Below are 111,940 nucleotides of genomic sequence, written 5' to 3'. Positions count from 1 at the left end.
ACCCCAACCCTCACACGATCTCAGCCGCCCCCGTCCCCCAACACCCGCACCGGCAACGGCCGCAACGCGTCCCGCAGAGCCGACGCCAGTTCCTCGTACTCCGCCGCGCGTGCCGCTCCCGTTCGCATGGCGAGAGCGACGCGGCGGGTGGGGGCCGGGGCGGCGAAGTAGCCGGTGAGGAGTTGGCTGCTGCGGGTCGTCTCCAGCTTGAGGGCGGTGCGCGGCAGCAGGGTCACCCCCAGTCCGCCGGCGACCAGCTGGACCAGCGTGGACAGGCCGGCGGCCGTCGTGGTCACCGGGGCGTCCTCGCGCCCCGCCTCCCGGCAGATGTCGAGGGCCTGGTCGCGCAGGCAGTGCCCCTCGTCGAGCAGCAGCAGGTTCAGTTCGCGCAGTGCCTCCCGAGGAATCCCCTCCCGGCCGCCGAGCCAGTGGTCGAGCGGGGTGACGAGCACGAAGTCCTCGTCGAAGAGCGGGAGTTCGGCGACACCGGGCACCCCGAGCGGTACGGCGAGCAGGAGCAGGTCCAGGCGGCCGGTGGTGAGGCCGTCGACCAGGCTCGCGGTCTGCTCCTCGTGCACCTGGAGGTCGAGGTGCGGATACCGGTCGTGGACGAGCCGCAGCACCGTCGGCAGCAGATACGGCGCGACGGTCGGGATGACGCCGAGACGGAGGGCACCGGTGAACGGCGCCCGGACGGCTTCCGCCTCCTCCATCAGCGCCCCGACCTCCACGAGCACCGCTTTCGCCCGTACGGCGAGCCGCTCGCCGGCCGGTGAGAGCAGCACCTTGCGCGTCGTACGCTCCAGGAGCGTGACCCCGAGGGTCTCCTCCAGTGCGGACACGGCACCCGAGAGCGCGGGCTGGCTCATCCCGATCGCGGCCGCGGCGTCCCGGAAGTGGAGGTGCTCGGCGACCGCGGCGAACGCCCGCAGCTGGGCGAGGCTGGGCTGCCGCCTCTTGCCCACGCTCATGTTCTGCCCACCGTCATCCCTTACCCACGGCCATCAATAGGCACCTCCGATCAACCCGACCGAGTGTAGCTATTTCCCGTATCAATGCACGTTGTGCCAGGATCGGTAAGGTCCAACCCCATGGGAGACCCCTGTACCGAACGGGTGTCTCCTCGCTGCAAGGAGAGCGTGTGCTCACTGTCGGTGACAAGTTCCCCGAGTTCGAACTGACCGCCTGCGTCTCGCTGGAGAAGGGCTCGGAGTTCGAGACGATCAACCACAAGACCTACGAGGGCAAGTGGAAGATCGTCTTCGCGTGGCCGAAGGACTTCACCTTCGTCTGCCCGACCGAGATCGCGGCCTTCGGCAAGCTGAACGAGGAGTTCGCCGACCGCGACGCCCAGGTGCTCGGCTTCTCCGGTGACTCGGAGTTCGTCCACCACGCCTGGCGCAAGGACCACGACGACCTGCGCGACCTGCCGTTCCCGATGCTGGCCGACTCCAAGCACGAGCTGATGCGCGACCTCGGCATCGAGGGCGAGGACGGCTTCGCCAAGCGCGCCGTCTTCATCGTCGACCAGAACAACGAGATCCAGTTCTCCATGGTGACCGCCGGCTCCGTCGGCCGTAACCCCAAGGAGGTCCTGCGGGTCCTGGACGCCCTCCAGACCGACGAGCTGTGCCCGTGCAACTGGTCCAAGGGCGACGAGACCCTGGACCCGGTCAAGCTGCTTGCCGGAGAGTGACTGACATGGCGCTCGACTCCCTCAAGTCCCGCATACCGGACTACGCCAAGGACCTGAAGCTCAACCTGGGCTCGGTCATCGGCAATTCGGACCTCCCGGCGCAGCAGCTGTGGGGCACGGTGCTCGCCACCGCGATCGCCGCGCGATCCCCGATCGTGCTGCGCGAGCTGGAGCCGGAGGCCCGGGCGAACCTGTCGCCGGAGGCGTACAACGCGGCCAAGTCCGCCGCCGCCGTGATGGCGATGAACAACGTCTTCTACCGCACCCGGCATCTGCTGTCCGACCACGAGTACGGCAACCTGCGCGCGGGCCTGCGGATGAACGTCATCGGCAACCCCGGCGTCGACAAGGTCGACTTCGAGCTGTGGTCGTTCGCCGTGTCCGCCATCAACGGCTGCGGCATGTGCCTCGACTCGCACGAGCAGGTGCTGCGCAAGGCGGGCGTGGGCCGCGAGACGGTTCAGGAGGCGTTCAAGATCGCCTCCGTGATCCAGGCGATCGGCGTCACGCTGGACGCCGAAGCAGTGCTGGCCGACGTCGAGTAGGCGCCGTTGCCCCGTGGACCCCGCTCACCCCGTGTGGGCGGGGTCCTCTGCGTTGGCGGGGCCGTCGGTCCCGGGGGCTGCGTCCCCGGGCCCCGCCGCTTCGGCCTGAACGGGCTCGTCCTCGAGCGCTGGACGGGCCGGCTGCGGCACAGCCTCCTTGCCCGGTACCGACTCCTGCGAATACGCCCGCAGATACCCCACGATCGTGTTCGACACGGCCACCAGCGGTACGGCCACCACCGCGCCACCGATCCCCGCGACCATGCCGCCGGCCGCCACCGACAGCACGACCGCCAGCGGGTGGACACGGACCGCGCGTCCGAGGATGAACGGCTGCAGGATGTGGCCCTCGATCTGCTGGACGGCCAGGACGACGGCGAGGGTCATCACCGCCGTGAAGACGCCCTGCGTCACCAGCGCCACGACCACGGCCAGGGCGCCGGAGGCCACCGCGCCGACGAGCGGGATGAAGGAGAACAGGAAGATGAAGACGGCCAGCGGCACGGCCATCGGCACATCGAGGAAGTAGATGCCGATGCCGATGAAGACGGCGTCGATCAGGGCGACGAGCATGGTGCCGCGCACATACGCGGTGAGCGTCGCCCACGCGCGCGGGCCGGCGCCGGCGACACCCGGACGGGCCGCGGCGGGCACCAGCTTCAGCGTCCAGTGCCAGATGCGCTTGCCGTCGTAGAGCAGGAAGAGCGTCGAGAACGCGGCCAGCAGAATGCCGGTGAGGGCCTCGACGACGACCGTGACGCCTTCGAGCCCGGCCGAGGTGATCTCGTCGGTGTTGGCGCCGATCGCCTCCCGGAGGTTCTCGGCGATCTCGTTGACCTGCTTGTCGGTGACGTGGAAGGGGCTGTTGAGCAGCCAGTTGCGCAGCTCGTCGATGCCGTCCTGGACCTGGTCGGAGAGGTTGTCGATGTTCTCCATGACCTGCCAGGTCACGAACCAGCCCATCAGCCCGATGACGACGAACCCGAGGATCGCGGTCAGGGCGGTGGCGGGCCCGCGCGGCACGCGACGCCGGGTCAGCCACGCCACCGAGGGCTGCATCAGCGCGGTGAGGAGCAGGGCGATGACGAAGGCCAGGACGACGAGTTGCACGGCGCTGATGACCCGCATCAGCACCCAGACCGTGCCGGCGAGCACCAGCAGCCGCCAGCCGGCCTCCGCGGCGACCCGTACGCCCCACGGCACCACCTGCGCCGGGTCGGGCCGCGGCGGCGGTGCGGTGGGCGCGTAGTCGGGGGGCCGTGGGACGTGGTCGGCGCGCGGCGGCGGGACGTCCTCGGCGGCCGGGTCGGACACTACGGCCGTGGCGGTCCGCCGCTCCGGCCGGGGCTCGGTGTCCTCCCGTTCCACCGCGGCGCGGCGCTCGTCCAACCGCTCACTCATCTCGGTCAGTCCGGCGCCGAGCCGACCGAGCCACCCTGGCACTCGCGACATGATCCGTCCTCTTCCCCCGTCTCTCCTCACCACTCCCCCTGGAGTCGCTGCGTCCGACCGTACATGGCAAGTCACGGGGAAGCGCGAAAGCCCCTCACCAAGAGACGGTGAGGGGCTGCGCGAAGGTTGAGCGGCGGTGCCGGCTCAGTACCAGTTGTTGGCCTGCCAGAAGGACCAGGCGTCGCAGGGACTGCCGTAGCGGTCGTTCATGTAGTTGAGGCCCCACTTGATCTGGGTGGCCGGGTTCGTCTGCCAGTCCGCGCCGACGGACGACATCTTCGAACCGGGCAGGGCCTGGAAGAGGCCGTAGGCACCCGAGGAGGGGTTGACGGCCTTGTAGTTCCAGTCGGACTCGTGGTCCACGATGTTGCTGAAGCACTGGAACTGGCCGCTCGGCACCATCTGGCGCGCCATCGACTGGATCTGCGCGATGCTGTACGAGCCCTGGACGGGGAAGTCGGAGGAGGATCGGGAGGCCTTCGCCTCGGCCTCTTCGCGCTCCTTGGCTTCCTGCGCCGCCTTCTCTGCCTTCTCGGCGGCCTTCTTCTTGTCGATCGCGGTCTGGGCGGCAGCCTTGCGGGCGGCTTCCTCAGCACCCTTCTTGGCGCTCGCGTCCGCGGCGATGGCCTGGACGTCGGCCTGCGCCGACATGGACTCGATCTGCACCTGGGCCTGCTGGCCCGCGGGTATGTCCGCGAGGAGCGTCGAATCGGCAGCAGCCGTCGCTTCGGCGTCGTTGTTCTGCGCGGTGCTGCCCGAGGCAACGCCGACGACGCTTCCGACAGCGGTGACCGCGGTGGCCGACGCCACTGCGAATCCCCTGACCGAAATCGGACTCACACGGTTTCCTTCCAGCATCGCCCGCTTCGGTGACCCTGGCGGACGCAATCGTGCCCCTGGCTCTGGCCTCCCAACTGCGGGGTCACGGGAGGCTCGGACCCGGTGGGCAACTCCCTTGCGAGGAGCGCCGCGTGAAGACTCGGGCGGCATACGACGACGCTATGGAGTTGGCTGTGGTGTTGCTGTGGTGCCGTACCGCTGGGGGTACAGGTGTGTCGTATGCGGGGCCTGACAGGAGTGAGACTCTGCCGTACCCCGACGCCGCAAGGCAATTCTGTGTTGCGTGTGAAAGCTCACACCTCGTTTGTCCCAGGCGTTTTACGGAAAGCCGCACACGCCGAGGCGCCGCCCGGATAGGCTCACTGCCTTTCCGGACGGCGCCAACCAACGAGTAGCTACCGCAAGTTGAGCACTTCGGTCAGATCTGCCCGTCCTCCAGCATTTCGGTCACAAGGGCAGCGATCTGGGACCTCTCGGACCGCGTCAGCGTGACGTGGGCGAAGAGCGGATGCCCCTTCAGCTTCTCCACGACGGCGACCACGCCGTCGTAGCGCCCGACCCTGAGATTGTCCCGCTGGGCCACGTCGTGGGTCAGAACCACCCGCGAGTTGGCCCCGATTCGGGACAGAACGGTCAGCAGGACATTCCTTTCCAGGGACTGCGCCTCGTCCACGATCACGAACGCGTCGTGCAGCGAGCGCCCGCGGATGTGCGTGAGAGGCAGCACCTCCAGCATCCCCCGCGCGGTGACCTCTTCGATGACCTCGCGGCTGGTGACGGCCGACAGCGTGTCGAAGACCGCCTGCGCCCAGGGGCTCATCTTCTCGGCCTCGCTGCCGGGCAGATAGCCGAGCTCCTGCCCGCCCACCGCGTACAGCGGCCGGAAGACCATCACCTTCTGGTGCTGACGGCGCTCCAGCACCGCCTCCAGACCGGCGCACAGGGCCAGCGCCGACTTGCCGGTGCCGGCCCGGCCGCCCATGGACACGATCCCGACGTCCGGGTCGAGCAGCAGGTCCAGCGCGATCCGCTGCTCGGCGCTGCGGCCCTTGATGCCGAACGCCTCCCGGTCGCCGCGCACCAGCCTGACGTTGCCCTCGGGCGTGACCCGGCCGAGCGCGTTGCCGCGCTCGGAGTGGATCGTCAGGCCGGTGTGCACGGGCATGCCGGCGGCCTCGGGCACGAAGACGTGCCCCTCCTCGAAGAGGATGTCCACCTGTTCGCCCGGCAGCGTCAGTTCGGACATTCCGGTCCAGCCGGAGGAGTCCGTGATGGCGAGTTCGGCGCGGTACTCCTCCGCGAGGAGGCCGACGGACGAGGCCTTGATCCTGAGCGGCAGGTCCTTCGACACGACGGTGACGTCGAACCCCTCGGCCTGCAGATTGCGGGCGACCGCGAGGATGCGGGAGTCGTTGTCCCCCAGGCGGTAGCCGGTCGGCAGAACGCTGGGGTCCGAGTGGTTGAGCTCGACACGGACGGTCCCGCCGAGGTCCCCGATCGGAATGGGGGCGTCGAGACGGCCATGCTTCACCCGGAACTCGTCGAGCAGACGCAGTGCCTGCCGGGCGAAGTAGCCGAGTTCGGGATGGTGCCTCTTGGCCTCCAGTTCCGTCACCACGACGATGGGGAGCACGACCTCGTGCTCGTCGAAGCGGTTCAGGGCGTTCGGGTCGGCCAGCAGGACGCTGGTGTCGAGAACGTAGGTGCGCCGGTCGGGCTTGTGGCGCTTTGTGCTGGTCACCACGGAAGGACGTACCCCCTCGGATGAGGTCGGGGAGCGACGGAGTGGAGCTGGACCGGTCGTCGGCCGCTCTGCACGGGCCGAAAACCGGCCCCCCGCGTCTTCTTCCGTGCCGTGACCGCACGGTGGGGCTGGTGCAAAGGGCCTCCCGGGCGGACGGCCCCGTGCCGTCCGCTGAGATACGACACCCGTGGTTCGGGTGTCGACCTGCTTGCCTTATGCCCTCGAACGTGCGATGCCATGCCGACGCATATGACGGCGCGCTGGTGAACTCCTTGTTACTTCCGTCCCGCCGGGGATATGTCCCTCAGCCGCCGTAGCGCCGGTGACGGGCGGCGTAGTCGCGCAGAGCGCGCAGGAAGTCCACCTTGCGGAAGGCCGGCCAGAAGACTTCACAGAAGTAGTACTCGGAATGGGCCGTCTGCCACAGCATGAAACCGGACAACCGCTGCTCACCGCTGGTACGGATCACGAGGTCGGGGTCGGGCTGGTCGCCGGTGTAGAGGTGGCTGCCGATCAGGTCGACGCTGACGGACTCGGCCAGGTTCTCCATCGAGGTGCCCCTGTCGTGGGCGTCGACGATCATGGAGCGCACGGCGTCGGCGATCTCCTGGCGGCCGCCGTAGCCGATGGCGACGTTGACCAGTATCCCGTCGATGTGTGCGGTGGCCTCCTCGGCCTCCTTGAGGCTGGTCTGCATCCCGGACGGCAGCAGGTCGGGCGTGCCCACGTGGTGCACGCGCCAGCGCCCGTCGGCGGCGAGGGTGCGGACGACGTCCTCGATGATCCCGAGGAGCGGGCCGAGCTCGTCCTGGGGCCGGTCGAAGTTGTCCGTCGACAGCAGCCAGAGGGTGACGACCTCGACGTCCGTCTCGCTGCACCAGCCGAGGAACTCCTCGATCTTCTCGGCACCGGCCCGGTGGCCGTGCACGGTGGAGGAGCCCGCCGCCTTCGCCCAGCGCCGGTTGCCGTCCATGATCACGCCGATGTGCTTGGGCACCTGAGCGTGGTCCAGGTGGCCCTCCACCCGGCGTGCGTACAGCCTGACCAGCAGGCCGCGCAGCTTGTCGCGCAGGTTCACGTGATTGTCAGCCCCTCCGTACGGATCGGACAGGCGCGCGGGCGCTGCGCGCGGCGCAGGCGAGGGCGGTTCCTGTCCGTATGGCGGTCCCCTACCGGCGAAGCGTACCCCTGCGGGGCTTGGGCCGTGTTTACGGGTGCGGGTGCGTCGGGGGCGCCTTGGGTGGGGGGTGTCCGTGCGCCGTCGGCGGCTGCGGGCGGGTGGGGGCTGGTCGCGCCCACGCGGCGGAGCCGCATATCGACACAGCCCCGCGCCCCTCTAGGTGGGTGCAGTCATCGGCATCGGGATGCACCCCCTGCGCGAACAAAAAACGGGCCGGTCCGTGGGGGGGAGACGGACCGGCCCGAGGGGGGGTTTCCACCATAACCCTTCGTAAGTGATGCTGCGTGCATCGGCGTGCCACAACTACTCTCCGAAGTCGCTCGGCGACGGCCCGGTAGCCGCGAGCGGGCCTTTTTGTGGCCGATTCATGGCCTGGCAGGAGCGGATTCCCAGGGGAAACGGGTGGAAAGTGGCTGGATCCATAGGGTTTGCAGCATCTTGCAACTCGCCGTGCGACTTGTCCCCGCTTCCCCCGCCTGAGTGACCCCGGCCGCGAACGTCGGCTTGACGGCGCACGGGACTGCGGAACGGGGTGCGGCTTCAACGCGACACGCGTCCAGCAGGGGCACTTACGGGGGCACGACACCGCGCAGCCCCCTCCACTGCGCGGTGCCGCCGCGCAGCTTTGCTTACGCGAATTACCTTGGTCTGAACTTACGCGAGAGGTGTGAGGAAATCGAGTCGGCCCCCATAACAATGTGAAAAGGTGTGGGTTCCTTGGATGCGCAGGGGGCGGCGCATGTTTGCTCACGGATGCACGGTTTGCACCCCACGTGCCCCACGTGCCCTCGGATGTTCCTCGGGCGCCCCCCAGCGGACAGTCTCTGGCCTACATCCGGCCTAACGTCGCCGTCATGACAGCGAACGCGAGCAGGACCATCACGTGGGACGAGGCGAGCGCACGGCGTACGGAGCGGCAGTTCCTGGCACGTCCCGCCGCGCACGGCACGCCGGTCGCCGATGTGGTGGGGGCGATGCTGGGCGCGCACGCGCAGGTGCTGTCCGCGGCCGAGGTGTCGGTGGGCGTACGGGCTTACGGGGTGACGCGGGCCGACGTACGGGCCGCGCTCTGGGAGGACCGCTCGCTGGTGAAGACGTTCGGTCCGCGCGGAACCGTGCATCTGCTGCCCGCCGCCGAGTTGCCGCTGTGGTGTGGCGCGCTGAGCGCGATTCCGACGGGCCCGAGCCCCTTCCCGCCGGACATCGCTGTGACGGAGGAGCAGGCGGAGCAGATCGTGGCCGCGATCGGGGACGCCCTCGACGGGGTGTGCCTGACCGTGGAGGAACTGAGCGAGGAGGTCGTGGCGCGCACGGGTCCGTGGGCCGGGGACCGGGTGATGCCCGCCTTCCAGGACCTGTGGCCGCGCTGGCGGCAAGTCATGCACCGGGCCGGCCAGTCGGGCGCCCTGTGCTTCGGCCCGAACCGGGGACGGAAGGTGACGTACACCCGGCCGCGGGGGGTCGGACCGGTACCCGGCCCGGGGCCGGCGGGCGAGGAGGCGCTGCGGGAGCTCGTCAGGCGGTATCTGCGCGCGTACGGCCCGGCGACGCCGCAGCACTTCGCCAAGTGGCTGGCTGCGCCCGCGGGTTGGGCGGTGGCGCTGTTCGGGGAGCTGGCGGGGGCCGGGGAGGTCGAGGAGGTGTCGTTCGAAGGGGCGGCGGCCTGGGTGGCGGCGGGTGACGTGGAGTTTCCGGCGGAGAAGGTGCGTGGCGTGCGGCTGCTGCCCTACTTCGACGCTTACGCCATCGCCGCACAGCCGCGGCAGACGTTGTTCCCCGCAGAGGCGTACCGGCGGGCGCTCGCGGGCGGGCAGGCGGGGAACTTTCCGGTGCTGCTGGTGGACGGGGTGGTGGCCGGTGTCTGGCACCAGCGGCGCTCGGGCCGTCGGACGACGGTGACGGTGGAGCTGACCGGGCGGCGTCTGACGGCACGGCAGGAGCGGGAGCTGGGCGAGCAGGTGGAGCGGGTGGGGGAAGTGCTGGAGGCGAAAGCGGAGTTGGTGGTCGGGAAGGTGACCGTCGGACCGCATGCGTGAATGTCCCGCCTGGCGGCTCAGACGCCGGGCTTGCGGGCCTCGAAGAGGTGGCGGGTGCTGTGCGCGACGAAGGGGCCCTCGGACTCGATCCGCTCGTGCAGGGCGCGCAGGTGCGGCCGGTACGCCTCGACGGTGAAGCCGGGGACCATCCACACCACCTTCCGCAGAAAGTGCACGACGGCTGCGATGTCGCGGAACTCCATGCGGAGTTCCTCCGCGCGCAGATCGACGATGTCCAGGTCGGCGGCCTCGGCGTCGGCGCGTTCCCGGTCGGGGTGGCGGCCGCTGCGGACCTCGTCGGGCTGGGACCCCAGGAAGTACTCGACCACCTCGAAGACGCTGTGGGGACCGACGTGCTGGGCGAAGTACGTGCCGCCGGGCCGGAGCACGCGGGAGATCTCCGGCCAGTGGGCCCGCACCGGGTGCCGGCTCGTGACGAGGTCGAAGGCCCCGTCGGCGAACGGGAACGGGGCGTCCTCGGGCGAGGCGACGACCGCGACGCCGCGGGCGGCGAGCAGGGCGGTGGCCTTGGCGACGTTCGGCGGCCAGCCCTCGGTGGCGACGGTGAGCGGCGGGGCCTTCGGGGCCCGGCCGAGGGCGAAGTCCAGCACCTCCCCGCCCCCGGTCTGGAGGTCGAGCGCGGCGGTCGCGCCGGCCAGCCGGTCGGCCAGGGAGACGGCATACCCCCAGCTGGGCCGCGCCTCGGTGGCCCGCCCCTCGAACCAGGAGAAGTCCCAGCCCTCGGTGGGCACGGCCGCGCCCTCGGCGACGAGCTCCTCGAACGACCTGCTGTCCTGTCCCATGCCGCGATGATCGCAGGGCCCTGTCAGTGGCCGCTGCTAGTTTTCGGCGCCATGACGAACTCGACGTACACGGCAGGCGAGAAGGAAACACTCCGGGCGAGCCTCGACCACCACCGGGACGCTGTGCTGTGGAAGCTGGAGGGCCTGGACGACGAGCAGCTGCGCCGCCCGATGACCCCGTCCGGCACGAGCCTGCTGGGCCTGGTCAAACACCTCGGCTCGGTGGAGTACGGCTGGTTCGTCTCGACCTTCGGCGGCGAGGTCGAACCCCTGTGGTTCGACCCCTACAGCGCCGAGGACATGGCAGCCGACCAGGGCGAGACGACACAGCAGATCGTCGAGTTCTACGGCCGTGCGCGCGCCGCCGCCGACCGCGTGATCGCCGAGCGGCCGCTGACGGATTTGGGGCAGCCGGCGTGGCGGGGAGAGGCAGTGTCGCTGCGGTGGGTGCTGGTCCACATGATCGAGGAGACGGCACGGCACATGGGTCACATGGACATCGTGCGGGAGCTGATCGACGGGGCGACGGGGGATCAGCGGCCGGCGTGAGCCCCCCAAGCCCCCCTCGCACCCTCGCCCGCGTCGACTCTCACGGCACCAACGGCCGCACTTCCTCCGCCGCGAACCGCACGAACCCCTCCGGGTCGGGCTCGTCCCCGGTCGGCTGCAGGACCACGGTGTCCGCACCGGCGTCCGCGAGCCGCTGGACGGCCTTCGCGACGGTGCCGGCGTCTCCGGCGACGCCGAGACCGGGGACGGCACCGTCCCCCTCGGCTTCGAGCTCGGCCTTGAGCCGGGCGGGCCCGTCGGGGCCGGTGGCGGTCAGGAGGTAGACGACGACCTGGTGCGGCTCGTCGCCGGTACGGCCCGCCGCGTCCCTCCCCTCCTCGATGAGCTGCCGCGCCTTCCTCACCCCCTCGGGCGAGGTCGAGGCGGTGAGCAGCGTCCCGTCGGCCGCCTCACCGGCGAGCCGCAGCGAGCGAGGCCCGGTGACGCCGGCGATGACGGGCGCCGGCCCGGCGGGCGGCCAGTCGAGGGCGACGCCGTCGAGCTTGACGTACCGCCCATCGGTAGTGACCGTCTCCCCGCCGAGCAGGGCGCGCAGGGCGACGAGATGCTCGCGCAACAGCGTCACCGGCGACTCGGCCCGAGCCCCGACCTGCCCCATCCAGTCCTGCACACCGTGTCCGAGGGCGAGGATCGGCCGTCCCGGGAACATCCGGTGCAGCGAGGCGGCTTCCATGGCGGTGATGGCGACGTTCCGCAACGGGACGGGCAGCAGCCCGATGCCGACCTTGACCCGCTCGGTCCAGGCGAGCGCGGCCGCCGCGGTGGAGATCCCGCCCTCCCGGAAGCAGTCCTCCCAGAGCCAGAGCTCTTCGAGACCTGCCTCGTCCGCGATGCGGGCGACGGAACGGAGTCGCTCGGGGGCGAGTTGGGGGCGGAAGATTGCGCCTAGTCCGGTCATGAGGCCTTTCCTACCCGGGTAGCACTCGCCGGACAACAGGAAATCCAGGAGGTGGCTGGGGATGGGGCGGCGGTGGCGGGACGGCTGGGGAACGCTGGTCGTTCACGGGGAGCGGGGGGATGTCGTCCCGGTGCCCCTGGAAATCGCCGCGTCCTATCGAGCCCGTACGAAGGGGCTGCTGGGCCGGGATTCCCTCGACGGGGCGATGCTGCTCACGCCGGCAGGCAGCGTGCATACCTTCCGGATGCGCATGCCCATCGACGTCGCCTATCTCGACCGACGGCTGAACGTCATCGCCGTGCGCACCATGCCACCGGGGCGGCTGGGCCGGCCCCGACTTCGTTCACGCCATGTGCTGGAGGCGGAGGCCGGGGCCATGGCCGGGTGGGGGGTGCGGGTGGGGGTGCGGGTGACCGTCGAGGTGTAGGTGTGGGTGGGGTGGCTCCGGGTGGGGTGACTGTGGTTGGGGTGACTCCCCCGCGCCGGGTCAGTTGTCCGTGCGCGGGAAGGACACCTCCACCCGTCGGTTCTTCTTGCGGCCCGACTCCGTCGCGTTCGAGGAGATCGGGTACTGCTCGCCGTAGCCGCGTACCTCGTAGGTGACCGTGGAGTCGGTCAGCTCCGACTCCAGGACGCCCTGTACGGCGTTCGCGCGCTTCCTGGACAGGACGTCGCCGTGGGCGGAGGAGCCCAGGTTGTCGGTGAAGCCGAAGACACGGATGCGGGTGGCGTTCTGGGTCTTGATCTCCTCGGCGATCTCCGAGATACGGGCCTTGGCCTCACCGGTCAGCTTCGCGCTGTCCTTGGGGAAGAGGACCTCGGCCTGCAGCGCGAACTTCACGTCCGAGTTCGTGTCCTCCCGGCGTTCCTCGCCGGCCTGGTCCTCGACCACCTGCTTGATGTCCAGCACCTTGGCCTCGGCGAGCGTCGCCCCTTCGGGGAGCTTGAGGTCGGGGTCGTTGGCGTCCACCTCTACGGGGGCGGTGGCCGTGGCTTCGGTACCCGGGGGGACGCTGGGGTCGTCGGCGGCGTCGGCTGTTGTGGCGCCGAGGAGGTTGGTGGCGACCAGGAGGGTGGCTGCGGTGAGGGTGAGGGGGAGGCGGGGGGTGCGAGTCATGGGTGCCTCACCCGGAGATCTGGATGGTGGCGGACGCGAAGGTCGGCAGTTGGAAGCTGACCTCGCCTGTACTTGTGGGCGGGGCCGGGAACTGCATGAACACAGGAATGGAACCGCCAGGCTTGATACGCGGCATGCTCGTCGTCGTCAGGGGACGGCCATCAGTGTCACGCAGCACGTAGTACCGCTTCTTGCTGGCCGAGTCGACGAGCGTTGCTCCGCCCAGCGATGTTCCGTGCCTGACGATCTCGGTCTCGTCACCCGAAGTACGCGCCGACACGCGGGCCGCCTCGTCGCCGTCGTTCTTCATTTCGCCGCTCACGGTGACGAACCCACCGGAGTCGCGCCGAGCAGAGGTGATCCTGAGGATCAGACCGTCCTCGCCCTTGAGCTCGGCAAGGAGGTCATCGGCTCCCTCTTGAGCACTCGGATTGGACCCGCCGCCCTTGGAGGCTGACGCCGACGTCTCCGGCTTCTTGTCGTCGTCGCCGCCTCCCCCTCCACAGCCGGCCACTCCGAGGGCCAGTCCGGCCACGGCGGTCAACGCGACCATCCCCCTGCGGGCCTTCGTCGTGAACCGAATGCTCATGCCTCTGCTTCCTTCGTCACTCGTCGTTCGCCTGTGAGTCGGCCAGATGGACGTCGAAGAGGTCCTCGGGGGCCGGAAGAGTGGTCGGGTCCTCCGGGTCCACGTCCCAGTCCGTGTCGTCGCACGTGAGTTGTGGCAGCGGCAGTGTGTCGTTCCCGTCACCGTCGTCGCCGCCCTCTCCGGGGAGATCGAACGTGCAGCGAGGCTCGATCACGGCAGTGGCTGACGCCGTCGACTTGAAGTCCTCCGTGCCGGGGACGATCGAGTCGCCGACGGACTTGTCGGTTTCGACATCCACCGTGTAGCCCAACGGCTCCGCCGGCCCACAGCCTTGGACGTCGGCGTCGTTCTGGGCCGCCAGTTCGTAGGCCCGCCAGCATCCGTCGACCAGTTCAGTGTCGCCGTCAAGGATGTCCTGCCACTTTGTCGGATCGCCCACGACCTCCAGCCAGTCCCCCGCGAGTTGATCCCGGGACTCCTGCGCTGCCGCCAGCGCCGCCGCATCGGCGGCCGTTTGGGCGCCGTTCCGATTCGCCGCTGCCTGGCCGACCGCAAGGTAGGCGAACGCGAGAAAGAGCAGGCCCCCCACCACCGTGATGTAGATGGGGAAGGCCTGCCCAGCGTCGCCGAAGGTACAGCGCCTGATCATCCGGTGAGTTCGTCGATCTGCTCCACAATCGCGTCGTAGATCGTCTGCCCGATGTCCGTCCCCGTAATGGCCAACACAATCGCCACCACCACCGCGATGATCCCCAGATACTCCACCGCCGTCTGCCCCTTGTCGTCGCGCACGGCACGGGAGCGCAAGTACTCGACGGTGGTGTTGATCCAGTTGCTCATGGTGTTCCCCTCTGGGCACGCAAGTCCTGTGAGAAGTCTCAGGAGAAAAGTAAGCGCGAACACCCCGAACACCAGAGGGTCCCAGGACCCAATTCCAGGCCTCGGCCGAAAACCGCCGTCGCAGCATCGCCGCTCATCCCCGTCCTGGGTGTGAACCCGGCGCCGTCCCCAGCCACTTGGCCGCAGCCTCCCCGCGACTGCTGCTGTGGAGTTTGGCGAAGATGCGGTTGATGTGGTTCTTGACCGTCTTCTCGCTGATGAAGCAGGCGGCGGCGATCTGCTGGTTGTTCATACCGGATGCGATGAGGTCCATGATCTCCGCCTCCCTCCTGCTCAGCCGGAACCGTGACCGATACGACGACGACTGTCCCACAATAGGTTGCACTTGCGAAAGCGGTTCCGCGGAATTCCCTGTCCCAGTTGGGAGTTCGGCGTTTGCTTGCGCGAGTGAAGCCGCTGCTGTGGCGGTGAGCCTGGGCTCCGTCGACCCTCCGCCCCGCTCGATGTCCCGCACAGCCGCCACCAGTTCGTCCGTCGTGAACTCACCGTGGACCAGATAGCCGGCGGCGCCGAGACGCAGGGCTTCGCGGACCGTCTCCGACTCCCCGCTGTAGGTCAGCATCATCACCGGGGCGATGCCGACCAGGTGCGGGAGGGCCGTGATGCCGTCCGTACCGGGCATCCGGACGTCGAGGAGGATCACGTCGGGGCGGTGGCGGCGGGCCGCTTCCTGGGCCTCCTGGCCGTTCGCCGCCTCGGCCACCACCGTTATGTCCACGTGGGTGGAGAGGAGAGCCGTCAGGCCCGCTCGGACCACCGGGTTGTCGTCTGCCACCACTAGCCGGAGGGGGGTGTTCATGGGGTCGCCTTTGTCGTCGTCAGGGCCGCCAGCGGGAGTGCGAGGCGGACCTCCGTGCCGCGCGCGTGGGTGCCCTTGCCGATGTGGATGCCTGCTCCTATCGCGGCGGCTCGTTCGGCCATGCCGATCAGGCCGAAGTGGCCCGAGCGGCGGAGGTGTTCGAGTGCCGTGCCGGGGGGCAGGCCCTGACCGTCGTCCTGGACCGTCAGGCACAGCACCTCGCCCCGTGCGCCCGCCCGCACGCCCGCTCGTACGTCGACCCGGGTCGCGGCCGCGTGACGGTGGGCGTTCTCCATGGCCTCCTCGGTGATGGTGAGGAGGTGGCGGGCGATCGCCGGTGGCACCGGGAGGGCGGTGCGGGCGGCCTCCCCCAGAGTGGCGTACGTGGCTGTCATGCCCGTGCGCTTCGTGAACGCCTCGGTACGGGCGGCCAGTTCCGGCGTGATGTCTGTCGCGTGGTCCGGGTCGGACTCGCGGCGCAGGTCCGCCAGGAGTTCCCGGGACTCCGCGGCGGCTCGGCGTGCCGCGCGGGCCACCAGTTCGGCCTGCCGGCTGACGCGGGCCGGGTCCATCGACGCCGACGCCGCCAAGAGCGCCAGGCCGTCCGCCGCCAGCGCCACGCCGTGCAGTGTCTTCGCCACCGAGTCGTGCATCTCGCGGGCCAGGCGGGCCCGTTCCGCGCCGACCGCCTCGGTCACCGCCAGCCGCGCCTGGATCGTCGTCAGTGCCTGCGTGGCCGTGCCGAAGCGGAGCATGAGGTTACGCAGCGACGAGCCGAGCGCGCCCGTGATGACGCACAGGCCCGGGAGGAGGAGCTTCTCCGCCAGGCCGCTGCCCGCCTGCGCCTCCTTGTTGATGGCGTAGGCCAGCAGCAGGATCAGCGACTGCACGCTCGCGAACACCGCAGCGCCCCGGTAGCCGTAGACGATGCCGGCGAGCAGGGGCGTGCAGACGCTGACGTAGGCCAGCGTGGTGTCGGGGCCCGCGGAGATGAGGAGGAGGGCGGTGAAGAGGGTGTCCACCGCCAGGAGGGTGGGGTGGCGCAGGAGGAGCGGGCCGAAGCGTTCCCAGTCGCGGAACAGGGCGTACGAGCCCATGAACGTGACCACGACCGCCGCGCCCATCAGACGGGTTCCCACGCCCGGCATCGCGTTGAGCAGGGCCGCAGGTGCGGCGAGGGCGATCATGGCGAGGCGGAAGCCGAAGACCTGGCGGCACAACGCCTGGAGGGCGTTTATCTGGAGGGGAATTGCGGCGGAGGGCACGCGCTCCCCGGCGGCCCGGGACGGACGGGACAGGCGGGACTGGACGGACTGGCTGGACAGGCGGAACAGGCAGGACAGGCGCGACTTCCAGCGGCGCCGCAGCGGGAGCGCAAAGCCCGGCGCCGCAGCCGGCGCCCCTTGCCCCGCCCCCACGCCCCGGCCCGTGCCCGTCCCCACGCCCCGGCCCGTGCCCGTCCCCACGCCCGGGCCCGTCCCCACGCCCGGGCCCGTCCCCACGCCCGTGGCCCCGCGCATCCTCACCGGCATGCCCGCCATACAGCCCTCCCCCCTACTCCCCCGTCAACGACCCGAAGTCCGTCCCGGACCCCAACAGCAGTCCCGCCCCCAGCAGGATCATCGTGGCCGGCACCATGAACGTCGTGATCATCAGCGTGGCGCGCGGCACCGCCCTGGCCGCCTTCCGGCGGGCGTTCTGGGCGTCGGTGCGGCGCATGTCCTTGGCGAGGGCGACCAGCGTGTCGACGATCGGCGCGCCCAGTTCCTCGCCCTGCTGGAGCGCCGTCACGAACATCGCCACCTGTTCGGAGTCGTTGCGGCGACGCAGTTCCGCGAAGGCCTGGCGGCGGCTCATGCCGAGGTCCATCTGGCGCAGGGTGATGCGCAGTTCGTCCGCCCAGGGGCCCTCGTACTTGGACGCGACCCTGTCGAGTGCCTGGCGGAAGCCCAGGCCCGCGCTGACCACCACCGCCAGGACGTCCAGGAAGTCGGGCAGGGTGCGTTCGATCTCGTCCTTCCTGATCCGGATCGCCGACCAGATGCCGACCTCCGTCCAGAAGGCGCCGAACGCCAGCAGGAGCAGGGCGACCAGTACCTGGCCCCGGAGCAGGAACACCAGGAAGCCGACCGCGCCCAGGAAGCCGTACACCGCGCGCCGGGCCGCATAGCGGTCGATGGTGAGGCCGCCGGGGTTGCCCGCCAGGTCGATCTTGCGGCGGTACTCGGCGACCAGCTTCGGGCCCATCAGGCGCAGTACTGCGGGGGCGTAGCGCATGCCCATGCGGTCGATGAGCGAGTCCACGGCGCCGGTGCGGGTCGCGCCGATCTCCAGGGCCAGCGCGAGATCGCTGGGCAGTCTGGCGTCCGCGCGGTACATGCGGATGCCGGCGAAGATCCCCCACACGCTGAGGGCCATCACCAGGGCCAGTACAAGTCCCAGTTGTCCGAGTCCGAGTACGATTCCCATGGTCCGTCGTCCTCCCTTCCCGCGCCCAGGCGCCTCAGACGTCGATCCGCGAGAGGCGGCGGATCAGGACGAAGCCCACGGCATACAGTCCGAACGCGATCAGCACCGCCACCTGGCCCACCGGGGAGCCCGTCATGCGGTCCAGGGCCCCGTCCTTCACCCCGTTCATCAGGAACAGCGACCCGACTCCCAGCGCCGGGACGGCGTACGAGGTCATGCTCACCTGGGACAGCTGCGTACGGACCTCGCGTCGCGTCTCCTTGCGCTCCTCCAGGGTCTCCGTCAGGTTCCGCAGGGCGCTCACCACCTGGCCGCCGGCCCGGTTGGACAGGACCAGCGTGGTGACCAGGACGACCAGTTCGCGGGACGGGAGGCGTTCCGCGAGCTCGCCGAGGGCGTCGTCCATCGAGGCACCCAGCGCCAACTGGTTGGAGACCTTGGCCAGTTCCTCGCCCGCCGGGGCCTCCAGCTCCTCCGCGGCCAGGCCGATGGCGGTGCGCAGGGCGAGGCCCGCGTGGGCGGCGTTCGCCAGGATGCGGGCCAGTTCGGGGAGTTGGTTGATGAACCGCTCGATGCGCTTCTGGCGTTGCCAGTTCAGGAACTGCCAGGCAGCCCAGACGCCCAGCAGGCCCGCGATCGGGCCGAAGAAGGGGGCCAGGGTCGCCTGGCCGACCAGCCACAGGCCCGCGACCGTCGCCAGCATGTAGACGAAGAACTCGCCCGGCGTGACGTCCAGGCCCGTCGCCACCAGCCGCAACTCCAGCCGCTTGCCCAGCTTCGTGCGGCGCAGGCGGCGGTCCAGGTCGGCGAAGCGGCGCCGGCGCCCGCCTCCGGTGATCTGGCCGACGGAGGTCAGACGCTCGACCAGGGCCTGGCGCTGGGCCCGGCCGGCGGCGTGGACGTGTACGCCCGCCACGGCCAGGGCGCAGGTCAGCAGCACGACGCCGGTCGTGAGCGTGATACGGGTCTGGAGGTCCATCAGCGGGGTCCTACCTGGCTTCTCGGGTGGCGAGCTCGAGCGGGGACTGGGCGACGCCGAAGGCCTGGGGTATCGGCTGGCTCGCCATGTAGAGGCGGTCGGCGGTGCGGCGCGGGAGGGGGAAGTACGCGAAGGCGCCGTGGACGCGGCCGTCCGGCGTCATGGGCTGGGCGTGGAAGCGGGCCACCGTGGCCAGCCGGTACGGCTCCGCCCCGTGGCTGTCCAGGATCGCGATCTCGGTGATCCTGCGGGCGCCGTCCGGGAACCGGGTCAGCTGGATGATCACGTCGACCGCACTGTTGATCTGGTCGTGCAGCGCCTCGAAGGGGACCGACACGTCGGACATGGACGCGAGGGTCTTCAGCCGCATCAGGGCGTCCTCGGCGCTGTTGGCGTGGACGGTGGCGAGGGAGCCGTCGTGACCCGTGGACATCGCCTGGAGCATGTCGAGGGACTCGCCGCCGCGGACCTCACCGACGACGATGCGGTCGGGGCGCATCCGCAGGGAGTTGCGGACCAGGTCCCGGATGCTGACCTGGCCCTTGCCCTCGACGTTCGGCGGGCGGGACTCCAGCCGGATGACGTGGCTTTGCTGGAGCTGGAGTTCGGCCGAGTCCTCGATGGTGATGATGCGTTCGGACTCGGGGATCAGGCCCGACAGCGCGTTGAGCAGCGTCGTCTTGCCGGTGCCCGTCGCACCCGAGACGATGATGTTGAACTTCGCCTGCACCAGCCCGGCCAGCAGATACACCATGGGCTCGTCGAGCGAGCCGAGGCCGGTCATCTCGTGCAGGGTGAAGGAGCGGGGGAAGCGGCGGATCGTCAGGGTCGCGCCGGTCAGGGACAGCGGCGGGATGATGACGTTCACGCGCTCACCGGACGGCAGGCGCGCATCCACCATCGGATTCGACTCGTCGACGCGCCGGTTCACCGTTGAGACGATCCGCTCGATGGTCTGCATCAGCTGGTCGTGGGAGGGGAAGCGGAGCGGCAACTGCTCGACGCGGCCGCCTCGTTCGACGAAGATCGCGTCCGGACCGTTCACCATGATCTCGGTGATCGACGCGTCTTCGAGCAGCGGTTCCAGGATGCCCAGGCCGAGTGCCTCGTCGACGACTCGGCGGATCAGCTGCGAGCGCTCGACCGTCGAAAGGACGGGGCCCTCACGGCTGATGATGTGCCCGAGGACTCGTTCCAGGCGGGCCCTGCGCTCGGCCGCCGCCAGCGAGCTCATCTCCGCGAGGTCGATCTCCTCAAGGAGCTTGGCCCGGTACGAGGCGACCAGATGACCGTCCTCGCCCCGGCCGGCGTTCTCCTCCGGGGCGTTGATGCGTGACCTCAGGCTCATGTGGATCCTCGTTCAGTGGTCGAGCGGCATGGTCGCGGTCTTCTGGGCGGGGTCGAAGTTCCAGCCGGGGACGATCGACGGGATCTCGACGGTGGCCGTGACGGTGACCTCGTCGCCGCCGGCCGCCTCCGAGCAGTCGGTCCCGTCGGCGAGCCAGCCGCTGACCGCGTTCTGGCACCCTTCCTGGGCGGCACCGGGTTCGAGCGAGGCGGCCCGCGCCCCCGCCCTGGCCGCCGTACCGGCCTGCTGGGCGGTGTAGGCGATGAGCCCGACCTGGATGCCGGCCATGGCGACGAGGATCAGGATCGGGATGAACCCGAGGTACTCGATGGCGACCTGACCACGGTCGCGGCCCGCGCGGCGGGGGAAGAGCCGGTACGACATCTCAGTCCTTCTCCTCCTGCACGGCCCCCGCGTGGCCCTCGACCGTGAACGGGAAGCCGATGGCGCCGGGGAAGAGGACGGGCACCTGGAGGGTCACGTCGGCGGTGACGAAGTCGCCGTTCGCGTCGCACTCCACGGTGGCGCCCCCCTGCCATGAGTCCGGAAGGTGTTGGAGCCCCGCTTCCGCGCAGGCCGACTGCCCCTCCGACGCCGTCGCAGCCCGCGCCGCCTCGTCCGCAGCATTCCCCGCGAGCGTGAACGTGTACCCCAGCAGCACGCACTGCCACAGCAGCACCAGCGTCAGGATGATCAGCGGGGTCATGCCGAGGAACTCGACGCTCACCTGCCCCCGGTCGTCCCCGAGCCGGCCCTTGGTCCCCCGCCCCTTCACCTCCCGATCTCCTTCCGGCGCCGGAACGTCAGCGCCGCCCGGTCCCCGCCCCGCGCCCGGCCACCCCGGCGCTGTGCGCTTGCCTCGGTGCCCTTGACCAGGCCCAGTTCCCCCGCGAGCGCCCACATGGCCTGCTTGACCGTCCCCCTGTTGTCCAGCTCGTGGACCCGGCCGGCGTCGACCGCGCCCTGGAGTTCCTTGAAGTTGGCCGGGATCGCGGTGGCCGCGACCGACGTGCCGGTGATCCGCTGGATCAGGGCGGGCTGGATCTCCGTACCGCGCGAGTGCCGGTTGACGACGATCATGGTCTCCTCCGCCTTCCGGATCTGGAGGCGGTCCCACATCCGGACCGTGCGCTTGGCGCCGCGCACCGCGACCACGTCCGGGGTGGTGACGAGGAGGGCAGTGTCGGCCATCTCCACGGCTGCCGCGCTCGCGCCGCTCAGCTGGGCGCCGCAGTCGACGACGACGACCTCGTAGCGGGAGCGCAGGGCGGTGACGACGTGGCGGGCGGCGCGGTCGGTGACCTCCTCGCCGCGTTCGCCGTCGCCGGGGGCGAGCAGCAGCGCCACCCCCGTGTCGTGCCGGAACACCGCGTCCGCCAGCACGCGGGGCGTGATGTCGCTGATGGCGGCGAGGTCGACGATCGAGCGGCGGAACTGGATGTCCAGGTAGGAGGCGATGTCGCCGGTCTGGAGGTCCATGTCGAGCAGGGCGGTGCTACGGCCGGACGCCTGGGCCGCGAGGGCCAGTTGAACGGCGGTGAGGGTGGCGCCCACGCCTCCCTTCGCGCCGCTCACCGTCACGACGGTGCCGCCGACGCCGCTGAACACATCGCCGCCGGCGCCCAGATGCCGCCGTACGCCCACCGACCACTGGGCGACCGCGTGGACGCGGCTTGCCAGCTCCTCGTAGTGCAGCGGCAGGGCGACCAGGCCCCGGGCGCCGTAGTCCATGGCGGCCTGGAAGAGACCGGGGCTCGCGTCGGACGTCACGAGGATGACGCCCACCGCCGGGAAGCGCAGGGCGACCTCGCGGATGAGCTCCAGGGCCGGGACGGGGCCGATGCGCTCGTGGACGACGACGACCTCGGGCAGTTCGTCGATGGACTCGGCGGCCAGGCGCGCGAGGGTGTCGACGAGTTGGGTGGAGTCGGTGACCGGGGCGACCGGCTCGGCGTCGGGGAGCTGGCTGAGAAGGGTCGTGAGGGACCGGACCGCGTCCGCGTCGCCGACGGCCGGGAGGATCCTCGTGGGCATGGGGGCCTCTCACTTGTCCTTGGCGAGTTCGTAGGTGCGGTCCGTCGCGGAGATGTCGGAGTCGGCGCCGGGTGCCACCAGGGCGAGCCGGACCTCGTCGGCGAAGGACTCGGCGTACGTGATGCGCTGGGCGTCGACGGTCCGCAGGGCGAAGGTGATCGGGACGGCCTCGGTGGACTGCCGGTCCCGGTCGTCCGCGTCGGGGCGCAGGGAGGTCAGCTTGCCCACGTCGATGACGCGGGCGTTCTCGACGATGAGCTTGGACTGGTCGGGGTCGCCGTCGCGCTGCCCCTCGAAGGTGGCGTAGACGTTGACCGTGGAGCCCGGGGTGATCTTGCCGGCCACGCCCGTCGCCGCGTCGATCATGATGGCGAGTTCCTGCTCGCCCTGCTGGAGGGCGGGCTGGTCGACGATCATGTCGCTCTGCAGCAGGGAGCCCTCGAGCAGTCTGGTGACGGCGATCTTGCCCTGGATCTCGCGGAGGCTGGTGACCGCGTTGTCGGAGAGCCACCGCTCGGGCATCTCGATCTTCTCGAACTGGCCCGCGCTGAGCGGGGTGTAGGGATCCACGTTCCGCTTGAGCCGGTACGCGGTGACCTCTGGCCCGACCTTGGACTTCACGTCGTTGATGACGGACAGGACACCGGCGAAGGCGCCGAGGGCGCAGACGACCGACAGGAGCAGGAGTATCACGCCGCGGCGCTGACGGGAGTTCATGAAACCGTGCAACCTCATTGGGGGAATCGGTCGGGTGCGGTCGGAGTGGGTTCGGTCGGGTCGGGCTGCCGTGAACGGCCTGTCCCGGTCAGCCCGCGCGGGCCGGTTGCTCGTGGGTGGGCGGGGTGGCGGAGCAGAAGACGCAGCGATCGCCGATGACGTCGATGCCGCACCAGTGACAGGAGTTCTGCCGTACGGAGGTGACGAGCTGGTAGAGCACCGACAGCTCGGGCAGAAAGGCGCAGAACTCGATCAGCTTGGCCGTCCCCCACCAGGCCGTCGACTCGGCGGGCAGGACCACCTCTCTCAGGCCCTGGGCGTTCCAGGACTTGGCCAGGCCGGCGGTGACCCAGTCGGACTGGAGCTGGCCCTGGGCGACCAGCATCGAGGTGCCGAACTCCGGGCCGGGGAGGGTGATTCCGGGGGCGATGCGGACGAGGTGTGGGGCCGGGTGGGCGAGGACGCCGAACTGGCTGCCGGGCATCCAGGACTTGGCGTGCGACTTGAGGTCCACGGGGACGCGGTCCAGCTTGGCTACGGAGCCGAGGAGGGCTCCGGCGTGGAGGTAGTGGGTGAGCAGCCGGCCGGCCGAGGCGAGGACTCCGGGGCTGAGGTCGCAGGAGGCCAGCTGCCGCAACTGGCGGGCGAGGACGGCGAGTCCGAGCGGGGGCAGTTCGGGGCGGAACACGGCGATGCGGTCGCTCTCCAACAGGGACCGTACGGTGTGCAGTCGCTGCTGGACGCCGCGGGGAACGGCCTGCGAGCAGACGACCACGACATGCCCGTGCTGCTCGATCAGCGTCTGCATGCCCGCCAACGACCGTTCCAGGGGCTCCCGGTCGAGGTCCTGGAGCACGACGGCGGGCACGGTTCGCTCGTCCTGCGCCGGCAGCGCCATGTCGGCACTGGTCACGGCAATGGCAGTTGGCACGCGCAGCTCCCCGTTCCCGCCCGGTCCGGTGCACGGGTGTTACTCCGGTGCACCGAGATGACTTCATTGCGTGACTATCTCAGCACTGTATCCACGGCTTGATGACCGGAGAACAGCCTTTCTGTAGCCGGGAAGGAACTCACCGCGCACAACTCACGCCAAAACGGGGCAGGTCACGCACACCAATGCTCCACGACCAGAACCCCTTGACAGCCGGATTGGTCTGGACCAACTTGGTTGACATGTTCATACACAGAGCCCGTCTGTGGGCGGCAGCCCTCGCCTCCGCCCTCTCCCTCACCTTCATCGGCGCGGGTCACGCGTCCGCCGCGGACGTCAACAACGCCAAGAACGCCGGCTTCGAGTCCGGCCTGAGCAACTGGACGTGTTCCGCGAACAGCGGGACGACCGTCTCCGCACCGGTGCACGGCGGCTCGACCGCGCTGAAGGCGACACCGGCCGGGCAGGACAACGCCCGGTGCAGCCAGACGGTGGCCGTGAAGCCCAACTCGACGTACACGCTGAGCGCCTGGGTGCAGGGCGGCTACACCTACCTCGGCGTCACCGGCACGGGCACGACGGACGTGTCGACCTGGACGCCGGACTCGGCGTCGTGGAAGCAGCTGTCGACCACCTTCAGCACCGGCTCCTCGACGACCTCTGTGACCCTCTACACGCACGGGTGGTACGGACAGGCCGCGTACTACGCGGACGACGTGTCGGTGTACGGCCCCGACGGCGGCGGGGGCACCGACCCCTCGCCGACGGTCCCCGGGGCGCCGAGCGGGCTCTCGGTGTCGGGCACGACCTCCTCGTCGGTCTCCCTGGCCTGGAACACCGTCTCGGGGGCGACCGGCTACAACGTCTACCGGAGCGGCACCAAGGTCGCCGCGGTCACCGGCACCTCCGCGACCGTGACCGGACTCGCGGCCTCGACGTCGTACTCCTTCCAGGTCACGGCCACCAACGCGGCCGGTGAGTCACCGAAGTCGGCCGCCGTCACAGGCACGACGAACAACCCGACCGGGCCGGGCCCCGCCCTCCCCAAGCACGCGGTGACCGGCTATTGGCAGAACTTCAACAACGGCGCCACGGTCCAGAAGCTCGCCGACGTGCAGTCCCAGTACGACATCATCGCCGTCGCCTTCGCGGACGCGACCTCGACGCCGGGCGCGGTGACCTTCAACCTGGACTCGGCAGGACTGGGCGGCTACACCGTCGACCAGTTCAAGGCCGACATCCGGGCCAAGCAGACGGCCGGGAAGAAGGTCATCGTCTCGGTGGGCGGCGAGCGCGGCACGGTCGCGGTGAACGACGCCACGTCGGCGACGAACTTCGCGAACTCCGTGTACTCCCTGATGCAGACGTACGGCTTCGACGGCGTCGACATCGACCTGGAGAACGGCCTCAACGCCACCTACATGACGCAGGCCCTGCGGTCGCTGTCGGCCAAGGCGGGCTCGTCCCTGATCATCACGATGGCACCGCAGACCATCGACATGCAGTCGACGTCCAACTCGTACTTCCAGACCGCGCTGAACGTCAAGGACATCCTCACGGTCGTCAACATGCAGTACTACAACAGCGGTTCGATGCTGGGCTGCGACGGCAAGGTCTACAGCCAGGGCTCGGTGGACTTCCTGACCGCCCTGGCCTGCATCCAGCTGGAGGGCGGCCTCGCCCCGTCCCAGGTGGGTCTGGGCCTGCCGGCGTCGACGCGGGGCGCGGGCAGCGGGTACGTGGCGCCGTCCGTGGTGAACAACGCCCTGGACTGCCTGGCCAAGGGCACGAACTGCGGCTCGTTCAAGCCGTCGCGGACGTATCCGGACCTGCGGGGCGCGATGACCTGGTCGACGAACTGGGACGCGACGGCGGGCAACGCCTGGTCGAACGCGGTGGGGCCGCACGTCCACGGGCTGCCGTAGCAGCGCCGGACGCCGTCACCCCATCGGCCGGTAGTGGCCAAGTACCCAGGCCAGCTGCGGGAACCACTCCTGCAGCCGCGTCCTGGGCTTGGCCTCCACCACGCACTCGTAGAACCGGCCGTCCATGTGGACCACGGCGACCATCAGGGCCTTGCCGTCGGGGCTCGCCTTGTAGTGGACGCCGCGGATCTCGGGCCAGCGGAACTCGATCGTGAGGCCGGACATCTCGAAGACGACACCGGAGGCGTCGACAACGACCGCGTTGCGCTTGTCCACGGCCAGGAACTCAGGGCCGGCCGGAACAGGCTGGGGCGGCACCGGCTGGGGCGGCACCGGCTGCCCCGGGACCGGGGCGTACGGGGGCTGCGCGGGCGGGTACTGCGGCGCGAACTGCGGTGGGGGCGGACCGAAGCCCGGCACGGGCGGTGGGGGTGGCTGCTCGGTCATCCGTCGGGTCCTCGGTCCTGTCCTTGCCCTGGCTGTGCACTTCTCGGCGCTGCGGTGAAACATTCTCCCTGCCCCGCCGCATCAGTGAAGTGAGGGCCTCACCGACGGCCGGCACGCACCAGCAGGGGGACGGCATGAGACAGGCCCGCGTGGACGAGTACGCGGAGTTCGCGGTGGCCAGGGCCGGGCCTCTGTACCGGTCCGCCTGTCTGCTGACCGCCGGGACCCAGCACGACGCCCCGAGCCGCGAGACCCCCGCCCTGACCGAGAAGCAGCTACGGGAGATCGCCCTCAGCCCGCGGTGGGACGACTTCCGCTAGAAGAAGTCCGCCCACGGCTGGTCCCAGACCTGCTTCACGCACAGCACCAGGAACAGCAGGCCCGCGACGGCCAGCATGGCGTTGCTGAGTGGCCCGTTGCGCCACTGGGCCGGGGTGCGGGAGGAGTTGAGGAGCCAGATCAGCGTGCCGGCGAGGAAGGGCAGGAAGGCCGCGCCCAGCACGCCGTAGATGATGATCAGGCGGAAGGGTTCGCCCTGGAAGAGCAGGACGATGGGCGGGAAGGTCAGCCACAGCAGGTAGGCGCGGAAGGACCAGGAGCGCTCCCGCTGGCCCGAGGCGACCTCCTCGCCCTTGAGGGCCTCACCGGTGCGGTAGCGGGACACGAAGTCCGCGAACATCAGGCTCACGCCGTGCCAGACGCCGATGAGGGAGGTGAAGGAGGTGGCGAAGAAGCCGATCAGGAAGAACTTGGCCGTCGCCGTGCCGTATTCGTCCTCCAGGATGTCGCCGAGCTGGATCAGGCCCTTGTCGCCGCTGGCGATCGCGATGTTCGCGGAGTGCAGCAGCTCGGCGCCGACGAACAGCATCGAAATGACGAAGATGCCGGTGGTGGCGTAGGCGACGCGATTGTCCAGCCGCATGACCTTCATCCAGCCGGTGTTCGTCCAGCCCTTCGCGTTGACCCAGTAGCCGTACGCGGCAAGGGTGATGGTGCCGCCGACGCCGCCGATGAGGCCGAGGGTGTTGAGGATCGAGTCCTTCTCGTCGGGCAGGACGGGCAGCAGGCCCGCGAAGGCCTCGCCGAGGTTGGGCGTGACGCGGATCGCCAGGTACACCGTCACCACGAACATGACGCCCACCAGGACCGTCATGACCTTCTCGAAGACGGAGTACTTGTTGAACCAGACGAAGACCAGGCCGACCAGACCACAGGCGATGGCCCACCATTCGAGGTCCATCACGTTCGGGAACAGCGCCTGCAGCGGCAGTGCACTCGACGACATCGCCGCCGCGCCGTACACGAAGCCCCAGATCACGACGTAGACCGCGAAGAACCATGTGGTCCAGCGGCCCAGGCTCGCCCAGCCGTCGAAGAGGGTGCGGCCGGTGGACAGGTGCCAGCGGCCCGCCGCCTCCGCGAGGGAGATCTTGACCAGACAGCCGATGATCGCGGCCCAGAGCAGGGTGTAGCCGAAGTTGCTGCCCGCGATGAGGGTGGCGACCAGGTCGCCGGCCCCGACGCCGGTCGCGGCGACGACGATGCCGGGGCCGATGTACCGCCAACTGGACTTGCGCGGCTGGGATTCCGCCTCGCCGACCTGTGCTGCCGCTGTGTTTCCTGTGGTGTCCGCCATGAGGGTCAAGAAATCTCAAAGGTGCCGGGGGGACAAGAGGGCGTGCGCGATCTCCACCCAATGTGCTCACCAGGGTTTGGCGCCGCAGTCCTCCGACCCGCAGGCGCCGAGCTCGAACCATACGGTCTTGCCCGGTCCGTCCTGGTGACAGCCCCAGCGCCTCGCAGCGCAGGATCCCGTGCGCGGCGGACGGGGTGAGCCTGAAGCGGCTCGCCGAGTGCCGCACGGCGTTCGTGGCCAGCTCGCTCACCAGCAGTTCGGCCACGTCGACCAGCTCGTCGAGGTTCGCGAGCCCCCATCCCTCCAGCTGCCGACGGACCTCCGCACGGGCCTCGCGGACGACGAGCCGTACTGGTGCGGCATGGCTCCACAGTGGCTCGCGCGGGGGTACCGCACACGGGGAGGAATACCCGATTCCATACCTGCAACCGGTCGCCCCCGGGGTGCTCCGCCGGCCCCGGCTATCCGTACTGGAGCCGTACGCTCGTCCCCTCCCCCTCGTCGCGCACATCCACGTACGCGCACACCTGCCGGGCGAACCACAGCCCCTGCCCGGGTTCCAGTTCCGCGCTCGCCGGTGGTACGAAGCCGGCCAGCGGGTCGTCCACGCGGCGGACCGTGCGCAGTTCGCACACGCATGCCGGGGCGTCGCCCCACAGCAGGGCACCGTCGAGCGGGCCGAGCGCGGCGGCCGCCTCGGTGACGGCCAGCGCGAACAGCTCCGCGTCCGCGGCGCTCAGCCCGTGGGCGGCCGCCCAGCCGCGGACCGCGTCATCCGTGGGCGCCGGGCCGGAGAACCGCTCGGCGTCGGCGGGAAGCGGTGGCAGGGGTACGGCGTCGAGTTCGGCGGCGAGCCGGGCCGGGTCCTCGTACACGTCGGTGTCGGGGTGGGCGCGGCGGGCGGCGGCGACGATGGCCGGGCCCGCGACGCGGGCGTCGTAGGCGCACAGGGCCGTCGTCGCGAGCGGGGCGAAGAGCAGGTTGGCGAGGGCCTCGTAGCGGATCCACTCGGCGGTCTCCCGCGGGGATCGGCCCGCACGGCCGCCCCAGACGGGCTCCATGAGCAGATGGATACGGCCGTCGGGGCCGGCGTTCGCGGCGAGGTAACCGGCGCCCTGGGCGACGGCGTTGGCGGCGGAGCCGGTGTACCACTCGGTGTGCGGGACGAGGCCGACGCTCTTGGCGTCGCTGCCGAGGGCGTCGCGCAGGAGGTCCAGGTTGCCGGGGGCGGCGATGGCGACGGGCGGGGGTTCGCCGGGGGCGGCGAGGGCCTCGGTGAGGAAGGGCAGGGCCGTGGCGAGGAACTCGTCGTCGGCCGCGAAGACGGCCATGCGGTGGTCGAAGTGGCTGTGGGGTGGAGCCGGTTGGTCGGTCATGGGGTGCGCTCTCCTCGGGGCTGGCAGTCGGGGCTAATTGTCGGGACGAGGGTGCCAGGGGGCCCGTCGGCCGGGCGTCTCCGCGTTGGGCCGCCACCCAGGCCGCGATCTGGCTGCGGTTGCTGAAGCCGAGCTTGCCGAGGATGCGTTCCACATGGCCCTCGGCGGTGCGGCGGGCGAGGACCAGACGGTCGGCGATCTGCTGGTTGGCGAGTCCCTGGGCGACGAGTTCGGCGGCCTCGCTCTCGCGGTGGGTGAGACGGAGGCCGGTCGTGGCCCGGGGGATCCGGGACGGCCGGCGTTCGGCTCGCCGGGCCCGGTGGGCCGGAGCGGCCGGCTGCGGTCCTGCAGGGCGTAGTCGACGGTCTCCGCGAGGTCGAGGCCGAGACCACGTTCGTACGCCCGACGGAAGCCGGCTGGGCCCAGCTCCTCGCGGGCCCGGGTCTCGCTGTTCCACCAGCGCGCGCAGCGGCGGCTGCGCGGAGTGGTCGTGCAGGTCGAGCGCGGCGGCGGCGAGCGGGACGAGCGCCGGGTCGTCCAGGCCGGAGAGGTGCACGAAACGCACGCCGTCCGGGAAGGTGCGCCGCACTCCGGCCGCGATCCGTGCGGCGAGGCGGGTTGCCGACGCCGCCGGGCCCGGTGAGCGTGACCAGCCGGGTCCTGGCCGGCAGCTCGCGGCCGGCCGCGAGGTCACCGCGCCGGTCGACGAAGCTGGTCGTCTCGACCGGCAGATGGTGATCCCGTCGTGGCGCTGATCCGCTCATGATCAGCCGTTCCTGTGGGGGGTGTCGAAGGGAACCGGGGAGTCCGGGAGTCGACGGCAAGGGAGTCGGGGAGCCGGCGGGTGCGCCGGTCCCCGCCATGCCGCCGCTCCCGCCGCTCCCCCCTTGCGCGGAACCTCACCCTCCCCCGCCCCCGAGCCGGCACGCACACCCGGATCACACCGCCGGGTGGACTTCGCGCGGGACCGCTCCGGGCCCAACCGGCCCGCGTACACTGCGCGGCTGATTTTCGGGTGGTTCACGCCGCCAACCGGAGTGTCACCCTTGACCTGTCCATGCCACCGCCGGACGATGAGCGACGCCCCACCCGCACCACGTCCGTACGTCGCACTGAACCCCACCCCCCACTCCCACAAGGAGAATTCATGCGACTTCGCATCCGCGGCTCAGGCGGCCGCAGCGGCAGACGTTCCGCCGCTCTCGCCGCGCTGCTCGCCCTCGCACTCGCCGCTCCCCTGTCGGCGAACGTGTCCGCCAACGCCGACAGCGACGCCAAGCCGGCCCCCACGGCCGACGACATCCGGCAGTACGAGGTCCACATCCACTCCACCGCCAAGGACCGCACGGCGCTTCAGCAGGCCGGCGTGACCGTGGACGAGGCCGATTCCCACGGCGTCGTCGTCTCCGGCCGGGCGGACCAGATCAAGAAGCTGAAGGCGCTCGGCTACGACGTCACCCCGCTCGGCGCGGTCCCCGACCGGTCCGCCGGCGAGGACGACGTCCGCCTGTACGACTTCCCGTCCGGTGACTCGCGCTACCACAACTACGCGGAGATGACGAGCGAGATCAACTCGCTCGTCTCGGCCAACTCCTCCATCGCGAGCCAGCGTGTCATCGGCACTTCCTACCAGGGCCGGAACATCGTCGCCATCAAGATCAGCGACAACGTGGCGAGCGACGAGGCCGAGCCCGAGGTGCTCTTCACGCACCATCAGCACGCCCGTGAGCACCTCACCGTCGAGATGGCGCTCTACCTGCTGCGCGAGCTGACCTCCGACTACGGCAGCGACTCCCGGGTCACCAGCATGGTGAACAACCGCGAGATCTGGATCGTGCCGGACCTCAACCCGGACGGCGGCGAGTACGACATCGCCACCGGCTCGTACCGGTCGTGGCGCAAGAACCGGCAGCCCAACTCGGGCTCGTCGGCGGTCGGGACCGACCTCAACCGGAACTGGGCCTACCGGTGGGGCTGCTGCGGCGGTTCGTCGGGGTCGGCGTCCTCGGACACCTACCGGGGCGCGTCCGCCGAGTCGGCGCCGGAGGTCAAGGTCGTCGCCAACTTCGTGCGCAGCCGGGTCGTCGGCGGCGTGCAGCAAATCAAGGCCGGGGTCGACTTCCACACGTACAGCGAGCTGGTGCTGTGGCCGTTCGGGTACACGTACTCCGACACCACGACCGGGATGACGGCCGACGACCGGAACGCGTTCGCGGCCGTCGGGCAGAAGATGGCGGCCAGCAACGGCTATACGGCCGAGCAGGCCAGTGACCTGTACATCACCGACGGGTCGATCGACGACTGGCTGTGGGGCAACCAGAAGATCTTCGCGTACACCTTCGAGATGTACCCGCGCTCCGGTGGCGGGGGCTTCTACCCGCCCGACGAGGTGATCGAGCGGGAGACGTCCCGGAACAGGGATGCGGTGCTGCAGCTGCTGGAGAACTCCGACTGCATGTACCGGTCGATCGGAAAGGAAGCCCAGTACTGCAGCTAGCTACTTGGCGTCGGCTTCCTCGACGTCCGCATCCTTGACGTCAGCATCCTCGACGGCGTCCGCCTCCTTGGCGTCCCCGTCTTCGAAGTAGGCGTCGAGGACCGCGTCCAGCTGCTCGTCCCACTCCTTGAATCGGCTCCTGGCCGTCGCCTCGATCTCGATCGGGTACCAGCGGCGGTCAGGAGTGTGCACCGTGACGGTGTATCGCTTCCCGAAGCGCGGGGCCTCCGTCTCGATCGCGCCGATCTCGTCCCAGTGGAACTCGCACTTCTGGTCGTCCAGGGAGAGCCGTACGCCCTTGTGGTCGACGACGATGCGGGCCCGGCGGTCGGCGGCCTCGAAGACGGGTCCGTCGACAGGGGCGTCCTCGTCGTCCTCTTCGGCCCAGTCGTCCTCTTCGGCCCTGTCGTCGACGTCCGCCTCGGCCTCGTCGGCGGCTTCGGGATCCGTCTCCTTGGGGTCCCTCACCTCGGCTTCCGTCTCCTCGGAGTCCGTCACGCCGGAAGCGGCCTCCTCGGCCGCGTCCTTCTCCTTCACGCCTTCCGGCTTGGCGGACGCGGGTGACGTGAGCCCGGGGATGAAGGCCGGGTCGAACCCGGCGCCTTCCAGGGGCTGGCTGCCTGAACCTATGCGCTGCTCCACAGCGGAGCAGTATGGTCGACAACCCTGTGTCCCGCGCAACCAGCCCCCGCATCGTTACCGGAAGATTCACATGCGAGCGGCCCCCACCAGCGCAGCAGGGGCCGCCGACTTTTCCGCACCGCCGGGCGAACGCCCCGCTAGACGAACAGACTCAGCACCGCCGCCACCACGAACCCGGCGACCGACAGCACACTCTCCAGCACCGTCCACGTCTTCAACGTGTCCCGCTCGGTGATGCCGAAGTACTTGGCGACGATCCAGAAGCCTCCGTCGTTGACGTGGGAGGCGAAGATCGAGCCGGCCGAGATGGCCATGATGACGAGGGCGACGAAGGGCTGGGAGTGATCGCCCTCGGTGAGCAGGGGGGCGACGATGCCGGCCGTCGTGACGATCGCGACCGTCGCCGAACCCTGGGCCACCCGCAGGACCAGCGAGATCAGGTAGGCCAGGACGAGCACGGGGAGGCCGACGTCGTTGAAGGTGTCGGAGAGGGCCTGGGCGACGCCGCTGGCCTTGAGGACGGCGCCGAAGACACCGCCCGCGCCGACGACCAGGAGGATGTTGCCGACCGGCTTGAGCGAGGAAGTCGACACCGTCTCCAGGGACTTGCGGGACCAGCCGCGACGGATGCCCAGCAGGTAGTAGGCCAGGAGCAGGGCGATCGTGAGGGCCACGAACGGGTTGCCGAAGAACTCGATCACCGAGCGGGTGGTGGAGGGGTCCAGGGCGATCGAGGAGAACGTGGCGGCCAGGATCAGCACCAGCGGCGTACCGATGATGCCGAGGACGGTGCCGAGCGGTACGGGCGTCTCCCGGGGCTCGACCCCGGACGCACGCTGCTCGTCGATGACCGCCTGCTTCGCCTCGGCCGCCGCCTCGACCATGTCCTGCGGCACGGCGACGAAGATGCGCTTGCCGATCCACGCCGAGAAGACCCACGCGGCCACTACCGCCGGGATGCCGCAGATGATGCCCATGAGGAGGACCCAGCCCAGCTGGACGTGGAGCAGACCGGCCGCCGCGACCGGACCGGGGTGCGGGGGCAGGAAGGCGTGGGTCATCGACAGGCCGGCGAGCAGCGGCAGGCAGTAGAGAAGGATGGACTTCCCGGAGCGCTTGGCGGCGGCGTACACGATCGGCGCGAGCACGAAGATGCCGACGTCGAAGAAGACCGGTATGCCGAAGATCAGGCCGGTGAGGCCCATGGCGAGAGGGGCTCGTTTCTCGCCGAAGAGGTTGAGCAGACGGGACGCCAGCACCTCTGCGCCGCCGCTGACTTCGAGGATCGCGCCGAGCATGGTGCCCAGGCCGATGATGATCGCGACATGGCCGAGGATGCCGCCCATGCCGGACTCGATGGTGGACACGGCGTCCGACCGCTGGACGGTACCGAAGAGTTCGGTCACCGACAGACCCGCCATCAGGCCGACGGCTATGGAGACGGCGAGAAGCGCCACGAAGGGCTGCAGGCGCGTCTTGATGATCAGGAAGAGCAGGAGCGCGATACCGATGGCGGCGACGGTGAGCAGTCCGGCCGTGCCGTCGATGAGGAGGAGCAGGCCGCCGGTGTGGGGTGGTGTCTCGGCGGGGGCCGACGCGGCCAGGGGGAAGGATATCGGGGACAATTGGGGGTCCTCTGGGTAAGTACATACGGCTTTCGGGCAGGGAGGATCGCGGCATGGCGTCCCGGGGGGATGACGGACGCCATGCCGTTGTGCGGCGTGCGGGAGGTGCTTCGGGCGTCAGCCGAGTACGGCCAGCGCGTCGATCTCGATGAGCAGGCCCGCCGGCAGGCCGACGTACACCGTCGTGCGGGCGGCGGGCGGCTGGGTCAGGCCCTGCTCCTCGAAGTAGGTGTTGTAGATCTCGTTCATCTCGGCGAAGTGGTCCACGTCCGTCAGATAGACGCGGATCATCATCACGTCGTCCCAGGAGGCGCCGCCCTCCTCCAGGATCGCCTTGACGTTGGCGAGGGTCTGGAGGGTCTGCTCGCGCAGGGTGGGGCCCGCGGGCGTCGGGGCCTGGCCCTCGACCGCGGGGAGGAATCCGACCTGCCCGGCGACCTGGAGGACGTTCCCCTTCCTGACGCCGTGCGAGAACTTCGCGGGCGGGGTGGTGTGGGTCTTCGGGGTGAGTGCGATCTTCTCGGTCATGCGGGGTGTCCTTACGGTCCTTGTCGGGGGGCTGCCGGGTGCACGGGGTTTCTGCCGGAGTACTCGCCGCTGATGCCGTCCGCCGTACGGCGCACCAGCGGGAGGAGGGTGAGGAGTTCGTCGGCGGTGACGACCACGTTGGGCGCGGAGACCGACATCGCGGCGACGACACGGCCGTCGGCGCCGCGGATCGGTGCGGCGACGCAGTTGATGGACTCCTCGTGGCCACCGAGGTCGGTGGCCCAGCCCTGTTCGCGCACCTTTTCCAACTCCCGCAGGAAGGCGGGGGCGTTGGGGGTGGAACGGGCCGTGTACATGGGGTAGTCGAGCTTCTCCGCGAGGGCGCGGCGCTCGTGCTCGGGCCGGTCGGCGAGCAGCAGCTTCGCCACGGCGGCGACGGTGATGGCGACGGGCTTGCCGATCCGCGAGTACATGCGCACCGGGTACCGGCTCTCGACCTTGTCGATGTACAGCACCTCGTCCTCCTCGTACACGGCGAGGTGGACGGTGTGCCCGCACTGCTCGTTGAGACGGGCCAGGTGGGGGTGGGCGATCTCGCGGATGTCGAGGTTCTCCATGGCCTCCTGCGCGAGGGCGATGAGGCGGGCGCCGAGGCGGTAGCGCTGGTCGGACTGGCGGTAGACGAGGCCGTGCTCGTGCAGGGTGCGCAGCAGCCGCAGCGCGGTGGACTTGTGCACACCCAGCCGGTCGGCGACCTGTCCGAGGTCGGCGGGACCTTCGGCGAGCAGCGGCAGGATGCTGAGCGCACGGTCGACGGTCTGGCTCATGGCGTACGTACCTCCTCGACGGCCCGCTCAGTGGCTTGCGTCCAGCCGGGGCCGAGTCGAAGTTTCTCCCACTCGACGTCCTCCAGGGCCACCAACCGGTCGGCGTGGTCCCGGCAGGGCGGTGCGGCGAGGTCCCCGGGAACGGCGAGGGCGGCGGCAGCCATCAGGTGCCCGTGCCGCAACCGGTCCCGAACGCAGAGCCCCCGCAGGGTCCCGGAGAGGAACCCGGCAGCGAAGGCATCACCGGCACCGACCGCCGCGACGACGTCGACGTGGAGGGCGGGCACGAAGGTGGTCGTCGACTCGGACCGCGCCGCGTTCACCGCCGCGCGCTCGAACGCCGTCGCCCCCCGCGCCCCGTCCTTCACGACCAGGACGCTCGGCTCCGGCAGCAGTGCGCGGATCGCCTCCGGGCCGCCGGTGACGCCCCAGGCCGCCTCTGCCTCGTCGGTGCCCACGAAGACCACGTCGCAGGTGCGGGCCAGGTCCAGGAGGACGTGGGGGCCGTCGCTGGTGTGCCACAGGCCCGGGCGGTAGTTGACGTCGAAGGAGACGAGGGGGCCGTCGGCGCGCGGGCCGTCGACGAGTTCCCTCAGCAGGGCGAGGCAGGCGTCCGACAGTGCCGCCGTGATTCCCGAGAGGTGCAGCACCCGTCCGGCCCGCACCGCCGCGAGGTCCACGTTCGCCGTGGACATCGCGGATGCCGCGGAGCCCGCCCGGTAGTACGCCACCTCGTGCGCGTCCGTGGCCCGGTCGCCCGCGGTGCGGAAGTACACGCCCGTCGGACGCACCGGGTCCCGGCGCACGGCCGAGACGTCGACGCCGTACTCCCGGATCGCCTCGACGAGATGGTCGCCGAACCCGTCGGCGCCGACCCGGCTGACCCACCGCACGGCATGCCCCGCGGCGGCGAGCCCGCACGCGACGTTCGACTCCGCGCCCCCGATCGCCCGCTCGAACGACGGCACGTCGGCGAGGCGCCCCGGCCGCGTCGGCAGGAACGTGACCATGGACTCGCCGAGCGCGACAACGTCCACGACGTCGAGGGCATTGCAGGGTCCGGTGACAGTCACGATCGTCGTAGCTCCTCGGCGGTTGCGTGGGACGCGGACTTCGTTGACCCGCGGTTCGCCGAGATGTTAGACAGCGGTAAGCGATATACGCAATGGATGTTGCAGAGAATGCAACTCCCCAGATCAGGGAGGTTCCATGAGCAACGAGGCACTCGCCCGCCTGGCCGAGGAACGCGTCGACCACCGCTTCAAGGGCCTCCCGCCGGACGCCGACGGCCTCACCGTCGCCGAACTGGCCGCCCAGCGCCGCAACCTCTTCACCGACGGCTTCGCCACCCCCGTGCTGGCCCTCTCCGCCGAGCGCCTGGAGCACAACCTCGACCTCATGGAGACGTACGCCACCCGGCACGGCCTCGCCTTCGCCCCGCACGGCAAGACCTCCATGGCCCCGCAGCTGTTCCAGCGGCAGATCGAGCACGGGGCGTGGGGCATCACCCTCGCCGTACCGCACCAGGTGCGGGTGGCGCGGGCGTACGGCACCGAGCGGATCTTCCTGGCGAACGAGCTGGTGGACGCCGCCGCCCTGCGCTGGATCGCCGGTGAGCTGACCGCCGATCCGGAGTTCCGGCTCATCTGTTACGTCGACTCCGTGCGCGGCGTGCAGCAGATGGACGCGGCGCTGAGCGGCGCCGGGGCCACCCGCCCGCTGGACGTCGTCGTGGAGCTGGCGGCCGGTGACGGCGCCCGTACCGGTGTCCGTACGGAGGCGGAGTGCGCGGCCGTCGCGGACGCGGTGGCCGCCGTTCCGACGCTGCGGCTGGTCGGCGTCGCCGGGTACGAGGGCGAGGTGCCGGACGCGAACCCCGAGCGGGTGCACGCGTGGCTGCGGCGGCTCGTCTTGCTCGCGGCCGAGTTCGACAAGTCCGGCCGGTTCGCCGGCCTCGACGAGATCGTCGTCAGCGCGGGCGGCAGCGCGTGGTTCGACGCGGTGGCCGACGTCTTCGACGAGATCCCCGGACTGTCGCTCCCCGTACTGAAGTTGCTGCGCTCGGGCGCGTACGTCTCGCACGACGACGGCCACTACCGCAAGCTCACCCCGTTCAACCGGGTCCCGCAGGAGGGCGCCCTCGAACCCGCCTTCCGCCTGTGGGCCCAGGTCGTCTCCCGCCCCACCCCCGACCAGGCCTTCGTCAACGCGGGCAAGCGCGACGCGGCGTACGACCTCGACCTGCCCTTCGCCCAGGTGGTCCGGCGCGACGGACCCGAGCGCCCGGCCACCGGCATCTTTGTGACCGCCCTGTCCGACCAGCACGCGTGGCTGCGGACGACCGAGGAGGCGGACCTGGAGGTCGGGGACTGGCTCGGCATGGGGCTGTCCCACCCGTGCACGTCGTTCGACAAGTGGCAGCTGATTCCGGTCGCCGAGGCGGACGGGACGGTCGTCGACTACATCCGCACGTTCTTCTAGGACAGGGAGGCGTCAGCCATGGAAGAGCTGGTGATCCGGGACGCGGACGTCGTCGACGGCAGCGGCGGCCCGTCCTACCGCGCCGATGTCGTCGTGGACGGCGGCAGGATCGTGTCGATCGTCCAGGAGGCGGCAGCGGCCGGCTGCCAACGGCCCAAGGCCCGCAGGGAGCTGGACGCGGAGGGCCTCGTCCTCTCCCCCGGCTTCGTCGACATGCACGCCCACAGCGACCTGGCGCTGCTGAGGGACCCCGACCACAGCGCGAAGGCGGCGCAGGGGGTCACCCTCGAAGTCATCGGCCAGGACGGGCTGTCGTACGCCCCCGTCGACGACCGCACCCTCGCGGAGGTCCGCCGCGCGATCACCGGCTGGAACGGCTCCGGCGACGACATCGACTTCGACTGGCGGACGGTCGGCGAGTACCTGGACCGCCTCGACGCCGGTTTCGAAGGCCGGGGCATCGCCGTCAACGCGGCGTACCTGATCCCGCAGGGGACGGTCCGCGCCCTCGCCGTCGGCTGGGAGGACCGCGAGGCGACGCCGGACGAGCTGGACCGGATGCGGCAGCTGGTCGCGCAGGGCATGGAACAGGGCGCGGTCGGCATGTCGTCCGGGCTGACGTACACGCCCGGCATGTACGCCAAGGACGCGGAACTGACGGAGCTGTGCCGGGTGGTGGCGTCGTACGGCGGCTACTACTGCCCGCACCACCGCTCCTACGGGGCCGGGGCCCTGGAGGCGTACGAGGAGATGGTGGCGCTGACGCGGGAGGCGGGCTGCGCGCTCCATCTCGCCCACGCCACGATGAACTTCGGCGTGAACGAGGGCAGGGCCCCGGACCTGCTGAAGCTCCTGGACGAGGCACTGTCGGCCGGTGCCGACATCTCCCTCGACACCTACCCCTACACCCCCGGCTGCACGACCCTCGTGGCGATGCTGCCGAGCTGGGCGAGCGAGGGCGGCCCGGAGGCGATCCTGGCCCGCCTGTCGGACGACGGCACGGCCGAGCGCATCCGCCACCACATGGAGGTCATCGGCGCTGACGGCTGCCACGGCGTGCCCATCGAGTGGGACACGATCGAGATCTCGGGCGTGACCGACCCGGCGCTCGGGGACTTCGTCGGCCGTACGATCCAGCAGTCCGCGGACGCGCGGGGCGAGGCACCTTGGGTGACCGCGCGCGGGCTGCTCCTTCAGGACCGGCTGGGCTCGACGATCCTCCAGCATGTCGGCCATGAGGAGAACGTACGGACGATCATGCGCCACCGCGTCCACACGGGCGGCTCGGACGGCATCCTGCAGGGCACGAAGCCGCATCCGCGCGCGTACGGCACGTTCCCGCACTATCTCGGCCACTACGTACGGGAGTTGGGCGTGCTGTCCCTGGAGGAGTGCGTGGCCCATCTGACCGCGCGTCCGGCGGCGCGGCTGCGGCTGCCGGACCGGGGGCTGGTCCGCGAGGGCTACCGGGCGGACCTGGTGCTGTTCGACCCGCGGACGGTGGCGGCGGGGTCGACGTTCGAGGAGCCGAGAAGGCTCCCGACGGGCATCCCGTACGTCCTCGTCGACGGCCGTTTCGTGATCGAGGACGGGCGCCGGACGGACGTACTGGCGGGGCGGGCGGTCCGCAGGACACCGTGAACTGTCTCAGTGACCTGGGGACCGCCCGCCGCGCGGGCCGTGGCTACGACTGCGGCTACGGCTTGGGCAGCACGCACCCGCTCGCGTTCAGGTCGAGCTTGTTGTCGACGCCGAAGCAGGCGGGGATCTGGTAGATCTGCTGGGCGTAATTGATGCCCTGGTGGACGGTGACGTTGCCGCTCTCGTCGACCTCGCACGGGTTGTTGACCGTGCAGCGCTGGCCGTCCTCGTTGCCGGTGTTGTTGACGGCGACGACCTTGTTGGTGGCCTGGTCGATGACGGGGGAGCCGGACGTGCCGCCGATGGTGTTGCAGGCGGAGGTGTAGCGGACCGAGTCCTTGAAGGTCCAGTCGCCTTCCTTGAGGCGGTACGCGAACCCGTCGATGTTGCAGCTGTACAGCCGCTTCCAGTAACCGGAGGCCACGGTGATGGCGGTACCGGCGACGGGGTGGGTGTCGGCCATGGTGAGCGCGTCGATGCCGTACGAGCTCTTGATCTGCCCGTACGTGGTGGTGAGCTGATAGATCGCCACGTCCGTGTCGGTCATCGCCCCGTACGCGATCTTGCTGGCGCGCAGGTTGGCCACCCGGCTCCCGGAGGCGTTGAGCAGACCGAACGTCCGGCTGGAGGCCCGGTCGACGACGACCTCGCCGGGTCCCGGCATGCCGGTCTCCAGACAGTGGCCGTTGGACATCACCAGCGCCGGGTCGTTGTCCTCCGAGTCGGAGAAGCGGACGACGGAGCCGGAGCAGTTGCTGAGCGAGACGGTGCCCGCGAAGTTGACGGCCTGGACCTTGGGGTTCAGGACCTGGTTGAGGCTCTCCGTGGTGGACGTGACGGTGTCCCGGACCAGGGAGGTGACCGAGTCGGTGTCCGCGCCCTTGCCGAAGGACTCGGCCGAGTTCACGGGAGCCGCAGCCGCGGGTACGGCGCCGGCCCCGGCTATCGCCAGGGCGAGGAGGGCGGCGCCGAGAGGTTTTCTCATGTGGGGGTCCCCTCATACGGAGAAGGTGACCGGAAAACCTCCGGTCACCCACGTGTTTGTCATGCGCATTGTCACGCACGAGGGGGGTGCGGACAAGGAGTTGGTTACCCGTGAGTTCAACCCGTAGGGGATTCCCTATCACGGTGAATGGGGAGTGCGGAGAGGGCGGCGCAGGACGTTCACGGGAGGGGCGGGGATCACCACGATCCGGGTCCCGATGTGTGGAGTTCGAGTGGACCCGGGAACCGGAGGAGCCCCGTCGGCGCCGCTCAGGAGTGGTAGAGCACCCGGACGACCATCGCCTCGGCCGGCAGGTCCCGGGGGGAGATGCCGCACGCGGGCGTCGAGATCGTCAGCAACAGTTCCGGCGGCTGGAAGTACAAGATGGCCATCGGCTGACGAGCCCACGCCTCGTCTGAGACTCGAGGGGGCCCGCACCGCTGCGGGCCCCCTCGACGCCAGTGCGGGTGGTACACGTTTGGCGGCCCCTCGGGCGCGTCGGCTGCCGGATCCCGCCGGGGCGCGGCTTCCAGAGATGGGAGGGGGTGTGGGGCAGCTATCGGTGATAACAACCCAAACCCCCGCGTCTCACGTGTCGGAAAACACGACGCAAGCCGCGTTACCGAGCCGTAAGCTCCTTGACATGCAGGTGATCCAGTCGACCAAGCTCGCCAACGTCTGTTACGAGATCCGGGGCCCGGTGCTCGAGGAGGCGATGCGGCTGGAAGCAGCAGGTCACCGCATCCTCAAGCTCAACACCGGCAACCCGGCGGCGTTCGGCTTCGAGTGCCCGCCCGAGATCCTGGAGGACGTCCTCCGGAACGTGTCCTCGGCCCACGGATACGGGGACGCCAAGGGACTGCTGGCCGCACGCCGCGCGGTCGTCATGCACAACCAGACCCTCGGCATCGAGACGGACGTCGAGCACGTCTTCATCGGCAACGGCGTCTCCGAGCTGATCGTCATGGCGATGCAGGGGCTCCTCGACGACGGGGACGAGGTCCTGGTGCCCGCGCCGGACTATCCGCTGTGGACCGCCGCCGTCTCCCTGTCCGGCGGTACCGCCGTGCACTACCGGTGCGACGAGCAGTCCGACTGGATGCCCGACCTCGCCGACGTCGAGCGCAGGGTCACCGACCGCACCAAGGCCATCGTCATCATCAACCCCAACAACCCGACGGGGGCCGTGTACGACGAGGCCATGCTGCGAGGGCTGACGGACATCGCCCGGCGGCACAACCTCCTCGTCTGCTCCGACGAGATCTACGACAAGATCCTGTACGACGACGCCACCCACACGCCCACGGCCGCCGTCGCTCCCGACTTGCTCACCCTCACCTTCAACGGCATGTCGAAGGCCTACCGGGTCGCCGGGTACCGGGTGGGCTGGATGTCGATCTCGGGCCCGCGCGCCCACGCCGACTCCTACATCGAGGGCCTCACCATCCTCGCGAACATGCGACTGTGCGCGAACATGCCCGGTCAGCACGGTGTCGTGGCCGCGCTCAGCGGGCGGCAGACCATCAATGACCTGGTGCTGCCCGGGGGGCGGCTGAAGGAGCAGATGGATGTCGCGTACGAGCTGCTGACGCGGATCCCCGGCGTGACCTGCGTTCGGCCGAAGGGGGCGCTGTATCTCTTCCCGCGCCTCGACCCGAAGGTCTTCAAGATCAAGGATGACCGGCAGATGGTCCTGGACCTGCTGCGGAGCGAGAAGATCATGGTCGTTCAGGGCACGGGCTTCAACTGGCCCGAGTCGGATCACTTCCGGGTGGTGACCCTGCCGACGGTCACGGACCTGCGGGACGCGATGGGACGGATCGGGCGGTTCCTCGACGGGTACGGCCAGCCCTGACGGCCCGGACGGGCGTTCACGCTGCGTGTGCGGGCGCCCCTGTTTTGTGACGCGCTCAACTTTAGACGAAATCTAAGCTAGGATGGTTTCCTGTCAGAGCACAGGAGGCCATCCCCATGTACGAACCGATCCGCACCAAGTCGGTCCACAGCACGATGGCCGGCACCACCTCCGACTTCCCCCACCGGTCGCGCGAGGAGGAGCTGGACATCCAGCTCGCGGGCCACCTCGCGGCGCTGCTCGCCGTCACCGACGAGCTGCGTGCGCAGGCCCCGTCCACCGACCTCGACGAGGCCGCCGAGCGGCTCGCCGGGCAGGTGGCCCGGCTGCGGGGCGGACGTGCGCCGGCCCGCGCGGCTGCCGCCGGCGGTGACGCGAGGCTCGCGGCGCTGCATCACCGGGCGCATGCCCTGGCGGGGCGGGCGCTGGTCGTCGCGGCCTCCCGGGCGGACACCGCTGCCGCGATCCTCGCCGCCGAGCGGATGGACGCGCACGCCGCCGCGCAGCCCGAGTCGCAGGAGCTGACCGGCGTCGGCTGACACCCCCTCGAACGGCCCCGGTCCGCGTGCACCCGCAGCGACGCGCGGACCGGGTGCCACAGCACTGCGCTGGCTTCGGCCGGGTTCGCCCGTTCGCCGTGATGGTCCGTGTCGTGCGGCGGCTGCGGGTTGTCTGTGGCATGTCGCGCAGTTCCCCGCGCCCCTGAAGGCAAAAGACAAAAGCCGCGTTGCCCGACCCGTGGCATACCGGGACCGGTAATACACCCCTCGTTCACCCCCCGCGGCGGGGAACGTTGGATTCCGCGAGCACTCTCCCCGGCGTGAGACGAATCGCAGGAATCGTCCTCGCGGTGTTGCTGATCGGTGGCGTGGTGGCCGCCGTCGTCGCGGGCCGCAGTGATGGGGACACGAGCACGGCAACGAAGACCGTGCGCGCGGTGATCGGATCGGAGAAGGCGGAGTTCTTCGCCGATCCCGACGTGGTGCGGGCCCTCGCCGCCAAGGGCTACACCGTGAAGGCCGAGACCTCCGGGTCCTGGGCCATGGAGGGACTCGACCTCGCGGGGTACGACCTCGCACTGCCGTCGAGCCAGGCGCCGGCCGCCGAACTCGCCGCGAAGTACAAGGTGACGGGGACTCTCCCCCGCCCCTTCTACTCGCCCCTCGTCGTCGTGGCGCACAAGAGCGCCGCCGAGGTGCTCGCGGCGAACAAGCTCGCCACCCTGGACACCGAGCACCGCGGCACCTTCGCGATGGCCGCCTATCTGGACGCCGCCCGCGCCGACCGCACCTGGCAGCAGCTCAAGGGCGCCGGGAAGTACGGGGAGTTGACGGGCACGCTCTACCTGTCCAGCACCGACCCCGAGACCTCCAACTCCGGCGCCCTCTACCTCGCCGCGGCCTCCTACGTCGCGAACGGCGGCAAGGTCGTCGCCTCCGGCGCCGAGGTGGACCGCACCTCACCGCTGCTGCACAAGCTGGTCAGTGTGCAGGGCGCCCAGCAGTCCAGCAGCGACGCCGCCTTCCGCGACTTCGTCAGCGGGGCCGGCAATCCTCTCGTCGTGGTCTACGAGTCCCAGGTGGCCTCGCTGCTGACGGACGGGCAGCAGCAGGGCGACCTGGTCGTCCTCTACCCCGACACCACGGTCAACAGCGACCACACGGCCGTACCGCTCACCGAGAACGGCAAGGCGGTCGCCGAACTCCTCGCCACGGACCCGAAGTTGCGGGCGCTGGAGGTCAAGCACGGGTTCCGCCCGCAGGGCGAGGTCACCGAGTTCGCCTCGGACACGACGTATCTCAAGAAGGAACTGACCGGCGTCCGCCAGGCGCCCGTGCCCACCGCCAAGGTGCTGCACGAGCTGGCGCGACGGGCGCGCGGATAAGGGGGGCAGCACCTCATGAACAACAGCGACGACGATTTCGTCCTCACTCCGCCCGAGCCCGTGGCCACCGTGCCGCGCGAGAAGGCCGGCGGACTCGTCCCGGTCGACGAGGGCGTCCGCACGGACATGGCGAAGAAGGCATCCGCGTACGTGGAGGGGCTCGCGGCGCTCGACGCCCGCTCCCCCGAGTTCGCCGGCAAGGTCGGTGAGATCACCGGCCTCGGCGCCGGCGAGATGCGCAGCGCCGCGGCGCAGTCCAACCGCATGCTGGAGCGGACCATCCGCAGTCTGCCGGACCAGGGCGGGGACGCCCAGTCGCAGGTCGCGGGCTCGCTCGTGGAACTGCGGCGGGTCGTGGAGGACCTGGACCCGCGGGACCTGCCCGCCTCCAAGGGGCGCAAGTTCCTCTCCAGGCTTCCCGGCGGCAACAAACTGCGCGACCACGTCGCCAAGTACGCCTCGGCCCAGGGGACCCTCAACAAGATCGTCGGGTCGCTGCGGGGCGGGCAGGACGAGCTCCGCCGTGACAACGCCGCCCTGCAGACCGAGCGGGTGCGGCTCTGGGAGACCATGGGCAAGCTCCAGGAGTACGTCGTCCTGACGGAAGCCCTGGACACGGCCGTCGGGCAGCACATCACCGGCGTGGAGACACAGGACCCCGCGCAGGCGGACAACCTCCGGGCCGACATCCTCTTCCCCGTCCGGCAGAAGCACCAGGACCTGCTCACCCAGCTCGCGGTGTGCGCGCAGGGCTACCTCGCCATGGACGTCGTACGACGCAACAACGAGGAACTGATCAAGGGCGTCGACCGGGCCGCGACCACGACCGTCTCGGCGCTGCGCATCTCCGTGATGCTGGCGTCCGCCCTCGACAACCAGAAGAAGGTCATCGAACAGGTCAACGCCCTGCGCGGCACGACCGAGGACCTCATCCGGGGCAACGCCGAGATGCTCGCCACGCAGAGCGGCGAGATCCAGCGCATCGCCGCCGACCCGGCCGTCGGCGCCGAGACCCTGCGCTCGGCCTTCCAGCAGATCTACCGCACCCTTGACGCCATCGACACCTACAAGGTGCAGGCGACCGAGGCGATGGCGACGACGGTGGAGAACCTGACCGCCGAACTGCAGCACGCGAGCGCCTACTTGGAGCGCAGCCGCTCGCAGGGCGCGCTGGAGGGCGGCCTCGGATGAGACACACCCCATACACCCGACACACTCGACGCCCCGGGCGCCTGCTCGCCGTCGCGCTCGCGGCGGTGGCGCTGCTGGCGGGCTGCACCGCGCAGAAGGGCACCGACGACCCGGACCCGAACGCTCCGCAGCCCGGCACCCTGCGTGTCCTCGCCTCCAGCGAGCTCAGTGACATGACCCCGGTCCTCGACCGGATCGCCGGCGACACGGGCGTCAGGATCCGGCCCACGTACATGGGCACTCTCGACGCCGTCGAGATGCTGGCGAAGGGCAAGGTGGACGGGGAGTACGACGCCCTGTGGCTGTCCTCCAACGACTATCTGCGGCTGCGCCCCGACGCGGCGAAGAAGGTCGTGTCGGAGACGCCGGTCATGTCGAGCCCGGTCGCCCTGGGGGTCAGGACCACCACCCTCGGCCGGCTCGGCTGGAAGCCGGATGACGTCACGTGGTCGCAGATCGAGCAGGCCGTCCAGGACGGCAGGCTGACGTACGGCATGACCGACCCGGCCCGTTCCAACTCAGGTTTCGCCACGCTCGTTTCGGTGGCCTCGGCCCTCTCCGGCGCCCAGTCCGCGCTCACCGACGCCGACGTCACCAAGGCCACGCCCCGCCTGAAGGAGTTCTTCAAGGGGCAGAAGCTGACGTCGGGTTCGTCGGGCTGGCTGGCGGCGGCGTACGAGCGGCGCGGGAACGTCGACGCGCTGCTCAACTACGAGTCCGTCCTCAAGGGCATCCCGGGCCTGACCGTGATCCGCCCCAAGGACGGCCTCGTCACCGCCGACTACCCGATGTCCTCCCTCGCGTCCACCGACGCCGCCACCCGCGAGGACGTCCGCCGTGTCACCGAGGCCCTGCGCACCGACGACCTCCAGCGGCTGATCACCGAGCGCACTCACCGCCGCCCCGTCGTCGCCTCCGTCCGCCCCGGACCCGGCCTCGACACCAGCAGGCGGCGCGAACTGCCCTTCCCGGGCAGCCGTTCCGTGGCCGACGGCCTGCTCGACTCGTACGAGAACGAGCTGCGCCGCCCGTCCAGGACGGTCTACGTCCTCGACACCTCGGGCTCGATGGAGGGCGACCGGCTGGAGCAGCTGAAGCAGGCGCTCTCCGACCTCACCGGCGACTTCCGTGAACGCGAGGAGGTCACGCTGATGCCCTTCGGTTCCGATGTGAAGAGCGTGGCCACGCATGTCGTCGATCCGGCCGACCCGAAGGCCGGGCTCGCCGGGATCCGCGAGGAGACCGACGCGCTGAGCGCCGAGGGCGACACGGCGATCTACACCTCGCTGGAGAAGGCGTACCGGCATCTGGGCGCCGGCCGTTCCCAGGACACCTTCACGTCGATCGTGCTGATGACGGACGGCGAGAACACCACCGGCGACAAGGCGGCGGACTTCGACTCCTTCTACGCGGGGCTCGACCGCGACCGGCGGGAGACGCCCGTCTTCCCCATCCTCTTCGGCGACTCCGACCGCTCCGAGCTGGAGCACATCGCCGAGCTGACCGGCGGCCGCCTCTTCGACGCCCAGGAGGGCTCGCTGGACGGCGCCTTCGAGGAGATCCGTGGCTACCAGTAAGGCGTTCGCGTACCTGGAGTCCCGCAAGAACATCGCCGGAAGCGCGTGCGGGCTGGTCGGCATCGTACTGACCTTCACGGGCGTCGCGGGACCGTACTGGCCCGTCGTCGTCGCCGGTCTGTACGGCGCGGGCGCGCTGATCGCCCCGCCGGAGCGGCCCGCGCCGCCCGACTTCCCGGGCCCGTCGGCCCAGCTCGACGAGGTGCGGGGCGACTTCGAGAAGCTGCGCGGCTATCTGGCGGACATCGAGCTGTCGGTCACGGCAGCGGCCCGGCTGCGTGAACTCACCGAGCTGCTCACCGCGTTGCTGGACCGCGGCTGGGTCGCCGAGCTGCTCACCCACGACCCGGAGGGCGTGCACGTGCTCTCCCGGATCGTGCGGCGCGATCTCCCCGAGGCCGTCGACAGCTTCGTACGGACGCGCTGGTGGACGCGGATGACGCCGGGAACCGAGTCCCCCGAGCTGCATCTGGAGCGCCAGCTCGGCCTGCTGAAGAAGGACGCCGAGCGCCTGGCGGCGAGCCTGCACGAGGTGGAGGCCCGCCGCCAGGAGACCCACACCCGGTATCTGGAGGGCCGGGGCGGGACGCTGTGAGCTGGCGAGGGCCTGTCGTCGCGTTGCTCCCGTCGGGGCGGACGGGAGCGTGCGACGACAGGCCCACAGCCCCGCACGTCGTTGTACGGAACCTCGCCGGTCTGTGGTGCTGTCACCGCGGCCGGCCGTGACGATATTGCTGGTCAGGGCACAATCGGAGCCGGCCGCGGCGTCTTTGGGGGCTGGGTCAGCCCAGGCGCCGCACCAGAGCGCGGTACTCGTCCCACAGCTCCTTGGGCGTGTGGTCGCCGAAGGTGTTCAGGTGGTCGGGGACGAGCGCGGCCTCCTCCCGCCAGACCTCCTTGTCGACGGTGAGGAGGAAGTCCAGGTCGGAGTCGGCCAGTTCCAGGCCGTTCGTGTCCAGGGCGCCCTTGGCCGGCAGGATGCCGATGGGGGTCTCGACGCCTTCGGCCTTGCCGTCGAGGCGCTCGACGATCCACTTCAGGACGCGGCTGTTCTCGCCGAAGCCGGGCCAGACGAACTTGCCCTCGTCGTTCTTGCGGAACCAGTTGACGTAGTAGATCTTCGGGAGCTTCGCCTGGTCCTTGTCCTTGGCGACGTCGACCCAGTGGCCCATGTAGTCGCCCATGTTGTAGCCGCAGAACGGCAGCATCGCGAACGGGTCGCGGCGCAGCTCGCCGACCTTGCCCTCGGCGGCGGCGGTCTTCTCGCTGGCCACGTTGGCGCCGAGGAAGACGCCGTGGTTCCAGTCGAAGGACTCCGTGACCAGGGGGACGGCCGTGGCACGGCGGCCACCGAACAGGATCGCCGAGATCGGCACGCCCTTGGGGTCCTCCCACTCGGGCGCGATGATCGGGCACTGGGCGGCGGGGACGGTGAAGCGGGCGTTCGGGTGGGCGGCCGGCGTCTCGCTGCCCGGCGTCCAGTCGTTGCCCTTCCAGTCCGTCAGGTGGGCCGGAGTCTCCTCCGTCATGCCCTCCCACCAGATGTCGTTGTCGTCGGTGAGGGCCACGTTGGTGAAAACCGAGTTGCCCCACAGCGTCTTCATCGCGTTGGCGTTGGTGTGCTCACCGGTGCCGGGCGCGACGCCGAAGAAGCCGGCCTCGGGGTTGATGGCGTACAGCCGGCCGTCCTCGCCGAAGCGCATCCAGGCGATGTCGTCGCCGATCGTCTCGACGGTCCAGCCGGAGATCGTGGGCTCCAGCATGGCGAGGTTGGTCTTGCCGCAGGCGCTCGGGAAGGCGGCGGCGACGTACTTGGCCTCGCCCTGCGGCGGGGTGAGCTTGAGGACCAGCATGTGCTCGGCCAGCCAGCCCTCGTCGCGGGCCATCACGGAGGCGATGCGCAGGGCGTAGCACTTCTTGCCGAGCAGGGCGTTGCCGCCGTAGCCGGAGCCGTAGGACCAGATCTCGCGGGTCTCGGGGAAGTGGGAGATGTACTTGGTGCTGTTGCACGGCCAGGGCACGTCCTGCTCGCCCGCCTCCAGCGGCGCTCCGAGCGTGTGCACGGCCTTCACGAAGAAGCCGTCCTCACCGAGCTCGTCGAGGACGGGCTGACCCATGCGGGTCATGGTGCGCATGGAGACCGCGACGTAGGCGGAGTCGGTGATCTCGACGCCGATCGCGGAGAGGTCGGAGCCGAGGGGGCCCATGCAGAACGGGACGACGTACATCGTCCGGCCGCGCATCGATCCGCGGAAGACGCCCTTCTCACCGGCGAAGATCTCCCGCATCTCGGCGGGGTCCTTCCAGTGGTTGGTCGGGCCTGCGTCCTCCTCCTTCTCGGAGCAGATGAAGGTCCGGTCCTCGACGCGGGCGACGTCGGTCGGGTCGGAGGCCGCGTAGTACGAGTTGGGGCGCTTGATCGGGTCGAGCTTCTTGAAGGTGCCCTTCGCGACGAGCTCCTCGGACAGACGCTCGTACTCGGCCTCGGATCCGTCGCACCAGACCACGCTGTCCGGCTGCGTCAGTTCAGCGATCTCGTTCACCCACGAGACCAGCTCCCGGTGGGTGGTGGGTACGACGGGGGGAGCCGCGATGTCGCGCGCCACGGTTGCTCCTAAATGAGGGGTTTTTGTCCTGAATATGCCCTTGTATGCCCCGTGGGGGCCGCGACCCGGATGCTTCGCGGACTGATCTGCCGTGGATCTTCCGCGCTCATCCGGTGCCGACCGCACTCATTTGATCATCCGACGCTACTGCGCATATGTCCAGAGGGCGTCACAGGTGAGCGGCGTGAGCATCGCCACTCATCCGGATGTTTTCAATGCGTCACCATTGCTTCACCCCGGGTGCGGCGCTGGCGGGTACCCCATGAGACGATGGCCACTTCCGGGCGCCCATCTCGCCGCCCTGATACGTAACTTACGGTTCCGTAGGTACGATGCAGGGCATGACTGCGCCCGTCCCCGACGCACATTCGGACACGCCGGCCGCCGGCCGCGACTCCGGCGCGCCCTCCCTGCCGCACCAGATCGCACACCACGCCCAGCAGCTCTCGGACGAGATCAAGCCCAGACTCCGCGGCTGGCTGCACCTCGGCATGTTCCCGGCCGCGCTCGTCGCGGGCCTGGTACTCACCGCCCTGGCGGACTCACCCCGGGGCCGTCTCGCCTGCGGGATCTACGCCCTCACGGCCTGCCTGCTGTTCGGCGTGAGCGCGCTGTACCACCGGGGCAACTGGAGCCCGCGCATGGACGGCGTCCTGCGCCGACTCGATCACGCCAACATCTTCCTGATCATCGCTGGCACGTACACCCCGCTGACGATGCTGCTGCTGCCGGGCGCCAAGGGACAGTGGCTGCTGTGGGGCATCTGGGGCGCGGCCGCGGCGGGCATCGTCTTCCGGGTGTTCTGGGTCGGCGCCCCGCGCTGGCTCTACACCCCCTGCTACATCGCGATGGGCTGGGCGGCCGTCTTCTTCCTGCCGGACTTCATGCGCACCGGCGGCATCGCGGTGCTGGTCCTGGTGATCGTCGGCGGCCTCCTCTACAGCGCGGGCGGCGTGATCTACGGCATCAAGCGCCCGAACCCGTCACCGCGCTGGTTCGGCTTCCACGAGGTCTTCCACTCCTTCACGCTTGCGGCGTTCGTCGTGCACTACGTCGGGATCTCGCTGGTCGCGTACCAGCACGCGTAGCGCACCGCACAGCCTCTTCGAGGGCCACGGCTTCCAGGCCGTGGCCCTTTTTCGCGTCCAGAAACGTCGACAGGCGGAGGATATGGACAGCCTTACTCTTTAGAGAGTCACTTTCATTTCAGGGCTACTCTCACTACGGATGCTCGCCGCTGATGGGTGCTCGGCGTCGTCTTCGCCGCGCTGATGCTCCCCGCGGGCCTGCTCGGCGACCGGTTCGGGCGGGGACTGATGCTGATCACCGGGCTCGGGATCTTCCTCGCCGGGTCGCTGGCCGGCGCCCTCGCCGACGACGTGACCGCGGTGATCGCCGCACGAGCGGTGATGGGCGTCGGCGCGGCCCTGGTCACCCCGCTCTCGCTGTCCGTGCTGCCCACGCTCCTCGGTCCGAGGAGCGCACCAAGGCCGTCGGCATCACCTCCGCCGCCTCCGCGCTGGGCCGCCCGCTCGGCCCGACCATCGGCGGCCGGCTGCTGAACCACTTCTGGTGGGGCTCGGTCTTCCTGATCAACGTCCCGATGGCCGCGATCGGCGTCACCGCCTGCCTCTACCTGCTCCCCGAGACGAAGGACCCCGCCTCCCCCCAAGGTCGACACCGTCTCGACCGCCCTGGCCGCGTCCGGGCTCGGCGCCCTCGTCCACGGGATCATCGAGGCGCCCACCCGCGGCTGGGGCGACCCTCCCCCACAGTCTTGAAGACGTGGGGGCACCCCCAGTCCTGGGCATGCTCGGGGCCGCCGTGCTCCTGATCGCCGCGCTGGTGCTGCGTGAACGCCGGGTCGAGCGCCCCATGCCCGACATGACTCTGCTCACCCACCGCAGGTTCCTGTGCAACACGGTCGCCGCCACCCTGGTGACGTTCATCCTGACCGGCCTGCTGTTCGTGCTGCCGGTGATGGGCGGACTGCTGGTCGCCTCCCGCCTCGCGCCGAAGGTCGTCGCCCGCTTCGGTGCGCGTGCCGCGGTGAGCGCCGGCCTGGTGGTGCCGGCCTTCGCAGGGCTCCTCGGCAGCCGTACGACGGCGGATTCCGGCTGCGGATTCGTCGCGCTGTGGCTCACCGTCACCGGCCTCGGCTTCGGCCTCTCGCTCATCCCCGCCATGAACGGCGGCCTGAGCGCCCTGCCCCGCGACCGCGCCGGCTGGGGGTCCCCCCACGCCTTCAAGGCAGTGAGGGAGGATCCGGGCTGCTGATGAACATGCGTCAGGTCGGCGGTGCGATCGGCATCGCCCTGCTCGGCAGCCTGCTCGCCGGCACCTTCCGGGACCGGCTCGACGTCACCGGGCTGCCCGCGAGCGCCGCCGGGGAGTCCGTGGTCGCGGCGCACCTCGTCGCCGAGCGGGCCGGCCCGGCGGAGTCGGCGGCCTCCGCGAACAGGGCCTACGTCCACGGCATGGGCGTCGTGCCTCTGGTGTGCGGGATCGCGGCCCTCGTCTCCGCCCTGCCGGCGGCGGCGTTCCTGCCGGGCACGGCACGCACGCCCGCTGCGCGTGAGCCCGAGAGCCCGGACATGGCCGCCGCGGGAGCCGATGCCCGACAATGAGCCCCATGACCCCCGCGCACTCCTCTCCCCTGACCGACCGTCCCCAGCTGGGGCTTCGTGAGCGGAAGAAGATCAAGACCCGGACGGCGATCCGCGACGCGACGTACGCGCTGATCAAGTTGCAGGGCTACGACGCCACCACGATCGAGCAGATCGCCGAGCGTGCCGAGGTGTCGCCGTCAACGGTCTTCCGCTACTTCCCGACCAAGGAGGACATCGTCCTCACGGACGAGTACGACCCGATCCTGCTGGACGAGTTGCGCAGGCGGCCGGCGGACGAGCCGTGGATGGAGTCGCTGCGGTACGTCATGAAGCTGGCCATCGCGGCCGCGACCGACGAGGAGCCGGAGGCCGTGCGGCTGCGGTCCCACCTGTTGGTCCAGGTCCCCGCGGTGCGGTCCCGGATGCTGGAGAGCATGTCGGTCACCGGCCGGATGCTCGGCGAGGCCATCGCCGAGCGCACCGGCAGGGCGCGGGACAGCTTCGAGGTGCGGGTCTTCACGATGTCCCTCATCGGCGCCCTCGCGGAGGTCTCCCTGTACTGGGCCGAGAACGGCTTCGAGGACGACCTCAACGACCTGGTCGACCGTGCCCTGGACGTCGTCGAGCACGGCCTGGCCCCGGAAAAGCCCTGAGGCCACAGCACGCTCCCGTGCCATCCTGACCGGGTGAACGGTCCCGAGATCCACGTCGAGTTCGCCCCCGAGCTGCGCCTGTTCCTCCCCAACGGACGGCGCCAGGACGGTGCCGCCCAGGTCAGCGCCGACGGCGTCTCGACCCTCGGCCATGTCGTCGAGTCCCTCGGCGTCCCGCTGACCGAGGTCGGTCCGCTGGTCGTGGACGGCCACAAGGCGCCGGTCTCGCACATCCCGACCGCGGGCCAGTCCGTTTCCGTACGGCCCGTCGAGCGCCCCCAGCGGGTGCCCGGCGCCCCGCTGCGCTTCCTGCTCGACGTCCACCTCGGCACCCTCGCCCGCCGTATGCGCCTGCTCGGCGTGGACACGGCCTACGAGTCGACGGACATCGGCGACCCGGCGCTGGCCGCCCTCTCGGCGGCCGAGCAGCGGGTCCTGCTCAGCCGGGACCGGGGCCTGCTGCGGCGCCGCGAACTGTGGGCCGGCGCGTTCGTCTACAGCACCCGCCCCGAGGACCAACTCCGGGACATCCTGGACCGGTTCCGCCCCGAGCTGCGGCCATGGACCCGCTGCACGGCCTGCAACGGCCTGCTGAAGGAGGCCACCAAGGAGGAGGTCGCCGACCAGTTGGAGGGCGGCACGCAGCGGTCGTACGACGTCTTCGCGCAGTGCACCGCGTGCAAGCGCGCGTACTGGAAGGGCGCGCACCACGAACAGCTGGTCGCCATCGTGGAGCGCGCCCTCGCGGACTACGCGGGCTAACGCCGGGTCACATCACCCTTTCCGCAGGCGATTCCGTCTCTGTTCGTGTCCAGCCGCAGCGGGTCGTCCTTGCCGTTGACCTTGAGACGGCCGTAGTCGTTCTTCTTCAGCCAGTCGCAGCGGGCCTTCGTCGTCGCCTTCACGGTCGGCGGGAAGTCCGTCGGCACACAGACGTTGGCGGAGCCGTAGTGCCGGTCGCAGCCGGACACGGTCGGGCTGACCTTCTGCGACGTGCGCTTCTTGCCGGGGCCCATGACCTTGCCCTTGAGGTTGTCGGCGAAGTCGTGGACATGCGCCGAGGCGTCCTTGGCGCTCAGCGCCTGCGGGCCCTGGAGGTGCACCCACTTGGCCACCGACGGCACGCCGTTGGCGTCCACCGCGAAGAGCATGTACCAGCCGGGCGGGGCCAGGTTGGGGTTGCTCGTCACGTTCAGGTCGACGTTGTTGCCGTCGACCGACAGGGGGAGATCCACGAAGCGCTGGTTCGGGTCCGACGAGTGCGTCACGGCGGCCGGGCGGATCAGCTCGGCCTTGGCGATGGGCCGGTCGACGGTGATCCGCTGGGTGTCGCCGTACGTCCACTCGGTGTCGATGACCGAAGTGATCGTCGGGCGTTCGCCCTTGAGGAGATAGGGCGGGGTGTAGATCGACACGTCGTGGTTCCAGGAGCCGTTGCCCGGGTTGTCGCCGGTGGCCATCACGCGGCCGTCGGGCAGGAGGAACGCCGAGGAGTGGTAGCCGCGCTCCTCCGGGTCCGCCGCCACCGGGTCGAAGGTGTCGGTCGCCGGGTCGTAGAGCGACGACTCGTACACCGGGTCGGCCCGGTTGTGCAGCGCGCCGCCGGTCTCCAGGACCTTGCCGTCGGGCAGCAGCACGGCCGAGACGTACATCTTGCCCTGGTTGCCGGTCTGCGGGACCTTCCCGGCTCCGAGGTCGACGGTGCCCTGCGGGAGCGGCGGGCCGGCGACGTAGGACGGGTTGGGCTGCTTGAGGTCGATGACGTCGGTGAGACGGTTCGCGTCCGGGTTGGAGTCGATGTTGCCGCCGCCGATGGTGAGGACCTTCTGGTCCTGGGCCGGGGGCAGCAGCACGCTCGCGGACTGGTCGCGCTCGTCCTTGCGCTGCAGACCGGGGACCTGGGTGACCGTGTTGGCGTCGTAGTCGTAGATCGCCGATCCGGTGCCCGGGATGTTGTTGCCGAAGACATGGCTGCCGGAGTAGAAGAGGCGGCCGTCCTGCATCAGGATCATCGACGGGTACAGACCCCAGTACGACCAGGTCTGGTTGACCTTCCAGAGCTCCAGCCACTTCTGCTCGGCGTCCGACCACCGCTCGGCGGTCACCGAACCGGTCGAGTCCTCCTTCAGCCCGCCGAAGGAGATCACGTCACCGTTGCCGAGGATGGTGGCCGACGGGTACCAGTGGCCGTCGTTCATGTCGTTGGTCTTGCTGTAGGTCTCGCTGACCGGGTCGAAGATGTACGAGTCCTTGTAGCCCTGGTAGCCGATCGTGCCGTCCGCCGACGGATAGCCCTTGTTGCCGCTCATCACGAGCACACGCCCGTCGTCGAGCTGGACGTGACCGGCGCAGAACATGTCCTTGGGCGTCGGGATCTGCTTGTACGTGCCGTTCTGCGGGTCGTAGACCGCGCTCGTGAAGGTGCCCGCCTGGAACATCGTCGGGTCGTTGCCGGAGCCCGCGATCAGCAGCACCTTGCCGTTGTTCAGGACGACGGAGTGCATGGAGCGGACCGGGTTCTTCGTGGGCAGCACGTCCCAGCGGCCGTTCGCGCACTCCTCGGCCGTCCCCGTGCACACCGGGTCCGGGACCGGTTCGGCGACCTGGTCCATCGTGTAGTCGTCGGTGGTGACGGAGCCGGTGCCGTACACGGAGACGCCCCACGCGATCCGGTCGGTGCCGGCGGGCACCTCGGGTGTGCGGACCGTCGCCTCGGTCCAACCGGCCGCCATCTCCAGCGTCTTGAGGTCGGTCCAGTACTGCCAGCCCGCAGTCGCGTCGTGCCGGAAGAGGGTGACCGAGGTGTCGGGAGTGGTCGACTTGTACCAGAGCCCCAGGTCGTACTGCTTGCCCGGCGTGACGACCGGCGCGCAGTCGGCGGACTCGGTGATGAGCGCCTTGCGGTCGCCCTCGGCACGGCGGGTCAGCGACACCTTCATCGCCTTGGAGCCGCTGTGGGCGTCCGTGGTCGTCTCGAAAGTGAAGTCGTTGTCGCCCCAGCCGGACTTCTTCCAGCAGTACGGCATGTCGTCGGTGCCGGCGGTCTCGAAGCCGGGGTTCTTGATGAGGTTGGCGGCGGAGGCGGACTCGGGCGAGGTGAGGAGCAGGCCCCCGGTCAGGCCCATGACGGCCAGCAGGGCCGTTCTCCTCCCGGATCTCTTGCGGCTGGTTCTCATGCGGAACTCCTTGCTGTGCGGCTCCCGCGCCCGGGGCCCTTCCCGCTCCGGCGCGGCAGATAGACCAGCGCTTCGGTACCGACGAAACGCAGGACGAAGGTGATGACCAGGGCCAGCGCGGTCGCCGGCAGCACGGCCAGCCCGAACTGCCCGACGAGCAGCGCGATCAGCGGGATGCGCAGCACCAGGTCGGCGTTGGCGAGCAGCGCGAACCGTGCGGTGCGGTCGGCCCAGTGGCGGTGGACACGACGGTCGCGGAACAGCAGCTTCTCGATGAGCAGGAAGTTCCAGGCCACACCGAACTGGTTGGCGACTATCTCCGCCGGGAGGTAGTGCAGCCCCGCCTGGGTCAGCGCCCACAGCGCGGCCAGGTTCGGCACGAAGCCCGTCAGCCCGATCAGCCCGAACACCACCATCCGGGACAGCGGATCGGCCGTCCGCAGCCCGGCGAGGTGCCGCAGGAAGCGCCGGCCCTCCGCCGCGGTGGACTTGGACTCCCCCGCGAACCGGTCCTGGAACACGAACGGCACCTCGGTGACCGTGCGCGGGCGGCTGCGGACCGCCAGCTCCAGCAGGATCTTGTAACCGAGCGGCTTGAGCGCTTCCGCGGTGATGTCGCTGCGCCGGATCGCGAAGAAGCCGCTCATCGGGTCGCTGATGCCGTGCAGCCTGCGCGGGAAGAGGGACTTGGTCAGCCAGGTCGCGCCGCGCGACACGGCCACGCGGTAGCTGCCGGCGAGCCCGGCCCGGCTGCCGCCCTTGATGTACCGGGAGGCGACGACGAGCCCGGCGTTCGCGCGCTCGCCGGTGGCGACCAGGTCCGGCACCAGGGACGGCGGGTGCTGGCAGTCGCCGTCCATGACGACGATCCAGTCCGACCCGGCCGCCTTCATCCCCTCGACGACCGCGCCGCCGAGCCCGCCGACGGGTTCGTCGCGGTGAATGACGGTGACCGGGAACGGGCAGTCCTGCGCAGCCTCCTTGATGACCTGCGGGGTGTCGTCGCTGGAGTCGTCCACGAAGACGACCTCGCAGGGCAGCCGGGCCGGCACCGACTCGGTGATCTGGTGCAGCAACTGCCGTACGTTCGCCGACTCGTTGTAGGTCGGTATGACGATGGTGACGGCGCCCGGCTCGGGCACCTCGGCGGCATCGACCGACGGTTCGCCCAGCTCTCCGGGGGCGGTGTACTCGTGCGTCATCGAACCCCTCCGGATGCTGTCTGGATCTGCCGGATCTCGATCCGGTCCGCGCCGGTGCCGAACACGGCGACCGGCTTCGAGTGCTCCATGGCCGCCTTGACGTTGGGCAGGTCGACCGCGTCCCGCCGCACCGTCGGCGAGGCGACGACGTAGTCGAGGTCCTTCCAGCCGCGCGGCATCGTCTTCGTCACGGCCGGGTCGAGATCCGCCTTGTAGAACCAGATGGCGCCGAGCCCGGGCTCGTACCCGGCGTGCACCAGGTCCAGCCACAGCGCGTCGTCGACGAGCACCCGGGTGTCCTTCGGGTCGTCCACCTCCGTGGCCAGCCACTTCGAGGCGGCCTGGTAGGGCGCGTTGGCGTCGGCGGTGACGGCGGTGTGGGCGCCGTCGTACCAGCGGGGTACGACATAGGCGCCGGCCGCGATCGCGAGGACGGCCGCGAGGGCGTACCGCCCGCCGGTGACATACCGGTTCTCGGCCTCGGAACGCCGTCGCCGCAGGACGGCGTGGGCGACGGAGGCCGTGCCGCCGGCGAGGACGAGGGCGAGGAACGGCAGCGCCTGGATGACGTACATCGCGGGCAGGTAGCCGGTGGGGCGCATGGCCACCAGGGCGAGGATCACCACCGCGAAGGAGGGGCCTGCCAGGGCCCGGGCGGTGACCGACCAGCGCCAGGTGACCAGGAGCAGCAGGCCGCCCGCGAGGCCGCCGACGATGAGGACGCGGTCGTAGTAGAGCCACGACTGCAGGACGCCCCAGGAGCCGGAGCCCTGGTCGAGGATGAAGCCCGAACCGGGCCTGGTCATCTGGTACTTGATGCCGTCCCAGAGCGAGACGTGCCCGCTCCCCGGGAACAACTCGCCCTTCAGCAGGGCGAACAGCGGGTACGACAGGCCGATCAGCGCGCATGCGGTGATCGCGCCGGTCAGGGCGAACTTGCGGGTGTCGCGGTGGCTGTGGCGCCACATGGTGACGAAGACCGCCGGAAGGACGAAGAGCATCGTCTCCTTGGTCAGCACGGCCGTGGCCGCCGCGATCCCCGCGCCGAAGTGGTGCCAGAGATGGCGGCTCGGGGAGGCGGCGAGGGCGAACGCGAGGAGCGTCCACATCACCGCGAGGTTGTCGAGGAAGATCTCCCGCTGGAGGACGACCGACAGCGGCGAGAGCCCGAACAGGACCATGCCGAGCCCGGCCGCCCAGCGCGGCAGGGACAGCCGCCGCCCGAGCACGTAGACGAGGACCGCGCTGATCGCGCTGATGACCAGCATCGCGGCCCGCATGGTGCCGACGGTCATCGACTCGGGGCTGAGCGCGGCGGGTATCCAGGTCAGCAGGGCGAGCTGGATCCAGCCGAGCGGCGGGTGGTCGTACCAGTACGTGTAGTGGGCGAGGCCCCGGCCCTCCTGGACGGCCCAGGCCTGGGCGAGGTAGGTGCCCTCGTCGTCGCTGAGGGTCGGGTAGTCGGCGATGTTCCAGCCCTGCACGACGAGGATCGCGACGAGGAGCACGCCGCACAGGATCAGGTCGGGCCGGGACGAACGCAGGCGCGTCGGCGGGGTCGTTCGGCTGGTCGAACGCGTCGTGGGCGCAGGCTGCCGCTGCGCGGGGACCTTGACTGTGGTCACCGCGGGAAGGGTGGAGGTCACGCAGGAACGTCCTCTCGGTTCACGTGCGCGAGATGTGCGCCGACGTGGCTCGTCAACTCCCAGTCGTTTCGGCCGCGTTGCTCACGCCATACGGCGCGGATGGCGGCCCCGGCGAGGAGCACCTGGTAGAAGGGGCCGCCCACGACGAGCTTCAGGTAGTGGACGAAGCGGACCCGAAGCCCGTACTGCTTGCCGAAGTCGTGCAGCCCGACGATCTCGAAGACGAACGTGACGAGCGCGGTCACGGCCGGCAGGAAGGTGATGAAGGCGACGGTCACGGACACGTCGAGGAACACCGCGATCGCGATGTTGAGCGGGATGATGAGCCCGGTGAAGGCCTGCATGAACGGCGTCATGAGCGTGTACCGGGCCAGCAACCGCTGCCCGAACGTGGGCAGTTGCTTCCAGTCCTTCTTCCGGTAGACCTGAAGGAAGCCCTGGTTCCAGCGGGTGCGCTGCTTGAGCAGCGACATGAGGCTGCCGGGCGTCTCCTCCTTGGTCACCATGTCGGAGTCGTAGGCGACGACGACCTTCTTGCCGACGCTGGACAGCCGCACGCCCAGATCACAGTCCTCGGCGAGGCAGTTGGAGTCCCAGCCGTCGGCTTCCCGGAGCACGTCCGTCCGTACGAAGACCGTGTTGCCGCCGAGCGGGATGAACCCCTTCTGCGCGTGCAGGTGCAGCCGGGAACGGAACCAGAAGAAGTACTCCAGGCAGTTGCGCAGGCTGTACCAGCTGGAGTGGAAGTTGATCAGCTGGACCCCGCCCTGGACGACATCCGCGCCCGTCGTGCGGAACGCGTGGTCCACGTGCGCGAGGAGCTCCGGATGGACCTGGTCCTCGGCGTCGAAGACCCCGACGACATCGCCGCGGCAGTGCGGCAGCGCCGTGTTCATGGCCTTCGGTTTGTTCTTCTTCTCGTGAGTGTCGACGACGACGCGGACGCGCGGATCACGTGCCGCGGCCCGCTCGGCCACCTCGGTGGTCTCCGGGTCGTCGTGCCCGACGATGACGATGATCTCGAAGTCGGTGTGTGTGGAATCCAGCAGCCGCTGGATCGTGTGGTCCAGCACGGCTTGTTCGTGCCGGGCCGGCAACAGCAGCGAGAACGACACGTGCTCGCCGCCGTCCGGTCTGCTGAACCGGGTGGAGGCGAGCACTTCGGGCGTACGCCACGCGTGCATCTGCCACCACAAAGTGAAAGCCGCCATCCAGAACAAGGCCAGCGAGACGACGGCTATGAAAACAGACGTCAGCAACAGATCCCCCCAGATCCCCAATGCCCCCTGTCGCAACGGTGAGTTACAGCCGTCGCGTCACTGTGGAGACATTAAGGGGGATCTGTGAAGTCCGCAGGCTGTTTTGATGAAGAGCGCGTTTCCTCACAACGAGCCCCGAGAGTGAGTAAATCGAACACAGGCTGCGTAAGTGCCCCGATTTGACTGCCGTCTCACCTGCTCAACGCGGTCCGCAGACGGTCGGGATCCGTGGTCGGGGCATCGCAGGTGAAGTTGCGGCAGACGTACGCGGCGGGTGCGCCCTGCTGCAGCGGCCGGTCAACAAGGAGCGGAAACTCGTCACTCTCCGGAGTGCCCACGGCGACGACCGCGCCCGGGGCGGTGCCCAGGAGCGCCGTACGGTGCAGGGTCCTCGTGCCCTCGTCGGCCAGGGACGGCCCGACCACCGCGACTTCCCGCGGCCCGTCGAGGTTGGCCTCGGCGACGGCGAGCCCCCAGCCGATGAAGCGGGGGACGCGCGGGCCGAGCGCCTTGACGACGCCCAGCGCCTTGACGGCCGCGGCGCGATGGGGCTCCGCACCGGTCTGCGCCGCGTAGCTCAGCAGGGCACCGGCCGCCGCGCTCCAGCCGGACGGGGCGGCGTTGTCGGTGGGGTCCTGGGGGCGGCGGATCAGCTGCTCGGCGTCGGCGGCCGTGTCGTAGAGGGCGCCGGACTCCGCGTCGGTGAAACGCGCGAGCACGTGGTCGAGCAGGAATCCCGCGAAGTCCAGCCAGACGCCCTCGCCGGTGACCGAGGCGAGCGCGAGGAAACCCTCGGCGACGTCGCCGTAGTCCTCCAGCACACCCGCGTTGGCGCCGGCCTTGCCGTCCTTGCTGGTCCGGGAGAGGCGGGCGTGGTCGTCGAGGTGCAGCCGCACCAGGAGGTCGGCGGCGGCGACGGCGGCGTCCACGAGGTCGGGGCGGTCGAAGTAGGCGCCGGTCTCGGCGAGTGCGGCGACCGCGAGGCCGTTCCAGGCGGCGACGATCTTGTCGTCCCGGCCGGGCGCTGGACGCTCGGCCCGCGCGGCGAGCAGCCGCTCCTTCACGGAGGCGACCTTCTCGGCGTCGAACACCCCGTCCTGCTGCGGAAGCGCAAGGACGGAGGAACCGTGCTCGAAGGTGCCCTCTTCCGTCACACCGAAGTACCGGGAGGCGAGTTCGGCGTCCTCGTCGCCGAGGGCCGCACGCAGTTGCTCCGGGGTCCAGACGTAGTAGACACCCTCGACGTGCTTGCCGGTCCCGTCGTCGCTGTCCGCGTCGAGCGCGGAGGCGAACCCGCCCTCGTTGGTGCGCAGTTCACGCACCATGAAGTCGGCGGTTTCGAGGGCGACGCGGCGGGCGAGCTCGGAGCCGGTGGCGCGCCACAGGTGGGCGTAGACGCGGCACAGCAGGGCGTTGTCGTACAGCATCTTCTCGAAGTGCGGCACGACCCAGTCCCGGTCCACGGAGTACCGCGCGAAGCCGCCGCCGAGCTGGTCGTAGATCCCGCCCCTGGCCATCCGCTCGCAGGTGTCCTGGGCCATCTGCAGCGCGCCGTCGGCCCCCGTCCGCGCGTGGTGCCGCAGCAGGAACTCGACCACCATGGACGGCGGGAACTTGGGCGCGCCCCCGAATCCGCCGCGCTGCGGGTCGTACTCCCGCGTCAGCCCGAGCAGCGCCTGCGCCAGCTCCTGCTCGCCGGGCGCCTCGGTCCCGCCGTAGGAGATCTCCCGCTCGGCGAGATCCCGGGTGATCTTCCCCGCGACGTCGGCGACCTCGTCCCGCCGGTCCGCCCAGGCACTGCGCACCCCCTCCAGGACCTGCCGGAAGGACGGCATCCCCTGGCGGGGAGCGGGCGGGAAGTAGGTGCCGAAGTAGAAGGGCTCGGCGTCGGGCGTGAGGAACACCGTCATGGGCCAGCCGCCCTGCCCGGTGGCGGCCTGGACGGCCTCCATGTAGACGGCGTCTACGTCGGGGCGTTCTTCTCGGTCGACCTTGATGTTGACGTAGTGGGCGTTGAGGTAGTCGGCGGTCTCCTGGTCCTCGAACGACTCGTGAGCCATCACGTGGCACCAGTGACAGCTGCTATAGCCGACGCTGAGCAGCACGGGCACGTTCCGCTTCCGCGCCTCCTCGAAGGCCTCGCCGGACCAGGGCCACCAGTCGACGGGGTTGTCGGCGTGCTGAAGGAGGTACGGGGACGTCTCGTGCGCCAGTCGGTTCGGCATGGGGTCCATCCTGCCGCAGTACCCGGTCCATCATGCGTCAGGCGTCCACCAGACGGTGACCTCGCGCTTTCCCGTCCCCTGAATAGGCGGCACCGGTGTCGAGGCTCTCGGTGCAGCGGCCGTGGGAGCGGCGCCGGAGGCGGGGAGCGGGGTCAGGTTGATGGCAGGCAGAGCAGGGCGGCCGGAACCCTGCGCCTCGGCGCCCCTGCAGCGGATTGCGCCAATTCACCGCACCCGCAAGGTGATCGAAGTCCGCTCGCCCCCTCGCCCCGATGCGCGGTGGGCAGCACACTTGACCAAGAACGCCGTTGCCGCCGGAGGGGGACGTGACATGCGGGACAGCCATCGGACGGAGGCCGAGCGGCTGTTGGCTCGGGCCGTGGAGGAGGAGGTGCGCCGCTCGGGCGGGCGCGTCGAGGGGCAGGTGCTGCTGTCGCGGGCGCGCGGGGCGCTGGACGCCATGGCGCAGGTGGCGGCCGAGGAGTACGAGGCGTACACGCAGGCCCTGGACGAGGCGGAGGCAGGGAGGCTGACGTTCGGGCAGCGGTTCGCGCGGGAGGGCGGCAGTACGCCGCTGATGGTGGCCGGCGTGGCCGCGGTCGCTGCCGTGGTGTCCGACCTGGCCCTCGGCACCGGCACGGTGACGGCCGTCGGCGCGGGCGTGACCGTGGGCGTCGTCGGCGCCGCGGCGACGGTAGTGAAGGTGGCAGGCACGCATCTGCCGGCCGCGCACCACCGCGCGGGCGCCGTCGGCCAGCCCGGCGGTCCGGAACAGCTGCGGCTGCAGTGGCTGACGGCGCTGGAGGTACGGGGCATCCGCCCGTTCCTCGACCAGCAGCGGGTGCTGAGCGCGTCCACCGGCCCGCAGAAGTCGGCGCCGCGGCTGAAGGGCGCGGACAAGAGCGCGGCGGCCCGCGGCCGGAACGTGCTGGAGCAGTCGTTCGGTCAACTCCCCGAGCCGATGGGCCCGTTCACGGGCCGCAGGCAGGAGATGGCCCGCATCCGGCAGTGGGTGCAGGCGGCGCGGGCGAGTACGGAGACGAAGCCGACGGTGGTGGTCCTGCACGGGGCGCCCGGCAGCGGCCGTACGGCACTGGCGATCCGCGCGGCCCACGATCTGAAGGACCAGTTCCGCGGGGCGTGCGTGGTGGATCTGCGGGGTGACACGACGGAGGAGCCGCCGCTGTCGACGCGGGACGCGCTGCTGCATCTGCTGAACCGATTGGGCGCCCCGCGCGAGCAGCTTCTCTTCCGTGAGCGATCCTCGACGGATCAGCAGGTCAAGCGGCTGAGTGAGCTCTACCACCAGCATCTGACCGGTCTCCCGGTCACCGTCGTGCTCGACGACGCCTCGGACCCCGAGCAGGTCCGCACCCTCGTCCCCGAGCGCTCCGACAGTCTGGTCCTGGTCACCGCGCGGGAGGCTCTCGACCTGCCCGCGGATCTCGCCGCGTGGGTGCATCAGCTGCCGGTGGAGTCGTTGGACACGGCGGGCGCGGAGGAGCTGCTGTCCGCGGCGGCGCAGGATTCCGCCAGCCCCTATGACGCCGAATCCGCCGAACTGATCGGGGAGTTGTGCGGCGGGCTGCCGCTGGCGCTGCGTATCGCGGGCTCGTCGCTGGGGCCGCGCTCACCGCGCACGCTGGCAACGGATCTGGGCGCGTACGGCCCGGTGGAGCCGATCGAGCGGGTGCTGTGGCTGCGCTACACCGACCAGTCGGAGTCCGCGAGACGACTGCTGCGCAGGCTGGCGCTGGCAGGCAGGGCGTCGTTGGGCGCGGCAGCGGCGGCATCGCTCCTGGCCACGGACGAGGCGGAGGCGACGCGCCATCTGGTGGCCCTGTCAGAGTCGGGCCTGATCGACCACGTCCGTGGCAACCGCTACCGCCTGCACGACCTGGTCCGCGGTTTCGCCCACGCCCGCCTCCTCGACGAGGAGGAGCCCTCGGAGCGTACGGCGGCGCAGGAGCGGCTGATCGTGAACTACGCCGACCTCGCGGAATCCGTCCTACGCCTGGTCGACGGCAACATGTCGACCCGCTCGGACCGCTTCAGCCCGCACGGCTTCACCTCGCTGGACGACGCGCTGCGCTGGCTGGACGACGAGTCGAGCTTCATCACGGCGGCCCTCAGGCACGCGGAGGACGCGAACCAGGCGGCCGTGCTCAATCTGCTGGGCGCCCTGTGCGACTACTGCCTGCTGCGGGGCGACCTCTACCGCCTCGGCGAGATCAGCGAGCTGGCCCAGGCCGTGGACCAGGGCCTGCTGGTCCGCTCGGTGCAGTGGCGTACGGGCATCGCGGCCCGTCAGCTGGGTGAGCTGGACAAGGCCCGCACGACCCTGACCTCGGTGGTCGACCTCTATATGCAGGCCCACCACGATGCGGGCGCGGCCCGCGCCCTGTGCTCCCTCGGCATCACCCTGCACCACCAGGGCCACCTCACCGAGGCGGCGGCCAAACTCCGCGAGGCCCTGGACCTACAGTCGGCGCCCCAGCTGGCGACGGACCGCGCCTGGACGATGCATGCGCTGGCGGCGGTCGAACGGGACCGGGGGCGCGTGCCGGAGGCGCTGCACCTGCTCACCGATTCCCTGGTCCTGCACCGCGCCGGCGAGTCGGTGCACGGCGAGGCGTGGGCCCACTTCCAGCTCGGCCAGCTGGGCCTGCGGATGGGGGACGTGCCGCGCGCGGAGTCCGAGCTGCGCCGGGCCCTCGACCTGTACGGCCGTACGCGCGACGCCCGCGGGGAGGCGTGGGCGCTGACCCAGCTGGCCCGCGCCCGCCTGGTCGCCGGGGATCCCTCCCAGGCGGTGGACGGACTGCGGCAGGCGGCGTCCCGGCATCGCGACAACGAGGACGCGCGCGGTGAGGCCTGGTCCGTCTACTACCTGGGCCAGGCCCTGGAGGAGACGGGCAACCTGGATGTCGCGGTACGCGAACTGGAACGCTCCCGCACGATGTTCTCGCGCATGCAGGACGTCTACGGCCTCGCCTGCGCCCGGCACCACTCTGCCCGCGTGACCCGGGACCAGCGCGCCGCCCAGACCGGGTCGCTGAAGAACTCCGGCTTCGCCCGCCAGCTCCTGGTGGACGCCCGCGCCAACTTCCAGCGGATCGGTGTCGCCCACGGGGAGGCGTGGACATGCCTGGAGCTGGCGGTGGTGGATGCCGGGAACACCCGTACGCAGCAGGCACTGGCCCTGTGCGACGACGCGGTGGGGCTGTTCGTCTCGTACGGCGACCGGCGGGGCGAGGACTGGGCCCGTTTCCTGCGCTGCACGCTGCTGCCGTACGCGGCTCCCGGCGGCGTGGAGGTCGGCGCGGCGGTGGCGCAGGAGGAACTGGCCCAGCTGGCCCGCGCCGGTCATCCGCTGCGGGACGCGAAGCTGGACGGCTACCTGGAGGCGTACCAGCTCCTGCTGGAGCGCGGCGTGAACCTGGAGGCGGGATGGCAGGCATGGCGGCTCGGCATGGTGCCGAACCGCCATGCCCGGGAGGTCATGGGGGTGGCGGTCGCCGCCCGGCAGTGACTCGGGTGCCGTCGGTACCGCCGGCCCGGCGGTACGACCCTCAGGAGCCGAGGACGCCGGAGACGCCGGGCCCGCCGATCCCGGAAGGCTCAGCCCTGCCGCGGCTTGGCCGGGCCGGTAACCTCGGCGTCCTCGGTGGAGCCCTCCGTCTTCGGAGCCGGGGGCTCCATGAAGTCGACCCTGCTCATGTGGCGGTTCATCGACTTCATCAGGGCCCACACCGCCAGTGCCATCACCGCGAAGACGATGAAGCCGAGGACGCCGGGGGTCACCTTGTCCTCGTCCACCTCCTTGGCGAGGGTGGCGAGCTGTGTCATTGCCAGGCTTGCGCTTGCGCTCATGTCAGGCATTGTCGCGGATGCCCGCAAAGAGGTCGTCCTCGGGGAGGGAGGTATCGACGAGGGACTTCGCCAGCTCGTACTCCTCGGTCGGCCAGACCTCTCTCTGGAGCTCCAGCGGGATGCGGAACCAGCCGCCGTCGGGGTCGATCTGGGTGGCGTGCGCGATCAGGGCCTTGTCGCGGATCTCGTAGAAGTCGCCGCACGGGACATGCGTGGTGAGCGTGCGCTGCTTCATGCCGAACTCGTCCCAGCGCTTGAGCCAGTCCCCGTAGGGGGACTCCAGGCCGCGGTCGAGCATGGCCTGGTGCAGCGCCTCGGTGCGGGGGCGGTTGAAGCCCTGGTTGTAGTAGAGCTTCTGCGGCTGGTACGCGGGGCCGTACTCCCCCTCCGGGTACTTCTCGGTGTCCGCCGCGCCCTCGAAGGCCACCATCGAGATCTTGTGGGTCATGATGTGGTCGGGGTGCGGGTAGCCGCCGTTCTCGTCGTAGGTGGTGATCACCTGGGGACGGAAGGAGCGGATCTGCTTCACCAGCTCACCGGCCGCCTTGTCGACGTCCTCCAGGGCGAAGCAGCCCTCGGGGAGCGGGGGCAGCGGGTCGCCCTCGGGCAGGCCGGAGTCGACGAAGCCGAGCCACTCCTGCTTGATCCCGAGGATCTCGCGGGCCTCGTCCATCTCCTTCTTGCGTACCTCGTGGATGTGCTCCTCGATGTACTTGTCGCCCTGGAGCTTCGGATTGAGGATGGAGCCGCGCTCCCCGCCCGTGCAGGTCACGACCAGCACGTCCACCCCCTCGGACACGTACTTCGCCATGGTGGCCGCGCCCTTGCTCGACTCGTCGTCGGGGTGGGCGTGGACGGCCATCAGTCGCAGCTGGTCAGTCAAGACTCAATCCTCATAAGTCGGCGCCCGGTGTGAACCGGTGCGATCGGCGGCTTCTATAGTGACCGAATCGGGGGGCGGATAATTCCGGGGTACGGCCCTGAGAACCCCTTTCGGGACATCCGTCCCGCCCCGGCCGAGAGGACGATCATGAGCACGGCGACGACGCGGCGGTCCGAGAGCCGCTACGGCCGCTCCTCGGACGAGCGCGCCGACCGCACGCTCAAGGTCGTCGGCGCCGTCCTCGGGGCGGTACTGCTGGCGGTGATCGGCTACTTCGGCTACCACTACGTCGGCCAGAACAAGATCAGCGCCGAGGTGATCGAGTTCGACGCCGGGAAGAACGCGGTGAAGGTGCATCTGGAGGTCCGCAAGGACGCCGGCGCCTCCGGCTACTGCACGCTGCGCTCCCAGGCGGAGAGTGGCGCCGAGGTGGGCCGGGCCGACTTCCGCTTCGACGGCGACGCGACCCGGATCGACAAGGTCGTCACGCTCCGCACGGCGTCCCCGGGAACGACGGCCGAGCTGCTCGGCTGCCACTCCGACTGACCGGGCCGTCCGGAACTGACCGACCCTGGTCGACACCGACCGCCTTTGTCCGGAATACGTAGGCGCTGACCTGCGTTGACGTGATTCTGATGGCTTATGTCCTCCCCCTTCGGCCGTTGAATTGTTAGGCTCGTGGTTTCGCCCTTCCATGAAGGAACATCCTTCTGGGTAGGGCGATGCTTTGTATTCCCAGTACCTACGAGGAGCACCTGTGACCCAGACCAGCGAGAACGTCACCTGGCTGACCCAGGAGGCGTACAACCAGCTCAAGGCCGAGCTGGAGCACCTGTCTGGTCCTGCGCGCACGGAGATCGCCGCCAAGATCGCGGCCGCGCGCGAGGAGGGCGACCTGCGCGAGAACGGCGGGTACCACGCGGCCAAGGAGGAGCAGGGCAAGCAGGAGCTCCGTGTGCGCCAGCTGACCCAGCTCCTGGAGAACGCCAAGGTCGGCGAGGCGCCGACGTCGGCGGAGGGCGAGGTGGCGCCCGGCATGGTCGTCACGATCGCCTTCGACGGTGACGAGGACGACACGACGACCTTCCTGCTCGCCTCGCGCGAGTACGCGAGCTCGGACATCGAGACGTACTCCCCGCAGTCCCCGCTGGGTTCCGGCGTGATCGGCCACAAGGTCGGCGAGGACGCGGAGTACGAGCTGCCGAACGGCAAGACGGCCTCGGTGAAGATCCTGAAGGCCGAGCCCTACAGCGGCTGACCCGGGCCGTGCGGCATTGCCCCGGCCTGCATCTCCCTTACGAGCCCCCGGCGCCCACCGGCGCCGGGGGCTTCGTCATGCCGTCGCCGAGCGGTACTTCCGAACCGCCAGGGTGCGGAAGACCACGATGATCAGGATCGAGTAGATCAGCGAGGCCCACACCGGGTGCTGCATGGGCCAGGCGTCCGACGGTGAGACTCCCGGGTTGGCGAAGAGCTCGCGGCACGCCTGGACCGTGGCACTGAAGGGGTTCCAGTCGGCGACGTGCCGCAGCCACGGGGTCATGTGGCTGGTGTCCACGAACGCGTTCGAGATGAAGGTGACCGGGAAGAGCCAGATCAGTCCGCTGGACGTGGCCGCCTCGGGGGTACGGACGGACATGCCGATCAGGGCACCGATCCAGGTGAACGCGTAGCCGAGCAGGAGCAGCAGTCCGAAGGCCGCCAGCACCCTGCCGGCGTTGGTGCTGCCGTCCGACCCGACGCGCCAGCCGACCAGCAGGGCGACCACCGCCAGGACGACCAGGGTCAGGGCGGTCTGGACGAGGTCGGCGAAGGTACGCCCGGTGAGCACCGCACCTCTCGCCATGGGCAGGGAGCGGAAGCGGTCGATGAGCCCCTTGTGCATGTCGTCGGCGATGCCCGCGCCGGAGCTGGCGGTGGCGAACGTGACCGTCTGCGCGAAGATGCCGGCCATCAGGAAGTTCTTGTAGTCGACGGCGCTGGTGCTGCTGCCGATCTGCATGGATCCGCCGAAGACGTACGTGAACAGCACCACGAACATGATCGGTTGGATCAGGCCGTAGATGATCATCTCGGGGATCCGGGACATCCGGATCAGGTTGCGTTTGGCAACGACGATCGAGTCCCGGACTGACTGGCTGACCGGGTTCGTGGCCGGTGCGACCCGCACGGCGTCGAGAGCACTCACTTGGCGGCCTCCTTGCCGTTCTCCTCGTCCTTCACCTCGGCCAGGTGTCCTGTCAGGGACAGGAAGACGTCGTCCAGGGTCGGGCGGCGCAGCCCGATGTCGTCGATCTCGATGCCCCGGGTGTCGAGCTCACGGATGACCTCGGCGAGGAGCTTGGCACCTCCGGTCACGGGGACGGTGAGCTTGCGCATGTGGTCCTCGACCGTCGTGTCGCCCTTGCCGAAGCCGCGCAGCACCTCGGATGCGGCCTGGATCTCGTCGCGCTCGTGCACCACCAGCTCGACGCGCTCGCCGCCGGTGCGGGCCTTGAGCTGGTCGGAGGTGCCGGTGGCGATGACATGGCCGTGGTCGACGACTGCGATCTCGTGCGCGAGGTGGTCGGCCTCTTCGAGGTACTGGGTGGTGAGCAGCAGTGTCGTACCGCCCGAGACCAGGCGCTTGATGACCTCCCACAGCATCTGCCGGTTGCGGGGGTCGAGGCCGGTCGTCGGCTCGTCCATGAACATCACGGGCGGCGAGACCACCAGCGCGGCGGCAAGGTCGAGGCGGCGCCGCATGCCGCCGGAGTAGGTCTTCGTGGGACGGTCGGCGGCGTCGGCGAGGTCGAACTGCTCCAGCAGCTCGCCCGCGCGTGCCTTCGCGGCCTTGGACCTCATCTGGTAGAGCTGGCCGACCATCTGCAGGTTCTCGCGGCCGGTGAGGTACTCGTCCACCGCCGCGAACTGTCCGGACAGACCGATGGAACGGCGCACGGCATCGGGTTCCTTGAGGACATCGATGCCCGCGACGACCGCCGAGCCGCTGTCGGGGCGCAGCAGGGTCGTCAGACAGCGGACGGCCGTCGTCTTGCCCGCGCCGTTCGGCCCGAGCAGGCCCAGGACCGTGCCCTCGGGAACATCGAGGTCGACGCCGTCCAGAGCCTTTACGTCACCGAAGGTCTTCACCAGGCCTTCGGCATAGATGGCGCCTGGCATATGAATCTCCACGTCTTCGGGGAAACTTCGGAAAGCCTAGGTTTTGCACTGTTCGTTCCGCGCCATGACTCGGCGCTGTCGCGTAGATACGAGACACACCATAACGCGATGTATCGCGTCTCTCAACGGGATTACCCGAAGGAGTGACAAAGGGATTCCGACCTGCGCTTTCGCCCGCCGAGGCCTCGACCGACGACCGCTCGCGTCTCAGCCGATGACCGTGTACCCCGCCTCGCGCAGGGCTTGGCCGACCTCGACGCAGTGCGTACGGCCCTTCGTCTCCAGGTGCAGCTCGACCTCCGCCTCCGTGAGCCCGAGCCGTGGGTCGGTCCGTACGTGACTCACATCGAGGACGTTAGCGTCCACCACTGACAACACCCCCAAAAGCGTCGCGAGCGCGCCCGGCCGGTCCGTGAGCCGCAGCCGTACGGCCAGGTAGCGGCCCTGCGCGGCCATGCCGTGCCGCAGGACGCGCTCCAGCAGCACCGGGTCGACGTTGCCGCCGGACAGCACCGCGACGACCGGACCCTCGAAGGCGCCGGGGTCGCTCAGCAGCGCCGCGACGGGGCTCGCGCCGGCCGGCTCGACGACCAGCTTGGCCCGCTCCAGGCACAGCAGCAGGGCGGTGGCCAGCTCGTCCTCGCTGACCGTGCGGACCTCGTCCACCAGGTCGCCGATGATCCGGAACGGCACCTCTCCGGGTCGGCCGACCTTGATCCCGTCCGCCATCGTCACCGGGTTCTCGACGGCGACGGGGTGCCCGGCCGCCAGCGAGGGCGGATACGCCGCGGCACCGGCCGCCTGCACGCCCACGATCCGCACGTCGGGCCGCAGCGACTTCACCGCCATCGCGATACCCGCCGCGAGCCCGCCCCCGCCGATGCCGACGACGATCGTCCGCACCTCCGGGCACTGCTCGAGGATCTCCAGGCCGACCGTGCCCTGGCCGGCGATGATGTCGGGGTGGTCGAAGGGGTGGATGAACACCGCGCCCGTCTCGGCGGCGTACTCCTGCGCCGCGGTGAGCGTCTCGTCGACCACCTGGCCGTACAGGCGCACCTCGGCGCCGTAGTCCTGGGTGGCGCTGATCTTGGGGAGCGGGGCGCCCTTCGGCATGAACACCGTCGAGTGCACGCCGAGCAGCGACGACGCGAGGGCGACGCCCTGTGCGTGGTTGCCGGCGCTCGCGGCCACGACCCCCGCCGCCCGCTCCTCCGGGAGCAGCCCGGCGATCCGGACGTAGCCGCCGCGCAGCTTGAACGATCCCGTCCGCTGGAGGTTCTCGCATTTGAGGTGCACCGGCGCGCCCACCAGCTGGGACAGGTGCCTGCTGCCCTCCATCGCCGTCACGCGCGCCACGCCGGTCAGCATCTTCTGCGCCCCGCGCACGTCGTCGAGGGTGACGGGAGGCAAGGAGTCAGCCGTGCTGTAGCTCATGACCCAAGTCTCGCAGTTCACAGGCGCACGGCCCTGGTGTGACCAAGCACCGAGATGGGTTTGCGCAGCCCCGGTACACCCCGCGTCCGGGCCGCGTACCCTGTCCCCCAACCCAGCACCCCCTTCATGAAGTGAGCCCCCGGCCATGCCCACAACACCTGAAATGTCGATGGACATGACGACCGTCGCTGACAGCGGTCTCCTCGACACGCTGCAGCACGAGGTGGCGGTGTTCGCCCGTCGTGCCGAACAGACCCGGCTCGGTGGGGTCGGACAGGTGCGCAACTCCATGGACCGCGCCGCATACCTGCTGCTCAACCGCCTCGACAAGGAAGGCCCCATGGGCGTCAAGGCGCTCGCCGCGAGCATGGGGATCGACTCGTCGACGGTGACGCGCCAGGTGGCGCCCCTCGTCGACACAGGGCTCGTCAAGCGCACCTCGCACCCCGAGGACGGGCGGGCGGTGGTGCTCCAACTGTCCCCGCGCGGGCAGTCACGACTGGAGGAAGTGCGTTCGTCCCGGCGTCAGTTGATGGCCGAGCTGACGCAGGACTGGGCGCCGGAGGAGCGTGAGGCGTTCTGCACGCTCCTCACTCGCTTCAACACCGCGCTCTCGTCGCGGATGGCGGCGCAGGGAATCTCGGGCACGGACTCGCCCACGGCCTCCTGAGAGCCCTTTGAGCCTTTCGGCGCCGCGGTGACGCCCGTCGCCGCACCGAATCCGCCACCCGCACGCGCGCGTACTCGTGTGATCCGCTCCCGGCTCTTGACCCCGGGCCGCCACTGGCCTCATATGAAACCGGACCCTCCTCATGCGCGGCCGAAACGCGTCCCGCGCGGGGCCGGGGTCAGGTTCCTCAGGGTCGGCCAGGCAGGAGGGGCGGTGGGACGACAGCGAGTGGTCCAGGACGCCCGCCGGGACCGCGAGTTCGCGGCGTTCGTCGCGGGCGCGGCAGGGCGGCTGCTGCATGCCGCCACACTGCTCACCGCGGAGCCGCCGGGCGACAACCCGCGCGCGCGGCGCCTGCTGACGCTGTCCCTCGCGCACACGTACGCGTGCTGGGACCGACTGCGCGGCGAGGACCCGTACGACCGTGCACGCCAATACCTGGCCACCCGCTTCTCCCGGACCGTATGGCACCAGTACGGCCCTCTCGCCGCCCTCGGCCGGTCCCGCCCGCACCCCGACAGCCCGCTCGCCCGGCTCTCCCCGCAGGAACGCCTGATCCTGGTGCTGAGGCTGTACGAGGGTGTCGCCGAGGAGCAGGCGGCGGCCCTGCTCGGCATGCCCAGGGAGCGCGTCCACGCGATCTGTGACCGGGCGACGGCGACCCTGCTGCATCCTCCGCGCGAGCCCGCGCCGGCCGTGCTGGGCCCGAAGGCGGTGTCGCCGTGAATCGCGCCCAACGAGAAGCGGCCGCCCGGCGGATCATGGAGCGCACGCCGCCGCCGGTGCCGCCGGAGCTGTACGCCGAGGCCGTGCAGCGCGGCGGCCGCATGCTGCGCCGCAGGAAGGCCGCCGTGCTGCTGATGTGGCTGGTGCTGTTCGCCGCGACGATGGCGTTCGTGGTGTGGGCGCTGACGGCACGCCCCTGGGTGGAGCCGCCGTCGGAGACGACTCCACCGCTGACGGGCTGGTGAACCCTTCCTTCGGCCCCCTGCCCCTTCCTGCCGCCCTGAGGGCTAGCCGAGCGCCCGCTGGAGGTCCTCCAGGAGGTCCTCGACGTTCTCGATTCCCACGGAGAGGCGGACGAGGTCGGCGGGGACCTCGAGGGCGGAGCCGGTGACGGAGGCGTGGGTCATGCGGCCGGGGTGCTCGATGAGGGACTCGACGCCGCCCAGGGACTCGCCGAGCGTGAACACCTTGGCGCGGTTGCAGACCTCGACGGCCGCCGCCTCGCCGCCGGCGACACGGAAGGAGACCATGCCGCCGAACGCCTTCATCTGCTTGGCGGCGATCTCGTGACCGGGGTGGTCGGGCAGGCCCGGGTACTGAACGCTCGTCACGCGCGCGTGCCGGGTCAGCATGTCGGCGATCCTCGTGGCGTTCTCACTGTGCCGGTCCATGCGCACCGACAGCGTCTTGGTGCCGCGCAGCACCAGCCAGGAGTCGAAGGGCCCGGCGACCGCGCCCATCGCGTTCTGGTGGAAGGCCAGTTCCTCGCCGAGGCCTTCGTCGCTGACGATCAGCGCACCGCCGACGACGTCCGAGTGGCCGCCCATGTACTTGGTCAGGGAGTGCACCACGACGTCGGCACCGAGGGACAGCGGCTGCTGTAGATACGGCGTGGCGAAGGTGTTGTCGACGACGAGCTTCGCGCCCGCGTCCCGGCTGATCTGGGCGACGGCCGCGATGTCGGTGATGCCGAGCAGCGGGTTGGAGGGGGTCTCCACCCAGACGATCTTGGTCTTCGGGGTGATGGCGGCCCGGACGGCGGACGGATCGCTGGTGTCGGCGACCGACCATTCCACGCCCCACCGCGCGACGACCTTCGCGAACAGCCGGAACGTTCCGCCGTACGCGTCGTTGGGGATGACCACGTGATCGCCGGGGCTGAGCAGCGTACGCAACAGGCAGTCCTCGGCCGCCAGTCCGGACGCGAACGCGAGGCCGCGGCGGCCGCCCTCCAGGGCCGCGAGGTTCTCCTCCAGGGCGGTCCTCGTCGGATTGGCGCTACGGCTGTACTCGTAGCCGCCGCGCAGGCCGCCGACGCCGTCCTGCTTGTAGGTCGAGACCTGGTAGATCGGCGGGACGACCGCGCCGGTGAGGGGATCGGCGGTGTTTCCCGCATGGATCGCGAGGGTCTCGAAGTGCTGACTGATATGCCTGTCGCTCATGGGCACCGAGCGTAATGCGCGAACGGGGCGGATGCCGGACGGCAGGGGTTCCCGGCCGATTCCCGGCCCCACTCGGCCCGCCCGGCCCGCTCGACCCACCCGGCCCGTCCTGCACGCTCCGCCCGCCCACCTCGGACCCCGATTTCCACAGGCCCGCGCGCCACGGAACCCGTTTTCCACAGGCCGCCCGACCTCGTTGGCCAATTGTCGGCGGCGTCTGGAACGCTGGAGGCATGGAAATTCTCTGGGTCCTGATCGCGCTGCTCATGATCGGCTTTGTGGTCGTGCCGTTCATGCGGCGCAGGCGGGGCATGATCGAGCAGGTCCACCCCGGCCACCCGGACGCCGCGGACCCGGCGAATTACGGCTTCGTGCGGCAGGAGGAGCTGGACGTGCGCATGCCCGGCCCCGACCAGGACCTGCTGGATGTCCTGGACCTGGTGCAGCGCACACAGGACTACAGGGCGGCCTCCCAGCTCCTCGCCGGCACCGAGGCTGAGGGCGAGCGGCGCTGGCAGCGCGTGCAGGCCTTCGCGGGCGCCGCGTCACTGGAGCTCCAGCAGCGGCCGGGCGGCGTCAGCGAGTCGCCGGGCGGCCAGTGGCTGCGGGTATGGCGGACCGAGCAGCCCAAGGACGCGGGCGGCGCGGCCGTGCACGCGGAGTTCCTGGTGCAGCAGGCGTGGCGCACGGCGACGCCGGGCACGGACGAGTTCCGGATCATCATGGAGGAGGCGAAGTCGGCGTGCGGTGACGCGGCGCTGCTGGCCCCCGGCGACCCGATTCCGTACATCGTCGAGCTGTCGGTCGCGCGCGGACTCGCCTACCCCCGGGCGGAGTTCGAGCAGCTCTGGCTGAAGATCCTGGACCGCGCCCCGTCCCACATGGGCGCGCATCTGGCGGCCCTGCACTACTGGTGCGAGAAGTGGCACGGCTCGCGCCAGCTGGCCTACGAGTTCGCGGAAGCGGCGGCGGCCCGCTCACCCCAGGGCTCCCTCCTCGCCGCCATGCCGCTGTTCGCGGTGTTCGAGCACCTGCCCGAGGTGAACCTGGTCAGCGGCTTCTACCAGAGCGAGGTCGTGACGAAGGCGATCCACGGCGCGCTGTACGCCGTGCACGCGGCCCGCCCCGACGACCCGATGCTGGCGCACGTACGCCACCTGCTGGTGTTCTTCCTGGTCCGCGGCGAGCGCTGGGCCGAGGCCATGGACCAGCTGATACACGTCGACGGCCACATCGGCGCCCTCCCCTGGACCCTGTCCCCCGACCCGGCCGCCGAGTTCGCGGTCTACCGGGCGCTGGCCGTGGCGGGCTACGAGGCCAACGGCGGAAGCCCGGCGACCCTGCCGCACTGAGCCACGCACCCCCCGGAAAAAACCCGCATTGCCGCACTGACCTGCGGTAGGGCATACTCCGCTTCCCCCCACACCCACTTCGTCATGTCCATTTCTCGTGGGGGGAATTGCCCAACATGGGGGCAACTCTGCGTGCCGTGCGCGCGCTCATCCTGCTCGCCGGGTTCTATCTGCTCGGCTTCGTCATGCTCGGTGCGCTCGTCGCCGTCGACTGGGCCGTCGCGGAGGGCGGGGTCGGCAGCGTCACCGCCAAGGTGTGGATCGTCAGCGCGTTGCTGGCGATCCCCATCGTGCAGGGCATGTTCGCGCTGCGCACGCCCAAGGACGAACCGCCGCCCGGCCTGCTCGCGACCGAGCAGCAGGAGCCCGCGCTCTGGGCAGCCGTACGCACACTGGCCGAGGAGACCGGAACCCGCGCGCCGGACGTAATCGTCCTGACGCCGGACGTCAACGCGGCCGTCGCCGAGGACGCGACCCTCCTGGGCCTCAAGCCCGGCCGGCGCCGTATGTACATCGGGTTGCCGCTGATGGCGGGGCTGAGCGAACCGCAGCTGCGGGCCGTGCTGGCCCATGAGTTCGGCCACTACACGAACCACGACACCCGCCTCTCCGCGATCACCCTGCGCGGCCGCCTCCAGGTGCTGCGCACCGTCGCCAGCTTGCACGAACGTTCCCGCAAGAAGGTCGCGAAGGAGGAGGCCAAGCAGGAGAAGAAGAACGCCAAGCGGCTCGCCAAGGGCAAGACGACGGGCACGGTCGCCGCCGGGACGGCGGGCCTGAGTTACCGCCTCGCCGCCAAGCCGTTCCTCTGGTACGGCACCTTCTACCTGCGCGCCTCCCAGGGCGTGGGCCGGCGCCAGGAGCTCGCCGCCGACCTGGCCGCCGCGCGTATCGCCGGCCGCGACGCCACCGCGTCCGCGCTGCGCGAGATCCCCGTGCTGGACTCGGCCCACGGCTTCTACATGCAGTCGTACGCGACCCTCGGCACCGGCGCCGGACTGCTGCCGCCGCCCGGCGAGGTCTTCGGCGGGCTCCGCCATCTGCTGGCCGGGCGCGCCGACGAGCTGGACGAGATGCGGCAGGCCCTGCCCGAGGAGGAGCGGTCGCCGTACGACTCCCACCCTCCGATCGCCGAGCGCATCGCCCGCATCGAGCAACTCCCCGACGACGGCCGCGCCCTGACCGGCGCCCGCCCCGCGCTCGCCCTGCTCACCGACCCGGCCCACGCCTTCGCCGCACTGGAACAGGCCGCCCTCACCCCCGAGGCCCATCAGCTGCGCCGCACCGCCGACTGGACCCAGCTGGTCAACGAGTCGATGCTCTGGCACGCCGACCAGGACGCCGAGCCGCTGCGCACGGCCGCTACCGAACTCGACGGCGGCGACGGCTCCCTGGCCTCGTTCCTGGATGCCGTCGACGCGGGCAAGCTGTGGCAGATGGCCGACCGCCTGCCCAAGTCGCCGGAGGCGCAGGCCGCCACGGGCCGCGCGGCCCGCGAGTTCGCGCGCCCCCAGGTGCGCGCCCGCCTCTCGCGCATGGTCGTCTCCGAACTCGTCCGCCGCGGCCGGGCCCACTGGGAGCTGTCCTGGTCGGACCCGGCACGGCTGCGCCTGCCGGACGGTTACGAGGAGGCGCTGAAGCAGGCGCTGGACGCGGTGGTGGAGGACGTACCGGACACGCGGGAACTGCGGCAGTTGCTGGCGCGAGCGCAGTGACCGGCACCAACGGACAGGCCGAAGCCGGGTTCAGGGCCGACACCTGACCGAGGCCCGCCATCGAGCACAGCCCGTCCCCTTCCCCGTCCCACTCCCCTTTCCTCTTCCCCCTTCCCACTCCCCTTTCGTCTTCCCCTTCCCCGCTCAGGCCCCTCACTGCTCAAGGACGCAGACACACCCATGAGTCACATACTCCCGATCATCGTGATCCTGCTCGCGATCTACTCCTGGTACCGCACGCAGAAGAAGTCGGCGCCGAGCGGAGGCGGCGCGTCCGTCCGCAACCGGGATCTGGCCAAGGCCGCCGCCCAGCTGGGCTTCCTTCCCGGCGAGCAGCTGGACACCGACCGGGCCTACGCCCCCGACCCCCGGATCGCTGCCGTACGGGAAGCCGTACGGGCGGGGGACTGGAAGGCCGGTGCGCAGTTCCTGGCCGAGGCAGGGCGGGACTGGCAGGAGCGGGAGCGGCGCTCCAGCGTGCTGGCCGACGAGGCCGTCAAGGACGACTCCTGGCTGCTGGCCTGGCGCACCGAGCGGCCGGAGGACCCCGACATGGCGCTGGTGTTCGCAGAGTCAATGATCTACCTCGCCTGGGAGGTCCGCGGCTCGGCGACCGCCAAGCACACCACGCAGGAGCAGTTCGCGGGCTTCCGCCGGATCCTTGACCAGGCCCGTGAGGCGTGCGCGCGGGCGCAGGCGCTGGCCGGGGACGACCCGTGCCCGTTCATCGTGGAGATCCCGCTGGCGAAGGGCCTTGGATACCCGCACGAGAGGTTCGAGGAGATCTGGGCCGAGATCGTCCAGCGCGACCCGCACCACCTGGCCGCGCACACCTCCGCCCTCCAGTACTGGTGCGCGAAGTGGCGCGGCTCGCACGAGCTGGCGGAGGGCTTCGCCCGTTCCGCGGCCGAGAAGGGCACGCCGGGGCAGTTGCTGACCCTGCTGCCGCTGGAGGCGTACTTCGAGTACGAGATCCAGCACTCCGACCTGGAGCAGGACGAGTTCTACAAGCGCCCGGAAATCGTGGCGGCGGTCGACGCAGCCCTGGTCGACGTGGCGGCCGCGGCTGCCGCGGACCCCGAGGACTGGCGAATCCCGCCGGTCCGCCACCTGCTGGCCAGCCTGCTGTTCTGGCAGGACCGGTACGAGGCGGCGGCCGAGCAGTTCCGGCTGGTCGACGGGTACATCAACGCGGTGCCGTGGTCGTACCGGGGCGGCCGGGACGCGATGATCAAGGCCTATGTGCAGCAACGGGACTTCAGCGCCGCGCAGGTGGTGAAGGCGCGGGGCGGAATCTGAGCGCCCGGCCGTACGTTGAGGCGCGTACAGCAGCCGTCGCCCTCCGGGCTGCGCTGTGCCCGCGAGGAAGGAACCCTCATGCTCTTCGGCCGTACGCCCGTCCTGCCCACCCCTGAGCAGGCACTGCAGGGCCGTCCGGAACCGATCTTCCAGATCCCCGACCGGCACACGGTCCTCGGGAACCCGCTCCTCGGCCCCTACCCCGAGGGCCTGGAGATCGCCGACTTCGGACTGGGCTGCTTCTGGGGCGCCGAGCGCAAGTTCTGGCGGCTCCCGGCGGGCGTGTGGACCACCCTGGTCGGCTACCAGGGGGGTCACACCGAGAACCCCACCTACGAGGAGGTCTGCTCGGGCCTCACCGGCCACACGGAGGCCGTCCGCGTGGTCTTCGACCCGAGCGTCATCTCGTACGAAGGGCTCCTGAAGACCTTCTGGGAGTCCCACGACCCCACGCAGGGCTTCCGCCAGGGCAACGACGTCGGCACGCAGTACCGCTCGGCGATCTACCCGCACACCCCGGAACATGCGAAGACGGCCGAGGCGTCGCGCAGGTCCTACCAGGAGGTCCTGACCCGCTCCGGCTACGGCTCGATCACCACGGAGATACTGCCCGCGGAGGGGCGGGTCTTCTATCCGGCTGAGGGGTACCACCAGCAGTACTTGGACAAGAACCCCGCCGGGTACTGCGGCATCGGCGGGACCGGTGTGTCCTGCCCCGTTGGCGTGGCCCAGGCGGATGGCTGAGTACGCGGCGGTCTCGTGGATCAAGCCGCCTCTGCGGCGAGTGTCGCGCGGCCGGACGCGGGATTGCGGACGCGGGATACCAGATGCGGGATGCGGGATGCCCAGGACCTCCCCCAGGACCGGCGAAGGTGCGAAGGCTTCCGTGAGGCGTTGACCTTGACACGGTGACAAGGCCTTCACTGCTTGCCGAGGAGGTGGTCCCGATGACCATGACGCGACAGGCGACGGATGCGATCCGTGCGCTCCAGGCACTGGAGGACGGCCGTTCGTCCGTGCGGCTGCGGGCGGCTCTGGCGGTCGGCACGACGCCGGATCCGCGCTTCGTCGACAAGCTCGTCGAGCGTTGCGCGGTCGAGCCCGAGTTCTTCGTCCGCGACATGCTGACCTGGGCGCTCACCCGCCACCCGGTGTCCCTGACGCTCCCCGTGCTGCTCCGCGCAGTCCGCTCGGAGCGGGCGCAAGCACGGAGTCAAGCGCTGCACACGCTGTCCAAGATCGGGGACCGGCAGGCATGGCCGGCGATCACGCGGGCGCTCCTGTCCGACGTCGATGACGAGGTGGCGCGCAGCGCCTGGCGGACCGCAGTCGTGCTCGTGCCGGAAGGCGAGGAGTCCGGGCTGGCCGCCGTACTGGCGACGCAGTTCGGGCGCGGTGAGCGGGAGACGCAGCTGAGCCTCAGCCGGGCGCTGGTCGCACTGGGTGAGGCCGTTGTGCCGGCTCTGCGTGCTGCGACGACAGCCACCGACCGGCGGGTGCGCACGCACGCGCTCGCCACGGAACGGCTGCTGCAAGACCCCGATGCGGGATTCGAGTTCGCGATCGAGGAGGCGAAGCGCATCGTGGCCCTCGGCGGGTCCGGCCAGGAGGGACGATAGGAAGTGTTGATCGGTGAGGTGGCGCGACGGTCCGGGGTCAGTGCGCGCATGCTCAGGCATTACGAGTCGCTCGGCCTGTTGCGGCCCTCGGGTCGTACGGGCTCCGGCTATCGGGAGTACTCCGGCGAGGACATCCGGCGGATCTTCCACATCGAGAGCCTGAGGTCGCTGGGGTTGTCGCTGCGTGAGATCGGACGCGCGCTCGACGATCCCCGCTTCACGCCCTCGGCGCTCGTCGACGACCTCATCCGTCAGACACACGAACGCATCACGGCCGAGAACGAGATGCTCACGCGGCTCCGCCGGATCGATGCCGCGGAACCCACCGACTGGGAGGACGTCCTCCAGGTCGTCGCCTTCCTCCAGGCGCTGGGGTCGAAGAGCGCAGCCGCCCGCCAGCGCGCAGCCCTCTCCTCGGCCGGCGAGGTTCCGGTGCCGGTGGAAGCCCTGGTCGAGGCGGTACTGAGGGAGTCGGATCCGAACGTCGCCGGAGCCCTTCGATGGGCGCTGGCGCGATCGGGTGACGGCGGCACGGCACTGCTCGCGGAGGGCCTCGACTCACCGGTGGCCGCGGTGCGGGAGCGGGCCGTTCAGACCCTCGCAGAGATGCCCGGTGACGAGGCCACCGCCCGGCTGCGGGACGCCCTCGCGAACCCCGATGTCGTCGTCCGCGGCCATGCGGCTCTGGCGCTCGGGACGCGTGGAGTGGCCGAGGCGATCCCGGCGCTCATCGACATGATCGTGGCGGGGAAGAACGACACCGATGCCGCCGATGCGCTGAGCATGCTGGCCGGCGACCCCGCGACGGTGGATCCGACCGCCGCGGAACAGATCGCCTCCGGGCTCGTCGACCGCCTCGCCCACAAGGCCACCGAAGCACCCGCACGCGTACGGCTGACCCAGGCGCTGGCGGACATCCCGGGGAACACGGTTTCGGATGCCCTCGTGGACCTGTCGCAGGACGGGGAACGTGCCGTTGCGCTGACCGCGGCGTACCTTCTCCGGCTACGCGACGCACGGTGACGGACGGGTTCATCCTGGCGTGCCGCGGGCGGCGGAGTCTGTGCCGGTCGGCCTCCGCCGTCCGTCGGGCCCGCCTCCGGTCAGCCCTCGGCGCGGGCGGGCAGCCGCCATCCCGGGCGCGGGAAGTGGCAGGTGTAGCCGTCCGGGTAGCGCTGGAGATAGTCCTGGTGCTCGGGCTCGGCCTCCCAGAAGGGGCCCACCGGCTCGACCTCGGTGACGACCTTGCCCGGCCACAGGCCAGAGGCGTCCACATCCGCGATCGTGTCCTCGGCGATCCGCTTCTGCTCGTCGTCCACGTAGTAGATCGCCGAGCGGTAGCTGAGGCCTATGTCGTTGCCCTGGCGGTCCTTCGTGCTCGGGTCGTGGATCTGGAAGAAGAACTCCAGGATCGCGCGATAGTCGGTCTTCGCGGGGTCGAAAAGGATCTCGATGGCCTCCGCGTGCGTGCCGTGGTTGCGGTACGTCGCGTTCGGCACGTCACCCCCGGTGTATCCCACCCGGGTCGCCGTCACGCCCGGCAGTCGGCGGATCAGCTCCTCCATCCCCCAGAAGCATCCGCCTGCCAGCACGGCCCTCTGCGTCTGCGCAGCCATCGTGGCCCTCCTATATCGGTCAGCTCGGTCACTCGGGCTGCTCTGCTCGCACACCGGCATCCCATGCCCACTGCTGTCAACGCATGAGGGGTCCTGGCGATTCCGCCGTCCTCGCCCTCGCCCGTGCCCGCCGCCCCTCCTCTACCCCTGCCCGCCGCCCGCTGCTCGCTGCCCGCCGCCCGCTCCGGGTGGAGAAGGCATTCCCGTCAGCCGGATTCAGCCGTCCCCTTCGACTCGGCAGTCGTGTCCGAGGTCGTCTCGGGCTTCGTGTAGAGCACTTCCCTGGCCTGCTCCGCGGCGCGGGCCGTGCTCTCGGAGACGAAGTCGAGGAAGCGGGCGATGTTGTCGAGGCGGGTGGCGGCCGGGGTGCCGGGGCCGAGAACTCCGACGCCCTGCCGTGCGGTCACGACGACCTGGGCGATGGCGCGGGCGCTGGCCATCAGCGATTCGTACCAGACGTCGTCGTCGACGACGTAGCGCTCTCGGCGGCGTTCGTCGCGTTCCCGGCGGACGAAGCCCTGGCTGTCGAGGAACGTGATCGCCTTGGAGACGGACGCCGGGCTGACCTGAAGGCGCTGGACGAGTTCGGACGCGGTCAGGCTGCCCGCGTCGGTGATGGTGAGACAGGCCATCACCCTGGACATCATCTTGGGCATGCCCGACTGCATGAAGACGGTCGTGAGCAGCTCCTCGTACTCACGTACGGCCTCGGCGTCCCGCCCGTGGGCCTGCGGGGGCGCCTCCGATCCCCGGGGCGCGGCCTGCCTGCGCCGGTGGGCGCGGTGTTCGGTGGCACGGTGGGCGAGGTCGGCCCGGTAGGCGGTCGGGCCGCCGTTTCGCATCACCTCGCGCGTGACCGTCGAGGTGGGACGGTCGAGGCGTCTGGCGATCTCCGCGTAGGCGAGGCCGTCGGCCAGTCCCAGCGCGATCTGCTGGCGTTCCTGCTGGGTGAGTCTGCCTCCGGGCACCGCGATCTCCTTCACATGTTCTGGTGTCGCCCAGCATAGCGTTCAGTTCCATTTCATTGCAACGAACAGTCGCATTCCGTTGCATTACTTTCAGAACCGTTGCAACGAAATTCCCTATCTGAGCTGCGAATATGTCGCCATAGCGCAACGACTTCATTGCGCGATCCTTGAACGCAACGTAGCTTTTCCCTCATCGGAAACAACGAGTCAAGGAGAGCAACGATGCAGAAGTTCGACACCCCCGCCCCCGTCTCCGCCGTCCTCGACATCCCCGCCGGACGCATCCGTCTCATCGCCGCCGACCGGGCCGACACCACCGTCGAGGTCCTCCCCGCGGACGCCTCCAAGAGCCGCGACGTGCAGGCGGCGGAGCAGACCGAGGTCGCCTACGGCGACGGCGTCCTGCGCATCGAGGTGCCGGCGGCGAAGAACCGGATCCTCGGCGCCTCCTCCGGGTCGATCGAGGTGACGGTCCAACTGCCCGCCGGCTCCCGCGTCGAGGCGAAGGCGGCCGCCGCCGACCTCCGCGGCGTCGGACGCCTCGGCGACGTCACCTTCGAGGGCGCGCAGGGCACGGTCAAGCTCGACGAGACCGCGAGCGCCCGCCTCGCCCTCCAGGCCGGCGACATCACGGTCGGCCGCCTCACCGGGCCCGCGGAGATCAGGACGCTGAAGGGCGACCTCCACATCACCGAAGCCGTGCGCGGCACCGTCACGCTGCGCACCGAGCACGGCGAGATCTCGGTCGGCGCCGCCCGCGGGGTCTCCGCCTCCCTGGACGCCGGCACCACCTACGGCCGGATCCACAACTCGCTCAAGAACGCCGACGGCGCCGCCGCCGGCCTGAACATCCACGCGACCACCGCCTACGGCGACGTGACCGCCCGCAGCCTCTGACCCGCCCGCAGCTGTAGAAGGAGCACCCCTCATGACCAACGTGGCCATCGCGGCGAACGGGCTGCGCAAGTCCTACGGCGACAAGCTCGTCCTCGACGGCGTCGACGTGGCCGTCCCGGAAGGAACGGTCTTCTCCCTGCTCGGCCCGAACGGCGCCGGCAAGACCACGGCCGTGAAGATCCTGTCCACCCTCATCACCGCCGAGGGCGGACAGGCGCAGGTCGCGGGTCACGACCTCGCCGCCGACCCGCAGGCCGTGCGTGCCGCGATCGGCGTGACCGGGCAGTTCTCCGCCGTCGACGGCCTGATCACCGGCGAGGAGAACATGCTCCTGATGGCGGACCTGCACCACCTGTCCAAGCGCGAAGGGCGGCGCGTCGCCGCCGAGTTGCTGGAGCGCTTCGACCTCACCGAGGCCGCCAAGAAGCCCGCCTCCACCTACTCCGGCGGTATGAAGCGCCGCCTCGACATCGCCATGACCCTGGTCGGCAACCCGCGGATCATCTTCCTCGACGAGCCGACCACCGGTCTCGACCCGCGCTCCCGGCACAACATGTGGCAGATCATCCGCGAGCTCGTCTCCGGTGGTGTCACCGTCTTCCTCACCACGCAGTACCTGGAGGAGGCCGACGAACTCGCCGACCGTATCGCCGTGCTCAACGACGGGAAGATCGCCGCCGAGGGCACCGCCGCCGAACTCAAGCGGCTCATCCCCGGCGGACACGTCCGGCTCCGCTTCACCGACCCGGCCACCTACCAGAACGCCGCGACGGCACTGAGTGAAGCCACCCGAAACGACGAGGCCCTCGCCCTGCAGATCCCCAGCGACGGCAGTCAGCGCGAGCTGCGCTCGATCCTCGACTGGCTCGACGCCGCCGGCATCGAGGCCGACGAACTCACCGTGCACACCCCGGACCTCGACGACGTCTTCTTCGCCCTGACCGGCGGCACCGCCATCCCCCACCAGCCCAACCGGCCCAACCAGCCCAGCCGGCCCAACCAGCCCAAGGAGAACGTCCGATGAGCTCCCTCTCCCTCGCCGTACGCGACTCCACCACCATGCTGCGCCGCAACCTCCTGCACGCGCGCCGCTACCCCTCCCTCACCCTGAACCTCCTGCTCACCCCGATCATGCTCCTGCTGCTCTTCGTCTACATCTTCGGCGACACCATGAGCGCGGGCATCGGCGGAGGCGGCGCGGACCGCTCGAAGTACATCGCCTACATCGTCCCGGGTCTGCTGCTGATGACCATCGGCAGCACCACCATCGGCACCGCCGTGTCCGTCGCCACGGACATGACCGAGGGCATCATCGCCCGCTTCCGCACCATGGCCATCCACCGCGGATCGGTCCTCATCGGACACGTCATCGGAAGCGTGCTGCAGTCGGTCCTCAGCGTGGTCCTCGTCGGAGCCGTCGGCGTGGCCATCGGCTTCCGCTCCACCGACGCCACGGTCCTGGAATGGCTCGCGGCGTTCGGGCTGCTCGTGCTCTTCGCCATGGCTCTCACCTGGATCGCGGTAGGCATGGGCCTGTCCAGCCCGAACGCCGAGGCCGCCAGCAACCAGGCCATGCCGCTGATCCTGCTGCCCCTCCTGTCCAGCGCCTTCGTCCCCGTCGACGCGATGCCGGGCTGGTTCCAGCCGATCGCCGAGTACCAGCCCTTCACCCCGGCCATCGAAACCCTGCGCGGCCTGCTCCTCGGGAGCGAGATCGGCCACAACGGATGGCTGGCCGTCGTCTGGTGCCTGGGCCTCGCGGTGCTCGGCTACTTCTGGTCGACCTCGAAGTTCAACGACGACCCGAAGTAACTGCCATGACAACGCGGGCCATCCCGCAACGCGCTTCACCAGAGGGCGGCGACCGCAAAGGTCACCGCCCTCTGGTGCTGCAACGGTCACCGTCCTCCAGGTGCCGCAATGGCCAGGACGCGATCGCGCAGGACGGGGAGTTCGGAGCGGATCCGGGCCACCTGGGTCATGTCGCAGTCCACCGTCAGCGTCTCCTGTGCGGTGCCGGCCTCGCCCAGCACGGTGCCCCACGGGTCGATGGCCATGCTGTGCCCGGCCTGCCGCATGCCGGCATGCTCACCGGTCGCGCAGCAGGCCAGGAGGAAGACCTGCTCCTCCAGGGCCCTGGTGCGCGTGAGGAGCTGCCAGTGGGTGAGACGAGCCGCGGGCCACGCGGCGGGCACCACGATCAGCTCCGCGCCCGCGTCGAGCAGACCCCGGAACAGTTCGGGGAAGCGCAGGTCGTAACAGATGGCGAGGCCGATCACGCCGAAGTCGGTGGGGACGGTGACGATGTCGTCGCCACCGCCCATCAGAGTCGCCTCGCCGGTGTCGAAGCCGTACCGATGGATCTTGCGATAGCGACCGCGCAGGTCGCCGGACCGGTCGAAGAGGAGGGCGGTGTTGTACAGCGTCCCGTCCGCGTCCCGCTCCACGATCGATCCGGCGTGGAGCCACGTGCCGGCCTGGCGTGCGGCGGCGGACATGACCTCGGCCGTGGGGCCGTCGGTCTCTTCGGCATCGCGCTGCCAGCCGTCGTACGCCCACGCACCGGCCGTCCACAGCTCCGGCAGGACCACCAGATCGTCGCCTCTTCGCTCGCGGACCAGCGAGGCTGCTCTACGGCGGCGTTCGTCGGCGGAATCCGACGAGTCCACGGAGAGCTGTATCAGCGAGGCACGCATGGCTGTCACCTCCGTGACCGTCCCCTTCTACGAGCGTAGGGCGGCAGCCGCTCTCCCGCGCGATTGTCGGACCCTGCTGCTTTCATGGGGGCATGGCCAACACAAGCGTCGTCGTGGAGCGGCATATCGCCGCAGGTCAGGGCCCTGTCTGGGAGGCCGTGACCGACCTTCGGGGTATGGAGCGCGTGCTCAGTGGGGTGTCGAAGGTCGAGGTGCTGACGGACGGCGCCTTCGGCGTCGGTACGCGGTGGCGGGAGACCCGGAAGATGTTCGGGAAGGAGGCCACCGAGGAGATGTGGGTGACCGCCTGCGAGCCACCCGAGCGGTATGTCGTGGAGGCCGAGTCGCACGGAACCCACTACGTCTCGGAGTGGGAGCTGCTCGCGGACGGACCGTCGGCGACGACGGTCCGGATGACGTTCTCGGGCTCGCCCGTCGCGAGCGCCGGAGCCGTCGCGGGACTGCTCGCGAAGATCCTCGGCGGCGTGGGTGCGCGCGCGGTGCGCAAAGCCATCGCGAAGGACCTGGACGACGTCGCCTCCGCGGTCGAGGGCCGAAGGCCGTAGACGGTCGAAACCCGCCTCTACGGCCCTACGCCCCCGAGGTCCCCGCGGCCCCGGCCGCCCCCGCCTTCGTCGCGTCCGCGCCCCAACTGGCCAGCAACCTCAGCGCCTCCGCCGACGCTGACCCCGGCTCCGCGTGGTACGTGATCAGGACCTGTTCCGTGCCGTCGGACAGGCGGAACGACTCGAAGTTCAGGGCGAGTTCGCCCACCAGCGGGTGCCGCAGGCGCTTGACGCCGTAGCTCTTCTCCTTGACGTCGTGGTTGGCCCACAGCCGCCGGAACTCCTCGCTCTTGAGGGAGAGTTCGCCGACCAGGGCGGACAGCCGCGGGTCGTCGGAGTGGCAGCCGGCGTCCATGCGCAGGAAGGCGACCATGTCGGACGCCTTCTGGTCCCATTCCACGAACAGATCACGGTACTCGGGCCTCAGGAACACCAGCCGTGCCCAGTTCCGCTCCTGCGCCGGCAACTCCGACCAGTCGCCGAAGACCGCCGCCGCCATCCGGTTCCAGGCGAGGATGTCCGAGCGCCGGCCCGAGACGTACGCGGGGACGCCGTCGATCGAGTCCAGCAGCTGCCGCAGTGCCGGCCGCACCTGCTCCGTCCGCGTGGCCGGCTTCTTCTTGTGCTGCTTCGGCTTCGCGAGATGCGTGAGGTGCGAGTGCTCGGCGTCGCTCAGGCGCAGGGCACGGGCGATCGCGTTCAGGACCTCCGCCGAGACGTTCCGCCCGTTGCCCTGCTCCAGGCGCGTGTAGTACGCCACGGACACTCCGGCCAGCTGTGCCAGCTCCTCGCGCCGCAGCCCCGGCACCCTGCGGTGCCGCCCGTAGTCCGGCAGCCCGACGTCCTCCGGCTTCAGCCGGGCACGCCGAGTGCGCAGAAACTCGCTGAGCTCGGCGCGCGGGTCCAGGCCGGCGCCGGTTTCGGCGGCTCCCCTCGTCGATTCGGGCTCATCGTCCATGCCTCAAGTATTCCCGGTCGTACGCACACCAGCCTGTCCCCGTCAGTGGTAGGACCGGCAGACGTACGTACAACCGGGGTCTGGGTACTTTCTGCGCTCTCCACCAGGCTGAATGCCGTGCCCGGACGGAAGCAGAACCAGACCAGAAGGCAGCCGGGCGCAGAACCCCCGCTAGGAGAACCCCGGCATGACCACCGTTGCCGCATACGCAGCACCCGCCGCCAAGGCTCCGCTGGAGCGCACCACGATCGAGCGCCGTGAGGTCGGCGAGTTCGACGTCCTGATCGACATCAAGTTCGCCGGTATCTGCCACTCCGACATCCACCAGGCCCGCGAGGGCTGGGGCGAGGCGATCTTCCCGATGGTGCCCGGTCACGAGATCGCGGGCATCGTCTCCGAGGTCGGCTCCGGGGTCACCAAGTACCGGGTCGGCGACCGTGTGGGCGTCGGCTGCCTGGTCGACTCCTGCCGCGAGTGCGAGAACTGCAAGGCCGGTCTGGAGCAGTACTGCACCGGCGGCAACGTCGGCACGTACAACGCCGTCGGCAAGGACGGCGAGCCCACCTACGGCGGCTACTCGCAGAAGGTCGTCGTCGACGAGAACTTCGTCGTCCGCATCCCCGACGGCCTGTCCCTCGACGTCGCCGCGCCGCTCCTGTGCGCCGGCATCACCACGTACTCCCCGCTCCGGCACTGGAGCGCCGGCCCGGGCAAGAAGGTCGCGATCCTCGGCATGGGCGGCCTCGGCCACATGGGCGTGAAGATCGCGCACGCGCTCGGCGCCGAGGTGACGGTCCTGTCGCAGTCGCTGCGCAAGAAGGACGACGGGCTGAAGCTGGGCGCGGACCACTACTACGCCACCAGCGACCCGAAGACCTTCGAGGAGCTGCGCGGCACCTTCGACCTGATCCTGTCCACGGTCTCGGCCCCGCTGAACCTGGACCAGTTCCTGTCCCTCCTCAGGACGGACGGCGCGTTCGTGAACGTCGGCGCGCCCGAGGAGCCCGTCGCGCTCAACCTCTTCTCGGTGATCGGCGGCCGCAAGACCCTCGCCGGCTCCGGCATCGGCGGCATTCAGGAGACCCAGGAGATGCTGGACTTCTGCGCCGAGCACGGCCTGGGCGCCGAGATCGAGCTGATCGCCGCCTCCGAGATCAACGAGGCGTACGAGCGGGTGCTGAACAGCGACGTGCGGTACCGCTTCGTGATCGACACGGCGACGATCTGATCGTTCGTTCCCTGTTCCAGGGCCCCGGAGCGGCACCGCTCCGGGGCCTTCGGCGTACCCGGCTCGTGGACAGGCGGAGTACCGGAGGAGTACGGCCACCCCTCCTCAGGACCGATGTGCCGTGCGGCGGCCCTGCCTAGCGTGGAACCAGGAGCCCGTCCGAACCGTGCACACGAGGAGGCAGCCCCCATGACCGTCCAGCTGAACCACACCATCGTCGCCGCGCACGACAAGAAGACCTCGGCCCGGTTTCTCGCCGACATCCTGGGCCTGGAGGTGAGCCCGCAGTACGGCCCCTTCATCCCGGTCGAGATCCCCAATGGTGTGACCCTGGACTACCTGGACTCGCCTGGCACCATCACGACGCAGCACTACGCGTTCCTGGTGTCGGAGGACGAGTTCGACACGATCTTCGGCCGGATACGGGAGGCCGGCCTGACGTTCTGGGCCGACCCGTACCACCGCCGTCCCGGCGAGATCAACCACAACGACGGCGGTCGCGGAGCGTACTTCGATGACCCGAACGGCCACAACCTGGAGATCCTGACGAGGCCGTACGGCAGCGGCGACTGACGCCCCGCGCTGAAGCACCGCACCGAGCCTCACCCCTGATACGGCGGCATGACCCCCCAGTTCCACCTGGGCACCGGCTGCTCCGCCGGCGGCACCGCGTCCGGACCGGAGAAGTACACCGCCAGCCGGGTCCCCCACTCCACGTACGCCAGGAACGCCGAGCGGAACTCCGCGTCCGTCGGCAGGCCGGACTCGTCGGCGGCGTCCTGGATGAGGTTGACCCAGCGGCGGCGCTGGGGCTCGGTGATGCCGCGGCCCATGTGCTTGGCGACCATGTGGCCGTGGCCGCCCTGGGTCTCGGAGTAGGCGGGCGGGCCGCCGAAGACCTCGCCGAGCCACAGGGCCACGTGTTCGGCGTGAGCCGGGTCGAGGTCGGCGAACAGCGGGGCCAGGAGGTCGTCCTTGAGGACCTTGTCGTAGAACGCCGAGGTCAGCCGGGCGAACGCCTCGGCGCCGCCGGCCCAGGCGTACAGCGTCGGCACCGACGCGCCCGCGCCGCGTACCGTCGTCGGCTTGTAGTGGCGCATCTCCTGGATGTGCGGGATGTAAGGGCGGATCTCGGCGAGGAAGTCGGGGAACAGCTCCGACTCGCGGAAGCCCTCCATGTGGTCCTGGCTCGACGTCCAGGTGATGCGCAGGATGAAGTGCTCGAAGTCGTCCTCGCAGCGGGTGAGTTCGTAGTCGACGCAGTACGGGGACGCGGCGAGCTGGATCGCGGCGCGGGTGTAGGCGGCCAGGAACTCGGCCGACTTCTGCTCGGGGATGCGGTACCGGATGTATTCCACCGTGTGAGCCGTCATGGCCTCACGGAAACACGAACCGCCCGCCGGAAGCTGCACTTCCGGCGGGCGGTTCGCTATCGGCTCAGCCGACTATTTGTGGCTCACTTGCCGTAGTACGCGTTGTAGATCGAGATCGTCGACTTGTTGCCCTTCTTGTCGGCGACCTTGGCGTGGAAGGAGACGGCCTTCCCCTTCGCCGGGTTCTTCACGGTGATCTTGCCGTTCTTGACGTCGAGCTTCTTCCAGGTCTGGCCGTAGTCGTACGACACGTACACGTGCAGCGACTTGAGGTTGCTGCCCGAGGCCGCGCCGACGACGGTGACCGGGAACGTCACCTTCTTGTCGGCCTCGACCCGGCTGTCCGGCCCGGTCCTGGCGCCGAAGCGGACCGTGGAGGCCGGGAGCGTGACCCGGTCGGCGGTCGACTTCTTGGAGCGGAAGGTCCAGCTCGCGTCGATCCGCGTGGACGCGGCCGCGACCTTGACGCTGCGCTTGACCGAGGTCGTCAGCTTGTACTCGGCGTCCGCGGCCGGAACCGTGAAGGCCTGCTCGCCGAACAGCGGGTCGTCGTTGGTGGCGAGCTTGGTGCCGTTGCGGTACAGGTTCGTGGTCACCGCCGTGAAGTCCGACGAGCCGGCGTGCTTGTTCGCGTCGGCGAACAGCGGCAGGAGACCGTAGAGGTCGTTGCCCTGGCGGAACAGACCGAATTCCTTGTTGATGTGCGGGCCGAAGACCGCCGTGTTGAAGGTCTTCGTGTAGCTCTGGCCCGCCTTGAAGGTCTGCGGCGTGCCCAGCGTGTAGAACGCGTCGGTGACCGGGAAGCCGTCCGCGTCCTTGCCGGCGTACTGCTGGAAGTCCCATGTCCACTGGACCTTGTCCGACGTCGACAGGTACAGCGTCCGCGAGCCCGGCAGTTTCTGCTCGACCGGCGCGCCGAACACGACGTCCTCCGGGAAGACCCCCAGGGGCATCAGCGAGCCGCTCTTGCCCGGAGCCGAGGCACCCAGGTCGTTCTTCACCTTGGCGAGCTCGCCCGCCTTGAAGTGGCGGACCTTGTCGCCCTGGATCTTCTTGACCTTGGCGGTGGTGGCGACGTCGTACTCGGCGGCGTCACCCTTGGTCCACTGTCCGTTCCAGGTCTGGGTCAGACCGCTCGGGATCTCCGGGCCGAGGTGCGCCAGGCGCAGGTCGGCGAAGGAGGCGAGGGCGGTGCCGATGCCGATGCCCGCCGGGGCGTAGAAGTAGTTCGTGCCGGCGAGCACCTGCTTGGCCTGCGCGTCCGGCACGGTGATGTCGGCCGACTTGGTGGTGCGGGCGTCGACCGTCACGGAGGTGTTCTTGGTGACGCTCAGCTTCGGCTGGACGACCCAGTCGAGGCCGCCCTCGAAGTTCACCCAGTCCTTGGCGATCCAGGCATCCATCAGATACGTGCCCTTGGGCAGCCGCATCTTGGTCACGCCGGACTCGGTGACCGGCACCTGGAAGCCACGGTCCGTCGCCAGACCCGAGTAGCCGATCAGGTCGGTGAGGTACTCGGGGGCCGGCTTGCCGTCCCTGCCGATGTGCTTGACGGTGACGTCGTACGACTCGATCTCACGCTGCACCGCGGCGGCCGTACGGACGCTCTGCCCGCCGCCCGTCGCCGTCACGTACGCGGAGTAGGCGCCGTCGACCGTGCCGCCCAGCCTGGTGTCGACGGTGAAGCCGACGGAGGCCTTGCCGCCCGCCGGGACCGTCACCTTCGTCGCGCCGAGCTTGAAGAACCCGGCCGGAGCCGCCTGACCCTTGGGGTCGGTGGCCGCCGCGGCGAGCTGGAGCGTGACGTCCTTCGTACCGAGGTTGCGGTACGTCAGCTCCTTGGTGACGGGCTTGTCGTCGGTGTGCGGCCACGCCTGCGTGCCGAAGCTCACCGACACCGGGTCGGCGATCACGTCCTGCTTGATGGCCTTGTCGACCTGGATACGGCCCGAACCCTGCTGGAACGGCGTGTACTTGCCGCCCTTGGTGGAACCGGTGAGGGCACCCTTGAGCTCGGTGTACGTCCAGTCCGGGTGCTGCTGCTTGAGGATCGCCGCGGCGCCCGCGACATGCGGGGTCGCCATGGACGTGCCCTCGATGGTCAGGTAGCCGGGCGGGTTCTCGCCGACCTCCTGCTCGATGAGGCTGCCCTTCGCGGACGCCGCCGTGATGGCCACGCCGGGCGCGGTCACGTCCGGCTTGATCGCGCCGTCGCCGAGCCGGGGGCCGGTGCTGGACCAGGGCGCGAGGGCGTCCTTGTCGTCGACGGCACCGACCGTGAGCGCGGCGTCCGCGCTGCCCGGCGAACCGACCGTCTCCGGACCGGAGTTGCCCGCCGCGATCGCGAAGAGGATGCCCTTCTCGGCGGACAGCTTGTTGACCGTCGCCTCCAGCGGGTCGATCTCCGGGGTGTCGCCGCCGCCGAGGCTCATGTTGACGACCTGGGCGCCCTGTTCGGCCGCCCACTCCATGCCGGCGAGGATGCCGGAGTCGTCACCGAAGCCGTTGTCGTCGAGGACCTTGCCGTTGAGGATGTCGGCGCCGGGCGCCACGCCCTTGTACTTGCCGCCGGACTTGACGCCGGTGCCCGCCGCGATGGACGCGACGTGCGTGCCGTGGCCGACCTTGTCCTCGGCGGTGGCGGCGGGGGTGAAGTTCCTGGCCGCGACGACCTGGTCCTTGAGGTCCGGGTGGGTCGCGTCGACGCCGGTGTCCAGGACGGCGATCTTGACGCCCTTGCCGTCGTAGCCGGCAGCCCACGCCTTGGGGGCGCCGATCTGCGCCACGGACTTGTCGAGGCTGGCCTTGCGGACGCCGTCGAGCCAGACGTGCGCGATGCCGGAGGCCGCTTTGTCGCCGTTGGTGAGCGCGTCCCACAGTTCGGTCGTGTCCCGGTGCGGGGTCTGCACCGCGTCCGCGTTGAGGGACTTCAGGGTCCGGCGGAGCTTGCCCGCGTCCCGGACGTCCGCCTTGGCGCCGGCGGCGGCGCCCTGGTAGCCGACGATCACCTTCAGGCCCTTGGCCTGGGAGGCGCGGCTCGCGGACTTGTTGAGCTCGGAGATGTCGAACAGTCGCCGGTCGAGCCGGCCGGTGGCGACCAGCCGGGCCGCGTCGGCGGGTATGACCAGCGTGCGTCCGTCGACCTCGCGGATCTGTACGGGTATGTGCTCGCGCCCCTTCGCCCGCTCCATGCCGACCACGCGGCCCTTGGAGTCGACGGAGACCCGGTCACCCGTGATCAGGGTGATGCGGTGGGGGGACGTGAGCGAGGCAGCGGCGCCGGACGGGCGCTGCTCCGGTTCGGCCCACGCCGGGCTGGTCATTCCCGCGGCGAGGGCGACGGCGGCGGCCGTGGCGACAGAGGCCGCGCCTACTCTTTTGAATTGTCTGCGCAAGTTTCCCCCTTGCAGAAGGTCCGGGCGAATTACCCCGTTCACCCGGCCGGAGGAGGTCCCGTACGCATGCGCGCCGCCCCCCGGAATACGGAGTATGCCGAGGGGCGATCAGACACCTCAAGAGATGAGAAGAAGGTAAGAAGCACACCGGCCGACTGTTACGCGACGGCGCGAACTCCGTTACCCAGTCGCCGGGTTACGCCCCCGCGTTCTCCTTGACAGTGATCCGCCCCTTGCGGATGGTCGCCAGCCGCGGGGCCTTTTTCGCGATCGCCGAGTCGTGGGTGACCATGATGAAGGTCAACCCGAGCTCCTTCCACATGCGTTCGAGTACGTCCATGATCTCGTCGCGCATCGACTCGTCGAGATTTCCGGTGGGTTCGTCGGCGAGCAGCACCTTGGGCTGCTTGACGAGCGCTCTGGCTATCGCGACGCGTTGCTGCTGGCCGCCGGACATCTCGGACGGGAGGTGTCCGAGCCGCTCGCCCAGGCCTACGGAGTTCAGCGCCTCGGCGGCCCGTTCGCGCCGCGCCTTCGCCTTGACCCCGAGGGGGACGAGGGCGGTCTCCACGTTCTCCTGTGCGGTGAGGGTGGGGATGAGGTTGAACGACTGGAAGACGAAGCCGATGTTCTCGCTGCGGACCTTTGTCAGCCGGGTCTCGGAGAGCTTGGCCAGGTCGGTGCCGTCCAGCACGACCTCGCCGGAGGTCGGCCGGTCCAGGGCGCCGATCATCTGGAGCAGGGTGGATTTGCCGCCGCCGGTGGGGCCCTGGATGACGAGCCGGTCGCCGTCGGCGATGGTGAGGTCGACTCCGTCGAGGGCGTGGATGGACTCCTTGCCGCGGGTGTAGCGCTTGGTGACGCTTCTGAGTTCGTACATGGGGTGCTCCTGAGTGGGTCCGTCGGTTCGGGGGTGGTGCGCATCGTCTTCGGCTGCGGGTTGGTGGGGGCTGGTCGCGCAGTTCCCCGCGCCCCGGGGGGCGGGTTGCAGTCCCGTCGGCCGCAGCTGCGGCGGTCCGCGGCTACGCCGGATGTGAGGTGGCGGGTAGGTCGGCTGCCACCGCCCGCCCGGCGCCGGTCGAGCAGCGGCCCGTTCCAGCCGGCGGGACTGCAACCCCCAAGGCGCGCGGAGAACTGCGCGACCAGCCCCCACTACCCGCAGGCGGCACGGGTGGCGCGGCGGCACCCCGCCCGGCCGCAGCAGCACCCGCCGCCGACGTCGGCTACTCGACGCGCCGCAGTGCGTCCGCCGGGCGCAGTCGTGATGCGCGCCAGCCGCCGAAGGCGCCCGCGATCAGCCCACCCGTCACCGCCAGGCCGACCGCCAGGGCGACCGTCGTGAGGCTCACCGGTGCCGTCAGGGCGACGTCGAGTGTCGTGTTTGCCGTCTGCCGCCCGGGGCCCCCGAAGCCGCCCCCGCCCGGGCCGCCGCCCGTGCCGCCACCGCCACCCCCGCCCAACTGGGCTTGCAGCGTCGGGCTGATGGCCGTCACGACGTACGCTCCCGCAAGGCCGATCGCGATGCCCAGTGCGCCGCCCAGCAGCCCGTTCACGATCGCCTCGCCGACCACCTGCCGGGTCACCCGGCCCGACTTCCAGCCCAGCGCCTTCAGCGTGCCGAACTCCCGTACCCGGCGCGACACCGCGGAGGAGGTCAGCAGCCCGGCCACCAGGAACGCGGCGATGAGCACCGCGATGGAGAGCCACTTGCCCACGCTGGTGGCGAGGGAGGACGCCGTGGACAGGGAGCCGGACACCGTGTCCGCGAGGTCCGCGGAGGTCGTCACCGTCGTACCGGAGATGTTCTTCTGAATCGCCGACTTGACGGCGTCGATCTGCTGGGAGTCGGACGCCTTGACGTAGATGGTGGTGACCTTGTCCTTCGCGTCGGCGAGCGTCTGCGCCTGCTTCAGCGGGATGTACAGGTTGGCCGCCGCGTCGCCGCTGTCGGGCGTGGCGATGCCGATCACCGTGAACTTGGTGCCCTTGACGGTGACGGTGGAGCCGACCTTGAGCTTCTTCTCCTTGGCGTAGGAGGTGTCGGCGACAACGACCTTCGCGTTGGTCTCCGCCGACTTGAACGTACGACCGCTGGTGACCTTCGAGGAGGTCAGCGGGCCGAGCGCCGGCTTGGTGACGTCGGCGCCGTAGACGGAGTAGCTGTTGACGTCGAAGTCGGCGCCGCCGCCCCGTACTTCGCCCTGCGGCTGGCTGCCGCCCCCGCCCTGCCCGGCCCCGCCGCCCTGCCGGCCCCCGCTGCCGCTCTGGTCCTGCTGGAACTGCCCCCGCGTGAACTGCCCGCTGACCTTGACGACCTGAAGGCTCAGCCCGCCGACGGCGTCCGAGACACCGCTCTGCGCACCGACCTCGGTCACGGTCGAGCTCGCGAGCGTCTGGAAGCCCTGGACCATGACGCGGTCGGTGGACTGCTCCTCGTCGGAGCCGTCGTCCCGGGCGTCGAACTGGAAGCGCGGCCGCTCGGAGCTGCTCGCGGCCGGCTCGGCGGCCTTGGTGACGGTCATGTCCGTGCCGAGGCCGTACAGGGACTGCAGGACCTTGTCCTGGGCCTTGCTCATGCCGGAGGACACGGAGTTGACCACGATGACCAGCGCGATGCCCAGCGCGAGTCCGGAGGCGACGACGAGGGCCGCCTTTCTGCGGCGGCGCAGCTCGCGCCTCAGGTAGGTGAAGAACATGCGCCGCAAAGTAGGTACGGCGCGTGATGAAGGGATAAGGCCGAAATAAGAGATGGATGAGAAGGCTGGGAGCAGCCCCTAAACACCGGTGCCGCCCCTGGGGGCGGCACCGGTCAGTTGTGCGGGGACTGTGCGGCGACTGTGCGCGCGGGACGGATCAGACGGCCGAACCGGCCTTCCACTGCGCCCAGTCCATGTTCCAGCCGTTGAGGCCGTTGTCCGGCGCGATCGTCTTGTCGCCGGTGTTCTGGACGACCACGACGTCACCGACGATCGAGTTGTTGTAGAACCAGTAGCCCGCGGTGCCCTTGTCGTTGGCGCCCTTGGTGTCGGACAGGCCCACGCAGCCGTGGCTGGTGTTCACGCTGCCGAAGATGGACTTCGCACCCCAGTAGTTGCCGTGGATGAAGGTGCCGGAGCCGCTGAGGCGAATGGCGTGCGGCACGTCCTTGATGTCGTACTCGCCCTTGCCGTCGTCGTCCGTGAAGCCCACGGTCGCGCCGTTCATGCGCGTCTCCTTGAACTTCTCGGACATCACCATGACGCCCTGGTAGGTCTTGTTCTCCGGGGAACCGGCCGAGATCGGGATGGTCTTGATGGTCTTGCCGTCCTGCGTGACCTTCATCTGCTTGGTCTTCGCGTCGACGTAGGAGACCTGGTTGCGGCCGATCTTGAAGGTGACCGTCTTCTCCTGGACGCCGTAGACACCGTCGGCGCCCTCGACCCCGTCCAGGGCCATCTTCAGGGTGACGGTCGAGCCCTCCTGCCAGTACTCGTCGGGCCGGCAGTCCATGCGGGTGTCGTTGAACCAGTGGCAGGCGACTTCCTGGCCGCTGGTGGTGGAGACGGTGACGCCCTTCTGGACGGCGGCCTTGTTGCTGATCGACTTGTCGAAGTTGATCGACACGGGCATGCCGACGCCGACGGTCGAGCCGTCCTCCGGCGTGAAGTAGCCGAGGAAGCTGTTCTTCGGGGAGACCGTGGTGAAGGAGGCGTTCTCGTGGGCGTCCAGGCCCTTCGTGTCCTTCGCGGTCACCGAGATCTTGTAGGTGGTCGAGCGCTCCAGCTGGGCGCTGGGCTTCCAGCTGGTCTTGTCGGCGGATATCTCGCCCTCGACCGCGGCGCCCTCGGCGGTGGTCATCGTCACCTCGGTGAGCGTGCCCTTGCTCACGGTGACGGCGGCGGAGTTGTTGATGGAGGCGTTGTCGGTGCCGTCCTCGGGCTTGATCTTGATCTGGGCCTCGGAGGTCTTCTTGGCGGCCGCCTCGTCGACCTTGGCCTGCGACGAGTCGCCCCCGTCGCTGCCGGAGGCACTGTCGTCGCCGCCGGAGCAGGCCGAGAGCACCAGGACACCGCCGAGCAGTGCGGACGCGACCGTCAGGCCCTTGCGCCGCCTACTGTTCGTCATCACACGCTTCTCCATCTTCCCGAATCCCCAGAACCCCGAGAGTCCCCGTCAAGAACCTTCAACGCTACGACCGGTTCGTCCCGTTCCACATTCCCCGCATGTGTGGGGCACACCACGTCTGCTGAGGCAGGTGGTGCGGGTTTCGGTCAGTGCGCCCCATGAGACGACGAAACCCCGGGCGGCGGTTGCCGCCCGGGGTCACGATTTCCCCAAGACGCCTCAGCCGGCCCGCTCGGCCACTTCGCGGTCGAAGTCCTCCTCACCATCATCCTCGCCGAGGTCCCACTCCGGCGAATCCGGGTCGTAGTCGATCCGCTCGCTGGACCAGGAGGCCTGTGCGAGCTCGACTCCGGGCACCTCGCTGACCAGGTCGAATGGATCAACGAGATAGGCGAGGGCCTCGGCAGTGTCTTCCGTCACAGCGGCTTCGGCGTGGGCCCGTTCGTCGACCGGCATGGTGACGTCGTCGGCGATCCGCCGCAGGGCGGCCTTGGTGACGGCGTCCCGCTCGTCCACTTCGAGGACGAGCTCCACGCGAAGCCGTACAAACCGTGATGTTTCTGCAGTACTCATGCCCGGAGAGTACGGCCCTTTTCTCCCGTGACTTTCCCGTGACCCGCGACTTTCACTAACATCGCCCCACACGGCCAATTCGCCAGCGCCACAAGGGGATCGATATTCCGTGTCCGCCGCTCATCGATCGACGTCCACCGCACGCCGATCGCTGCTGACCGCCACCGCCGCGGGAGCCCTGCTGGGCGCCCTGTGGTTCGTACCCTCCGCGAACGCCACGGGCGACGGACCGGCGAGAACGGAGCCTTCGGCGATACCCACGGCCCAGGTCACCCAGCAGGCACGGGCCGCGTCCGCGAGCGCCGACGACAGCACCGGGGACGGCACCCGGCTCGCCGACACCGGAAGCTTCGACACCACGCCGTACATCGTCGGCGGGACCGTGTTCCTCGCGCTGGGCGCGGGCTTCGTCGCCTACTCGGTGCGCCGGGAACGCCTCGGCTTCTGAATTCGCTTGACGATTCCTTCACATCGGCTTCATAGTCCGCCCATGAAGAGATCATCGGGCGTGCGTGCAGCCGCCACGGTTGCCGTGAGCGCACTGTCGCTCGCCCTTGTCACGGGTTGCGGTGGGGGGTCGGACGACTCGAACGGGTCGGACGGGCAGGCCGCGAAGGCGCTCAGCGCCGCGGAGTTGAAGAAGGCGATCATCGCGCAGGGCGATGTCGAGGGATACGAGGTGGACGCGTCCGGCAAGCAGTTGCCGAAGTCCAAGGACCAGATCAAGAGCAGCGAGGCGCAGTGCACGCCGCTGGCCTACGCCATGGGCGGGCTGCCGCCGGGCGATTCGGCTTCGAACGCGGCCGTCATGTCCCGCGAGAAGAAAGAGAAGCCCACCGACAACGCCTCCAAGTCCCTCGAGGACCTGAGCGAGGGCGAGATCGAGGACTCTCTCACCGACGCGATGAGCCTCAACATGACGGTCGTGGGCCTGTCCTCGTACGACGGTGACGGCGCCACCGAGACCTTCAAGTCCGTGTCGGACGCGGTGAAGAGCTGCTCCGGCGGCTTCCCCGTCACCATGCAGGGCAGCGACCAGAAGCTCACCAAGATCACCGCGGAGAAGGCGTCCGGTGCCGGTGACGAGTCCGTGGCGTTCACCGCGGTCAGCGAGCAGGACGGCGACACGGGCACCACGCACATCGAGGTGGTGCGGCACGGCAGCACCATCGCCACGTACTACACGATCAACCTCGGCCTGATGTTCACGGACAAGCCGTACGACGTCCCGGCCGCCCTGATCGACGCGCAGAGCGCCAAGCTGAAGTAACCCGCTCAAGAATCAAGCCGGTCAGACACATCGGGGCCCTGTCGGTCGTACGACAGGGCCCCTTCGCTTGTCACTGGAGCGGGCCGGTGACCTTCTCCGCGGCAGCGACCAGCTCCCCGGCGCGCACGAACGCGTCGGCCGCGGCGAGGTCGGGTGCCAGGAACCGGTCGGGCCCGGCGCCCTGGACCCCGGCGTCCCGTACGGCGTCGATGACCGCCTGCGAGGCCGGCGCGGGGGCGAGCCCCTCCCTCAGTTCTATGGCGCGGGTGGCGGCGTAGAGCTCGATGGCCAGGACGCGCGTGAGGTTGTCGACGGCGGTACGGAGCTTGCGTGCGGCCGACCAGCCCATGGAGACGTGGTCCTCCTGCATGGCGGAGGAGGGAATCGAGTCGGCGGACGCCGGAACGGCCAGCCTCTTCAGCTCGCTCACCAGTGCCGCCTGCGTGTACTGGGCGATCATCAGCCCCGAGTCGACACCGGCGTCGTCGGCCAGGAACGGCGGCAGCCCATGGCTGCGGTTCTTGTCGAGCAGCCGGTCGGTACGGCGCTCGGCGATGGAGGCGAGGTCGGCGACGGCGATGGCGAGGAAGTCGAGCACGTAGGCGACGGGCGCCCCGTGGAAGTTGCCGTTGGACTCCACACGTCCGTCGGGCAGCACGACCGGGTTGTCGACGGCGGAGGCGAGTTCCCGCTCGGCGACGAGCCGTGCGTGCGCCAGGGTGTCCCGCCCGGCGCCGGCGACCTGCGGGGCGCAGCGCACCGAGTAGGCGTCCTGGACGCGGGGCGCGTCGTCCTGGTGATGCCCGGTCAGCTCCGAACCCTTCAGCACGGCGAGCATGTTGGCTGCGGAGGCGCCCTGCCCCGGGTGCGGCCGGATGGCGTGCAGTTCGGGCGCGAGCACCTTGTCGGTCCCGAGCAGCGCTTCGAGGCTGAGTGCGGCGGTGACGTCGGCGGACTTGTAGAGCGCGTCCAGGTCGGCGAGGGCCATGACGAGCATGCCGAGCATGCCGTCGGTGCCGTTGAGGAGGGCGAGCCCCTCCTTCTCACGCAGTTCGACGGGGGCGATGCCGTGCGCGGCAAGCAGCTCACCGGCGGGCCGCACGCTCCCGTCCGGACCTTCGGCGTCCCCCTCCCCCATCAGGGTGAGGGCGCAGTGCGAAAGGGGAGCGAGGTCACCGGAGCAGCCGAGGGAGCCGTACTCGTGGACGACGGGCGTGATCCCGGCGTTGAGCACGTCGGCCATGGTCTGCGCGACCTCCGGCCGTACTCCCGTGTGCCCCGAGCAGACGGTCTTGAGCCGCAGGAACATCAGGGCCCGTACGACCTCCCGCTCCACCCGCGGCCCCATCCCCGCCGCGTGCGAACGAACGATGTTGCGCTGCAGCTGCGCCCGCAGCTCCTGGCTGATGTGCCGGGTCGCCAGGGCGCCGAAGCCGGTGGACACGCCGTAGACGGGCTCGGGCTTGGCCGCCAGCGCATCCACGATCCCGCGAGCCGCAGCCAGCGCCGCGACCGCCTCCTCCGACAGCTCGACCCGGGCCCCACCCCGCGCCACGGCAAGGACGTCGGACGCGGTGACCCCGGACGTCCCCACCACCACAGTGTGCATATCCATATTCAGGAGCGTACGCAGTGAAGACGAAGATGTCACTAGTGGGTGAGGGGTACACCCCTTACACGCCGGTCAGCACATCCAGCCGGTCACGGCAGCCGCCCCCGGAACCGCCGCCGCTCCACCGCCCCCTCCCCGGAGGGCTCCGCGTCGGCGAGGCGTACGACCGGGTCGTCCGGCCCCTCGCGCCCGGCGATCACGGGCCTGTCGGACAGTACGGCCTTGGCCTGGTACTGCGCGGCATCGGCCAGCCGGAACAACCGCCGGGCAGAACGCACGGCCCCGATCGGATCCTCCGTGGACGCGACCCCGCACGCCACCCCTTCCCCGAGCTCCAACTCGGCGGCCCGACGACACAGTTCATCCGCGGCTTTCACCACGTCGTCGGCGGCCGGCCCCACGGCCAGCAGACAGAACTCGTCGCCGCCGAGCCGCGCCGCGAGAGCGCCGGGCAGCATGGCGCCGCACAACGACAGAACCGACCCGAACCGCTCCAGCAGACGGTCACCCACCGCATGCCCCTGGGTGTCGTTGACCCGCTTGAGCCCGTTGAGGTCACAGACGACGAGGCTGACCACGACCCCGTCCCTGCGATGCCGCTCGATGGCCTCCTCCAACCGCACATCGACGGCACGCCGGTTGGCGAGCCCGGTGAGCGCGTCGGTGAACGCCAGCCGCCGCGCCTCCTCCAGCCGCTCACTCTGCGCAAGGCCCGCGGCCACGACGGAGGCGAGCACGGTGGCGAAGTCGGCATCCCCGCGGTCGAAGACGGGAGCCCCTGCGGACCGGGCCACGTAGAGCTCGCCCCACGCCCGCCCGTTCAGCACGATCGGCGCTACGACACAGCACCCCCGCCCCCGCCGCCGCAGGGCGGCGACCCGCTGGTGGCAGTAGCCGGGCTGCCCGGCGGCGGGACCTTCGGCCGTCTCCACCCAGGCGTTGGGCTCCCCGCCGGCGGCCCACCGCTCGTGCAGGAACTCGGTGATCTCCGGGAACTGATGCACGGGATAGGCCTCATCACCGGGGAACTCCTCCTCCCCCTGGGTGCGGTCCCCGACGTTGACCAGCACCCGCAACCGCCCGAGCTCCCGCTCCCACACCGACAGCGCGGCAAAACTCCCGGCCAGCGCCCGACACGCCCCAGACGCCGCAGCCCGCCAGGACTCCCGCGGGGTGTGCACCGCCGCCATCCCCTGCGCCAACGCCACTACGGCCGCGAGCCGTGTGTCCTCGCCCATCACTCCAGGTTAGGGAGGTTTGCCATGATTTGGGACTTTGGTGTGGCGAACGGGGAGCTCAGCGCCGGCCCGCAAGCCGAAAGACACCGTCACTCCGCCCGGCCACCCTCACTCGCCGGGCCACTCGGGCTTCCGCTTCTCATTGAACGCGGCCACCCCCTCCGCCCGGTCCCCCGAGAACGCCGTGGCCCGCCAGGCCGCGTCCTCGACCTCAAGGCCGGCCCTCAGGTCCATGCCGTGCCCGACCCGCAGCGCCCGCTTGGCGGCCCGCAGCCCGACCGGCGAGTTCACGGCGATCCGAGCCCCCAGGGCCAGCGCCTGTTCCCGGTCCTGCCCCGCTTCCACCAGCTCATCCACCAGCCCGAGCTCCCGGGCCTCGACGGCCTCGACCCGGCGCGCGGTGAAGATCAGCTCCGCAGCCCTGGCCGCGCCCACCCGCCGCGGCAGCAACTGCGTGCCGCCACCCCCCGGAATCACTCCGACCGACACCTCGGGCAGCCCCACCACGGCCGTACGGTCGGCCACGATCACATCGCACGACAGCGCCAGTTCGAAGCCGCCCCCCAACGCGAAGCCGTGCACCGCCGCGATCGTCGGCACCGGCAACTCCAGCACCCCCGTGTACGCACCTCGCGCCACCGGCCGCTGCCGCACCAGATCCGCATCGCTGAAGGAGTTCCGCTCCTTCAGATCCGCACCGACACAGAACGCCCGCTCATGCGTCGAGGTCAGGACGACGGCCCGTACGCCGTTGTCCGCACCCAGTGCCGCACACGCCCCCGCGATCGAACGGGCCATCTCCGTCGACACGGCGTTCATGGCCTTGGGCCGGTCGAGTACGAGCTCCGCGACATGTCCGGGCCCGTGCCTGCGCACCAGCACGAACTCCCCGTACCGCTCCTCACTCATGACACCCTCCGGTTAACGCGGGTTAACAACACTCGCCCCGATCATCGCAGCCGGACCCCGCCGGGGAAAGGCCCACCGCGAGCGGTTCCCGAGTCGAGTCCCGACACCCCGTTCGAGTGACATCCCGCCCAACTCCCGCCCTACCGCCAACGACAGCACATAACGTGCGCGAGCCACAGCGCATTGGGGGCGCGAGCGCGTTGGGAGGGGTCGTGATGGGTGTGACGGCGGAAGGACCGCAGGCCAGAGGCGCGGCGGCGCGGAGTGCCGAAGCGAGCGAGGCACCGGCGGACACCGAGGCGGTCAGCCGCCTCTTCGGCCCCCGGGGCCGCCATCGCCGGCCACGCCCCCGCAAGGTCCTCCTCGCGGCGGGAGGCCTCGCCCTGGCCGCCGGCGCGCTGAGCCTCGTACGTCTGACCCCCGACTCCGGCGTCACCGGCCTCGGCGCAGCGGAAGCCGACCCCACCCCGGTCCCCGGTACGGACACGGACGGCGCGACCAACGCCGCCGCCACGATCCCGACGACCACCCCGAAGCCGAGCCCGGCAGCGACTTCCGCCATGGGCGGCCTGGGAACAACACCGACGACGGGCACCATCGTCGTACCGACCACGAACAGCCCTGCCACCACGCCGCCCAACGGCCGGGGGCGCCCCGCGGACGACGCCGCGGCGCCCACTCCCGCACCGGACCCACCGGCCACGACCGGGCAGGCGCAGCAACCGGCCCCGGCCCCCACCGAGATCCCGACCCCGAGCCAGACCGCATCGAATCCCCCGGCCCCACGGCCGGACGACTCCGACGACGGGAGCGTGTGCATCCCGATCATCGGCCTCTGCGTGGACCACCTGGCCGGCGGTGGCTGAACGGCGCTCAGTCCGCCGGCAACGCCCTCCGCGTCAACAGCCAGGGCTCGACGACCCCAAGCCCTCGCACCGGCCTCTGCCACATCGGCTGCAGCGCGAACCGGTACACCGGCGACTCCTCGCCTTCCTTCTCCGCCGCGAGAGCGGCCTCCGCCGCCTCCGCCTCAGAGGCCGGGGCCTCACCCGATCTGATGAGCTCCTCGGCGAACGCACTGTCGACGAGGACGGCGTCACGCGGAGCTATCGACGTCAGGCGCGAGGCGAGGTTCACGGTCGTACCGAAGACATCGCCCATTCGGGTGGTCACCGTGCCGAAGGCGATGCCGACGCGCAGCTCGGGCATCGTCTCGTCGTTGGCCATCGTCTCGATGAGCCGCAGGGCGATCTCCGCGGCGACCGCCGCGTCGTCGGCCGAGAAGAGCACCTCGTCGCCGAGCGTCTTGACCAGTCGCCCGCCGCGCGCGGCCACGAGGTCGGCCGCGGTGGTCTCGAAGGCCTCGACGAGTTCGCCGAGTTCCTCCTCCTCCATCCGGCGGGTCAGCCGCGTGAACCCGACGAGGTCCGCGAAGCCCACGCACAGCCGCCGGTCGACCATCTCCTCGTCGTCGGCGGCCTGCACGACCCGGCCGGTCGCGGCGGCGAGCTGGCGGCGCCAGACGTAGACGAGGAACTCCTCCAGTTCGGGCAGGAGCAGCTCGACCAGGGGATACGTCACCTCGGTCCGCGTCATCCCCGGCTCCGGCGGCTCGGTGAGTCCCTCCAGGAACGAGTCGATCTGCCAGTCGGCCAGACGCGCGGTGGTCTGCCCGGTGGATCTGGCCACCTGCACGGCCATGGCCTCGCTGAGCAGCCCCGCCTCGACGAGACCGGCGAGGCGCCTGAGCGCCAGGACGTCGGCCTCGGTCAGCGCCTTGGCCTGCCCGATGTCGGCGAAGCCCATGGCCCGCCAGAACCGGGACGCCAGCTCCATGGAGACACCGGCGCTACGGGCCGCCTGAAACGGGGTGTAGCGCCGCTCGGCACCGAGGATGAGCTGTTCGAGGCGCAGCGCGAGCGGATCCTCGCCGGGGTCGGCGTCGGGGGAATCCACCCGGCCGTCCTCGCCCGCGCCGGAGCCCGTGTCGTCGACGGTCACGCCTGCTGCCCTTCCGATCTGCCGCGGTCAGTAATCGACCGGCCTTCACTTTACGGCAGGTGTGGGCCACCTCACTCCGGAAGCCCGGTAGGCGAAGTCACGCCAACCTCAAGTGCACGATGTCGCCTGCTCCCACCGGCTCCTGCACGCCCTCAGCCGTCGCCAGCACCAGCCGCCCGTCACCGTCGATCGCGACGGCCTCCCCCATGATCGACCGATGTCCCGGCAACTCGGCCCGCACCACTCTCCCCAGCGTCGCGCACCCCGCCGCGTACGTCTCCTGGAGGCCGCTCACCACCGGATCCCCGGTCGCGGCCCGCCACCGTCCGTACCACTCCTCCAGCGAGCGCAGGATGCCCCGCAGCAAGGGATCCCGGTCCGTACTCACGGCTCCGGCGAGGGCCAGGGAGCCCGCCTGCGGCACCGGGAGCTCGTCCGCACGCAGCGTGACATTGATGCCGACGCCGATGACCACACCCTCGTCACCGGCCCGCTCCGCCAGAATCCCGCCGGCCTTGCGTTCCTCGCCGCCGACGGTCACCAGCAGGTCGTTCGGCCACTTGAGTGCCGTGTCGACGCCTGCCGCGCGCGACAGGCCCGTCGCCACGGCGACCCCCGTGAGCAGCGGCAGCCAGCCCCAGCGGGCCGCCGGCACCTCCGCCGGGTTCAGCAGCACGGAGAAGAACAGCCCCGAGCGGGGCGGTGCCGTCCAGGTGCGGTCCAGGCGGCCCTTGCCGGCCGTCTGCTCCTCGGCGACCAGCACCGAGCCCTCGACCGCCTTGCCGTCGGTCGCCAGGCCCACCAGGTCGGTGTTGGTGGAGCCGGTGCGCTGCACCACCTCCACCTCGCGCCACAGCCCGTCGTCCCGGATGAGCCCGCGCCGCAGTGCGGCGGCGTTCAGCGGTGGACGGTCCAGGTCGGACCAACGGCTGTCGTCTGATGCATCTCGCGGCGTCATGCAAGCCACCCTAGGTGTGTGAAACGCCGCACTGCTGATTCGCAGGCCCCCCACTACTCTACGGATGAGTAACCGTCCCCCCTTTTGAGCAGGCAGGGAGCGCCATCCCGATGTCCGAGCCGGAAGAGCGTCACGAGATCCAAGAGTCCCAAGGGATCGACATCCACACCACCGCGGGCAAGCTCGCGGATCTCCAGCGCCGTATCGAGGAAGCGACGCACGCCGGCTCCGCACGCGCCGTCGAAAAGCAGCACGCCAAGGGCAAGTTGACGGCCCGTGAGCGCATCGACCTCCTCCTCGACGAGGGGTCCTTCGTCGAGCTCGACGAGTTCGCCCGGCACCGCTCGACCAACTTCGGCCTGGAGGCCAACCGCCCGTACGGCGACGGTGTCGTCACCGGGTACGGGACCGTCGACGGCCGCCCCGTCGCCGTGTTCTCGCAGGACTTCACCGTCTTCGGCGGCGCGCTGGGCGAGGTCTACGGCCAGAAGATCGTCAAGGTCATGGACTTCGCGCTGAAGACCGGCTGTCCGGTCATCGGCATCAACGACTCCGGCGGCGCCCGCATCCAGGAGGGCGTGGCCTCGCTGGGCGCGTACGGCGAGATCTTCCGCCGCAACACCCACGCCAGCGGTGTGATCCCGCAGATCTCGCTCGTCGTCGGGCCCTGCGCGGGCGGTGCGGTCTACTCCCCCGCCATCACCGACTTCACGATCATGGTCGACCAGACCTCGCACATGTTCATCACCGGCCCGGACGTCATCAAGACGGTCACCGGCGAGGACGTCGGCTTCGAGGAGCTGGGCGGCGCGCGCACCCACAACTCCGCCTCGGGCGTGGCGCATCACATGGCCGGCGACGAGAAGGACGCCATCGAATACGTCAAGCAACTGCTGTCGTACCTGCCGTCCAACAACCTCTCCGAGCCCCCGGCCTTCCCCGAGGAGGCCGACCTCACCCTCACCGCCGAGGACCTGGAGCTGGACACGCTGGTCCCGGACAGCGCGAACCAGCCGTACGACATGCACGCGGTGATCGAACACATCCTGGACGACGCCGAGTTCTTCGAGACGCAGCCGCTGTTCGCGCCGAACATCGTCACCGGGTACGGACGGGTCGAGGGCCGCCCGGTCGGCATCGTCGCCAACCAGCCGATGCAGTTCGCCGGCTGTCTCGACATCGCCGCCTCCGAGAAGGCCGCGCGCTTCGTGCGCACCTGCGACGCCTTCAACGTCCCGGTGATCACCTTCGTCGACGTGCCCGGCTTCCTCCCGGGCGTCGACCAGGAGCACGACGGCATCATCCGCCGCGGCGCCAAGCTGATCTACGCCTACGCCGAGGCGACGGTCCCGCTGATCACGATCATCACCCGCAAGGCCTTCGGCGGCGCCTACGACGTCATGGGCTCCAAGCACCTCGGCGCCGACCTCAACCTGGCCTGGCCCACCGCCCAGATCGCCGTCATGGGCGCCCAGGGCGCGGTCAACATCCTGCACCGGCGCACCATCGCCGAGGCCGAGGCGGGCGGCGAGGATCTGGAGGCGGTGCGGGCGCGGCTGATCCAGGAGTACGAGGACGCCCTCCTCAACCCCTACGTCGCGGCCGAGCGCGGCTACGTCGACGCGGTGATCATGCCGTCCGAGACGCGCCGCCATGTCGTACGCGGTCTGCGTCAGCTGCGCACCAAGCGGGAATCCCTGCCCCCGAAGAAGCACGGCAACATCCCCCTCTAGGCCTGCTGGGAGCCGTCATGAACATCAAGGTCCTGCGGGGCAACCCGACACCTGAGGAGCTGGCCGCCGCACTGGCGGTGGTCCGCGCCCGCGCCGCGGCGGCAGCAGCCACGCCGCCCGGCGCACCCAAGCCGCGGGACGGGTGGTCGGACCCGTCCCGCATCGCCGCGCACCGGCTGCCGCAGCCGGGTCCGTCGACGTGGGCGCGCACGTACTGGCCCGGCTAAAGGGCCGTTGACACGGCTTCGGCCATCACCTCGTACCCGGCGTCGTTCGGGTGCAGGTGATCGCCGAAGTCGTACGACGGACGCAGCCGGTCCGGGTCCGCCGGATCGGCCAGCGCACGGTTCAGGTCCACCACCGCGGTGTACTCCCCCGAGTTGCGGATCCACTCGTTCAGCTCGTGACTCACCTTCGCCGCCCGCTCGCCCCAGTGGTCCGAGCCCCCGAACGGCAGCAGCGTCGCCCCGATCACCCTGACTCCCGCCGCCCTGCCCTGCCGTATCAACTCCCGGTGCCCGGCGATGAGTTCCCCGGCCTCCAGCACCGGCGCCGGTTTGTAGGTCGGCTGCTCGTCCGTCTCGCTGAAGCCGATGTCGTTCAGGCCGAGCAGGACGACGAGCGTGTCCACGCCCGGCCGGTCGAGGACGTCCCGGCGCAACCGGTGGACACCCTTCTCGCCGTACCACGCCGAGTCGTTGAGCAGCAGGTTCCCGCCGATCCCCGCGTTCAGGACCGGCCGGCCCGTGCGCTCGGCGAGGACGTCCGACCAGCGCCGGTCCGCGCCCGGCGTCGACCCGAACCCGTCGGTGATCGAGTCACCGAAGAGGGCGACGGCGTCCGTACGGCCCGCGTCGACCTCCACGGCCGACAGGAAGTACCACGACTCGGTCGCCGCGTCGAAGCCCTCGCCGCCGGGCTCCGCGGACCGGTCGCCCTCGCTCCGGTAACCGGTCGTGAAGGCCTGGGCGTGGAAGGTCGCGGGGCCGGTGGCGGTGTCGAAATGGAGCGTGACGGTCACCGACTCACCGGCGGCGACGGCGAGGGGAACGTCGTCGCTGACCAGTTCCCCGCGCGCGGGGATCTCGGCCTCGCCGGCACCCCCGAAGGTGAGCCGCGTGAGCGAGCCCGGCTCCACGGCTGCCCCGGCGGCCGTACGGCCCACGCTCGCACCCGCGATCCGGACGGGCGACGTGCCGTACGCGTGGGAGAGCCGCACCCGCACCCGGCCGCCCCCCGCCGAGAGCCGCACGACCTGCCGTAGCGACTGGCGCCAGAAGCCCTCGCGGGACCAGTTGGGTGTGAAGCCCTCGCTGGGCAGCTGAGGTGATGCGGTCCAGGAAGTGGTGAACATGGCACAACTCTCCAAACGGAACTGGAATCCCTTTAGCTAATGGAACAGTAGCACCATTTAGGGGAAAGTTGAGTATGCGTACTCAGGCGCCGCCGCGAACCGCCGACCGACGATGGAAGGCATGCTGTGGTCCGACCCCGAGAACGAGCCGCCCGAGGAACTGCGCGAGACGCAGGAGATGTTGCGGCGGCTGGGCGTTCTCATGGCGCTGGCCATGGTGCTCACGATGATCGTGCTCGGTCTGAGGTGAGTCCGGCCGGGCACGCCGATACGCTGACCGCATGACTGATCAGCCCCGTCGCCGGCTCGTCCTCGCCTCCCAGTCCCCCGCCCGGCTGAATCTCCTGCGCCAGGCCGGCCTGGTTCCCGAGGTCATCGTCAGCGGCGTCGACGAGGACGCCGTCACCGCGCCCACCCCCGCCGAATTGGCCCTGGCCCTGGCCGAGGCGAAGGCCTCCGTCGTGGCGGCGAAGCCCGAGGTCATGGGCGCGATCGTGATCGGCTGCGACTCGGTCCTGGACCTGGACGGCCAGGCCCTGGGCAAGCCGGCCGACGCGGAGGAGGCCACGGCACGCTGGAAGTCGATGCGCGGCCGGGCGGGCACGCTGCAGACCGGCCACTGCGTCTACGACACCGCTACCGGCCGGTACACCTCGGCCACCGCCTCCACCGTCGTCCGCTTCGGCGAGCCGACCGACGAGGAGATCGCCGCGTACGTCGCCTCCGGCGAACCCCTCTACGTCGCCGGGGCGTTCACCCTCGACGGCCGCTCGGCCCCGTTCATCGACGGCATCGACGGCGACCACGGCAACGTGATCGGCATCAGCCTGCCGCTGGTGCGCCGGCTGCTGGCGCACCTGGGCATCGGCATCACGGAGTTGTGGGCGCCGGCGGAGGCGTGACCGGAGAGCCTCCCGCCGGGGAGCCTGCTGCCGGGGAGCCGTCGCCACCCCTGCCCCCGTCGGGAGCGGCGTCGGCGGGCTCCCCCGCGGCGCCGTGGGCGTCGTACGTCATGAGCAGCAGCACTATCAGGCCGAGCACGACGACCATGAACAGGAACGCCGTCCAGCCCACCAGGCCCCAGGCGAAGGCGCCCAGCAGGGCGTGCACCACGGCCGCGCTGATCAGCAGGATGCGGCCGAAGCCGGCCGGGGCGCGGTCGCGCACGGCCACGAGCAGGGCGACCAGGCCGCACAGCGCGAAGTAGGCGCCGAAGACCAGGCCGCCGACCTTCGAGGACACCGACATCACGTTCGGGTCGAGCCCCGCCAAGGACATGTCCTGACGGTCGACGACGACCCCGAGGAACCAGTTCACAGCGGCGATGCCGAGCGCCTCCGTGAAGAGCACGACCGCCACCACCCACGCCACCGGCCTGCGCACCACCGGGCCCCACCCACTTCCGAGCTCCGCGCTGTTACCCCAAGTACGTTCAACTACATCGCGAACGCTACTAACGGGTAAACCCCGGGACAAGGGTTCGGTCGAGGGCAAAGAATCATTGGGCCATTCGTAGGGATTCCACAAAGAAACCGAGTGGCCCGCAGCACGTGATGACAGAGACCTTGACCACAGAGGAGGGCTAGGGTTTTCCGGGAGAGACCTGCGTGCCGTGGCGCGACATGGGATTTCGCAGGTCGAGCGAGCCTGGAATCACGCTCCGTGTGGGCAAGCTCACCACTGGGGACGGGTCGATGTGGCGTGTCGGCAGTCCCTAAACTCGGCTTGTTTCAAGGAGGGAGCCTCAATCGTGCGCAAGGTGCTCATCGCCAACCGTGGCGAAATCGCTGTCCGCGTGGCCCGGGCCTGCCGGGACGCCGGGATCGCGAGCGTGGCCGTCTACGCGGATCCGGACCGCGACGCTCTGCATGTCCGCGCTGCGGATGAGGCGTTCGCCCTGGGCGGTGACACCCCGGCAAGCAGTTATCTGGACATCGAGAAAGTCCTGAACGCGGCGCGCGAGTCCGGCGCGGACGCCATCCACCCGGGCTACGGCTTCCTGTCGGAGAACGCCGAGTTCGCCCAGGCCGTCCTGGACGCCGGCCTGATCTGGATCGGCCCGCCCCCGCAGGCCATCCGCGACCTCGGTGACAAGGTCGCGGCCCGGCACATCGCTCAGCGCGCCGGCGCCCCGCTCGTCGCGGGCACGCCCGACCCGGTCTCCGGCGCCGACGAGGTCGTCGCCTTCGCCGAGGAGCACGGCCTGCCGAT

Annotated in this window: 105 protein-coding genes and 4 pseudogenes; 47 read left to right on the top strand and 62 right to left on the bottom strand. The window is 70.2% G+C overall.

Annotated elements, in window-relative coordinates; all coding sequences use genetic code 11:
- Positions 1-20 precede the first annotated feature (20 nt).
- Complete coding sequence (locus tag ACZ7L5_RS20345; protein ID WP_362380762.1) at positions 21-971, bottom strand: LysR substrate-binding domain-containing protein; 951 nt, start codon at positions 969-971, stop codon at positions 21-23.
- A gap of 170 nt (positions 972-1,141) precedes the next feature.
- On the opposite strand from ACZ7L5_RS20345, the gene ACZ7L5_RS20340 reads away from it, so the two are divergent.
- Together ACZ7L5_RS20340 and ACZ7L5_RS20335 are read left to right on the top strand one after the other, a co-directional pair.
- Positions 1,142-1,696 (top strand): peroxiredoxin, encoded by a 555-nt coding sequence (locus tag ACZ7L5_RS20340; protein WP_328879577.1) that lies wholly within the window; start codon positions 1,142-1,144, stop codon positions 1,694-1,696.
- Between the two features lie 5 nt (positions 1,697-1,701).
- The gene (locus ACZ7L5_RS20335; RefSeq protein WP_328879578.1) at positions 1,702-2,241 is read left to right on the top strand and encodes an alkyl hydroperoxide reductase; all 540 of its coding nucleotides are present in this window, start codon (positions 1,702-1,704) and stop codon (positions 2,239-2,241) included.
- Positions 2,242-2,265: 24 nt separating this feature from the next.
- Here ACZ7L5_RS20335 and ACZ7L5_RS20330 read toward each other — a convergent pair whose 3' ends face one another.
- From ACZ7L5_RS20330 to ACZ7L5_RS20315, 4 genes are all read right to left on the bottom strand, one after another.
- Positions 2,266-3,693 (bottom strand): AI-2E family transporter, encoded by a 1,428-nt coding sequence (locus ACZ7L5_RS20330; RefSeq protein WP_471518211.1) that lies wholly within the window; start codon positions 3,691-3,693, stop codon positions 2,266-2,268.
- Between the two features lie 144 nt (positions 3,694-3,837).
- Positions 3,838-4,533: an aggregation-promoting factor C-terminal-like domain-containing protein gene (locus ACZ7L5_RS20325; RefSeq protein WP_471518210.1), complete on the bottom strand. Its 696-nt coding sequence runs from the start codon at positions 4,531-4,533 to the stop codon at positions 3,838-3,840.
- A gap of 418 nt (positions 4,534-4,951) precedes the next feature.
- A complete protein-coding gene (locus ACZ7L5_RS20320; protein ID WP_365061003.1) occupies positions 4,952-6,277 on the bottom strand; it encodes a PhoH family protein in 1,326 nt (441 codons plus the stop codon).
- A gap of 304 nt (positions 6,278-6,581) precedes the next feature.
- A complete protein-coding gene (locus ACZ7L5_RS20315) occupies positions 6,582-7,355 on the bottom strand; it encodes an isoprenyl transferase (RefSeq protein ID WP_471518209.1) in 774 nt (257 codons plus the stop codon).
- Positions 7,356-8,311: 956 nt separating this feature from the next.
- Between ACZ7L5_RS20315 and ACZ7L5_RS20310 the strand changes: the two genes are divergently transcribed.
- Positions 8,312-9,493, top strand: a complete 1,182-nt coding sequence (locus ACZ7L5_RS20310; protein ID WP_471518208.1) for a winged helix DNA-binding domain-containing protein — start codon at positions 8,312-8,314, stop codon at positions 9,491-9,493.
- A 17-nt stretch (positions 9,494-9,510) separates the two neighbouring features.
- Here the strand turns inward: ACZ7L5_RS20310 and ACZ7L5_RS20305 are convergent, their stop codons facing one another.
- Complete coding sequence (locus ACZ7L5_RS20305) at positions 9,511-10,296, bottom strand: methyltransferase domain-containing protein (RefSeq protein ID WP_471518207.1); 786 nt, start codon at positions 10,294-10,296, stop codon at positions 9,511-9,513.
- A gap of 51 nt (positions 10,297-10,347) precedes the next feature.
- On the opposite strand from ACZ7L5_RS20305, the gene ACZ7L5_RS20300 reads away from it, so the two are divergent.
- Positions 10,348-10,845: a DinB family protein gene (locus tag ACZ7L5_RS20300; protein WP_471518206.1), complete on the top strand. Its 498-nt coding sequence runs from the start codon at positions 10,348-10,350 to the stop codon at positions 10,843-10,845.
- Positions 10,846-10,885: 40 nt separating this feature from the next.
- Here ACZ7L5_RS20300 and ACZ7L5_RS20295 read toward each other — a convergent pair whose 3' ends face one another.
- A complete protein-coding gene (locus ACZ7L5_RS20295) occupies positions 10,886-11,764 on the bottom strand; it encodes an LLM class flavin-dependent oxidoreductase (protein ID WP_471518205.1) in 879 nt (292 codons plus the stop codon).
- 61 nt (positions 11,765-11,825) lie between these two features.
- Here ACZ7L5_RS20295 and ACZ7L5_RS20290 point away from each other — a divergent pair, with 61 nt between their 5' ends.
- A complete protein-coding gene (locus tag ACZ7L5_RS20290; RefSeq protein WP_471518204.1) occupies positions 11,826-12,191 on the top strand; it encodes a DUF192 domain-containing protein in 366 nt (121 codons plus the stop codon).
- Between the two features lie 60 nt (positions 12,192-12,251).
- Here the strand turns inward: ACZ7L5_RS20290 and ACZ7L5_RS20285 are convergent, their stop codons facing one another.
- The 14 genes from ACZ7L5_RS20285 to ACZ7L5_RS20220 all read right to left on the bottom strand — a co-directional run bounded on the left by ACZ7L5_RS20285 (position 12,252) and on the right by ACZ7L5_RS20220 (position 23,614).
- Positions 12,252-12,881 carry an OmpA family protein gene (locus ACZ7L5_RS20285; RefSeq protein WP_471518203.1) on the bottom strand — a complete coding sequence of 210 codons (630 nt, stop codon included), beginning with the start codon at positions 12,879-12,881 and terminating at the stop codon, positions 12,252-12,254.
- A 7-nt stretch (positions 12,882-12,888) separates the two neighbouring features.
- Positions 12,889-13,470 carry a hypothetical protein gene (locus ACZ7L5_RS20280; protein WP_471518202.1) on the bottom strand — a complete coding sequence of 194 codons (582 nt, stop codon included), beginning with the start codon at positions 13,468-13,470 and terminating at the stop codon, positions 12,889-12,891.
- Between the two features lie 16 nt (positions 13,471-13,486).
- Entirely contained in the window at positions 13,487-14,119 is a 633-nt protein-coding gene (locus ACZ7L5_RS20275; RefSeq protein WP_471518201.1) for a pilus assembly protein TadG-related protein, read from the bottom strand.
- Positions 14,116-14,310, bottom strand: a complete 195-nt coding sequence (locus ACZ7L5_RS20270) for a Flp family type IVb pilin (protein WP_328879591.1) — start codon at positions 14,308-14,310, stop codon at positions 14,116-14,118. Before ACZ7L5_RS20270 ends, ACZ7L5_RS20275 begins: the two co-directional genes overlap by 4 nt.
- Before the next feature lie 133 nt (positions 14,311-14,443).
- The gene (locus tag ACZ7L5_RS20265) at positions 14,444-15,169 is read right to left on the bottom strand and encodes a response regulator (RefSeq protein WP_471518200.1); all 726 of its coding nucleotides are present in this window, start codon (positions 15,167-15,169) and stop codon (positions 14,444-14,446) included.
- Positions 15,166-16,710 (bottom strand): sensor histidine kinase, encoded by a 1,545-nt coding sequence (locus ACZ7L5_RS20260; protein WP_471518199.1) that lies wholly within the window; start codon positions 16,708-16,710, stop codon positions 15,166-15,168. The genes ACZ7L5_RS20265 and ACZ7L5_RS20260 overlap by 4 nt, the downstream gene beginning before the upstream one ends.
- Positions 16,711-16,723: 13 nt before the next feature.
- Entirely contained in the window at positions 16,724-17,638 is a 915-nt protein-coding gene (locus ACZ7L5_RS20255) for a DUF5936 domain-containing protein (protein ID WP_471518198.1), read from the bottom strand.
- Positions 17,639-17,672: 34 nt separating this feature from the next.
- Positions 17,673-18,617 carry a type II secretion system F family protein gene (locus tag ACZ7L5_RS20250; RefSeq protein WP_471518197.1) on the bottom strand — a complete coding sequence of 315 codons (945 nt, stop codon included), beginning with the start codon at positions 18,615-18,617 and terminating at the stop codon, positions 17,673-17,675.
- A 10-nt stretch (positions 18,618-18,627) separates the two neighbouring features.
- The gene (locus ACZ7L5_RS20245; RefSeq protein WP_471518196.1) at positions 18,628-19,965 is read right to left on the bottom strand and encodes a CpaF family protein; all 1,338 of its coding nucleotides are present in this window, start codon (positions 19,963-19,965) and stop codon (positions 18,628-18,630) included.
- 12 nt (positions 19,966-19,977) lie between these two features.
- Positions 19,978-20,349 (bottom strand): TadE/TadG family type IV pilus assembly protein, encoded by a 372-nt coding sequence (locus tag ACZ7L5_RS20240; RefSeq protein WP_362380779.1) that lies wholly within the window; start codon positions 20,347-20,349, stop codon positions 19,978-19,980.
- A gap of 1 nt (position 20,350) precedes the next feature.
- Positions 20,351-20,671 (bottom strand): pilus assembly protein, encoded by a 321-nt coding sequence (locus ACZ7L5_RS20235; RefSeq protein ID WP_467484193.1) that lies wholly within the window; start codon positions 20,669-20,671, stop codon positions 20,351-20,353.
- Positions 20,672-20,736: 65 nt separating this feature from the next.
- Positions 20,737-21,999 (bottom strand): AAA family ATPase, encoded by a 1,263-nt coding sequence (locus tag ACZ7L5_RS20230; protein WP_471518195.1) that lies wholly within the window; start codon positions 21,997-21,999, stop codon positions 20,737-20,739.
- A gap of 9 nt (positions 22,000-22,008) precedes the next feature.
- A complete protein-coding gene (gene cpaB, locus ACZ7L5_RS20225; RefSeq protein ID WP_471518194.1) occupies positions 22,009-22,716 on the bottom strand; it encodes a Flp pilus assembly protein CpaB in 708 nt (235 codons plus the stop codon).
- A gap of 88 nt (positions 22,717-22,804) precedes the next feature.
- Positions 22,805-23,614, bottom strand: a complete 810-nt coding sequence (locus ACZ7L5_RS20220) for a hypothetical protein (RefSeq protein ID WP_471518470.1) — start codon at positions 23,612-23,614, stop codon at positions 22,805-22,807.
- 275 nt (positions 23,615-23,889) lie between these two features.
- Between ACZ7L5_RS20220 and ACZ7L5_RS20215 the strand changes: the two genes are divergently transcribed.
- A complete protein-coding gene (locus tag ACZ7L5_RS20215) occupies positions 23,890-25,572 on the top strand; it encodes a chitinase (protein WP_471518193.1) in 1,683 nt (560 codons plus the stop codon).
- 15 nt (positions 25,573-25,587) lie between these two features.
- Here ACZ7L5_RS20215 and ACZ7L5_RS20210 read toward each other — a convergent pair whose 3' ends face one another.
- On the bottom strand, positions 25,588-26,019 hold the full coding sequence (locus ACZ7L5_RS20210) for a hypothetical protein (RefSeq protein WP_471518192.1): 432 nt from the start codon (positions 26,017-26,019) through the stop codon (positions 25,588-25,590).
- A 134-nt stretch (positions 26,020-26,153) separates the two neighbouring features.
- Between ACZ7L5_RS20210 and ACZ7L5_RS20205 the strand changes: the two are divergent.
- A pseudogene (locus tag ACZ7L5_RS20205) lies at positions 26,154-26,252 on the top strand (SigE family RNA polymerase sigma factor); the annotation flags it as partial.
- An 83-nt stretch (positions 26,253-26,335) separates the two neighbouring features.
- On the opposite strand, the gene ACZ7L5_RS20200 reads toward ACZ7L5_RS20205, so the two are convergent.
- From ACZ7L5_RS20200 to ACZ7L5_RS20185, 4 genes and pseudogenes are all read right to left on the bottom strand, one after another.
- Entirely contained in the window at positions 26,336-27,655 is a 1,320-nt protein-coding gene (locus ACZ7L5_RS20200; protein WP_471518191.1) for an Nramp family divalent metal transporter, read from the bottom strand.
- Positions 27,656-27,721: 66 nt separating this feature from the next.
- A pseudogene (locus ACZ7L5_RS20195) lies at positions 27,722-28,028 on the bottom strand (hypothetical protein).
- Positions 28,029-28,116: 88 nt separating this feature from the next.
- Positions 28,117-29,031 carry an anti-sigma factor RsbA family regulatory protein gene (locus ACZ7L5_RS20190; RefSeq protein ID WP_471518190.1) on the bottom strand — a complete coding sequence of 305 codons (915 nt, stop codon included), beginning with the start codon at positions 29,029-29,031 and terminating at the stop codon, positions 28,117-28,119.
- Positions 29,032-29,188: 157 nt separating this feature from the next.
- Positions 29,189-29,488 (bottom strand): annotated as a pseudogene (locus ACZ7L5_RS20185) (LuxR C-terminal-related transcriptional regulator); the annotation flags it as partial.
- A 33-nt stretch (positions 29,489-29,521) separates the two neighbouring features.
- On the opposite strand from ACZ7L5_RS20185, the gene ACZ7L5_RS20180 reads away from it, so the two are divergent.
- Both ACZ7L5_RS20180 and ACZ7L5_RS20175 read left to right on the top strand, forming a co-directional pair.
- The gene (locus ACZ7L5_RS20180; protein ID WP_471518189.1) at positions 29,522-29,674 is read left to right on the top strand and encodes a hypothetical protein; all 153 of its coding nucleotides are present in this window, start codon (positions 29,522-29,524) and stop codon (positions 29,672-29,674) included.
- Positions 29,675-30,178: 504 nt separating this feature from the next.
- Positions 30,179-31,528 (top strand): M14 family metallopeptidase, encoded by a 1,350-nt coding sequence (locus ACZ7L5_RS20175; RefSeq protein WP_471518188.1) that lies wholly within the window; start codon positions 30,179-30,181, stop codon positions 31,526-31,528.
- Here the strand turns inward: ACZ7L5_RS20175 and ACZ7L5_RS20170 are convergent, their stop codons facing one another.
- The 5 genes from ACZ7L5_RS20170 to ACZ7L5_RS20150 form a co-directional block, all read right to left on the bottom strand.
- Positions 31,529-32,170, bottom strand: a complete 642-nt coding sequence (locus ACZ7L5_RS20170; RefSeq protein ID WP_471518187.1) for a hypothetical protein — start codon at positions 32,168-32,170, stop codon at positions 31,529-31,531. It abuts the gene before it with no gap.
- A 137-nt stretch (positions 32,171-32,307) separates the two neighbouring features.
- Complete coding sequence (locus ACZ7L5_RS20165; protein WP_365061153.1) at positions 32,308-33,786, bottom strand: GntP family permease; 1,479 nt, start codon at positions 33,784-33,786, stop codon at positions 32,308-32,310.
- Positions 33,787-33,912: 126 nt separating this feature from the next.
- Entirely contained in the window at positions 33,913-34,323 is a 411-nt protein-coding gene (locus ACZ7L5_RS20160) for a RidA family protein (RefSeq protein ID WP_471518186.1), read from the bottom strand.
- A gap of 11 nt (positions 34,324-34,334) precedes the next feature.
- The gene (locus ACZ7L5_RS20155) at positions 34,335-35,111 is read right to left on the bottom strand and encodes an IclR family transcriptional regulator (RefSeq protein WP_328879610.1); all 777 of its coding nucleotides are present in this window, start codon (positions 35,109-35,111) and stop codon (positions 34,335-34,337) included.
- Complete coding sequence (locus ACZ7L5_RS20150) at positions 35,108-36,184, bottom strand: sugar kinase (RefSeq protein WP_471518185.1); 1,077 nt, start codon at positions 36,182-36,184, stop codon at positions 35,108-35,110. The genes ACZ7L5_RS20155 and ACZ7L5_RS20150 overlap by 4 nt, the downstream gene beginning before the upstream one ends.
- A gap of 136 nt (positions 36,185-36,320) precedes the next feature.
- Here ACZ7L5_RS20150 and ACZ7L5_RS20145 point away from each other — a divergent pair, with 136 nt between their 5' ends.
- Entirely contained in the window at positions 36,321-37,592 is a 1,272-nt protein-coding gene (locus ACZ7L5_RS20145; RefSeq protein ID WP_471518184.1) for an amino acid deaminase, read from the top strand.
- An 18-nt stretch (positions 37,593-37,610) separates the two neighbouring features.
- Positions 37,611-39,233: an N-acyl-D-amino-acid deacylase family protein gene (locus ACZ7L5_RS20140; RefSeq protein WP_471518183.1), complete on the top strand. Its 1,623-nt coding sequence runs from the start codon at positions 37,611-37,613 to the stop codon at positions 39,231-39,233.
- Positions 39,234-39,288: 55 nt separating this feature from the next.
- Here ACZ7L5_RS20140 and ACZ7L5_RS20135 read toward each other — a convergent pair whose 3' ends face one another.
- Both ACZ7L5_RS20135 and ACZ7L5_RS20130 read right to left on the bottom strand, forming a co-directional pair.
- A complete protein-coding gene (locus tag ACZ7L5_RS20135) occupies positions 39,289-40,218 on the bottom strand; it encodes a S1 family peptidase (protein ID WP_471518182.1) in 930 nt (309 codons plus the stop codon).
- A gap of 269 nt (positions 40,219-40,487) precedes the next feature.
- Positions 40,488-40,610 carry a hypothetical protein gene (locus ACZ7L5_RS20130; RefSeq protein ID WP_471518181.1) on the bottom strand — a complete coding sequence of 41 codons (123 nt, stop codon included), beginning with the start codon at positions 40,608-40,610 and terminating at the stop codon, positions 40,488-40,490.
- A 251-nt stretch (positions 40,611-40,861) separates the two neighbouring features.
- Between ACZ7L5_RS20130 and ACZ7L5_RS20125 the strand changes: the two genes are divergently transcribed.
- From ACZ7L5_RS20125 to ACZ7L5_RS20100, 6 genes are all read left to right on the top strand, one after another.
- Positions 40,862-42,073, top strand: coding sequence for a pyridoxal phosphate-dependent aminotransferase (locus tag ACZ7L5_RS20125; RefSeq protein WP_471518180.1), 1,212 nt, complete (start codon positions 40,862-40,864; stop codon positions 42,071-42,073).
- A gap of 116 nt (positions 42,074-42,189) precedes the next feature.
- The gene (locus ACZ7L5_RS20120) at positions 42,190-42,612 is read left to right on the top strand and encodes an SCO4983 family protein (protein ID WP_471518179.1); all 423 of its coding nucleotides are present in this window, start codon (positions 42,190-42,192) and stop codon (positions 42,610-42,612) included.
- 281 nt (positions 42,613-42,893) lie between these two features.
- Positions 42,894-43,958 (top strand): hypothetical protein, encoded by a 1,065-nt coding sequence (locus ACZ7L5_RS20115; protein WP_384188537.1) that lies wholly within the window; start codon positions 42,894-42,896, stop codon positions 43,956-43,958.
- Positions 43,959-43,973: 15 nt separating this feature from the next.
- A complete protein-coding gene (locus ACZ7L5_RS20110) occupies positions 43,974-45,149 on the top strand; it encodes a toxic anion resistance protein (RefSeq protein ID WP_363037871.1) in 1,176 nt (391 codons plus the stop codon).
- Positions 45,146-46,726 carry a substrate-binding and vWA domain-containing protein gene (locus tag ACZ7L5_RS20105; protein ID WP_471518178.1) on the top strand — a complete coding sequence of 527 codons (1,581 nt, stop codon included), beginning with the start codon at positions 45,146-45,148 and terminating at the stop codon, positions 46,724-46,726. The genes ACZ7L5_RS20110 and ACZ7L5_RS20105 overlap by 4 nt, the downstream gene beginning before the upstream one ends.
- The gene (locus ACZ7L5_RS20100; RefSeq protein WP_471518177.1) at positions 46,713-47,321 is read left to right on the top strand and encodes a hypothetical protein; all 609 of its coding nucleotides are present in this window, start codon (positions 46,713-46,715) and stop codon (positions 47,319-47,321) included. Before ACZ7L5_RS20105 ends, ACZ7L5_RS20100 begins: the two co-directional genes overlap by 14 nt.
- A gap of 187 nt (positions 47,322-47,508) precedes the next feature.
- Here the strand turns inward: ACZ7L5_RS20100 and ACZ7L5_RS20095 are convergent, their stop codons facing one another.
- A complete protein-coding gene (locus ACZ7L5_RS20095) occupies positions 47,509-49,332 on the bottom strand; it encodes a phosphoenolpyruvate carboxykinase (GTP) (RefSeq protein ID WP_471518176.1) in 1,824 nt (607 codons plus the stop codon).
- Between the two features lie 341 nt (positions 49,333-49,673).
- Between ACZ7L5_RS20095 and trhA the strand changes: the two genes are divergently transcribed.
- From trhA to ACZ7L5_RS20075, 4 genes and pseudogenes are all read left to right on the top strand, one after another.
- Positions 49,674-50,420 (top strand): PAQR family membrane homeostasis protein TrhA, encoded by a 747-nt coding sequence (gene trhA, locus ACZ7L5_RS20090; RefSeq protein WP_471518175.1) that lies wholly within the window; start codon positions 49,674-49,676, stop codon positions 50,418-50,420.
- A 165-nt stretch (positions 50,421-50,585) separates the two neighbouring features.
- Positions 50,586-51,959: pseudogene (locus ACZ7L5_RS20085) on the top strand (MFS transporter); the annotation flags it as partial.
- Between the two features lie 5 nt (positions 51,960-51,964).
- Positions 51,965-52,594, top strand: coding sequence for a TetR/AcrR family transcriptional regulator (locus ACZ7L5_RS20080; RefSeq protein WP_471518174.1), 630 nt, complete (start codon positions 51,965-51,967; stop codon positions 52,592-52,594).
- A gap of 33 nt (positions 52,595-52,627) precedes the next feature.
- Entirely contained in the window at positions 52,628-53,356 is a 729-nt protein-coding gene (locus ACZ7L5_RS20075; RefSeq protein WP_471518173.1) for a Mut7-C RNAse domain-containing protein, read from the top strand.
- Here the strand turns inward: ACZ7L5_RS20075 and ACZ7L5_RS20070 are convergent.
- The 5 genes from ACZ7L5_RS20070 to ACZ7L5_RS20050 all read right to left on the bottom strand — a co-directional run bounded on the left by ACZ7L5_RS20070 (position 53,353) and on the right by ACZ7L5_RS20050 (position 62,102).
- Complete coding sequence (locus tag ACZ7L5_RS20070) at positions 53,353-55,770, bottom strand: galactose oxidase-like domain-containing protein (protein WP_471518172.1); 2,418 nt, start codon at positions 55,768-55,770, stop codon at positions 53,353-53,355. The genes ACZ7L5_RS20075 and ACZ7L5_RS20070 overlap by 4 nt on opposite strands.
- Positions 55,767-56,972 (bottom strand): glycosyltransferase, encoded by a 1,206-nt coding sequence (locus tag ACZ7L5_RS20065; RefSeq protein ID WP_471518171.1) that lies wholly within the window; start codon positions 56,970-56,972, stop codon positions 55,767-55,769. Before ACZ7L5_RS20065 ends, ACZ7L5_RS20070 begins: the two co-directional genes overlap by 4 nt.
- On the bottom strand, positions 56,969-58,618 hold the full coding sequence (locus ACZ7L5_RS20060; protein WP_471518170.1) for an ArnT family glycosyltransferase: 1,650 nt from the start codon (positions 58,616-58,618) through the stop codon (positions 56,969-56,971). The genes ACZ7L5_RS20065 and ACZ7L5_RS20060 overlap by 4 nt, the downstream gene beginning before the upstream one ends.
- Positions 58,615-59,877, bottom strand: coding sequence for a glycosyltransferase (locus tag ACZ7L5_RS20055; RefSeq protein WP_471518169.1), 1,263 nt, complete (start codon positions 59,875-59,877; stop codon positions 58,615-58,617). Before ACZ7L5_RS20055 ends, ACZ7L5_RS20060 begins: the two co-directional genes overlap by 4 nt.
- Positions 59,878-60,068: 191 nt before the next feature.
- Positions 60,069-62,102, bottom strand: a complete 2,034-nt coding sequence (locus ACZ7L5_RS20050) for a thioredoxin domain-containing protein (protein ID WP_471518168.1) — start codon at positions 62,100-62,102, stop codon at positions 60,069-60,071.
- A 331-nt stretch (positions 62,103-62,433) separates the two neighbouring features.
- Here ACZ7L5_RS20050 and ACZ7L5_RS20045 point away from each other — a divergent pair, with 331 nt between their 5' ends.
- On the top strand, positions 62,434-65,634 hold the full coding sequence (locus ACZ7L5_RS20045; RefSeq protein WP_471518167.1) for a tetratricopeptide repeat protein: 3,201 nt from the start codon (positions 62,434-62,436) through the stop codon (positions 65,632-65,634).
- An 89-nt stretch (positions 65,635-65,723) separates the two neighbouring features.
- On the opposite strand, the gene ACZ7L5_RS20040 is transcribed toward ACZ7L5_RS20045, so the two are convergent.
- Both ACZ7L5_RS20040 and mca read right to left on the bottom strand, forming a co-directional pair.
- Positions 65,724-65,984, bottom strand: coding sequence for a hypothetical protein (locus ACZ7L5_RS20040; protein ID WP_471518166.1), 261 nt, complete (start codon positions 65,982-65,984; stop codon positions 65,724-65,726).
- Positions 65,977-66,837: a mycothiol conjugate amidase Mca gene (gene mca, locus ACZ7L5_RS20035; RefSeq protein ID WP_328884334.1), complete on the bottom strand. Its 861-nt coding sequence runs from the start codon at positions 66,835-66,837 to the stop codon at positions 65,977-65,979. Before mca ends, ACZ7L5_RS20040 begins: the two co-directional genes overlap by 8 nt.
- Before the next feature lie 168 nt (positions 66,838-67,005).
- Here mca and ACZ7L5_RS20030 point away from each other — a divergent pair, with 168 nt between their 5' ends.
- A complete protein-coding gene (locus ACZ7L5_RS20030) occupies positions 67,006-67,404 on the top strand; it encodes a DUF4307 domain-containing protein (RefSeq protein WP_471518165.1) in 399 nt (132 codons plus the stop codon).
- A gap of 211 nt (positions 67,405-67,615) precedes the next feature.
- Positions 67,616-68,116, top strand: a complete 501-nt coding sequence (gene greA, locus ACZ7L5_RS20025; protein WP_328879636.1) for a transcription elongation factor GreA — start codon at positions 67,616-67,618, stop codon at positions 68,114-68,116.
- Positions 68,117-68,191: 75 nt separating this feature from the next.
- On the opposite strand, the gene ACZ7L5_RS20020 is transcribed toward greA, so the two are convergent.
- The 3 genes from ACZ7L5_RS20020 to ilvA form a co-directional block, all read right to left on the bottom strand.
- Complete coding sequence (locus ACZ7L5_RS20020; protein ID WP_471518164.1) at positions 68,192-69,046, bottom strand: ABC transporter permease; 855 nt, start codon at positions 69,044-69,046, stop codon at positions 68,192-68,194.
- A complete protein-coding gene (locus ACZ7L5_RS20015; RefSeq protein WP_471518163.1) occupies positions 69,043-70,020 on the bottom strand; it encodes an ATP-binding cassette domain-containing protein in 978 nt (325 codons plus the stop codon). The genes ACZ7L5_RS20020 and ACZ7L5_RS20015 overlap by 4 nt, the downstream gene beginning before the upstream one ends.
- A gap of 207 nt (positions 70,021-70,227) precedes the next feature.
- Positions 70,228-71,457: a threonine ammonia-lyase gene (gene ilvA, locus ACZ7L5_RS20010; RefSeq protein WP_365061093.1), complete on the bottom strand. Its 1,230-nt coding sequence runs from the start codon at positions 71,455-71,457 to the stop codon at positions 70,228-70,230.
- A 163-nt stretch (positions 71,458-71,620) separates the two neighbouring features.
- On the opposite strand from ilvA, the gene ACZ7L5_RS20005 reads away from it, so the two are divergent.
- The 3 genes from ACZ7L5_RS20005 to ACZ7L5_RS19995 all read left to right on the top strand — a co-directional run bounded on the left by ACZ7L5_RS20005 (position 71,621) and on the right by ACZ7L5_RS19995 (position 73,098).
- Complete coding sequence (locus tag ACZ7L5_RS20005) at positions 71,621-72,127, top strand: MarR family winged helix-turn-helix transcriptional regulator (RefSeq protein ID WP_328879640.1); 507 nt, start codon at positions 71,621-71,623, stop codon at positions 72,125-72,127.
- 213 nt (positions 72,128-72,340) lie between these two features.
- Positions 72,341-72,853: a sigma factor-like helix-turn-helix DNA-binding protein gene (locus tag ACZ7L5_RS20000; RefSeq protein ID WP_365061095.1), complete on the top strand. Its 513-nt coding sequence runs from the start codon at positions 72,341-72,343 to the stop codon at positions 72,851-72,853.
- Positions 72,850-73,098 carry a hypothetical protein gene (locus ACZ7L5_RS19995; protein ID WP_365061097.1) on the top strand — a complete coding sequence of 83 codons (249 nt, stop codon included), beginning with the start codon at positions 72,850-72,852 and terminating at the stop codon, positions 73,096-73,098. The genes ACZ7L5_RS20000 and ACZ7L5_RS19995 overlap by 4 nt, the downstream gene beginning before the upstream one ends.
- A gap of 42 nt (positions 73,099-73,140) precedes the next feature.
- Here ACZ7L5_RS19995 and ACZ7L5_RS19990 read toward each other — a convergent pair whose 3' ends face one another.
- On the bottom strand, positions 73,141-74,295 hold the full coding sequence (locus tag ACZ7L5_RS19990; protein WP_363037908.1) for a cystathionine gamma-synthase: 1,155 nt from the start codon (positions 74,293-74,295) through the stop codon (positions 73,141-73,143).
- Between the two features lie 233 nt (positions 74,296-74,528).
- Here ACZ7L5_RS19990 and ACZ7L5_RS19985 point away from each other — a divergent pair, with 233 nt between their 5' ends.
- From ACZ7L5_RS19985 to ACZ7L5_RS19960, 6 genes are all read left to right on the top strand, one after another.
- The gene (locus ACZ7L5_RS19985) at positions 74,529-75,647 is read left to right on the top strand and encodes a hypothetical protein (protein ID WP_471518162.1); all 1,119 of its coding nucleotides are present in this window, start codon (positions 74,529-74,531) and stop codon (positions 75,645-75,647) included.
- Between the two features lie 116 nt (positions 75,648-75,763).
- The gene (locus ACZ7L5_RS19980) at positions 75,764-77,362 is read left to right on the top strand and encodes a M48 family metalloprotease (RefSeq protein ID WP_471518161.1); all 1,599 of its coding nucleotides are present in this window, start codon (positions 75,764-75,766) and stop codon (positions 77,360-77,362) included.
- Positions 77,363-77,542: 180 nt separating this feature from the next.
- Positions 77,543-78,661 carry a hypothetical protein gene (locus ACZ7L5_RS19975; protein WP_471518160.1) on the top strand — a complete coding sequence of 373 codons (1,119 nt, stop codon included), beginning with the start codon at positions 77,543-77,545 and terminating at the stop codon, positions 78,659-78,661.
- A gap of 78 nt (positions 78,662-78,739) precedes the next feature.
- On the top strand, positions 78,740-79,405 hold the full coding sequence (msrA, locus tag ACZ7L5_RS19970) for a peptide-methionine (S)-S-oxide reductase MsrA (protein WP_471518159.1): 666 nt from the start codon (positions 78,740-78,742) through the stop codon (positions 79,403-79,405).
- A 203-nt stretch (positions 79,406-79,608) separates the two neighbouring features.
- On the top strand, positions 79,609-80,280 hold the full coding sequence (locus tag ACZ7L5_RS19965) for a HEAT repeat domain-containing protein (protein ID WP_471518158.1): 672 nt from the start codon (positions 79,609-79,611) through the stop codon (positions 80,278-80,280).
- 3 nt (positions 80,281-80,283) lie between these two features.
- Positions 80,284-81,303 (top strand): MerR family transcriptional regulator, encoded by a 1,020-nt coding sequence (locus ACZ7L5_RS19960; protein WP_471518157.1) that lies wholly within the window; start codon positions 80,284-80,286, stop codon positions 81,301-81,303.
- A gap of 80 nt (positions 81,304-81,383) precedes the next feature.
- Here ACZ7L5_RS19960 and msrA (ACZ7L5_RS19955) read toward each other — a convergent pair whose 3' ends face one another.
- Both msrA (ACZ7L5_RS19955) and ACZ7L5_RS19950 read right to left on the bottom strand, forming a co-directional pair.
- A complete protein-coding gene (gene msrA, locus ACZ7L5_RS19955) occupies positions 81,384-81,896 on the bottom strand; it encodes a peptide-methionine (S)-S-oxide reductase MsrA (RefSeq protein WP_471518156.1) in 513 nt (170 codons plus the stop codon).
- Positions 81,897-82,102: 206 nt separating this feature from the next.
- The gene (locus ACZ7L5_RS19950) at positions 82,103-82,864 is read right to left on the bottom strand and encodes a helix-turn-helix domain-containing protein (protein WP_471518155.1); all 762 of its coding nucleotides are present in this window, start codon (positions 82,862-82,864) and stop codon (positions 82,103-82,105) included.
- A gap of 222 nt (positions 82,865-83,086) precedes the next feature.
- On the opposite strand from ACZ7L5_RS19950, the gene ACZ7L5_RS19945 reads away from it, so the two are divergent.
- Genes ACZ7L5_RS19945 through ACZ7L5_RS19935 form a run of 3 tightly spaced genes read left to right on the top strand, consistent with a single transcriptional unit; the run spans position 83,087 to position 85,573 of the window.
- Complete coding sequence (locus ACZ7L5_RS19945) at positions 83,087-83,761, top strand: DUF4097 family beta strand repeat-containing protein (protein ID WP_471518154.1); 675 nt, start codon at positions 83,087-83,089, stop codon at positions 83,759-83,761.
- Positions 83,762-83,792: 31 nt separating this feature from the next.
- Positions 83,793-84,785, top strand: coding sequence for an ATP-binding cassette domain-containing protein (locus ACZ7L5_RS19940; protein ID WP_471518153.1), 993 nt, complete (start codon positions 83,793-83,795; stop codon positions 84,783-84,785).
- Positions 84,782-85,573: an ABC transporter permease gene (locus ACZ7L5_RS19935; RefSeq protein WP_471518152.1), complete on the top strand. Its 792-nt coding sequence runs from the start codon at positions 84,782-84,784 to the stop codon at positions 85,571-85,573. The genes ACZ7L5_RS19940 and ACZ7L5_RS19935 overlap by 4 nt, the downstream gene beginning before the upstream one ends.
- Positions 85,574-85,659: 86 nt before the next feature.
- On the opposite strand, the gene ACZ7L5_RS19930 is transcribed toward ACZ7L5_RS19935, so the two are convergent.
- Positions 85,660-86,457 carry a carbon-nitrogen family hydrolase gene (locus ACZ7L5_RS19930; RefSeq protein ID WP_471518151.1) on the bottom strand — a complete coding sequence of 266 codons (798 nt, stop codon included), beginning with the start codon at positions 86,455-86,457 and terminating at the stop codon, positions 85,660-85,662.
- 92 nt (positions 86,458-86,549) lie between these two features.
- Between ACZ7L5_RS19930 and ACZ7L5_RS19925 the strand changes: the two genes are divergently transcribed.
- Entirely contained in the window at positions 86,550-87,023 is a 474-nt protein-coding gene (locus tag ACZ7L5_RS19925) for an SRPBCC family protein (RefSeq protein WP_471518150.1), read from the top strand.
- Positions 87,024-87,048: 25 nt separating this feature from the next.
- Here the strand turns inward: ACZ7L5_RS19925 and ACZ7L5_RS19920 are convergent, their stop codons facing one another.
- Positions 87,049-87,981 (bottom strand): helix-turn-helix domain-containing protein, encoded by a 933-nt coding sequence (locus tag ACZ7L5_RS19920; protein WP_471518149.1) that lies wholly within the window; start codon positions 87,979-87,981, stop codon positions 87,049-87,051.
- Positions 87,982-88,168: 187 nt separating this feature from the next.
- Between ACZ7L5_RS19920 and ACZ7L5_RS19915 the strand changes: the two genes are divergently transcribed.
- Together ACZ7L5_RS19915 and ACZ7L5_RS19910 are read left to right on the top strand one after the other, a co-directional pair.
- The gene (locus tag ACZ7L5_RS19915; protein WP_471518148.1) at positions 88,169-89,209 is read left to right on the top strand and encodes an NAD(P)-dependent alcohol dehydrogenase; all 1,041 of its coding nucleotides are present in this window, start codon (positions 88,169-88,171) and stop codon (positions 89,207-89,209) included.
- Positions 89,210-89,398: 189 nt separating this feature from the next.
- Entirely contained in the window at positions 89,399-89,782 is a 384-nt protein-coding gene (locus ACZ7L5_RS19910; protein ID WP_471518147.1) for a VOC family protein, read from the top strand.
- A 29-nt stretch (positions 89,783-89,811) separates the two neighbouring features.
- Here ACZ7L5_RS19910 and ACZ7L5_RS19905 read toward each other — a convergent pair whose 3' ends face one another.
- The 6 genes from ACZ7L5_RS19905 to ACZ7L5_RS19880 form a co-directional block, all read right to left on the bottom strand.
- Positions 89,812-90,582 carry a globin domain-containing protein gene (locus tag ACZ7L5_RS19905; RefSeq protein ID WP_471518146.1) on the bottom strand — a complete coding sequence of 257 codons (771 nt, stop codon included), beginning with the start codon at positions 90,580-90,582 and terminating at the stop codon, positions 89,812-89,814.
- An 83-nt stretch (positions 90,583-90,665) separates the two neighbouring features.
- Positions 90,666-93,905, bottom strand: a complete 3,240-nt coding sequence (locus ACZ7L5_RS19900; RefSeq protein WP_471518469.1) for a S8 family peptidase — start codon at positions 93,903-93,905, stop codon at positions 90,666-90,668.
- A 268-nt stretch (positions 93,906-94,173) separates the two neighbouring features.
- The gene (locus tag ACZ7L5_RS19895; RefSeq protein ID WP_362380838.1) at positions 94,174-94,857 is read right to left on the bottom strand and encodes an ABC transporter ATP-binding protein; all 684 of its coding nucleotides are present in this window, start codon (positions 94,855-94,857) and stop codon (positions 94,174-94,176) included.
- A gap of 343 nt (positions 94,858-95,200) precedes the next feature.
- Entirely contained in the window at positions 95,201-96,673 is a 1,473-nt protein-coding gene (locus ACZ7L5_RS19890; protein WP_471518145.1) for an ABC transporter permease, read from the bottom strand.
- Positions 96,674-96,830: 157 nt separating this feature from the next.
- On the bottom strand, positions 96,831-98,096 hold the full coding sequence (locus ACZ7L5_RS19885; protein ID WP_467484170.1) for a L,D-transpeptidase: 1,266 nt from the start codon (positions 98,094-98,096) through the stop codon (positions 96,831-96,833).
- Positions 98,097-98,300: 204 nt separating this feature from the next.
- Entirely contained in the window at positions 98,301-98,654 is a 354-nt protein-coding gene (locus ACZ7L5_RS19880) for a hypothetical protein (RefSeq protein WP_328879664.1), read from the bottom strand.
- A 109-nt stretch (positions 98,655-98,763) separates the two neighbouring features.
- Between ACZ7L5_RS19880 and ACZ7L5_RS19875 the strand changes: the two genes are divergently transcribed.
- Both ACZ7L5_RS19875 and ACZ7L5_RS19870 read left to right on the top strand, forming a co-directional pair.
- Entirely contained in the window at positions 98,764-99,102 is a 339-nt protein-coding gene (locus ACZ7L5_RS19875) for an LAETG motif-containing sortase-dependent surface protein (RefSeq protein WP_328879665.1), read from the top strand.
- 42 nt (positions 99,103-99,144) lie between these two features.
- Positions 99,145-99,924: a hypothetical protein gene (locus ACZ7L5_RS19870; RefSeq protein ID WP_471518144.1), complete on the top strand. Its 780-nt coding sequence runs from the start codon at positions 99,145-99,147 to the stop codon at positions 99,922-99,924.
- 70 nt (positions 99,925-99,994) lie between these two features.
- Here the strand turns inward: ACZ7L5_RS19870 and hutH are convergent, their stop codons facing one another.
- From hutH to ACZ7L5_RS19855, 3 genes are all read right to left on the bottom strand, one after another.
- On the bottom strand, positions 99,995-101,533 hold the full coding sequence (gene hutH / locus ACZ7L5_RS19865) for a histidine ammonia-lyase (RefSeq protein WP_471518468.1): 1,539 nt from the start codon (positions 101,531-101,533) through the stop codon (positions 99,995-99,997).
- Between the two features lie 92 nt (positions 101,534-101,625).
- Entirely contained in the window at positions 101,626-102,774 is a 1,149-nt protein-coding gene (locus tag ACZ7L5_RS19860) for a GGDEF domain-containing protein (RefSeq protein ID WP_471518143.1), read from the bottom strand.
- Positions 102,775-102,882: 108 nt separating this feature from the next.
- Entirely contained in the window at positions 102,883-103,683 is an 801-nt protein-coding gene (locus ACZ7L5_RS19855) for an enoyl-CoA hydratase/isomerase family protein (protein ID WP_471518142.1), read from the bottom strand.
- A gap of 215 nt (positions 103,684-103,898) precedes the next feature.
- Here ACZ7L5_RS19855 and ACZ7L5_RS19850 point away from each other — a divergent pair, with 215 nt between their 5' ends.
- On the top strand, positions 103,899-104,549 hold the full coding sequence (locus ACZ7L5_RS19850; RefSeq protein ID WP_471518467.1) for a hypothetical protein: 651 nt from the start codon (positions 103,899-103,901) through the stop codon (positions 104,547-104,549).
- 7 nt (positions 104,550-104,556) lie between these two features.
- Here ACZ7L5_RS19850 and ACZ7L5_RS19845 read toward each other — a convergent pair whose 3' ends face one another.
- Together ACZ7L5_RS19845 and ACZ7L5_RS19840 are read right to left on the bottom strand one after the other, a co-directional pair.
- Positions 104,557-105,684, bottom strand: a complete 1,128-nt coding sequence (locus ACZ7L5_RS19845; RefSeq protein WP_328879669.1) for an adenylate/guanylate cyclase domain-containing protein — start codon at positions 105,682-105,684, stop codon at positions 104,557-104,559.
- A gap of 97 nt (positions 105,685-105,781) precedes the next feature.
- Complete coding sequence (locus tag ACZ7L5_RS19840; RefSeq protein WP_365061134.1) at positions 105,782-106,642, bottom strand: biotin--[acetyl-CoA-carboxylase] ligase; 861 nt, start codon at positions 106,640-106,642, stop codon at positions 105,782-105,784.
- Between the two features lie 110 nt (positions 106,643-106,752).
- Here ACZ7L5_RS19840 and ACZ7L5_RS19835 point away from each other — a divergent pair, with 110 nt between their 5' ends.
- Both ACZ7L5_RS19835 and ACZ7L5_RS19830 read left to right on the top strand, forming a co-directional pair.
- Positions 106,753-108,375 (top strand): acyl-CoA carboxylase subunit beta, encoded by a 1,623-nt coding sequence (locus ACZ7L5_RS19835; protein ID WP_471518141.1) that lies wholly within the window; start codon positions 106,753-106,755, stop codon positions 108,373-108,375.
- Between the two features lie 17 nt (positions 108,376-108,392).
- The gene (locus tag ACZ7L5_RS19830) at positions 108,393-108,602 is read left to right on the top strand and encodes an acyl-CoA carboxylase epsilon subunit (RefSeq protein ID WP_328879672.1); all 210 of its coding nucleotides are present in this window, start codon (positions 108,393-108,395) and stop codon (positions 108,600-108,602) included.
- Here ACZ7L5_RS19830 and ACZ7L5_RS19825 read toward each other — a convergent pair.
- Positions 108,599-109,729 carry an SGNH/GDSL hydrolase family protein gene (locus tag ACZ7L5_RS19825; protein ID WP_471518140.1) on the bottom strand — a complete coding sequence of 377 codons (1,131 nt, stop codon included), beginning with the start codon at positions 109,727-109,729 and terminating at the stop codon, positions 108,599-108,601. The genes ACZ7L5_RS19830 and ACZ7L5_RS19825 overlap by 4 nt on opposite strands.
- Before the next feature lie 121 nt (positions 109,730-109,850).
- Between ACZ7L5_RS19825 and mmpB the strand changes: the two genes are divergently transcribed.
- A complete protein-coding gene (gene mmpB / locus ACZ7L5_RS19820; protein WP_328424162.1) occupies positions 109,851-109,979 on the top strand; it encodes a morphogenic membrane protein MmpB in 129 nt (42 codons plus the stop codon).
- 31 nt (positions 109,980-110,010) lie between these two features.
- Entirely contained in the window at positions 110,011-110,631 is a 621-nt protein-coding gene (locus tag ACZ7L5_RS19815) for a Maf family protein (protein WP_363037954.1), read from the top strand.
- Here the strand turns inward: ACZ7L5_RS19815 and ACZ7L5_RS19810 are convergent.
- Positions 110,600-111,115, bottom strand: a complete 516-nt coding sequence (locus ACZ7L5_RS19810; RefSeq protein ID WP_471518139.1) for a hypothetical protein — start codon at positions 111,113-111,115, stop codon at positions 110,600-110,602. The genes ACZ7L5_RS19815 and ACZ7L5_RS19810 overlap by 32 nt on opposite strands.
- A 364-nt stretch (positions 111,116-111,479) precedes the next feature.
- Between ACZ7L5_RS19810 and ACZ7L5_RS19805 the strand changes: the two genes are divergently transcribed.
- Positions 111,480-111,940, top strand: a 461-nt coding sequence (locus ACZ7L5_RS19805; protein WP_471518138.1) for a biotin carboxylase N-terminal domain-containing protein, incomplete at its 3' end; no start/stop codon positions are given.

The organism is Streptomyces sp. NPDC107528 (genome assembly GCF_055639295.1).
Note: the sequence above shows the minus strand (reverse complement) of the source record. Positions and strands in the feature narration are given on the sequence as shown.

Coding starts and splice junctions, on each gene's coding strand:
- ACZ7L5_RS20345 (WP_362380762.1), bottom strand. CDS start 971: ATGAGCGTGGGCAAGAGGCGGCAGCCCAGCCTCGCCCAGCTGCGGGCG.
- ACZ7L5_RS20335 (WP_328879578.1), top strand. CDS start 1,702: ATGGCGCTCGACTCCCTCAAGTCCCGCATACCGGACTACGCCAAGGAC.
- ACZ7L5_RS20330 (WP_471518211.1), bottom strand. CDS start 3,693: ATGTCGCGAGTGCCAGGGTGGCTCGGTCGGCTCGGCGCCGGACTGACC.
- ACZ7L5_RS20310 (WP_471518208.1), top strand. CDS start 8,312: ATGACAGCGAACGCGAGCAGGACCATCACGTGGGACGAGGCGAGCGCA.
- ACZ7L5_RS20305 (WP_471518207.1), bottom strand. CDS start 10,296: ATGGGACAGGACAGCAGGTCGTTCGAGGAGCTCGTCGCCGAGGGCGCG.
- ACZ7L5_RS20300 (WP_471518206.1), top strand. CDS start 10,348: ATGACGAACTCGACGTACACGGCAGGCGAGAAGGAAACACTCCGGGCG.
- ACZ7L5_RS20295 (WP_471518205.1), bottom strand. CDS start 11,764: ATGACCGGACTAGGCGCAATCTTCCGCCCCCAACTCGCCCCCGAGCGA.
- ACZ7L5_RS20290 (WP_471518204.1), top strand. CDS start 11,826: ATGGGGCGGCGGTGGCGGGACGGCTGGGGAACGCTGGTCGTTCACGGG.
- ACZ7L5_RS20285 (WP_471518203.1), bottom strand. CDS start 12,881: ATGACTCGCACCCCCCGCCTCCCCCTCACCCTCACCGCAGCCACCCTC.
- ACZ7L5_RS20280 (WP_471518202.1), bottom strand. CDS start 13,470: ATGAGCATTCGGTTCACGACGAAGGCCCGCAGGGGGATGGTCGCGTTG.
- ACZ7L5_RS20275 (WP_471518201.1), bottom strand. CDS start 14,119: ATGATCAGGCGCTGTACCTTCGGCGACGCTGGGCAGGCCTTCCCCATC.
- ACZ7L5_RS20270 (WP_328879591.1), bottom strand. CDS start 14,310: ATGAGCAACTGGATCAACACCACCGTCGAGTACTTGCGCTCCCGTGCC.
- ACZ7L5_RS20265 (WP_471518200.1), bottom strand. CDS start 15,169: ATGAACACCCCCCTCCGGCTAGTGGTGGCAGACGACAACCCGGTGGTC.
- ACZ7L5_RS20260 (WP_471518199.1), bottom strand. CDS start 16,710: ATGGCGGGCATGCCGGTGAGGATGCGCGGGGCCACGGGCGTGGGGACG.
- ACZ7L5_RS20255 (WP_471518198.1), bottom strand. CDS start 17,638: ATGGGAATCGTACTCGGACTCGGACAACTGGGACTTGTACTGGCCCTG.
- ACZ7L5_RS20250 (WP_471518197.1), bottom strand. CDS start 18,617: ATGGACCTCCAGACCCGTATCACGCTCACGACCGGCGTCGTGCTGCTG.
- ACZ7L5_RS20245 (WP_471518196.1), bottom strand. CDS start 19,965: ATGAGCCTGAGGTCACGCATCAACGCCCCGGAGGAGAACGCCGGCCGG.
- ACZ7L5_RS20240 (WP_362380779.1), bottom strand. CDS start 20,349: ATGTCGTACCGGCTCTTCCCCCGCCGCGCGGGCCGCGACCGTGGTCAG.
- ACZ7L5_RS20235 (WP_467484193.1), bottom strand. CDS start 20,671: ATGACCCCGCTGATCATCCTGACGCTGGTGCTGCTGTGGCAGTGCGTG.
- ACZ7L5_RS20230 (WP_471518195.1), bottom strand. CDS start 21,999: ATGCCCACGAGGATCCTCCCGGCCGTCGGCGACGCGGACGCGGTCCGG.
- cpaB (WP_471518194.1), bottom strand. CDS start 22,716: ATGAACTCCCGTCAGCGCCGCGGCGTGATACTCCTGCTCCTGTCGGTC.
- ACZ7L5_RS20220 (WP_471518470.1), bottom strand. CDS start 23,614: ATGGCGCTGCCGGCGCAGGACGAGCGAACCGTGCCCGCCGTCGTGCTC.
- ACZ7L5_RS20215 (WP_471518193.1), top strand. CDS start 23,890: ATGTTCATACACAGAGCCCGTCTGTGGGCGGCAGCCCTCGCCTCCGCC.
- ACZ7L5_RS20210 (WP_471518192.1), bottom strand. CDS start 26,019: ATGACCGAGCAGCCACCCCCACCGCCCGTGCCGGGCTTCGGTCCGCCC.
- ACZ7L5_RS20200 (WP_471518191.1), bottom strand. CDS start 27,655: ATGGCGGACACCACAGGAAACACAGCGGCAGCACAGGTCGGCGAGGCG.
- ACZ7L5_RS20190 (WP_471518190.1), bottom strand. CDS start 29,031: ATGACCGACCAACCGGCTCCACCCCACAGCCACTTCGACCACCGCATG.
- ACZ7L5_RS20175 (WP_471518188.1), top strand. CDS start 30,179: ATGCGACTTCGCATCCGCGGCTCAGGCGGCCGCAGCGGCAGACGTTCC.
- ACZ7L5_RS20160 (WP_471518186.1), bottom strand. CDS start 34,323: ATGACCGAGAAGATCGCACTCACCCCGAAGACCCACACCACCCCGCCC.
- ACZ7L5_RS20155 (WP_328879610.1), bottom strand. CDS start 35,111: ATGAGCCAGACCGTCGACCGTGCGCTCAGCATCCTGCCGCTGCTCGCC.
- ACZ7L5_RS20145 (WP_471518184.1), top strand. CDS start 36,321: ATGAGCAACGAGGCACTCGCCCGCCTGGCCGAGGAACGCGTCGACCAC.
- ACZ7L5_RS20140 (WP_471518183.1), top strand. CDS start 37,611: ATGGAAGAGCTGGTGATCCGGGACGCGGACGTCGTCGACGGCAGCGGC.
- ACZ7L5_RS20135 (WP_471518182.1), bottom strand. CDS start 40,218: ATGAGAAAACCTCTCGGCGCCGCCCTCCTCGCCCTGGCGATAGCCGGG.
- ACZ7L5_RS20130 (WP_471518181.1), bottom strand. CDS start 40,610: ATGGCCATCTTGTACTTCCAGCCGCCGGAACTGTTGCTGACGATCTCG.
- ACZ7L5_RS20125 (WP_471518180.1), top strand. CDS start 40,862: ATGCAGGTGATCCAGTCGACCAAGCTCGCCAACGTCTGTTACGAGATC.
- ACZ7L5_RS20120 (WP_471518179.1), top strand. CDS start 42,190: ATGTACGAACCGATCCGCACCAAGTCGGTCCACAGCACGATGGCCGGC.
- ACZ7L5_RS20110 (WP_363037871.1), top strand. CDS start 43,974: ATGAACAACAGCGACGACGATTTCGTCCTCACTCCGCCCGAGCCCGTG.
- ACZ7L5_RS20105 (WP_471518178.1), top strand. CDS start 45,146: ATGAGACACACCCCATACACCCGACACACTCGACGCCCCGGGCGCCTG.
- trhA (WP_471518175.1), top strand. CDS start 49,674: ATGACTGCGCCCGTCCCCGACGCACATTCGGACACGCCGGCCGCCGGC.
- ACZ7L5_RS20080 (WP_471518174.1), top strand. CDS start 51,965: ATGACCCCCGCGCACTCCTCTCCCCTGACCGACCGTCCCCAGCTGGGG.
- ACZ7L5_RS20070 (WP_471518172.1), bottom strand. CDS start 55,770: ATGAGAACCAGCCGCAAGAGATCCGGGAGGAGAACGGCCCTGCTGGCC.
- ACZ7L5_RS20065 (WP_471518171.1), bottom strand. CDS start 56,972: ATGACGCACGAGTACACCGCCCCCGGAGAGCTGGGCGAACCGTCGGTC.
- ACZ7L5_RS20050 (WP_471518168.1), bottom strand. CDS start 62,102: ATGCCGAACCGACTGGCGCACGAGACGTCCCCGTACCTCCTTCAGCAC.
- ACZ7L5_RS20045 (WP_471518167.1), top strand. CDS start 62,434: ATGCGGGACAGCCATCGGACGGAGGCCGAGCGGCTGTTGGCTCGGGCC.
- ACZ7L5_RS20040 (WP_471518166.1), bottom strand. CDS start 65,984: ATGCCTGACATGAGCGCAAGCGCAAGCCTGGCAATGACACAGCTCGCC.
- mca (WP_328884334.1), bottom strand. CDS start 66,837: ATGGCCGTCCACGCCCACCCCGACGACGAGTCGAGCAAGGGCGCGGCC.
- ACZ7L5_RS20030 (WP_471518165.1), top strand. CDS start 67,006: ATGAGCACGGCGACGACGCGGCGGTCCGAGAGCCGCTACGGCCGCTCC.
- ACZ7L5_RS20015 (WP_471518163.1), bottom strand. CDS start 70,020: ATGCCAGGCGCCATCTATGCCGAAGGCCTGGTGAAGACCTTCGGTGAC.
- ilvA (WP_365061093.1), bottom strand. CDS start 71,457: ATGAGCTACAGCACGGCTGACTCCTTGCCTCCCGTCACCCTCGACGAC.
- ACZ7L5_RS20005 (WP_328879640.1), top strand. CDS start 71,621: ATGTCGATGGACATGACGACCGTCGCTGACAGCGGTCTCCTCGACACG.
- ACZ7L5_RS19990 (WP_363037908.1), bottom strand. CDS start 74,295: ATGAGCGACAGGCATATCAGTCAGCACTTCGAGACCCTCGCGATCCAT.
- ACZ7L5_RS19985 (WP_471518162.1), top strand. CDS start 74,529: ATGGAAATTCTCTGGGTCCTGATCGCGCTGCTCATGATCGGCTTTGTG.
- ACZ7L5_RS19980 (WP_471518161.1), top strand. CDS start 75,764: ATGGGGGCAACTCTGCGTGCCGTGCGCGCGCTCATCCTGCTCGCCGGG.
- ACZ7L5_RS19975 (WP_471518160.1), top strand. CDS start 77,543: ATGAGTCACATACTCCCGATCATCGTGATCCTGCTCGCGATCTACTCC.
- msrA (WP_471518159.1), top strand. CDS start 78,740: ATGCTCTTCGGCCGTACGCCCGTCCTGCCCACCCCTGAGCAGGCACTG.
- ACZ7L5_RS19965 (WP_471518158.1), top strand. CDS start 79,609: ATGACCATGACGCGACAGGCGACGGATGCGATCCGTGCGCTCCAGGCA.
- msrA (WP_471518156.1), bottom strand. CDS start 81,896: ATGGCTGCGCAGACGCAGAGGGCCGTGCTGGCAGGCGGATGCTTCTGG.
- ACZ7L5_RS19945 (WP_471518154.1), top strand. CDS start 83,087: ATGCAGAAGTTCGACACCCCCGCCCCCGTCTCCGCCGTCCTCGACATC.
- ACZ7L5_RS19940 (WP_471518153.1), top strand. CDS start 83,793: ATGACCAACGTGGCCATCGCGGCGAACGGGCTGCGCAAGTCCTACGGC.
- ACZ7L5_RS19935 (WP_471518152.1), top strand. CDS start 84,782: ATGAGCTCCCTCTCCCTCGCCGTACGCGACTCCACCACCATGCTGCGC.
- ACZ7L5_RS19930 (WP_471518151.1), bottom strand. CDS start 86,457: ATGCGTGCCTCGCTGATACAGCTCTCCGTGGACTCGTCGGATTCCGCC.
- ACZ7L5_RS19925 (WP_471518150.1), top strand. CDS start 86,550: ATGGCCAACACAAGCGTCGTCGTGGAGCGGCATATCGCCGCAGGTCAG.
- ACZ7L5_RS19920 (WP_471518149.1), bottom strand. CDS start 87,981: ATGGACGATGAGCCCGAATCGACGAGGGGAGCCGCCGAAACCGGCGCC.
- ACZ7L5_RS19915 (WP_471518148.1), top strand. CDS start 88,169: ATGACCACCGTTGCCGCATACGCAGCACCCGCCGCCAAGGCTCCGCTG.
- ACZ7L5_RS19910 (WP_471518147.1), top strand. CDS start 89,399: ATGACCGTCCAGCTGAACCACACCATCGTCGCCGCGCACGACAAGAAG.
- ACZ7L5_RS19905 (WP_471518146.1), bottom strand. CDS start 90,582: ATGACGGCTCACACGGTGGAATACATCCGGTACCGCATCCCCGAGCAG.
- ACZ7L5_RS19900 (WP_471518469.1), bottom strand. CDS start 93,905: ATGACCAGCCCGGCGTGGGCCGAACCGGAGCAGCGCCCGTCCGGCGCC.
- ACZ7L5_RS19895 (WP_362380838.1), bottom strand. CDS start 94,857: ATGTACGAACTCAGAAGCGTCACCAAGCGCTACACCCGCGGCAAGGAG.
- ACZ7L5_RS19890 (WP_471518145.1), bottom strand. CDS start 96,673: ATGTTCTTCACCTACCTGAGGCGCGAGCTGCGCCGCCGCAGAAAGGCG.
- ACZ7L5_RS19885 (WP_467484170.1), bottom strand. CDS start 98,096: ATGGAGAAGCGTGTGATGACGAACAGTAGGCGGCGCAAGGGCCTGACG.
- ACZ7L5_RS19880 (WP_328879664.1), bottom strand. CDS start 98,654: ATGAGTACTGCAGAAACATCACGGTTTGTACGGCTTCGCGTGGAGCTC.
- ACZ7L5_RS19870 (WP_471518144.1), top strand. CDS start 99,145: ATGAAGAGATCATCGGGCGTGCGTGCAGCCGCCACGGTTGCCGTGAGC.
- hutH (WP_471518468.1), bottom strand. CDS start 101,533: ATGCACACTGTGGTGGTGGGGACGTCCGGGGTCACCGCGTCCGACGTC.
- ACZ7L5_RS19860 (WP_471518143.1), bottom strand. CDS start 102,774: ATGGGCGAGGACACACGGCTCGCGGCCGTAGTGGCGTTGGCGCAGGGG.
- ACZ7L5_RS19855 (WP_471518142.1), bottom strand. CDS start 103,683: ATGAGTGAGGAGCGGTACGGGGAGTTCGTGCTGGTGCGCAGGCACGGG.
- ACZ7L5_RS19850 (WP_471518467.1), top strand. CDS start 103,899: ATGGGTGTGACGGCGGAAGGACCGCAGGCCAGAGGCGCGGCGGCGCGG.
- ACZ7L5_RS19840 (WP_365061134.1), bottom strand. CDS start 106,642: ATGACGCCGCGAGATGCATCAGACGACAGCCGTTGGTCCGACCTGGAC.
- ACZ7L5_RS19835 (WP_471518141.1), top strand. CDS start 106,753: ATGTCCGAGCCGGAAGAGCGTCACGAGATCCAAGAGTCCCAAGGGATC.
- ACZ7L5_RS19830 (WP_328879672.1), top strand. CDS start 108,393: ATGAACATCAAGGTCCTGCGGGGCAACCCGACACCTGAGGAGCTGGCC.
- ACZ7L5_RS19825 (WP_471518140.1), bottom strand. CDS start 109,729: ATGTTCACCACTTCCTGGACCGCATCACCTCAGCTGCCCAGCGAGGGC.
- mmpB (WP_328424162.1), top strand. CDS start 109,851: ATGCTGTGGTCCGACCCCGAGAACGAGCCGCCCGAGGAACTGCGCGAG.
- ACZ7L5_RS19815 (WP_363037954.1), top strand. CDS start 110,011: ATGACTGATCAGCCCCGTCGCCGGCTCGTCCTCGCCTCCCAGTCCCCC.